The 114,233-nt window shown below is 71.9% G+C and carries 101 protein-coding genes, 1 tRNA gene and 1 riboswitch (1 of these 103 running past the window's edge); of the genes, 64 read left to right on the top strand and 38 right to left on the bottom strand.

Annotated features, from left to right (window positions below):
- Positions 1-184, top strand: partial view of an ABC transporter permease gene (locus tag IE275_RS22260; RefSeq protein WP_189713110.1) — the final stretch only. 2,396 nt of this gene lie to the left of the window's left edge; 184 of the gene's 2,580 nt are visible here — the last part of the coding sequence; the start codon falls outside the window, past its left edge; its stop codon occupies positions 182-184.
- A 262-nt stretch (positions 185-446) separates the two neighbouring features.
- Entirely contained in the window at positions 447-3,992 is a 3,546-nt protein-coding gene (gene mfd / locus IE275_RS22255) for a transcription-repair coupling factor (protein WP_189713109.1), read from the top strand.
- Between the two features lie 206 nt (positions 3,993-4,198).
- On the opposite strand, the gene IE275_RS22250 is transcribed toward mfd, so the two are convergent.
- The gene (locus IE275_RS22250) at positions 4,199-4,756 is read right to left on the bottom strand and encodes a TetR/AcrR family transcriptional regulator (RefSeq protein WP_189713108.1); all 558 of its coding nucleotides are present in this window, start codon (positions 4,754-4,756) and stop codon (positions 4,199-4,201) included.
- A gap of 106 nt (positions 4,757-4,862) precedes the next feature.
- Here IE275_RS22250 and IE275_RS22245 point away from each other — a divergent pair, with 106 nt between their 5' ends.
- On the top strand, positions 4,863-5,777 hold the full coding sequence (locus tag IE275_RS22245) for an SCO6745 family protein (RefSeq protein ID WP_229870443.1): 915 nt from the start codon (positions 4,863-4,865) through the stop codon (positions 5,775-5,777).
- Positions 5,778-5,926: 149 nt separating this feature from the next.
- On the opposite strand, the gene IE275_RS22240 is transcribed toward IE275_RS22245, so the two are convergent.
- A complete protein-coding gene (locus tag IE275_RS22240; protein WP_189713107.1) occupies positions 5,927-6,115 on the bottom strand; it encodes an antitoxin in 189 nt (62 codons plus the stop codon).
- 201 nt (positions 6,116-6,316) lie between these two features.
- Between IE275_RS22240 and IE275_RS22235 the strand changes: the two genes are divergently transcribed.
- The 3 genes from IE275_RS22235 to IE275_RS22225 all read left to right on the top strand — a co-directional run bounded on the left by IE275_RS22235 (position 6,317) and on the right by IE275_RS22225 (position 8,373).
- Positions 6,317-7,051, top strand: coding sequence for an HNH endonuclease family protein (locus IE275_RS22235; RefSeq protein ID WP_189713106.1), 735 nt, complete (start codon positions 6,317-6,319; stop codon positions 7,049-7,051).
- 115 nt (positions 7,052-7,166) lie between these two features.
- Positions 7,167-7,910, top strand: coding sequence for a GNAT family N-acetyltransferase (locus IE275_RS22230; protein ID WP_189713105.1), 744 nt, complete (start codon positions 7,167-7,169; stop codon positions 7,908-7,910).
- 31 nt (positions 7,911-7,941) lie between these two features.
- On the top strand, positions 7,942-8,373 hold the full coding sequence (locus IE275_RS22225) for a DUF6086 family protein (protein WP_189713104.1): 432 nt from the start codon (positions 7,942-7,944) through the stop codon (positions 8,371-8,373).
- A gap of 60 nt (positions 8,374-8,433) precedes the next feature.
- On the opposite strand, the gene IE275_RS22220 is transcribed toward IE275_RS22225, so the two are convergent.
- Complete coding sequence (locus IE275_RS22220; protein ID WP_229870442.1) at positions 8,434-8,817, bottom strand: hypothetical protein; 384 nt, start codon at positions 8,815-8,817, stop codon at positions 8,434-8,436.
- Positions 8,818-9,035: 218 nt separating this feature from the next.
- Here IE275_RS22220 and IE275_RS22215 point away from each other — a divergent pair, with 218 nt between their 5' ends.
- The 13 genes from IE275_RS22215 (at position 9,036) to IE275_RS22155 (ending at position 24,239) form a co-directional block, all read left to right on the top strand.
- Complete coding sequence (locus tag IE275_RS22215; RefSeq protein WP_189713102.1) at positions 9,036-9,866, top strand: glycoside hydrolase domain-containing protein; 831 nt, start codon at positions 9,036-9,038, stop codon at positions 9,864-9,866.
- A gap of 205 nt (positions 9,867-10,071) precedes the next feature.
- Positions 10,072-10,722 (top strand): SurA N-terminal domain-containing protein, encoded by a 651-nt coding sequence (locus tag IE275_RS22210; RefSeq protein WP_189713101.1) that lies wholly within the window; start codon positions 10,072-10,074, stop codon positions 10,720-10,722.
- Positions 10,723-10,801: 79 nt separating this feature from the next.
- On the top strand, positions 10,802-11,776 hold the full coding sequence (locus IE275_RS22205; protein WP_373299271.1) for a nucleoside triphosphate pyrophosphohydrolase: 975 nt from the start codon (positions 10,802-10,804) through the stop codon (positions 11,774-11,776).
- Positions 11,777-12,066: 290 nt separating this feature from the next.
- Entirely contained in the window at positions 12,067-13,569 is a 1,503-nt protein-coding gene (locus IE275_RS22200; protein ID WP_189713099.1) for a hypothetical protein, read from the top strand.
- Positions 13,566-14,864, top strand: coding sequence for a cytochrome P450 family protein (locus tag IE275_RS22195; protein ID WP_189713098.1), 1,299 nt, complete (start codon positions 13,566-13,568; stop codon positions 14,862-14,864). The genes IE275_RS22200 and IE275_RS22195 overlap by 4 nt, the downstream gene beginning before the upstream one ends.
- Before the next feature lie 225 nt (positions 14,865-15,089).
- Positions 15,090-16,088, top strand: coding sequence for a LysM peptidoglycan-binding domain-containing protein (locus IE275_RS22190; protein ID WP_189713097.1), 999 nt, complete (start codon positions 15,090-15,092; stop codon positions 16,086-16,088).
- Positions 16,089-16,293: 205 nt separating this feature from the next.
- A riboswitch (cyclic di-AMP (ydaO/yuaA leader) is annotated at positions 16,294-16,462 on the top strand.
- A 3-nt stretch (positions 16,463-16,465) separates the two neighbouring features.
- Positions 16,466-17,164, top strand: coding sequence for a LysM peptidoglycan-binding domain-containing protein (locus IE275_RS22185; RefSeq protein ID WP_189713096.1), 699 nt, complete (start codon positions 16,466-16,468; stop codon positions 17,162-17,164).
- Between the two features lie 299 nt (positions 17,165-17,463).
- Entirely contained in the window at positions 17,464-18,759 is a 1,296-nt protein-coding gene (gene eno, locus IE275_RS22180) for a phosphopyruvate hydratase (protein WP_189713095.1), read from the top strand.
- 120 nt (positions 18,760-18,879) lie between these two features.
- The gene (locus IE275_RS22175; protein ID WP_189713094.1) at positions 18,880-19,356 is read left to right on the top strand and encodes an FtsB family cell division protein; all 477 of its coding nucleotides are present in this window, start codon (positions 18,880-18,882) and stop codon (positions 19,354-19,356) included.
- A 26-nt stretch (positions 19,357-19,382) separates the two neighbouring features.
- A complete protein-coding gene (locus IE275_RS22170; RefSeq protein ID WP_189713093.1) occupies positions 19,383-19,961 on the top strand; it encodes a DUF501 domain-containing protein in 579 nt (192 codons plus the stop codon).
- Positions 19,958-20,899: a Ppx/GppA phosphatase family protein gene (locus tag IE275_RS22165; protein ID WP_189713092.1), complete on the top strand. Its 942-nt coding sequence runs from the start codon at positions 19,958-19,960 to the stop codon at positions 20,897-20,899. Before IE275_RS22170 ends, IE275_RS22165 begins: the two co-directional genes overlap by 4 nt.
- A 456-nt stretch (positions 20,900-21,355) precedes the next feature.
- Positions 21,356-22,735 carry an NAD(P)/FAD-dependent oxidoreductase gene (locus IE275_RS22160; protein ID WP_189713091.1) on the top strand — a complete coding sequence of 460 codons (1,380 nt, stop codon included), beginning with the start codon at positions 21,356-21,358 and terminating at the stop codon, positions 22,733-22,735.
- A gap of 214 nt (positions 22,736-22,949) precedes the next feature.
- Positions 22,950-24,239: an SAM-dependent methyltransferase gene (locus IE275_RS22155; RefSeq protein WP_189713090.1), complete on the top strand. Its 1,290-nt coding sequence runs from the start codon at positions 22,950-22,952 to the stop codon at positions 24,237-24,239.
- A 77-nt stretch (positions 24,240-24,316) separates the two neighbouring features.
- Here the strand turns inward: IE275_RS22155 and IE275_RS22150 are convergent, their stop codons facing one another.
- Entirely contained in the window at positions 24,317-26,842 is a 2,526-nt protein-coding gene (locus IE275_RS22150) for an ABC transporter permease (protein WP_189713089.1), read from the bottom strand.
- A gap of 37 nt (positions 26,843-26,879) precedes the next feature.
- Entirely contained in the window at positions 26,880-27,650 is a 771-nt protein-coding gene (locus IE275_RS22145; RefSeq protein WP_189713088.1) for an ABC transporter ATP-binding protein, read from the bottom strand.
- Between the two features lie 405 nt (positions 27,651-28,055).
- Between IE275_RS22145 and IE275_RS22140 the strand changes: the two genes are divergently transcribed.
- The 3 genes from IE275_RS22140 to IE275_RS22130 all read left to right on the top strand — a co-directional run bounded on the left by IE275_RS22140 (position 28,056) and on the right by IE275_RS22130 (position 30,605).
- Positions 28,056-28,139: transfer RNA gene (locus IE275_RS22140), tRNA-Leu, on the top strand.
- A gap of 231 nt (positions 28,140-28,370) precedes the next feature.
- A complete protein-coding gene (locus IE275_RS22135) occupies positions 28,371-29,546 on the top strand; it encodes a 4-hydroxybenzoate 3-monooxygenase (RefSeq protein WP_189713087.1) in 1,176 nt (391 codons plus the stop codon).
- 201 nt (positions 29,547-29,747) lie between these two features.
- A complete protein-coding gene (locus IE275_RS22130; RefSeq protein WP_189713086.1) occupies positions 29,748-30,605 on the top strand; it encodes a Bax inhibitor-1/YccA family protein in 858 nt (285 codons plus the stop codon).
- A gap of 98 nt (positions 30,606-30,703) precedes the next feature.
- Here the strand turns inward: IE275_RS22130 and IE275_RS22125 are convergent, their stop codons facing one another.
- Positions 30,704-30,931 (bottom strand): DUF4287 domain-containing protein, encoded by a 228-nt coding sequence (locus tag IE275_RS22125; protein ID WP_189713085.1) that lies wholly within the window; start codon positions 30,929-30,931, stop codon positions 30,704-30,706.
- A gap of 104 nt (positions 30,932-31,035) precedes the next feature.
- Between IE275_RS22125 and IE275_RS22120 the strand changes: the two genes are divergently transcribed.
- The gene (locus IE275_RS22120; RefSeq protein WP_189713084.1) at positions 31,036-31,347 is read left to right on the top strand and encodes a hypothetical protein; all 312 of its coding nucleotides are present in this window, start codon (positions 31,036-31,038) and stop codon (positions 31,345-31,347) included.
- Positions 31,348-31,371: 24 nt separating this feature from the next.
- Here IE275_RS22120 and IE275_RS22115 read toward each other — a convergent pair whose 3' ends face one another.
- From IE275_RS22115 to IE275_RS22105, 3 genes are all read right to left on the bottom strand, one after another.
- Positions 31,372-32,163: a hypothetical protein gene (locus IE275_RS22115; RefSeq protein WP_189713083.1), complete on the bottom strand. Its 792-nt coding sequence runs from the start codon at positions 32,161-32,163 to the stop codon at positions 31,372-31,374.
- Between the two features lie 276 nt (positions 32,164-32,439).
- The gene (locus tag IE275_RS22110; protein WP_189713082.1) at positions 32,440-33,660 is read right to left on the bottom strand and encodes an acetyl-CoA C-acetyltransferase; all 1,221 of its coding nucleotides are present in this window, start codon (positions 33,658-33,660) and stop codon (positions 32,440-32,442) included.
- Positions 33,661-33,837: 177 nt separating this feature from the next.
- Positions 33,838-34,887: an SGNH/GDSL hydrolase family protein gene (locus IE275_RS22105; protein WP_189713081.1), complete on the bottom strand. Its 1,050-nt coding sequence runs from the start codon at positions 34,885-34,887 to the stop codon at positions 33,838-33,840.
- 149 nt (positions 34,888-35,036) lie between these two features.
- Here IE275_RS22105 and IE275_RS22100 point away from each other — a divergent pair, with 149 nt between their 5' ends.
- The gene (locus tag IE275_RS22100) at positions 35,037-36,425 is read left to right on the top strand and encodes a cystathionine beta-synthase (protein ID WP_189713080.1); all 1,389 of its coding nucleotides are present in this window, start codon (positions 35,037-35,039) and stop codon (positions 36,423-36,425) included.
- Positions 36,426-36,823: 398 nt separating this feature from the next.
- Here IE275_RS22100 and IE275_RS22095 read toward each other — a convergent pair whose 3' ends face one another.
- The 5 genes from IE275_RS22095 to IE275_RS22075 all read right to left on the bottom strand — a co-directional run bounded on the left by IE275_RS22095 (position 36,824) and on the right by IE275_RS22075 (position 40,641).
- Positions 36,824-37,249, bottom strand: coding sequence for a hypothetical protein (locus IE275_RS22095; protein WP_189713244.1), 426 nt, complete (start codon positions 37,247-37,249; stop codon positions 36,824-36,826).
- A gap of 108 nt (positions 37,250-37,357) precedes the next feature.
- Entirely contained in the window at positions 37,358-38,293 is a 936-nt protein-coding gene (locus IE275_RS22090) for an ABC transporter substrate-binding protein (RefSeq protein ID WP_189713079.1), read from the bottom strand.
- An 11-nt stretch (positions 38,294-38,304) separates the two neighbouring features.
- The gene (locus IE275_RS22085; protein WP_189713078.1) at positions 38,305-38,967 is read right to left on the bottom strand and encodes an ABC transporter permease; all 663 of its coding nucleotides are present in this window, start codon (positions 38,965-38,967) and stop codon (positions 38,305-38,307) included.
- 1 nt (position 38,968) lies between these two features.
- Positions 38,969-39,610 carry an ABC transporter permease gene (locus tag IE275_RS22080; protein ID WP_189713077.1) on the bottom strand — a complete coding sequence of 214 codons (642 nt, stop codon included), beginning with the start codon at positions 39,608-39,610 and terminating at the stop codon, positions 38,969-38,971.
- Entirely contained in the window at positions 39,607-40,641 is a 1,035-nt protein-coding gene (locus tag IE275_RS22075; protein ID WP_189713076.1) for an ABC transporter ATP-binding protein, read from the bottom strand. Before IE275_RS22075 ends, IE275_RS22080 begins: the two co-directional genes overlap by 4 nt.
- 141 nt (positions 40,642-40,782) lie before the next feature.
- On the opposite strand from IE275_RS22075, the gene IE275_RS22070 reads away from it, so the two are divergent.
- From IE275_RS22070 to IE275_RS22060, 3 genes are all read left to right on the top strand, one after another.
- Positions 40,783-42,291 carry an aromatic amino acid ammonia-lyase gene (locus IE275_RS22070; RefSeq protein ID WP_189713075.1) on the top strand — a complete coding sequence of 503 codons (1,509 nt, stop codon included), beginning with the start codon at positions 40,783-40,785 and terminating at the stop codon, positions 42,289-42,291.
- Entirely contained in the window at positions 42,288-43,148 is an 861-nt protein-coding gene (locus IE275_RS22065) for a MurR/RpiR family transcriptional regulator (protein WP_189713074.1), read from the top strand. Before IE275_RS22070 ends, IE275_RS22065 begins: the two co-directional genes overlap by 4 nt.
- 90 nt (positions 43,149-43,238) lie before the next feature.
- The gene (locus IE275_RS22060) at positions 43,239-43,823 is read left to right on the top strand and encodes a hypothetical protein (protein WP_189713073.1); all 585 of its coding nucleotides are present in this window, start codon (positions 43,239-43,241) and stop codon (positions 43,821-43,823) included.
- A gap of 7 nt (positions 43,824-43,830) precedes the next feature.
- On the opposite strand, the gene IE275_RS22055 is transcribed toward IE275_RS22060, so the two are convergent.
- The 4 genes from IE275_RS22055 to IE275_RS22040 are packed head-to-tail and all read right to left on the bottom strand — an operon-like array spanning position 43,831 to position 46,015.
- Positions 43,831-44,205, bottom strand: coding sequence for a roadblock/LC7 domain-containing protein (locus IE275_RS22055; RefSeq protein WP_189713072.1), 375 nt, complete (start codon positions 44,203-44,205; stop codon positions 43,831-43,833).
- A 22-nt stretch (positions 44,206-44,227) separates the two neighbouring features.
- Positions 44,228-44,731: a roadblock/LC7 domain-containing protein gene (locus IE275_RS22050; protein WP_189713071.1), complete on the bottom strand. Its 504-nt coding sequence runs from the start codon at positions 44,729-44,731 to the stop codon at positions 44,228-44,230.
- Between the two features lie 34 nt (positions 44,732-44,765).
- Complete coding sequence (locus tag IE275_RS22045) at positions 44,766-45,623, bottom strand: transcriptional regulator (RefSeq protein WP_189713070.1); 858 nt, start codon at positions 45,621-45,623, stop codon at positions 44,766-44,768.
- Positions 45,620-46,015 (bottom strand): hypothetical protein, encoded by a 396-nt coding sequence (locus IE275_RS22040; RefSeq protein ID WP_189713069.1) that lies wholly within the window; start codon positions 46,013-46,015, stop codon positions 45,620-45,622. Before IE275_RS22040 ends, IE275_RS22045 begins: the two co-directional genes overlap by 4 nt.
- Positions 46,016-46,495: 480 nt before the next feature.
- Between IE275_RS22040 and hutU the strand changes: the two genes are divergently transcribed.
- From hutU to hutI, 4 genes are read left to right on the top strand one after another with little or no spacing between them, the layout of a single operon-like run.
- On the top strand, positions 46,496-48,160 hold the full coding sequence (gene hutU / locus IE275_RS22035) for a urocanate hydratase (RefSeq protein WP_189713068.1): 1,665 nt from the start codon (positions 46,496-46,498) through the stop codon (positions 48,158-48,160).
- Entirely contained in the window at positions 48,157-49,596 is a 1,440-nt protein-coding gene (locus tag IE275_RS22030) for an allantoate amidohydrolase (RefSeq protein ID WP_268255283.1), read from the top strand. Before hutU ends, IE275_RS22030 begins: the two co-directional genes overlap by 4 nt.
- Positions 49,593-50,942, top strand: a complete 1,350-nt coding sequence (locus IE275_RS22025; protein WP_189713067.1) for a formimidoylglutamate deiminase — start codon at positions 49,593-49,595, stop codon at positions 50,940-50,942. Before IE275_RS22030 ends, IE275_RS22025 begins: the two co-directional genes overlap by 4 nt.
- 41 nt (positions 50,943-50,983) lie before the next feature.
- Positions 50,984-52,180: an imidazolonepropionase gene (gene hutI / locus IE275_RS22020; RefSeq protein ID WP_189713066.1), complete on the top strand. Its 1,197-nt coding sequence runs from the start codon at positions 50,984-50,986 to the stop codon at positions 52,178-52,180.
- A 55-nt stretch (positions 52,181-52,235) separates the two neighbouring features.
- On the opposite strand, the gene IE275_RS22015 is transcribed toward hutI, so the two are convergent.
- Both IE275_RS22015 and IE275_RS22010 read right to left on the bottom strand, forming a co-directional pair.
- Positions 52,236-53,801, bottom strand: coding sequence for a ricin-type beta-trefoil lectin domain protein (locus tag IE275_RS22015; protein WP_189713065.1), 1,566 nt, complete (start codon positions 53,799-53,801; stop codon positions 52,236-52,238).
- 204 nt (positions 53,802-54,005) lie between these two features.
- Complete coding sequence (locus IE275_RS22010) at positions 54,006-54,881, bottom strand: RNA polymerase sigma factor SigF (protein WP_189713064.1); 876 nt, start codon at positions 54,879-54,881, stop codon at positions 54,006-54,008.
- A gap of 274 nt (positions 54,882-55,155) precedes the next feature.
- Between IE275_RS22010 and IE275_RS22005 the strand changes: the two genes are divergently transcribed.
- The 6 genes from IE275_RS22005 to IE275_RS21980 all read left to right on the top strand — a co-directional run bounded on the left by IE275_RS22005 (position 55,156) and on the right by IE275_RS21980 (position 60,664).
- On the top strand, positions 55,156-55,533 hold the full coding sequence (locus IE275_RS22005; protein WP_189713063.1) for an STAS domain-containing protein: 378 nt from the start codon (positions 55,156-55,158) through the stop codon (positions 55,531-55,533).
- A gap of 227 nt (positions 55,534-55,760) precedes the next feature.
- Positions 55,761-56,255, top strand: coding sequence for an ATP-binding protein (locus IE275_RS22000; protein WP_189713062.1), 495 nt, complete (start codon positions 55,761-55,763; stop codon positions 56,253-56,255).
- Between the two features lie 426 nt (positions 56,256-56,681).
- Entirely contained in the window at positions 56,682-57,383 is a 702-nt protein-coding gene (locus IE275_RS21995; protein WP_189713061.1) for an LPXTG cell wall anchor domain-containing protein, read from the top strand.
- Positions 57,384-57,417: 34 nt separating this feature from the next.
- Entirely contained in the window at positions 57,418-58,221 is an 804-nt protein-coding gene (locus IE275_RS21990) for a COG1470 family protein (protein ID WP_189713060.1), read from the top strand.
- Positions 58,222-58,238: 17 nt separating this feature from the next.
- A complete protein-coding gene (locus IE275_RS21985; protein ID WP_189713241.1) occupies positions 58,239-59,318 on the top strand; it encodes a hypothetical protein in 1,080 nt (359 codons plus the stop codon).
- 71 nt (positions 59,319-59,389) lie between these two features.
- On the top strand, positions 59,390-60,664 hold the full coding sequence (locus IE275_RS21980) for a hypothetical protein (protein WP_189713242.1): 1,275 nt from the start codon (positions 59,390-59,392) through the stop codon (positions 60,662-60,664).
- Between the two features lie 63 nt (positions 60,665-60,727).
- Here the strand turns inward: IE275_RS21980 and IE275_RS21975 are convergent, their stop codons facing one another.
- Positions 60,728-62,224 carry an oligopeptide:H+ symporter gene (locus IE275_RS21975; RefSeq protein WP_189713059.1) on the bottom strand — a complete coding sequence of 499 codons (1,497 nt, stop codon included), beginning with the start codon at positions 62,222-62,224 and terminating at the stop codon, positions 60,728-60,730.
- 554 nt (positions 62,225-62,778) lie between these two features.
- On the opposite strand from IE275_RS21975, the gene IE275_RS21970 reads away from it, so the two are divergent.
- Both IE275_RS21970 and IE275_RS21965 read left to right on the top strand, forming a co-directional pair.
- A complete protein-coding gene (locus tag IE275_RS21970) occupies positions 62,779-63,456 on the top strand; it encodes a response regulator transcription factor (RefSeq protein WP_189713058.1) in 678 nt (225 codons plus the stop codon).
- Between the two features lie 88 nt (positions 63,457-63,544).
- Positions 63,545-64,819 (top strand): sensor histidine kinase, encoded by a 1,275-nt coding sequence (locus tag IE275_RS21965; protein ID WP_189713057.1) that lies wholly within the window; start codon positions 63,545-63,547, stop codon positions 64,817-64,819.
- Positions 64,820-64,880: 61 nt separating this feature from the next.
- Here the strand turns inward: IE275_RS21965 and IE275_RS21960 are convergent, their stop codons facing one another.
- On the bottom strand, positions 64,881-65,423 hold the full coding sequence (locus tag IE275_RS21960; RefSeq protein ID WP_189713056.1) for a GtrA family protein: 543 nt from the start codon (positions 65,421-65,423) through the stop codon (positions 64,881-64,883).
- 327 nt (positions 65,424-65,750) lie between these two features.
- On the opposite strand from IE275_RS21960, the gene IE275_RS21955 reads away from it, so the two are divergent.
- The 3 genes from IE275_RS21955 to IE275_RS21945 are packed head-to-tail and all read left to right on the top strand — an operon-like array spanning position 65,751 to position 68,595.
- The gene (locus IE275_RS21955) at positions 65,751-66,890 is read left to right on the top strand and encodes a 5-(carboxyamino)imidazole ribonucleotide synthase (RefSeq protein ID WP_189713055.1); all 1,140 of its coding nucleotides are present in this window, start codon (positions 65,751-65,753) and stop codon (positions 66,888-66,890) included.
- Complete coding sequence (purE, locus tag IE275_RS21950) at positions 66,887-67,411, top strand: 5-(carboxyamino)imidazole ribonucleotide mutase (protein ID WP_189713054.1); 525 nt, start codon at positions 66,887-66,889, stop codon at positions 67,409-67,411. Before IE275_RS21955 ends, purE begins: the two co-directional genes overlap by 4 nt.
- 5 nt (positions 67,412-67,416) lie before the next feature.
- Positions 67,417-68,595, top strand: coding sequence for a dipeptidase (locus IE275_RS21945; RefSeq protein ID WP_189713053.1), 1,179 nt, complete (start codon positions 67,417-67,419; stop codon positions 68,593-68,595).
- Here IE275_RS21945 and IE275_RS21940 read toward each other — a convergent pair.
- Positions 68,544-69,680 carry an oxidoreductase gene (locus IE275_RS21940; RefSeq protein ID WP_189713052.1) on the bottom strand — a complete coding sequence of 379 codons (1,137 nt, stop codon included), beginning with the start codon at positions 69,678-69,680 and terminating at the stop codon, positions 68,544-68,546. The genes IE275_RS21945 and IE275_RS21940 overlap by 52 nt on opposite strands.
- A 52-nt stretch (positions 69,681-69,732) precedes the next feature.
- On the opposite strand from IE275_RS21940, the gene IE275_RS21935 reads away from it, so the two are divergent.
- Positions 69,733-70,092, top strand: a complete 360-nt coding sequence (locus tag IE275_RS21935; RefSeq protein WP_189713051.1) for a MerR family transcriptional regulator — start codon at positions 69,733-69,735, stop codon at positions 70,090-70,092.
- Positions 70,093-70,212: 120 nt separating this feature from the next.
- On the opposite strand, the gene IE275_RS21930 is transcribed toward IE275_RS21935, so the two are convergent.
- Positions 70,213-70,572 carry a VOC family protein gene (locus IE275_RS21930; RefSeq protein ID WP_189713050.1) on the bottom strand — a complete coding sequence of 120 codons (360 nt, stop codon included), beginning with the start codon at positions 70,570-70,572 and terminating at the stop codon, positions 70,213-70,215.
- A gap of 122 nt (positions 70,573-70,694) precedes the next feature.
- Here IE275_RS21930 and IE275_RS21925 point away from each other — a divergent pair, with 122 nt between their 5' ends.
- Positions 70,695-71,201 (top strand): CGNR zinc finger domain-containing protein, encoded by a 507-nt coding sequence (locus IE275_RS21925; protein WP_189713049.1) that lies wholly within the window; start codon positions 70,695-70,697, stop codon positions 71,199-71,201.
- A gap of 266 nt (positions 71,202-71,467) precedes the next feature.
- On the opposite strand, the gene IE275_RS21920 is transcribed toward IE275_RS21925, so the two are convergent.
- A complete protein-coding gene (locus tag IE275_RS21920; protein ID WP_189713048.1) occupies positions 71,468-72,811 on the bottom strand; it encodes a UDP-glucose dehydrogenase family protein in 1,344 nt (447 codons plus the stop codon).
- A gap of 202 nt (positions 72,812-73,013) precedes the next feature.
- On the opposite strand from IE275_RS21920, the gene IE275_RS21915 reads away from it, so the two are divergent.
- Together IE275_RS21915 and IE275_RS21910 are read left to right on the top strand one after the other, a co-directional pair.
- Entirely contained in the window at positions 73,014-74,171 is a 1,158-nt protein-coding gene (locus IE275_RS21915; RefSeq protein WP_189713047.1) for an acyl-CoA dehydrogenase, read from the top strand.
- Between the two features lie 109 nt (positions 74,172-74,280).
- On the top strand, positions 74,281-74,730 hold the full coding sequence (locus IE275_RS21910) for an SRPBCC family protein (RefSeq protein ID WP_189713046.1): 450 nt from the start codon (positions 74,281-74,283) through the stop codon (positions 74,728-74,730).
- Between the two features lie 21 nt (positions 74,731-74,751).
- Here IE275_RS21910 and IE275_RS21905 read toward each other — a convergent pair whose 3' ends face one another.
- A complete protein-coding gene (locus IE275_RS21905) occupies positions 74,752-75,309 on the bottom strand; it encodes an acyl-CoA thioesterase (RefSeq protein WP_189713045.1) in 558 nt (185 codons plus the stop codon).
- 120 nt (positions 75,310-75,429) lie between these two features.
- Here IE275_RS21905 and IE275_RS21900 point away from each other — a divergent pair, with 120 nt between their 5' ends.
- Positions 75,430-76,719: an LCP family protein gene (locus IE275_RS21900; RefSeq protein ID WP_189713044.1), complete on the top strand. Its 1,290-nt coding sequence runs from the start codon at positions 75,430-75,432 to the stop codon at positions 76,717-76,719.
- Positions 76,712-77,341 carry an HAD family hydrolase gene (locus IE275_RS21895; RefSeq protein WP_189713043.1) on the top strand — a complete coding sequence of 210 codons (630 nt, stop codon included), beginning with the start codon at positions 76,712-76,714 and terminating at the stop codon, positions 77,339-77,341. The genes IE275_RS21900 and IE275_RS21895 overlap by 8 nt, the downstream gene beginning before the upstream one ends.
- A 55-nt stretch (positions 77,342-77,396) precedes the next feature.
- Here the strand turns inward: IE275_RS21895 and IE275_RS21890 are convergent, their stop codons facing one another.
- Both IE275_RS21890 and IE275_RS21885 read right to left on the bottom strand, forming a co-directional pair.
- Positions 77,397-77,759 carry a four-helix bundle copper-binding protein gene (locus tag IE275_RS21890; protein ID WP_189713042.1) on the bottom strand — a complete coding sequence of 121 codons (363 nt, stop codon included), beginning with the start codon at positions 77,757-77,759 and terminating at the stop codon, positions 77,397-77,399.
- A gap of 109 nt (positions 77,760-77,868) precedes the next feature.
- Positions 77,869-79,323, bottom strand: coding sequence for an LCP family protein (locus IE275_RS21885; protein ID WP_189713041.1), 1,455 nt, complete (start codon positions 79,321-79,323; stop codon positions 77,869-77,871).
- A 132-nt stretch (positions 79,324-79,455) separates the two neighbouring features.
- Here IE275_RS21885 and IE275_RS21880 point away from each other — a divergent pair, with 132 nt between their 5' ends.
- Positions 79,456-80,484 (top strand): glycosyltransferase family 2 protein, encoded by a 1,029-nt coding sequence (locus tag IE275_RS21880; RefSeq protein WP_189713040.1) that lies wholly within the window; start codon positions 79,456-79,458, stop codon positions 80,482-80,484.
- Between the two features lie 35 nt (positions 80,485-80,519).
- Here IE275_RS21880 and IE275_RS21875 read toward each other — a convergent pair whose 3' ends face one another.
- The 4 genes from IE275_RS21875 to IE275_RS21860 form a co-directional block, all read right to left on the bottom strand.
- Positions 80,520-82,163 (bottom strand): LCP family protein, encoded by a 1,644-nt coding sequence (locus IE275_RS21875; RefSeq protein ID WP_229870439.1) that lies wholly within the window; start codon positions 82,161-82,163, stop codon positions 80,520-80,522.
- A gap of 87 nt (positions 82,164-82,250) precedes the next feature.
- Positions 82,251-84,041 carry an LCP family protein gene (locus tag IE275_RS21870; protein ID WP_189713039.1) on the bottom strand — a complete coding sequence of 597 codons (1,791 nt, stop codon included), beginning with the start codon at positions 84,039-84,041 and terminating at the stop codon, positions 82,251-82,253.
- A 265-nt stretch (positions 84,042-84,306) separates the two neighbouring features.
- Positions 84,307-85,524, bottom strand: coding sequence for an LCP family protein (locus IE275_RS21865; protein WP_189713038.1), 1,218 nt, complete (start codon positions 85,522-85,524; stop codon positions 84,307-84,309).
- A gap of 450 nt (positions 85,525-85,974) precedes the next feature.
- Complete coding sequence (locus IE275_RS21860) at positions 85,975-86,733, bottom strand: TIGR03089 family protein (protein ID WP_189713037.1); 759 nt, start codon at positions 86,731-86,733, stop codon at positions 85,975-85,977.
- Positions 86,734-86,894: 161 nt separating this feature from the next.
- On the opposite strand from IE275_RS21860, the gene IE275_RS21855 reads away from it, so the two are divergent.
- Complete coding sequence (locus IE275_RS21855; RefSeq protein ID WP_189713036.1) at positions 86,895-88,526, top strand: peptidoglycan recognition protein family protein; 1,632 nt, start codon at positions 86,895-86,897, stop codon at positions 88,524-88,526.
- A 174-nt stretch (positions 88,527-88,700) separates the two neighbouring features.
- Positions 88,701-89,783, top strand: a complete 1,083-nt coding sequence (manB, locus tag IE275_RS21850; protein ID WP_189713035.1) for a mannose-1-phosphate guanylyltransferase — start codon at positions 88,701-88,703, stop codon at positions 89,781-89,783.
- A 201-nt stretch (positions 89,784-89,984) separates the two neighbouring features.
- Here the strand turns inward: manB and IE275_RS21845 are convergent, their stop codons facing one another.
- The 4 genes from IE275_RS21845 to IE275_RS21830 all read right to left on the bottom strand — a co-directional run bounded on the left by IE275_RS21845 (position 89,985) and on the right by IE275_RS21830 (position 94,163).
- Positions 89,985-90,998 (bottom strand): DNA-3-methyladenine glycosylase family protein, encoded by a 1,014-nt coding sequence (locus tag IE275_RS21845; RefSeq protein ID WP_189713034.1) that lies wholly within the window; start codon positions 90,996-90,998, stop codon positions 89,985-89,987.
- A 198-nt stretch (positions 90,999-91,196) separates the two neighbouring features.
- A complete protein-coding gene (locus tag IE275_RS21840; RefSeq protein WP_189713033.1) occupies positions 91,197-92,501 on the bottom strand; it encodes a coenzyme F420-0:L-glutamate ligase in 1,305 nt (434 codons plus the stop codon).
- Positions 92,498-93,457 (bottom strand): 2-phospho-L-lactate transferase, encoded by a 960-nt coding sequence (gene cofD / locus IE275_RS21835; protein WP_189713032.1) that lies wholly within the window; start codon positions 93,455-93,457, stop codon positions 92,498-92,500. Before cofD ends, IE275_RS21840 begins: the two co-directional genes overlap by 4 nt.
- Positions 93,458-93,608: 151 nt before the next feature.
- Complete coding sequence (locus tag IE275_RS21830) at positions 93,609-94,163, bottom strand: cysteine dioxygenase (RefSeq protein WP_189713031.1); 555 nt, start codon at positions 94,161-94,163, stop codon at positions 93,609-93,611.
- 720 nt (positions 94,164-94,883) lie between these two features.
- On the opposite strand from IE275_RS21830, the gene IE275_RS21825 reads away from it, so the two are divergent.
- The 3 genes from IE275_RS21825 to IE275_RS21815 all read left to right on the top strand — a co-directional run bounded on the left by IE275_RS21825 (position 94,884) and on the right by IE275_RS21815 (position 100,644).
- A complete protein-coding gene (locus tag IE275_RS21825; protein ID WP_030792866.1) occupies positions 94,884-95,147 on the top strand; it encodes a WhiB family transcriptional regulator in 264 nt (87 codons plus the stop codon).
- A 173-nt stretch (positions 95,148-95,320) separates the two neighbouring features.
- Positions 95,321-99,064 (top strand): glycosyltransferase family 2 protein, encoded by a 3,744-nt coding sequence (locus IE275_RS21820; RefSeq protein ID WP_189713030.1) that lies wholly within the window; start codon positions 95,321-95,323, stop codon positions 99,062-99,064.
- Positions 99,061-100,644 (top strand): DUF5719 family protein, encoded by a 1,584-nt coding sequence (locus IE275_RS21815; RefSeq protein WP_189713029.1) that lies wholly within the window; start codon positions 99,061-99,063, stop codon positions 100,642-100,644. Before IE275_RS21820 ends, IE275_RS21815 begins: the two co-directional genes overlap by 4 nt.
- A gap of 40 nt (positions 100,645-100,684) precedes the next feature.
- On the opposite strand, the gene IE275_RS21810 is transcribed toward IE275_RS21815, so the two are convergent.
- The gene (locus IE275_RS21810) at positions 100,685-101,134 is read right to left on the bottom strand and encodes a metallopeptidase family protein (protein WP_189713239.1); all 450 of its coding nucleotides are present in this window, start codon (positions 101,132-101,134) and stop codon (positions 100,685-100,687) included.
- A gap of 304 nt (positions 101,135-101,438) precedes the next feature.
- Between IE275_RS21810 and IE275_RS21805 the strand changes: the two genes are divergently transcribed.
- The 9 genes from IE275_RS21805 (at position 101,439) to IE275_RS21765 (ending at position 111,857) form a co-directional block, all read left to right on the top strand.
- Positions 101,439-101,861, top strand: a complete 423-nt coding sequence (locus IE275_RS21805) for a DUF3499 domain-containing protein (protein WP_187826098.1) — start codon at positions 101,439-101,441, stop codon at positions 101,859-101,861.
- Between the two features lie 156 nt (positions 101,862-102,017).
- A complete protein-coding gene (locus IE275_RS21800) occupies positions 102,018-103,634 on the top strand; it encodes an L-lactate permease (RefSeq protein ID WP_189713238.1) in 1,617 nt (538 codons plus the stop codon).
- Between the two features lie 127 nt (positions 103,635-103,761).
- On the top strand, positions 103,762-105,135 hold the full coding sequence (locus tag IE275_RS21795; protein WP_189713028.1) for a phosphomannomutase/phosphoglucomutase: 1,374 nt from the start codon (positions 103,762-103,764) through the stop codon (positions 105,133-105,135).
- A 245-nt stretch (positions 105,136-105,380) separates the two neighbouring features.
- A complete protein-coding gene (locus tag IE275_RS21790) occupies positions 105,381-105,554 on the top strand; it encodes a Trm112 family protein (RefSeq protein WP_189713027.1) in 174 nt (57 codons plus the stop codon).
- 219 nt (positions 105,555-105,773) lie between these two features.
- Positions 105,774-106,907: an SIS domain-containing protein gene (locus IE275_RS21785; RefSeq protein WP_189713026.1), complete on the top strand. Its 1,134-nt coding sequence runs from the start codon at positions 105,774-105,776 to the stop codon at positions 106,905-106,907.
- A 148-nt stretch (positions 106,908-107,055) separates the two neighbouring features.
- Positions 107,056-108,207 carry a mannose-6-phosphate isomerase, class I gene (gene manA / locus IE275_RS21780; RefSeq protein ID WP_189713025.1) on the top strand — a complete coding sequence of 384 codons (1,152 nt, stop codon included), beginning with the start codon at positions 107,056-107,058 and terminating at the stop codon, positions 108,205-108,207.
- A gap of 125 nt (positions 108,208-108,332) precedes the next feature.
- A complete protein-coding gene (locus IE275_RS21775; protein WP_189713024.1) occupies positions 108,333-109,313 on the top strand; it encodes a cation diffusion facilitator family transporter in 981 nt (326 codons plus the stop codon).
- Between the two features lie 327 nt (positions 109,314-109,640).
- Complete coding sequence (gene ahcY / locus IE275_RS21770) at positions 109,641-111,098, top strand: adenosylhomocysteinase (protein ID WP_189713023.1); 1,458 nt, start codon at positions 109,641-109,643, stop codon at positions 111,096-111,098.
- Positions 111,099-111,242: 144 nt separating this feature from the next.
- Positions 111,243-111,857, top strand: a complete 615-nt coding sequence (locus IE275_RS21765) for a hypothetical protein (protein WP_189713022.1) — start codon at positions 111,243-111,245, stop codon at positions 111,855-111,857.
- A gap of 30 nt (positions 111,858-111,887) precedes the next feature.
- On the opposite strand, the gene IE275_RS21760 is transcribed toward IE275_RS21765, so the two are convergent.
- The gene (locus tag IE275_RS21760) at positions 111,888-112,832 is read right to left on the bottom strand and encodes an RDD family protein (protein WP_189713021.1); all 945 of its coding nucleotides are present in this window, start codon (positions 112,830-112,832) and stop codon (positions 111,888-111,890) included.
- Positions 112,833-112,962: 130 nt separating this feature from the next.
- Here IE275_RS21760 and IE275_RS21755 point away from each other — a divergent pair, with 130 nt between their 5' ends.
- Positions 112,963-113,970, top strand: a complete 1,008-nt coding sequence (locus IE275_RS21755) for a stage II sporulation protein M (RefSeq protein ID WP_189713020.1) — start codon at positions 112,963-112,965, stop codon at positions 113,968-113,970.
- Positions 113,971-114,233: the final 263 nt, after the last annotated feature.

Below are 114,233 nucleotides of genomic sequence, written 5' to 3'. Positions count from 1 at the left end.
CATCGGCTGGGGCGCCACCGCCCAGCAGCTCCTCGCCCTCGAAGGCCTCAACGTCCTCGAGATCCCCTGGCCGACGATCACCGGCGTCTTCGTCGCCTCGGCCTTCGTGGGACTGTTCGCCGCCCTGATCCCGGCGTTCCGCGCCGGCCGCATGAACGTCCTCAACGCCATCGCCACCGACTAGCGAGGGGGGCGGGGACACACGGGGGACCGGCCCGGCACCGAGAAGTCACGGGGGACTTCTCGGCGCCGGGCCGGCCTGCGTGTCCCGGCGACGGTCACCCCACCCGCCCCGGTGTCGTCCACAGCCCCGGCGAACCGCACCGCCCCGTCGTACTCTGGACACCCCCGGCCCGTGACACGCGTCGGGCCCTTCGCGTTGCCCACCCCGGCCCCCGGTACGCCCGCCCCGGACGTACCCCGGGCCCTCGGACGGAAAGCCCTCCATGAGCCTGCACGGTCTGCTCGACGCCGTCGTCAAGGACACCGCCCTCGCGGAAGCGGTCCCCGCGGCCGCAGACGGCAACCGCATGCACATCGACCTGGTCGGCCCCCCGGCGGCCCGCCCCTTCGCGATCGCCGCCCTCGCCCGCGAGACCGGCCGCACGGTCCTCGCGGTGACGGCGACCGGCCGCGAGGCGGAGGACCTGGCCGCCGCCCTGCGCTCGCTCCTCCCGCCGGACGGCATCGCCGAGTACCCGTCCTGGGAGACGCTCCCGCACGAGCGCCTCAGCCCCCGCAGCGACACCGTCGGCCGCCGCCTCGCCGTACTCCGCCGCCTCACCCACCCCCGCCTCGACGACCCCGAGACGGGCCCGGTCTCCGTGGTGGTCGCCCCCGTACGGTCGGTGCTCCAGCCGCAGGTCAAGGGCCTGGGCGACCTGGAACCGGTCGCCCTGCGCACCGGCGATCGGGCCGACCTGAACGCGACGGTCGAGGCCCTCGCGGCGGCGGCGTACGCGCGCGTGGAACTGGTGGAGAAGCGCGGCGAGTTCGCCGTACGCGGCGGCATCCTCGACGTGTTCCCGCCCACCGAGGAACACCCCCTGCGCGTCGAGTTCTGGGGTGACGACATCGAGGAGATCCGCTACTTCAAGGTCGCCGACCAGCGCTCCCTCGAGGTCGCCGAACACGGCCTGTGGGCGCCCCCCTGCCGCGAACTCCTCCTCACCGACGACGTCCGCACGCGCGCGCGTGCCCTCGCCGAGGAACACCCCGAGCTGGGCGAGCTGCTCGGCAAGATCGCCGAGGGGATCGCCGTGGAGGGCATGGAGTCCCTCGCGCCGGTCCTCGTCGACGACATGGAGCTCCTGATCGACGTCCTGCCCAAGGGCGCGATGGCCGTCGTCTGCGACCCGGAACGGGTACGCACGCGCGCCTCCGACCTCGTGGCGACCTCCCAGGAGTTCCTCCAGGCGTCCTGGGCGGCCACCGCCGGCGGCGGCGAGGCACCCATCGACGTCGGCGCGGCCTCCCTGTGGTCCATCGCGGACGTCCGCGACCGCGCGCGCGAGCTGGACATGATGTGGTGGTCGGTGTCGCCGTTCGCGGCCGATCTGGAGCTGGAGGCGGACACCCTCCAGCTCGGCATGCACGCCCCCGAGACCTACCGCGGCGACACCGCGAAGGCCCTCGCCGACACCAAGGGCTGGCTCGCCGACGGCTGGCGCGTCGTCTTCGTCACCGAGGCGCACGGCCCCGCCGCCCGCACCGTCGAGGTGCTCGGCGGCGAGGGCGTGGCGGCCCGCCTGGACACCGACCTCACCGACCTCGGCCCGTCCCTCGTCCACGTCTCCTGCGGCTCGATCGACTACGGCTTCGTCGACCCGGCACTGCGCCTCGCCGTCCTCACCGAGACCGACCTCTCGGGCCAGAAGGCGGCCGGCAAGGACGGCGCGCGCATGCCCGCCCGCCGCCGGAAGACCATCGACCCGCTCACCCTGGAGACGGGCGACTACATCGTCCACGAGCAGCACGGCGTGGGCCGCTACATCGAGATGGTGCAGCGCACCGTGCAGGGCGCCACGCGCGAGTACCTGGTCGTGGAGTACGCCCCCGCCAAGCGCGGCCAGCCCGGCGACCGCCTCTACATCCCCACCGACCAGCTGGAGCAGATCACCAAGTACGTCGGCGGCGAGGCGCCCACGCTGCACCGGCTGGGCGGCGCGGACTGGACGAAGACGAAGGCCCGCGCGAAGAAGGCCGTCAAGGAGATCGCCGCCGACCTCATCAAGCTCTACAGCGCCCGGATGGCGGCCCCCGGGCACGCCTTCGGCACGGACACGCCGTGGCAGCGCGAGCTGGAGGACGCGTTCCCCTACGCGGAGACCCCGGACCAGCTGACCACCATCGCCGAGGTCAAGGACGACATGGAGAAGACGGTCCCGATGGACCGTCTGATCTGCGGCGACGTCGGCTACGGCAAGACGGAGATCGCGGTCCGCGCCGCCTTCAAGGCCGTCCAGGACGGCAAGCAGGTCGCCGTCCTGGTCCCCACGACCCTGCTCGTGCAGCAGCACTTCGGCACCTTCAGCGAGCGGTACGCGCAGTTCCCGGTGAACGTGAAGGCCCTGTCCCGCTTCCAGACGGACACGGAGGCGAAGGCCACCCTGGAGGGCCTGCGCGAGGGCTCGGTGGACATCGTCATCGGCACCCACCGGCTGTTCTCCGCCGAGACGAAGTTCAAGGACCTCGGCCTGGTCATCGTCGACGAGGAGCAGCGCTTCGGCGTCGAGCACAAGGAGCAGCTGAAGAAGCTCCGCGCGAACGTCGACGTCCTCACGATGTCCGCGACCCCGATCCCCCGCACGCTGGAGATGGCGGTGACGGGCATCCGCGAGATGTCCACGATCACCACTCCGCCGGAGGAGCGTCACCCGGTGCTCACCTTCGTCGGGCCGTACGAGGAGAAGCAGATCGGCGCCGCCGTCCGGCGTGAACTGCTGCGCGAGGGCCAGGTCTTCTACATCCACAACCGGGTCGAGTCCATCGACCGCGCGGCCGCCCGGCTGCGCGAGTTCGTCCCCGAGGCACGGATCGCCACCGCCCACGGCCAGATGTCGGAGTCGGCCCTCGAACAGGTCGTCGTCGACTTCTGGGAGAAGAAGTTCGACGTGCTCGTCTCGACGACGATCGTCGAGTCCGGCATCGACATCTCCAACGCCAACACGCTCATCGTCGAACGCGGTGACACCTTCGGCCTCTCCCAGCTGCACCAGCTGCGCGGCCGCGTGGGCCGTGGCCGGGAGCGCGGTTACGCCTACTTCCTGTACCCGCCGGAGAAGCCGCTGACGGAGACCGCCCACGAGCGCCTCGCGACGATCGCCCAGCACACCGAGATGGGCGCGGGCATGTACGTGGCGATGAAGGACCTGGAGATCCGCGGCGCGGGCAACCTCCTCGGCGGCGAGCAGTCCGGCCACATCGCGGGCGTCGGCTTCGACCTGTACATCCGGATGGTCGGCGAGGCCGTCGCGGACTATCGGCGCCAGCTGGAGGCAGGGGAGCCCTCGGCGGGAGGATGGGAGGAGCCGCCGCTCGAGGTCAAGATCGAGCTGCCCGTCGACGCGCACGTTCCGCACGACTACGCCCCCGGCGAGCGGCTGCGCCTCCAGGCCTACCGTTCCATCGCCTCCGCGAACTCCGAGGAGGCCGTCAAGGCCGTCCGCGAGGAACTCGTCGACCGCTACGGCAAGTTGCCCGAGCCGGTGGAGAACCTGCTCCTCGTGGCCGGGCTGCGCATGCTGGCCCGGGCCTGCGGGGTCGGCGAGATCGTCCTTCAGGGCACCAACATCCGTTTCGCGCCGGTGGAGTTGCGGGAGTCGCAGGAGCTGCGGCTCAAGCGGCTCTACCCCGGGTCCGTCATCAAGCCGGCGGCGCACCAGGTCCTCGTCCCCCGCCCGAAGACGGCGAAGGTCGGCGGGAAGCCGCTGGTCGGCCGGGACCTGCTGGGCTGGGTGGGGGAGTTCCTGGCGTCGGTGCTGGGGTCGTAGGGCGACAGGGGGGCGGGCGAAGGGCGGGGCGACGGGAGGTGGGCGGGTCCCCGGGCGGGCATGCCTGCTCGGGCGGGCGGGCAGGCGGGCGCGGCCGGGCGGTCGGGCGCGGCCGGGCGGGCGGTCGGGCGGTCGGGCGGTCGGGCTCGGGCGGGGGCGATGGGTGGCGGGCGGGGGCGTAGGGCGTCCGACCGGGGCGGGCGGGGTCAGGCCGGTCGGAACAGCAGGCCGGTCAGTGCCTCGAACACGTCCTCGGGGGGCCGGTCGCCCACCACCTCGTCGAGGTTGTGGCTGAGCAGCAGGGTGGCGAAGCCATGGGCGACGGACCAGGCGGCGATGCCGGTGAGGCGGGCGTCGGGGCCGTCGGCGTCGGGGCGGGCCTGTGAGACGGCGGTGCGCAGGGCGTCGCCGGCCAGCGCACGGGCCGTGGTCAGTTCGAGATCGTCGGTGCGCAGCAGCCCGGGCGTGAACATGACCTGGAAGTGGGCGGGGTGCTCGCGGGCGAAGCGTACGTACCGCACGCCCGCGTCCTTGAGGTCGACCGCCTCCGTCGTCGCCGCCGCGAGCAGGCCGAAGCCCTCCGCCGCGATGGCCGTGAGCAGACCGGTGCGGTCCCGGAAGTGATGCGCCGGTGCCGCGTGCGAGACGCCGGCGCGACGGGCGAGGTCGCGCAGGCTCAGCGCGGCGGGGCCGTCGGTGGCGATGACGTCGAGCGCGGCGGTGAGGACGGCGCGGCGCAGATCGCCGTGGTGGTACGGGCTCATGACAGCAGCCTACGTCGAATCTAGGCATTGACAAGTTTGTCGGGGTCGGGCAATCTTGTCAGTGTCAAGTTGTGCGGTGTGTCGAACACGACGAGGGGGAGACGTCATGTCGGAGAACGCCGAGAAGTCGGAGGCCGCGGTGGGCGAGGGGGAGCGGCAGGTCGGGCCCGCGCAGGCCCGGCGCCTCTGGCACCTGCTGGAGCCGCTGCACGCGGTGCTGTACTACGCGCCGGAGGTCTTCGAGGAGGCCGGCGCGCTCGGCCTCTCCACCGAGGACCGCTGGCCGAGCTATTTCCCGTTCCGTGCGGCGCCGTTGGGCCCGGTCGACGCCAGGGTGGTGACCTCCGCGTTCTACAGCTTCGCGCCCTCCATGGTCACCCGCTACGTGGAGGCCGGCCGCAAGACCGTCACCCCCGAGGCCGCACTGGAGGCGAGACTGCGGGGCATGGACCGGGCCTACCGCACCCTGTTCGGCGACCGGATCGACAGCCCCGGGCTGGTGGCGGCGGCGGCCCTCGCCCGCCGGGCCGCCGAGGCGGCGCAGACCGCCGGCCGCCCGCTCGCCGCGGCCAACGCCGCGCTGGAGTGGCCGAGCGCACCCCACCTCCAGCTCTGGCACGCGGCGACGATCCTGCGTGAGCACCGGGGCGACGGCCATCTCGCCGCCCTGCTCACCGCCGGCCTCGACCCGACCGAGGCGCTGGTGTCCTTCGCCGCGATAGGCGCCGCGTCCGTCGAGCGCTTCGAGAGCCGCGGCTGGACCCCCGGGGAATGGGCGGCGGCACGCGACCGCCTGGCCGCCCGAGGACTGGTCGAGGCGGACGGTACGGCGACCGGGGCGGGCCGCGAGCTGCGCCGCCGCGTCGAACAGGACACCGACCGGCTCGCCCTCGGCCCCTGGCAGGCCCTGGGTGCGGAGGCCGCCGAGCGTCTCGCCGGGCTCCTCGGCGACTACTGGGTCGCGGTGATCGGCTCCGGCCTGCTGCCGTCGGAGTCGACGCTGGGCATAGGCAAGGTCTGACGCCCCCTGCCCCGCGGCGGGCATGAGGGAAGCCGCCCGCGGGAGGTGGGCTGCGCGGACGGCTTCTCTTTCAAGGTGGCGCGTGGTGGTCCGAGTGACCCGGCTGTCCGGGCCCCTGCGTTCCTCCGTGAGTCTTCCGACGGTTACGGCTACGGCTGCCCGGGCCGGTCCGGCCGTTCGCGGTCCATACCGAGCGCGCCCTCGGCCTTCTGCTGCGCGTCGTCGATCTGGGACTCGTACTTGCCGCCCGTCTTCTCGTTGGCCTTCTGTTCCGCGGTGTCGGACATGTTCTTGGCCTTGTCCTGCCCGTGGTGGCGGAACCTGTCGAGGATGCCCATCCAGAGCTCCTTCCGGAGATGACTCACCATCGACGATATTCCCGAGATGTGAGAGATGCCCACTTGGGGCGGCAATGGTCTGGACCTCCCGGCCGCCGCCGTTCGCCCCTCACCACGCCCTCGCTACGGTGTGGACCAGCGTCCGCCAGGGAAACCGCCCTGTGCGGGGCGACGGCAGGGCAGGCAAGGGGAGGGGCGCACATGAGGCGTCTGAGGGGTGGGACGGCGACAGCCGTCGCGCTGATGTGCGCCATGGCCTCGGTGGCCGTGGCCGGCTGTACCGACGGGGCCATCGGATCCGGTACCGGGGGAGCGGGGCCGACGGCGAGCGGGGGAGCGGCTCTCACGGCCGCCGAGTCGCTCACGGTGAAGGGGCGCGCCCCCAAGACCGGCTACGACCGGGAGAAGTTCGGCAGCCCCTGGGCGGACACGGACTCCAACGGCTGCGACACCCGCGACGACATCCTCAAACGCGACCTGAAGGAGGTGAGGTTCACCGGCGGTGACTGCAAGGTGTCCTACGGCGTGCTGGACTCGGACCCTTACTCCGGCAAGGACGTGACCTACCGGCGCGGCGCGAGCAAGGTCGACATCGACCACGTCGTCGCCCTGTCCGACGCATGGCAGAAGGGCGCGAAGTACTGGGACGCCGGCAAGCGGATAGCGCTCGCCAACGACCCCCTCAACCTTCTGGCGGTCGACGCGAGCACCAACCGTTCCAAGGGCGACGGCGACACGGCGACCTGGCTGCCGCCGAACACGTCCTACCGCTGCCCGTACGTCGCGGCACAGGTCGCCGTGAAGAAGAAGTACGGCCTGTGGGTCACCGCGGCGGAGAAGTCCGCGATGGCGAAGGTCCTCTCGACCTGCCCCGACCAGAAACTGCCCACCGGAGGCAACCCGACCGAGGCACCGGACCGCTTCCACGCGGGCTGAGCGGGCCGAGCGGGCTGAGCGGGCTGAGCGGGCTGAGCGGACGGGCGGTGCCGTCCCTGCCCGAGCCCCCGGAAACCGGTTCTCGTCCGCGCCGTCCCTCGCCTACCGTGACCGCATGGAACTGACGGTGTCGAGCCTCGCCGACCGCCCCGACATGCTCGGGCCGATACAGAAGATGCCCGACACCTGGGCGGAGTTCACGACCCAGGACCCGGTGGGGAACGCGCACTACGGGCGGATTCCCGTCGAGTTCCCGGAGTACGTGCTGTTCGCCGAGGACGAGCGGGGCGAGGTCGTCGCGCATGCGTACAGCGTGCCGTTCGTCCTGCGCGCCGAGGGGCGGGGCGAGCTGCCCGCCCGGGGCTGGGACCAGGTACTGGTCTGGGCGTTCGCCGACCGCCGGCGCGGCGCGCGGCCGGACACGGTGAGCGCGATCTCGATCGTGGTCGCCCCGCACGCCCAGGGCCTGGGCCTGTCCGGGCGGATGCTCACGGCGATGCGGGAGAACGCCAGGGCGAAGGGCTTCGCCGAGGTCGTCGCCCCGGTCCGCCCGAACGCCAAGCACCGCGAGCCGCACACACCGATCGAGGAGTACGCGCACCGGGTACGACAGGACGGGCTGCCGTACGACCCGTGGCTGCGGGTGCACGCCCGTGCGGGGGCGAGCATCGAGCGGATCGCGCCGGCGTCGATGACGGTGGCCGCTTCGCTGGCGGAGTGGCGCCGCTGGACCGGGCTGCCGTTCGACACCCGGGGCGACATCGAGGTGCCCGGTGCCCTGGTGCCGGTGCGCTGCGAGCCGGAGCGGGACTACGCGGTGTACGTCGAACCCAACGTATGGATGAGGCATCCCCTGTGAGACACCCCGCGCGACGTCCGGCGAGGCGCCCGTGAGCTACATCTTCACGGTCAGGGAGACCGACGACGACGTCTGGGAACCGGCGCTCGCCGTGGGCCAGTTGTTCATGGGCGGGGTCGAGGCGCTCAGCAAGCGGATCCTCCGGATGCCGAGCGGGCTCGACGACCTCTCGGGCGACTGGGTCATGGTCGACCCCGCCGCCTACGGTGAGTTCGTCGACGCGGCACTGAAGCGCCGCGGCCGTACGGGCCACTCCGAGTTCATCACGCTGCTGGACGGCCTGCTGCCCGTGATGATCATGCTGGCGGACAAGGCCGGAGCGACGGTCACCCCGGCGACCCAGGCCGAACGCGCCTACCTGGAGTGGGCCAGGGACGAGGACCGTGTGCTGCGCGGACACGTGTGGGGGAAGGGTGACGGCGGCTCCGTCTTCGTGGGGAATCCCGGCGTGATCCATCCCTGACGGCGCGCGGGCACCCCGCGCCGCACCTCGTGCGGCCGGGACCCGACCCGGGCGCCCGTCCTAGCGCCCGTACGGATAGCCCTGCTGGTACGGGGACTGCCCGTACGCCACCGGCTGCATCGGGCGGACCTTCTTGTCGAAGGCCGCGAGCAGCAGCAGCCACGTCGCCACCAGCAGCGTCACCACGACCGCCACTCCCATGAACGCGTCGCCGTCCTCCTCGGTGCTGGTCAGCGCCCAGGGCAGGGTGATGCACTCGTACAGGGCGAACGCCGCGAACGCGACCCAGTCCGAGGCGAGACCGCGGCGGATCGCCACGTACAGGAAGGGCACCCAGATCAGCAGGCCCAGTGAGCCCCACACCAGGGCGGTCCAGGCCACCCGCTGGATCCAGCCGCCCGGCAACCGTCTCTCGGTGCCGGTCGTCATGGCTGTCGTCGTCATCCTCATCGCCCCCCAAGTCGGCTGGGAGTCAGGGTAGGCCACGGACGGGCCGCGGCATGCCGTCCCCTCTCCCGTACGCCTTTACCGGGGCATGAGTGAATCTTGTGGCTATGGGGGACCTGTGTTTCCCGATTGCGGGGGTGGCACGCGCTACCGTGCGATCCGCTTCGTACGCACAGCGGTCGCGTACGTGTGAACGAACGAACAATGGGGTGGGAATGGCCGAGCACCGGCAGTCCAGAAAGCGCAGATACATCACGTGGGGCGTGGCCGGCGCCGCCGTGCTCGCGGGTGCCGGCATAGCGGCGCAGACGTCGATGGCCGCGACCACCTGGCCCGCGCAGAAGACGTACACCGGCCGGGCCTTCGACACCTGCACCGCGCCCTCGGCGGCCGCGATGAAGGCATGGAAGGCCGACGGCTTCTACGGCGCGGCCGCCGTCTACATCGGCGGCAAGAACCGCGGCTGCGCGCAGCCCAACCTCACCGCGTCCTGGGTGAAGACGGTCAACACCGCCGGCTGGAAGCTCATCCCGCTCTATGTCGGCGCCCAGCCGCCCTGCCAGACCAGCGCCAACCCCGAGAAGCTCACCGCCGCCACCGCCGCCTCCCTCGGCGCCACGGACGCGGCGGACGCGGTCGCCAAGGCCTCGGCGCTCGGCATGAAGACCGGCAGCCCGATCTACCTCGACATGGAGCCGTACGACATCACCAACACGTCGTGCAACGACGCCGTGCTGACGTACGTGCGCTCCTTCACCAAGACGCTGCGTGCCAAGACGTACCGCGCCGGTTTCTACGGCTTCAGCAGCTCCAGTGCCAAGGCGATCGCCACCGCGACGAACAAGACGGACCTTCCGGGCAACCTGTGGTACGCGCTCTGGGACAAGAAGAACACCACGACCACCGACTGGCCGTGGGCCTCGACCCAGTACACCGACCACAGCCGCGGCCATCAGTACATGGTCAACAGCAAGGAGACCCGCGGTGGTTACACCCTCACCGTGGACCGCGACGCGTGGGACGCCCCGGTGGCCCTGGTCGGCTGACCGGGGCGCACGCCGGTCCGGCGGCGGCGCGTCCGGCGCGCGCGGCTGACCCCTCGTACCGACGAGCGGGCGGCCGGCGGGCGCGGCGGTGCCCGAAGTCCTGGTGAATCGTTGGTCGAATGGGTTGGCCCCAGGCGCCCCACTGCCTACCATCGATCACCGCAAGACTTTGTGCACCGTCGCACAATCTCCTCGGGAGGTTTCCTTGCACCGCCGTCGTCGTCGTCGCACCGCACTCCTGCTGTCCGCCGCGATCGCGGCAGCCCCCCTCCTCACCGCCTGCGGGAACGACGCGCATCCCGGCGCGGCGGCCGTCGTCGGCGACCAGCGGATCACCGTCTCCCAGCTGGAGAACCGGGTGAAGGAGGTCCGCGCGGCCCAGCGGGCGGCGGTCACCGACGACGCCCAGTACGCGCAGGCCATCGCCCAGACCGGCACCCTCACCCGGGACACCCTGCACGGCATGGTCCTCGACCAGGTGCTGCACCGTGCCGCCGAGGACGCGGGGATCACCGTCAGCCGCAAGGAGGTCCAGCAGATGCGGGCCGGCCTGGAGCAGCAGGCGGGCGGCGCGCGGGGCCTGGAGACGGCGTGGCTCCAGCAGTACGGCATCCCGCCGCAGCGCCTCGACGAGAACCTCCGTCTCCAGCTGGAGGCACAGAAGCTCGCCTCGAAGCTCGGCACGGACACCAGCCAGCAGATCTTCTGGGACGCCCTGTCAAAGGCGTCCGAGGAACTCGACGTCGACCTGAACCCGCGCTACGGCAGCTGGGACGCGAAGAAGGTCAGCAGGGTGGACGCCGAGACGCCGTGGGTCCGCGAGATCACCTCCGCCGGCACCCAGCAGACGACCTGACGATATGACCGGCTGCCCGGTCTGTGGATAACGAGCGAGGCGGCCGGCGGGCGTGGGCTACGTTCGAGGTGTGAACGATGTGACCGCACCCACGGGCTCCGCGACGGGCCGCGTGGTCCTGCTCACCACCAGCCACCGCGTCGCCCCCGGCCTGCTCTCCTGGCCCGCCTGGCAGGCCCTGCGCACGGCGGACCGTGTGCTCTGCGCCGACGCCGCGCACCCGCAACTGCCGTATCTGAGGGAGGCGGGCATAGCGGTCGAGGAGACCTCCCCGACCGCCGAGGAGCTGGTCGCGGCCTGCGCGGACGGCCGCACGGTCGTGATCGTCGCGACCGGCGAGGGCGAACCGTCCCTCACCGACGGCCTGGCCCGGCTGGCCGGCTCCGGCCGGGTGTCGATGCCCGACCTCGAACTCCTCCCCGCCTCCTACGACCTCCCCGGCGCCCGCCTTCTCGACCTCGTCCAGGTCATGGACCGGATCCGCGCCGAGTGCCCGTGGTCCTCCCAGCAGACCCACAAGGGCCTGGCGAAGTACGCGGTCGAGGAGTCGTACGAACTGGTCGAGGCGATCGAGGACGGCGACCACGACGGACTCCGCGAGGAACTGGGCGACGTCCTCCTCCAGGTCGTCTTCCACGCCCGCATCGCCGAGGAGGACGAGGAGTCGCCGTTCTCCGTCGACGACGTCGCGGCCACGATCGTCGCCAAGCTCATCCACCGCCACCCCCATGTCTTCGGCGACGCCACCGCCACCACCCCGGAGGAGGTCAAGGAGCACTGGCTCCGCACCAAGGCGATCGAGAAGCGCCGCGAGTCGGTGACCGACGGCATCCCCCTCCACCAGCCGGCCCTCGCCCTGGCCTCGAAACTGGCGTCGAGAGTCCGCTCGTCCCACCTCGACGTCCCCCTCCCGGCCACCGAGGGCATCGGCTACGACCTCCTCGCCCTCGCCGCCCGAGCGGAAGCGGAGGGCACCGACCCGGAGGCGGCACTGCGCGCGGCGGCCCGCGCCTACCGCGACGCGATCCGGACGACCGAAGGGCTGGAGGGTTAGTACGGTGGGCCTCTGAGCTGGTGGCGAGGCGCGGAGGCTTGTATGGAACGGGAGTTGGCGGCTGACGTGGCCGGTGTGCGGGTGCCGCGGAGCTGCCGGTGCGGGGGGTACCGGCGGGCCGGGAGAATGCACGGCGGCGTGTGATGAGGTATTCGAATCGCTGCCTGGCGTGCGACACCCACAACGACCCTCGGGACACCGAGTGCGGGGTGTGCGGCACCCCGCTGAGCCGGGCGGACACCGAGGCCGCCGCGCCCCGCACCCTCCCGTCACCGTCACCATCTCCGTCAATGTCTTCTGCCGCCGTGCCGGCCCCCACCGGTGACCACGTCGACTTCAGCCACGGCACCTTCCACGCGCCCGTGATCGGCGTCCAGAACAACTACCCCGCGCCTGCCTCCGCCCCGGCCGACTCCTGGCCCCGGCTGACCGAGGTACGGCGTCTCACCCTCGGTATCCGTCCCGTCCTGCGCCCGGGCGGCGAACCCGACCTGGCGCCGTACATCCGCCGGGACGTCGACGACGAACTCGACCGGCTGCTCGCGCACCGGCTGCGCACCGGCGGGCTGGTCGTGGTCACCGGGGAACCGTTGTCCGGCACGTCACGGACGGCCTGGGCGGCCCTGCGCAGGGTGGGCGGTTCCAGGGCCCGGGTGCTCAACGCCCAGCCGGGTACCGACCTGAGTGAGCTGCCGGCCCTGCTGCGCGGCCGGGACCGCTCGGGCACGCATGTGGTGTGGCTCGACGATCTGGAGGGACATCTGGGGGAGCGGGGCATGACGGCGGGGCTGCTGGCCCAGTGCGTTCACGAGGGCGTGCTGGTGCTGGCCACGATGGGCGACGAGGCCTACGACGCCCACCGCTTCGGCGACCGCCCGACGGCCCGCGTCCTCGGCATGGCCCGGACGGTGGAGCTGACCTGCCGGTGGAGCGAGGCGGAACTCGACCGGCTCGCCGCGGCGGACGACCCGCGTCTGACCGACGCCGCGCGCCGGCGCGGCCCGCTCGGGGTGACCCAGTTCCTCGCGGTGGGACCGGAGCTGTGGGAGGAGTGGCGGCGGTCCCGGCGGCCGTCGGCGCGGCCGGGGGCGTACGAGCTGGTGCGGGGGGCCGTCGACATGGGCCGCTGTGGGATGACGGCGGCACTGGACGTGTCCGCATGGTTGGACCTGTTCGACGTGCACCTTCCCGATGTGGAGGAGGACGTGGAGTGGGCCGCTCTACCGCGCCTGGGCGTCTGCGGCCTTCTGGTCAGGGGCGAGCGGCCCGGGACATGGCGGGCGAGCGAGCCCCTGGTCGCGGCGGCGCTGAGGTCACCCGACCTGCCGCCGCTCGGGCCCGGGGCATGGTGGTTCGCGGCCGAGATGGCTTCGATCCACCGGCCCTCGGATCTGGCGGCCGTGGTCGAGGCGGGCCGCGCGGACCTGCTCGCCCGGGGTGAGGAGGACGACTGGGACACCGTGGAGTGCCTCGCCGATCTCGCCGTGTTCGTCGATGACGACGCCGACGCCCGGCACTGGTTCGGGCGGCTGGCGGACGGCCGACCCGACCGCGCCTGGCTGTTCGCCGACCATCTCGTGCGGCAGGGCGAGACCACGGCGGCCATCGGGTACTACGAGCGAGCGGCGCAGGTCGGCCATCTCGGATCGCAGGAAGTTCTCGGCAGGCTTCTCCTCGAACACGCCGAACACTGGCTCGCCATCGCGGCCGCAGGCGGCTCCGAGGCCGCCGCCACCCGGCTCGCCGCCCTGCGCGAGGCCCTCGCCCGGAACCCCGCTACCGTCAAGGAGTGACCAGCAAGCCCACCGCCGCGACCCCCGCCCCCGAACTCTTCACCTGGGAATTCGCCACCGATCCCTACCCGGCCTACGCCTGGCTGCGTGAGCACGCGCCGGTGCACAGGACGCGGTTGCCCAGTGGGGTGGAGGCCTGGCTGGTCACCCGGTACGCGGATGCCAAGCAGGCCCTCGCCGACCAGCGGCTCTCCAAGAATCCGGCGCATCACGACGAGCCCGCGCACGCGAAGGGCAGGACCGGGATCCCCGGGGAGCGCAAGGCGGAGCTGATGACGCATCTGCTGAACATCGATCCGCCGGACCACACCCGGCTGCGACGGCTGGTCAGCAAGGCGTTCACACCGCGCCGGGTCGCCGAATTCGCGCCGCGCGTGCAGGAGCTGACCGACCAGCTCATCGACCGGTTCGCCGCGGAGGGCGGCGCCGACCTCATCCACGACTTCGCGTTCCCGCTCCCCATCTACGCCATCTGCGACCTGCTCGGCGTCCCCCGCGAGGACCAGGACGACTTCCGGGACTGGGCGGGCATGATGATCCGGCACGGCGGCGGCCCCCGGGGCGGTGTCGCGCGGTCCGTGAAGAAGATGCGCGGCTATCTCGCCGAGCTGATCCACCGCAAGCGGGAGGCCCTCCCTGCCGAGGCGGGCCCCGGCGAGGACCTCATCTCCGGACTGATCCGCGCCTCCGACCACGGCGAGCACCTCACCGAGAACGAGGCCGCCGCCATGGCCTTCATCCTGCTCTTCGCCGGCTTCGAGACCACCGTCAACCTCATCGGCAACGGCACCTACGCCCTTCTCACCCACCCCGAGCAGCGCCGCCGCCTCCAGGACTCCCTGGCCACTGCGGACCGCACCCTCCTGGAGACCGGCGTCGAGGAACTCCTGCGCTACGACGGCCCCGTCGAGCTGGCCACGTGGCGCTTCGCCACCGAGCCGCTCGTTCTCGGCGGACAGGACATCGCCCCCGGCGACCCGGTCCTCGTCGTGCTCGCCGCCGCCGACCGTGACCCGGCCCGGTTCGCCGACCCCGACACCCTCGACCTCTCCCGCCGCGACAACCAGCACCTGGGCTACGGCCACGGAATCCACTACTGTCTCGGCGCCCCGCTGGCCCGGCTGGAGGGCCAGACCGCCCTGGCCACCCTGCTCACCCGTCTCCCGGACCTGCGACTCGCGGCGGATCCGGCCGACTTGAGATGGCGCGGCGGGCTCATCATGCGAGGACTGCGCACCCTGCCCGTCGAGTTCACGCCGTCGACTCCATCCGGTCCAAGGGGTCCCGGTGCGTGACGGAGTGATCTCCGCTCGGTGACCGACCGCACGTCAGGCGGAGTGTGACGGTCCGGCGCAGCGAAGGTGACCGACTCTCAATTCTGTGATCTTCACGTGATCTGTGCGGCATTAACTTGTGACAAGTGATCGTCTGCCGATACGTTCACTCGTCAACGCGGCCCGTCGGATGCGCAAGCACCCGACGTCGCGCCGGTTCACTGCTGTCCAGAGAAAGGCCCCCGCATGCTCTCCGGGAACGGTCGTCACCGTCGCCCCCGTCAGGCTCCGGCCCTCCTCGTCGCCGCTGGAGTGACCGGTACGGCCATCGCCATCCCGCTGCTCGCCGCCACGGGCGCGAGCGCTGCCGACGGCACGGTGTGGGACAAGGTGGCGCAGTGCGAGAGCGGCGGCTCGTGGAGCGCCGACAAGGGCGACGGCGAGTACGGCGGTCTGAGCCTCACCCAGGACGACTGGGAGACGTACGGCGGACTCGACTACGCCGACAGCCCCGATCTGGCCAGCCGCAACCAGCAGATCGCCGTGGCGCAGAAGCTTCTCGCGGCCGAGGGTGTCGGCGCGTGGGGCACCTGCGGGCTGACGTCCGGGCTCACCGAGGAGTCGGGCGGGCTGAACGTGGACACCGGCGTGGCTGATGACTCGTCTGATTCCTCCGGTTTGTCCGACCTGTCCAAGGGGGCCTCGGGCTCCTCGAACTCCGACAAGTCAGGCAAGTCCGACAGCTCCGGCAAGTCCGACGGAACCGGCGACTCCGACGCCGACGCGTCCGCCGACTCCTCCGAGGCTTCGCCGAGTTCGTCCCCTTCGTCCTCTTCGTCCTCCGCCGCGGAGGATGACGCGGCCGCTTCCGACGACTCCACGGAGTCCGGAGACGCGCAGACGGGCGACGGCTCGCCCACGGCGACCGCCGAAGCGGATGATTCGGACAAGTCGGTGCAGGACGTCGGTTCTTGGAACCTTGTCGACACCGGCTCCCTCGGCTCCGGCCGTCACCGCGGCACCGTCGCCGACGAGACCCTGTCGGAGGGCCTCAGCACCGCCTCGGCCGGCCGGCACGCCGCCTCCGGCTACACGGTCCGCGAGGGCGACTCCCTCGCCTCCATCGCCGACTCCCTTGGTATCGACGGCGGATGGCGCGCCCTCTACGCCGAGAACCGGGACCTCATCGGCGCCGACCCGAACGGCATCACCCCCGGTCAGACGCTGGACACAGCGGTCCAATAGGGCGGGAACGCCCAGAAAAACACCGGGAGTTCACGTCACGCTTCGCGCCGAATGTCCGGTTTGGTGAAAGTGTGGGATGAGTCTCAGAAGCCCTGATCGTCTTTGAAATTCCGCGGATCGCGTGTCTACGGTCGTGACCGCTCGGCAACCCGAGCCCCGGCCGTCGCAACGCCGAATCCTGCCAGCGGCCATCCGGGAACAGTCGTCGCGTCAAGCGCCGTAGGCAGGAGCGGGGGACCCAAGGTAAGTGCCGGACCCGGCGGTTGACGCCGGATCCGGCTTGGGGTGGAGCCGCGCATCGCGAGATGCGCGGCCGGGCAACTCAACCGGCCCGAACCCGACAGCTCACCTCGCAGGCGTCGGTGAGGGGATCCACCATGCTGTTTTCCGGTAAGGGCAAGCACCGCCGCCCCGCCAAGGCCACCCGCGTCGCCGCGCTCGCCGGTGTCACCGGTGTCGCCATCGCCGCCCCGCTGATGGCGGCCGGCAACGCCTCCGCCGCCACCGCCTCCGAGTGGGACGCGGTCGCCCAGTGCGAGTCCGGCGGCAACTGGTCCATCAACACCGGTAACGGCTACTACGGCGGTGTCCAGTTCTCCGCCTCCACCTGGGCCGCGTACGGCGGCACCGCCTACGCCGCCCGCGCCGACCTGGCCTCCAAGACGCAGCAGATCACCATCGCCGAGAAGGTCCTCGCGGGCCAGGGCAAGGGTGCCTGGCCGGTCTGCGGCACCGGCCTGTCCAGCACGCCGTACGGTGGCGGCAGCGCCTCCACCGGCGGCTCGTCCCCCGACAGCACCGCCTCCCGCTCCACCGAGCAGCAGGCCGCTTCCCGCTCCGCCGAGCGCCCGGCCGCCGCCAAGAGCGAGCAGAGCAGCAAGACCGTCACCACCCCGACCGGCAAGAAGGTCAAGAAGGGCGACGGCGAGTACAAGGTCGTCAAGGGCGACACCCTCAGCACCATCGCCGAGAAGCGCAAGGTCAAGGGCGGCTGGCAGAAGCTGTTCCAGCTGAACAAGGGCGTCGTCCAGGATGCCGACCTCATCTACCCGGGCCAGCAGCTTCACCTGAAGTGACACCAGGCCCCCAGCGGGACCACAGCTCCCCCACAAGTGGGTCCCGCACACTGAAGACCTCGTGAGGGTCACCCCCCGTCCCCACGGGTCCCCCGCCCCGGTGCGTGTTCCCCCGTACGCACCGGGGCGGGGTTTTCTCTGCCCGGATGTCATCCCCCCTTTGTTCCGGACGGAAACAATAGGTACCGTCTGTCTGTCCACGGGACGGTCGGTCGGCTGCCGGCGCCCCGAAGACGGTTAGGCTCTAGTCGCAAGGCCCACGCGGCCCCGCACACCCAGCGTCACATCCCAAGAAGGAGATGCTCGTGCCGTCCATCGACGTCGTCGTAGCCCGGGAAATCCTGGACTCCCGAGGCAACCCCACGGTCGAGGTCGAGGTCGGCCTCGACGACGGCAGCACGGGTCGTGCCGCCGTTCCGTCCGGCGCTTCCACCGGCGCCTTCGAGGCCATCGAGCTCCGCGACGGTGACCCCAACCGCTACCTGGGCAAGGGTGTCGAGAAGGCCGTCCTCGCCGTCATCGAGCAGATCGGCCCGGAGCTCGTCGGCTACGACGCCACCGAGCAGCGCCTGATCGACCAGGCCATGTTCGACCTGGACGCCACGGACAACAAGGGCTCGCTCGGCGCCAACGCCATCCTCGGCGTCTCCCTCGCCGTCGCCCACGCCGCCTCCGAGGCCAGCGACCTCCCGCTCTTCCGCTACCTGGGCGGCCCGAACGCGCACCTGCTGCCCGTTCCGATGATGAACATCCTGAACGGCGGCTCGCACGCCGACTCCAACGTGGACATCCAGGAGTTCATGATCGCCCCGATCGGCGCGGAGACCTTCTCCGAGGCCCTGCGCTGGGGCGCCGAGGTCTACCACACCCTCAAGAAGGTGCTGAAGACCAAGGGCCTGTCCACCGGCCTCGGCGACGAGGGCGGCTTCGCCCCGAACCTGGAGTCCAACCGCGCCGCGCTCGACCTCATCATCGAGGCCATCCAGCAGGCCGGTTACATCCCCGGTGAGCAGATCGCGCTCGCGCTCGACGTCGCCGCGTCCGAGTTCTACAAGGACGGCAAGTACGAGTTCGAGGGCAAGTCCCGCTCGGCCGCCGAGATGACGGAGTACTACGAGGAGCTGGTGGCGGCCTACCCGCTCGTCTCCATCGAGGACCCGCTGTTCGAGGACGACTGGGCCGGCTGGAAGGTCATCACCGACAAGCTGGGCGACAAGGTCCAGATCGTCGGCGACGACCTCTTCGTCACCAACCCCGAGCGCCTCGCCCGCGGCATCGAGGAGGGCTCCGCCAACGCCCTGCTCGTCAAGGTCAACCAGATCGGTTCGCTGACCGAGACCCTGGACGCCGTCGAGATGGCCCAGCGCAACGGCTTCAAGTGCATGATGTCCCACCGCTCCGGCGAGACCGAGGACGTCACCATCGCCGACCTCGCGGTCGCCGTGAACTGCGGTCAGATCAAGACCGGCGCCCCGGCCCGCTCGGACCGCGTCGCCAAGTACAACCAGCTGCTGCGCATCGAGGAGATCCTCGACGACGCCGCCGTGTACGCGGGCCGCAGCGCCTTCCCGCGGTTCCGCTCCGCGAACCAGTAGGCGAGGCAAGGGCTGAGCCTTCTCCACCGTCAAGGCTTAGCCAGTCGTACGTACGTCCCCGTACTCGGTCCCGTACCGTGTGCGGGGACGTACGCACGTGAAAGGGGAGGCGGAGAGCCGATGGCCGTCAAGGACCGGGACCGTTTCTCCACCACGACCAGGATCCGGCTGCTGGGCGAGCAGACCGCGGCCCGGGTCTACCGCTCCCAGACCAAGCGCCAGGCCCACCGCTCCCGTCTCACCGGCCGCGCGGCCCTGCTCGCGCTGGTGCTCTGCACCCTGATCGTGGCCCTCGCCTACCCGATGCGGCAGTACGTCTCCCAGCGTGCCGAGATCGCCGATCTGGAGCGGGAGAAACAGCAGGCCAGCGAACGGGTAGAGCAGCTGCGGGACACCAAGGCACGCTGGCAGGACGACGCCTACGCCGAGCAGCAGATCCGGCAGCGGCTGCACTATGTGATGCCGGGCGAGACCGGTTACATCGTGATCGACCCGGACGCGGCCAAGCAGTCCCGCGCCGACCTCGGTGCGGCCGACCGCCCCTGGTACTCGAACGTCTGGGACGGCGTCGACAAGTCCGACGCCTCCGACCAGTGAACCGAGAGAGAGATTTTCGTACAGGCATGGAAACTGCCCCGCCGACCACTCCGCGCACCGAGCCCACCGACGCCGACGTCGAGGCCTTCAAGCAGCAGCTCGGCCGGCCGCCGCGCGGGCTGCGCGCGATCGCGCACCGGTGCCCGTGCGGACAGCCGGACGTCGTCGAGACGGCCCCCCGCCTCCCCGACGGCACCCCCTTCCCGACGCTGTACTACCTGACGTGCCCCAAGGCCAACTCGGCGATCGGCACGCTGGAGGCGAACGGCGTGATGAAGGAGATGACCGACCGGCTGGGCACCGATCCGGAGCTGGCCGCCGCCTACCGCGCGGCGCACGAGGACTACATCCGGCGCCGTGACGAGATCGAGGAGCTGAAGGGCTTCCCGAGCGCGGGCGGCATGCCGGACCGGGTGAAGTGCCTGCATGTGCTCGTCGCCCACTCGCTGGCCGCCGGGCCGGGGGTGAACCCGCTCGGCGACGAGGCCCTCGCGATGCTGCCGGAGTGGTGGCGCAAGGGCACCTGCGTGACGCTCCCGACGGACTCTTCGAAGGACTCGCCGGCGGACTCCCCGGCGGGCGCCCCGAAGGAGGACACCCCGTGACCCGGGTCGCCGCCGTCGACTGCGGTACGAACTCCATCCGCCTCCTCGTCGCCGACTGCGACCCGGAGACCGGCGAACTGGTCGAGCTGGACCGCCGGATGACGATCGTCCGCCTCGGCCAGGGCGTCGACCGTACCGGCCGCCTCGCCCCCGAGGCGCTGGAGCGGACCTTCGCCGCCTGCCGGGAGTACGCGGCCGTCGTCAAGGAGCACGGCGCGGAGCGGCTGCGCTTCGTCGCCACCTCCGCCTCCCGGGACGCCGAGAACCGGGACGAGTTCGTGCGCGGGGTGCTGGACATCCTGGGCGTCGAGCCCGAGGTCATCAGCGGCGACCAGGAGGCCGAGTTCTCCTTCACCGGCGCCACGAAGGAGCTGGGGGGCCGCGCGGACCTCGTGAAGCCCTACCTGGTGGTGGACATCGGCGGCGGCTCGACGGAGTTCGTCGTGGGCGACGAGCACGTGCGGGCGGCCCGCTCGGTCGACGTCGGCTGCGTACGGATGACCGAGCGGCACCTGGTGGTGGACGGGACGGTCACCGACCCGCCCACCGCGGAGCAGATCGCGGCGATGCGGGCCGACATCGAGGCGGCCCTGGACCTCGCCGAGGAGACGGTCCCGCTGCGCGAGGCGCACACCCTGGTCGGCCTGGCGGGCTCGGTCACGACCGTCTCGGCGATCGCGCAGGACCTGCCCGCGTACGACTCCGCGGCCATCCACCACTCGCGGGTCTCCCACGACCGGGTCCGCGAGATCACCGACTGGCTGGTGGGCTCCACGCACGCCGAGCGGGCAGCGGTCGGCTCGATGCACCCGGGCCGGGTCGACGTGATCGCGGCGGGCGCGCTCGTCCTGCTCGCGATCATGGAGCGGACCGGCGCGCGGGAGGTTGTCGTGAGCGAGCACGACATCCTCGACGGCATCGCGTGGTCGGTGGCGTAGCGGGCCCTGACGGCCGGGTCCGTGGGCGCTGCTTGCACTCTGCTGAGCAGGCAGGAAGCGCGTTTGAGCGTGCTGGAGGGGCCCTCTCGGGCCCCTTCGCGACTCCCCGTCGGAAAACTTCGTGAAGTTCTTCACAAGGATTTCGGTCCTCCCGGAGGACGAAGAGGGGCCGGTTGGCCCTTCCGGGGCCTCAACCCCCGTGTGAACGTGTTCAAAAGAGGCGTGCGGGGACGTTTCGCGGGGGTCTCCCGAAAGGCTGTCGCGACCCCCTCACAGAGGCTCTCGAAGCCTGGAGAGGCAGCTCACGCGGCATTGACAACGCCGCGCCCTACACGCTGGTTCCCGTTCCGCGCCATGATGTGGATCACGCGGGCGGCGGAGGATAGCACACACCCTCCCGAAGCTTGTGAAGGGGCGCACGAGCGACCCCCCTGGAGCGGGTGGATACTCGATGCCATGAGCACCACGGAGCGTCCCAGGATCCTCGTAGTAGGCGGTGGGTACGTAGGCCTGTACGCAGCTCGGCGCATTCTCAAGAAGATGCGCTACGGAGAGGCGACCGTCACGGTCGTCGACCCCCGGTCGTACATGACCTACCAGCCCTTCCTCCCCGAAACCGCCGCCGGCAACATCTCCCCGCGCCACGTCGTCGTCCCGCTGCGACGCGTGCTGCCGAAGGCGGAGGTCCTCACCGGTCGGGTCACCACCATCGACCAGGACCGCAAGGTCGCCACGATCGCCCCGCTCGTGGGCGAGGCGTACGAGCTGCCCTTCGACTACCTGGTCATCGCGCTCGGCGCGGTCTCCCGCACCTTCCCGATCCCCGGCCTCGCCGAGCAGGGCATCGGCATGAAGGGCGTCGAGGAGGCCATCGGCCTGCGCAACCACGTTCTCGAGCAGCTCGACAAGGCCGACTCCACGACCGACGAGGAGATCCGCCGCAAGGCGCTCACCTTCGTCTTCATCGGCGGCGGCTTCGCCGGTGCGGAGACCATCGGTGAGGTCGAGGACCTGGCCCGCGACGCGGCCAAGTACTACAAGACCGTGTCCCGCGAGGACATGCGCTTCATCCTGGTCGACGCCGCGGACAAGATCCTGCCCGAGGTCGGCCCGAAGCTCGGCCAGTACGGCAAGGCGCACCTGGAGAGCCGGGGCGTGGAGATCTACCTCTCCACCTCGATGGACTCCTGCGTCGACGGCCACGTCGTGCTGAAGAACGGCCTCGAGGTCGACTCGAACACGATCGTGTGGACGGCCGGCGTCAAGCCGAACCCGGTCCTCGCCCGCTACGGCCTCCCGCTGGGCCCGCGTGGTCACGTCGACACCGCCCCCAGCCTCCAGGTCCAGGGCACCGACTACATCTGGGCCGCCGGCGACAACGCCCAGGTCCCGGACGTCGCCGCCCGCAAGGCCGGTGTCGAGAACGCCTGGTGCCCGCCGAACGCGCAGCACGCGCTCCGTCAGGCCAAGGTCCTCGGCGACAACGTGATCTCCGGTATGCGGGGCTTCCCGCAGAAGGACTACGAGCACGCCAACAAGGGTGCGGTGGCGGGCCTCGGCCTCCACAAGGGCGTCGCCATGATCGTCATGGGCAAGATGAAGATCAAGGTCAAGGGCCGGCTCGCCTGGTACATGCACCGCGGCTACCACGGCATGGCGATGCCGACGTGGAACCGCAAGATCCGCGTCTTCGCCGACTGGACGCTCGGCATGTTCCTCAAGCGCGAGGTGGTCGCCCTCGGCGCCCTGGAGTCCCCGCGCGAGGAGTTCTACGAGGCCGCCAAGCCGGCCCCGGTCGCCGCCAAGCCCGAGTCCGAGAAGGCCAAGGCCTCCTGACCCTCGGTCACCCCGGCTCCACGGTCGCCCCGCGTCCGTAGGCCGTCGAACGCCCCGAAGGGGCCGCCCGCCATCCGTGGTGCGGGCGGCCCCTTCGGCGTTCCAACGGGAGGGTTTGCCCAGATGTGACGCGCGTGGGGGACTGCGAGCAGGCCCCTCAGGTGTTTACGTGGAGTCAGGACCAACCGGGATCTCTGTCACGGAGGTGTGCTCCATGGCCGACGCCGCGTCGCGGCTCCATGCGCTCGTCGAACAGTTGCTGGGAGTCCCGCTCCCGGTGCGCGTCCGCGCCTGGGACGGTTCGCAGGCAGGCCCTCCCGACGCGCCCGTCCTCGTCGTCCACCACCGCAGAGCACTGCGCCGGCTGCTGTTCAAGCCGGGCGAGCTGGGGCTCGCGCGGGCGTGGGTCGCCGGGGAGCTGGACATCGAGGGGGATCTGTACCTCGCGCTCGATCTGATCTCCGGGCTCGTCTGGGAGCGGGGCGACGACACCCGCACACTCGCCCGGGCCCTGGGCGACCCGGGGTTCCGTACGGCCGTCCGCGAGCTGCTGAAGCTCGCCGGGCCCCCGCTGCCGCCCGCCCCGCCCCGGGAGGAGGTCCACCGCCGCGGTCACCTCCACACCCGCCGCACCGACCGGCGCGCCATCAGCCACCACTACGACGTCGGCAACGACTTCTACGAGATCGTCCTCGGCCCGTCGATGGTGTACTCGTGCGCCTACTGGTCCGACCCCGGCGCCGGCCTCGAACAGGCCCAGGACGACAAACTCGAACTCGTCTGCCGCAAGCTCGCCTTGACCCCAGGTCAACGGCTGCTCGACGTCGGCTGCGGCTGGGGGTCGATGGCGATCCACGCGGCCCGCGAGCACGGGGTGCGGGTCGTCGGGATCACCCTCTCCCAGGAACAGGCGGCCTACGCCCGCAAGCGCGTCGCCGACGCCGGGCTCACCGACCGGGTGGAGATCCGGGTGCAGGACTACCGGGACGTCACCGACGGGCCGTACGACGCGATCTCCTCGATCGGGATGGCCGAGCACGTCGGCTCCGAGAGATACCTCGCCTACGCGCGCGACCTGTACGCGCTGCTCACGCCCGGCGGGCGGCTGCTCAACCACCAGATCGGCCGTCGCCCCGAACGGGACGAAACCGGCTACCACGTCGACGAGTTCATCGACGCGTATGTCTTCCCGGACGGCGAGCTGGCGCCCGTCGGCGACACCGTCACCCAGCTCGAACGGGCCGGGTTCGAGGTCCGTGACGTCGAGTCGATCCGTGAGCACTACGCCCTCACCCTGCGCCGCTGGGTCGCCCGGCTGGAGGACGAGTGGGCACGGGCCGTCCGCCTCACCAGCCCCGGCCGGGCCCGTGTCTGGCGCCTCTACATGGCCGCCAGCGCCGTCGCCTTCGAACGCAACCGCATCGGCGTCAACCAGGTCCTGGCGGTCCGGACCCCGCAGTCCGGTGCCTCCGGGATGCCCCTGCGGTCCCGGGTCTGGCAGTAGCGGGCGGCACAAAGCCCGGGGCCCCACCGCGTCTCGCGGTGGGGCCCCGGGCCCAGTGCCGGCGCCGGCCGCCGCGGCTACTCCGACTTGATCGCCGCCAGCATGTTCAGCCGGGCCGCCCGCCGGGCCGGCCACAGCGCGGCCAGGACGCCCACCCCTGCGGCCAGCAGCAGGAACACGGCCATCCGGTCCCACGGCAGGACCAGCTCGTACGTCGACATCTTCGTACCGAGCAGCTCCCCGGCCGCCCAGCCGAAGAACACGCCGAGGCCGATGCCGAGCACCCCGCCGAAGAGCGAGATGACCAGGGACTCCAGACGGACCATCCGCTTCACCGCGCGCCGCTCCAGGCCGATCGCCCGCAGCATGCCGATCTCCTGCGAGCGCTCGAAGACCGACATCGCGAGGGTGTTGATGACGCCGAGCACCGCGACGATCACGGCCATCGCGAGCAGCCCGTAGAGCATGTTCAGCATCAGGGTGAACATCTGTGCGATGTCGTCGGAGAGGTCCTGCTTGCTCTGCACCTTGATGGCCGGGTTGGAGCCGAGGGCCTTCTCCAGCCGGTCCTTGGCCGCGTCCGACGCGCCGCCGGACGTCTTGACCATGACCTGCATGTCGGAGGGGTCCTCCTGGTGCCCGGTGAGCAGTGAGGCGTCCAGCATGATGCCCCGGATCAGCTCGTTGCCCTCGTAGACCCCGGCGACCGTCAGCTTCTGCTTCTCGCCGTCCTCGTAGGCGGCGGTGAAGGTGGAACCGGCCTTCCAGCCGTGGTCCTCGGCGGTGTCCTGGTCGACGACGACCCGGGTGCCGGCGACCTCGAACGTGCCGTCGTCGACCTTCAGGTCGGTCAGTTCGCCGATCGCGGAGGTGACCCCGGTGAGGTACTCGGTCACCCCGCCGATGCGGGCGGGCGCGTTGCGCAGCGGGCTGGTGGCGGTCACCCCGTCGGTGGCCTTCAGCTTCTCCTCGACGTCGGTGGAGAGCGTGTTGCCGTTCGCCATGGAGACGACGTAGTCGGCGCTGATCGCGGCGGAGGCCATCTTGTCGATGGACTTCTGGAGGCTGCCCGCCATCACCGTCATGCCGGTGATCAGGGTGAGGCCGATCATCAGCGCGGAGGCCGTGGCGGCCGTACGGCGCGGGTTGCGCACCGAGTTCTGCCGGGCCAGCTTCCCGGAGACCCCGAAGATCCGCAGCACGGGCGTGGCGGCCGCGATCAGCGGGCGGGAGAGCAGCGGGGTCAGGATGAACACGCCGATGATCAGCAGGACCGCGCCGAGGCCCATGGGGGCCTGGCCGTCCGAGCCGTCCATCGTCGTGGCGGCCAGGACCACGGCGACACCCGCCGCCGAGAACAGCGCGCCCAGCGTGTTGCGCAGCACCAGGGACTTGGTGGTCGCCTTGGCGTGCACGCTGCTCATCGCGGCGACCGGCGGGATCTTCGCGGCCCGGCGGCCGGGCAGCCAGGCGGCCAGCATGGTGATGACGACGCCCACGGCGAACGAGGTCGCGACCGTGCCGGGCGAGACGACCAGCGGGCCGTCGGGGACGGTCGCCCCGAGCGTGCCCAGCAGCGAGCGCAGTCCGGCGCCGATGCCGATGCCGGCCACCAGACCGGTCGCACCGGCCACCGTGCCGACCACGAACGCCTCGATCAGGACCGAGCGGGTCACCTGGCGGCGCGAGGCGCCGACGGCCCGCAGCAGCGCCAGCTCCTTGGTGCGCTGGGCGACCAGCATGGTGAAGGTGTTGGCGATGATGAACGTGCCGACGAAGAGCGCGATGCCGGCGAAGACCAGCAGGCCCTGCTTCAGCCCGCTCATCGAGGCGGAGATCATCTCGGCCTGGTCGTCGGCGAGCCGCTGCGCGGTGGTGGTCTCCACCTCGCCCTCGGGCAGGGCGGCGTCCAGCGCGGACTTCAGCGCGGCCTGCGAGGTGCCGGCGGCGGCCTTCACGTCGATCTCGTCGTACGTGCCGGTCTTGCCGAACAGCTTCTGGGCGGTCGGCGTGTCGAACAGGGCGAGGCTGCCGCCGGCGGCGACGTTGCCGTCGTCGGTGGTGAAGACGGCGGTGATCTTCGGGGTGAGGACGGGTCCGTCGATCGAGATCCGTACGGTGTCGCCGACCTCGTAACCGGCCCGGCGGGCGGTCTCGGAGTCGATGGCGACCTCGTTCGCGCCGTGCGGGGCCGCGCCCTCCTTCAGCGGGTACCGGGGGTCCTTGTCGCCCCAGAAGTTGCCGCCCTGGGACTGGAAGCCGCCGCCGACGAGCTTGCCGTCCCGGTCGGCGATGGCGGTGAAGCCGCTGACCACGCCGACTGCGGAGGCGGCGCCCGGCACCTTCGCGCTCTGCTCGCGCAGGGCCTCGGTCAGCTCGGGCGTCTTGACGATGCGGTCGCCGACGTCCTCCTGGGCCTTGGCGGTCACGGCGACGTCGACCTGGTCGAAGCCCTTGGCGGAGCTGTTCTGGAGGGCGTTGGAGAGGGTGTTGGTGAAGACCAGGGTCCCGGAGACGAAGGCCACGCCGAGCATCACGGCGAGGACGGTCATCAGGAGCCGGGCCTTGTGCGCGAGGACATTGCGCAAGGCGGTGCGGAACATGGTGTTTTTTCTCAGTCCTGTCGGTGCCGGGCGGGGATCAGCTGGTGCGGCCCTTGGCGTCGAACTGCTTCATCCGGTCGAGGACCGAGTCCGCCGTCGGCCCGTACACCTCGTCGACGATCCGGCCGTCCGCGAGGAAGACGACCCGGTCCGCGTAGGCGGCGGCCACCGGGTCGTGGGTCACCATGACCACCGTCTGCCCCAGCTCGCGCACCGAGTTGCGCAGGAAGCCCAGCACCTCGGCGCCGGAGCGCGAGTCGAGGTTTCCGGTCGGCTCGTCGCCGAAGATGATGTCCGGCTTGGAGGCCAGGGCGCGGGCGACGGCGACGCGCTGCTGCTGACCGCCGGAGAGCTGGGCGGGCCGGTGGCTGAGCCGTCCGGAGAGTCCGACCATCTGGATGACGTTGTCCAGCCACACCTTGTCCGCCTTGCGGCCCGCGATGTCCATCGGGAGGGTGATGTTCTCCAGGGCGGTCAGCGTCGGCAGCAGGTTGAACGCCTGGAAGATGAATCCGATCTTGTCCCGGCGCAACTTGGTGAGCTGCTTGTCCTTGAGCGAGCCGAGTTCCGTGTCGCCGATGCGCACGGAGCCCGAGGAGAAGGTGTCCAGGCCGGCGACGCAGTGCATCAGCGTGGACTTGCCGGAGCCGGAGGGGCCCATGATCGCGGTGAACTCGGCCTGCCGGAAGTCGACGGAGACCCGGTCCAGGGCGACCACCTGGGTCTCGCCCTGTCCGTAGATCTTCGACAGCTCCGTGGCGCGTGCGGCCACGTCGGTGGTCCGGTCGGAGAGGGGCATGGTGGTCACGGGTACGGGCTCCTGTCGGGACGACGGTCATGTCTTGGGGACTCGAACCATCGTTCCTGCCGCGCGCCGCGTTGTAGTCAGCCGCTGTTCCGGTTCCGAAGACAGACTCGGGTCGGACCAGGGCCCACCGTGTCATACCTGGGGATGACGGCCCTCCCTGAGGGGTGTCCGAATTGACCGTTCGTCAAGAACCGGTGGAGCACCCTCGTTCGGGCGGTGAAATTCCGTCATTCCGCGTACACGGGCTGTTGCCGCGCGCGAGGCTACTGGCAAGTGCGGATGGCCAGTTCCAGGTGCTGATGCACCCTCAGACGTCAATAAAATAAGACAACATCGGGCCACTCTTCCGCTGTTCGGGGGACGGGTCCCGATAGGGTCGGAATCTCGATGCGGAGCCCATGGCCTGCCCGGATGGTGGAATGCAGACACGGCGAGCTTAAACCTCGCTGCCCCTTCGCGGGCGTGCCGGTTCAAGTCCGGCTCCGGGCACCTCCGACGCCTTGGCGATCACTGCATCCTCCCTCGAAGCGGTGACCGCACCCCCTTGACCGTTGACACCTGATGAACGCGGGCGCAGACTCACGCCAGGGCAATGGTGAAGAAAACTTCACTATGCGAACACGATGGAAGCCTGTCGTCCTGAAGGTCGGCCGTCGTGGATGCCCGCCACCGCGCACGCCTCATGATGTGAACCACGTCACTGTCCGAAGGGAACGTCCGATGCGCACCACCGTCGGCATCATCGGCGCCGGCCCCGCCGGCCTCCTCCTCGCCCGGCTGCTCCACAACGCCGGCATCGACTCGGTCGTCCTGGAGAGCCGTGACCGGGCCTACGTCGAGCACCGGCAGCGCGCCGGAATACTGGAGCAGGGCACCGTGGACGTGCTGCGCGAGGCCGGGGCCGGGGAGCGCATGGACCACGAGGGCCTGTGCCACGACGGGATCGAACTCCGGTTCGACCGCACCCGGCATCGCGTCGACTTCCCCGGGCTCACCGGCGGCCGGTCGGTGATGGTCTACGCCCAGACGGAGGTGTGCAAGGACCTCATCGCCCTCCAGCTGGAGGAGGGCGGCCCGCTGCTCTTCGAGGCCGAGGCGCTCGCCGTCGAGGGTGCCGACACCGACCACCCGCGCGTCCGCTTCCGCCACGCGGGCGTCGAGGACGTCCTGGAGTGCTCCTACGTCGTCGGCTGCGACGGCTTCTGGGGCATCGCCCGCCAGGCGATCCCCGCGGAGCTGACCCGCGTATTCGAACGTACGTACCCATTCGGCTGGCTCGGCATCCTCGCCGACGTCCCGCCCTCGCACGACGAGCTGGTCTACGCCCGCCACGACCGCGGCTTCGCCCTGCTGTCCATGCGCTCCCCGTCCGTCTCCCGCCTCTACCTCCAGGTCCCCGAGGGCACCGATGCCGAGTCCTGGGGCGACGAGGAGATCTGGGACGAGCTGGAGCGGCGGTTCGAGACCGACGACGACTGGACCCTGGAACGCGGCCCGATCACCCAGAAGTCCGTCACGCCGATGCGCTCCTACGTCCACGAGCCCATGCGGCACGGCCGGCTCTTCCTCGCCGGCGACGCGGCCCACATCGTGCCGCCGACCGGAGCCAAGGGACTCAACCTGGCCGTCGGGGACGTCGTGACGTTCGCGCGGGCGCTGATCCACGAGCGGGAGACCGGCTCGGCCGACCTCCTCGACGCCTACTCCGCCACCTGCCTGCGCCGCATCTGGCAGGCCGAGCGGTTCTCGTACGACATGACGGCCCTGCTGCACCGCGCCCCCGACGCCACGCCCTTCGAGGACCGGCTCCAGGTGGCCCGGCTGGAGCGGATCGCCTCCTCCCGGGCCGCAGAGGCCGATCTGGCGGAGGCGTACACCGGGTTCCCGTTCGGGTGATCGACCGGCCGGTTTCCGGCCGGTCCCGGCCAGGTCGCAGGTTGGTCATGAATGAGGTCCTCCGGTGCCGGGAATCACGCTGCCGCGTAGCGTGTTGCGCAGCACAAGAGGGAAAGATCCTCCTCAAGCACTAGGGTCAATCCTTTGCCTACCTATTACTCTTGACCCCAAGGCCGCGCAGTGTGGCCACGGAGGAGCGAAATGGAGAGCAGAAACCCGGTCTTCTCGCGACGGGGGTTCAGCCGCGACAACGGCTACGCGGGCTTCAACGCGACGCCGCAGGCCGGGGGACCCGCTGTCGGCACGCAGGCCAACCCGTACGCGCAGAACCCTTACGCCCAGCAGGTGGGCGCGCCGCCGCAGGCCCCGGTCACCCCGGGCGCCATGACCATGGACGACGTCGTCGCGCGCACCGCGACCACGCTCGGCACCGTGGTGGTCACGGCGGTCCTGTCCTGGCTGCTGCTGCCGGTCGACGAGGCCAACCTCGGCAAGTCGTACGGCATCGCCGTCGGCGCCGGCCTGGTCGCGATGGTGCTGGCCCTGGTGCAGTCCTTCAAGCGCAAGCCCGTCCCGGCGCTGATCCTGTCGTACGCCGCCCTGGAGGGCGTCTTCCTCGGCGTGATCTCGTCCGCGGTGTCCACGTACATCGCCGACGGCGTGGTCGCCCAGGCGGTGCTCGGCACCATGGCGGTCTTCGCCGGTGTGCTCGTGGCGTACAAGGCGGGCTGGATCCGCGTCAACCGCCGCTTCTACGGCTTCGTGATGGCCGCCGCGCTCGGCTTCGTCCTGCTGATGGCCGTGAACCTCCTGTTCACCGTCTTCGGCGGCGGTGACGGCCTCGGCTTCCGCAGCGGCGGCCTCGGCATCGTCTTCGGCATCATCGGCATCATCCTCGGTGCCTGCTTCCTCGCCCTGGACTTCAAGCAGGTCGAGGACGGCATCACCTACGGTGCCCCGCGCGAGGAGGCCTGGCTCGCCGCCTTCGGCCTCACGCTGACGCTGGTGTGGATCTACATGGAGTTCCTGCGGCTCCTGTCGATCCTGAACAGCGACTGAGTTCCGGCCGCCGGCAGCGGTTTTCGGCGCGAAAGGGCCCCGGGGTCTCCCCGGGGCCCTTCGTCGTGTGGGCGTGAGCAAGGCGGCCGACGTGCGCGCTAGCGCAGTTTGCGCGCGGCCCTCCTCAGGTCGTACTCGTGGATGAGCGCCTTCGCGTGGCCGTACGCGAGATTGTGCTCGTGGCGGAGCCAGCTGACCTTCTCCTCGAAGCGGAGAGCGGGGCCGTCGCCGATGGTGCGCAGCCAGTCGGACACCTCACGACCGGTGCAATGGGGGATGCGGGCGAGCAGGTTGCGGTGGGTCTCCTCGGAGAGGACATGGGACATCGGCGCCTCCGGTAGCAAAGGGGATATGAGCCGGTCCTTCAGGTCACCGTGCCTGAGTGTTCGCCCGTTGGCAACAGTCCCGGTGCGACGCGTACGCTCACCGCGTGGTTGATACGACGTCGCTGACCCGTGCGGTGGATCACTTCGCCGATCGTTTGAGGGCGGCCCCTCAGAGTCGCCTCCAGCGGGGCGCCGCAGCGGAGGCCCTGGAGCTGGCCAGGCAGTTGGCCCGGTGGGCGCAGTCCATCGAGGAGCCGGCCGCGGAGCCGCGCGAGATGCCCGACGTGGGGATGTTCGCCGCCGCCGACCAAATCACCGTCGCCGTGCACGACTTGGCCCTCGTCCTGGTGGACGAGGGCCAGGTGCGGGAGGCGGTGGAGATGGTGGAGGCGGCACGGAAGAAGGCGGGGGTCTGAGGGCCGCGCGCGGCCCCCGTCCGCTCACAGGCTCGCTATGACCCGGTCCGCCAGGATGTAGACGTTCTCCTCGCCGCAGGCGAAGGTCAGGGTGTACGCGCCCGAGATGCCGGAGCCGCCCAGGAGGAACGGGGTCTCGCCGGCCGTCAGCGCGGCGGAGAGGCGTTCGGCGGTCTCGCGGTGGCCCGGGGTCATGCACAGCGTGGTGCCGTCGGCGAAGACATAGACGTCGAGGGTGCCGAGCGGGCCGGGGCGGACGTCGGTCAGCCGGACCTGGGAGGCGGCCAGCTCCTCCAGCGTGGACACCGTGCGCTCGTGGTCGTTCACCACCGGTGACTGGACCGGGACGAAGTCCGGGTGGGAGGGGTGGCGGCGGCGGGCCGCGGCCAGTTCGGGGGAGTCCCCGGCGAACTCGTCGGCGTCCGAGGACGGCTCGGCCACCGGCTCCAGCGGCTCCATGCCCACGAAGTCCGCCTGGCGGGGCAGGAACAGCTCACTGTCCGGCAGACCCAGCAGCGTGGGGGCGTCGGAGGCGTCACGCGCCTCCTGGGCCGCCCAGAAGGCGCGGGCCTCGGCCAATTCCCGCTCCCGCTCCTCCGCGAGCGCCTCGGCGACGGCCGCGCGTATCTCAGCGGTGTCGGCCGCGGAACGGGCGGCCGGAACGAAGCCCCGTGTCTCGGCGGCGTGGTTCTCGGCGAGCTGGGTGTGCAGGGCGGCGACCTGCCGGCGCAGTTGCAAGAGGGTGCGCAGGACGGCGACGCCCACGGCGCCCGTGGCGGCCGTGGTGACCAGCAAGGCGATCGGCATGGCGCTCACTGACGTACTCCCGGTTCAAAGTCGACCCCCGACTTCCTACATCAGCTTGAAGGGTGGACTATCCCGCTGTCAGTGCGTAACGTCACGAAACGGACAGGTCTTTGGGCCTGGGGTTAGGTGGCCAACGGCGCTGAGCTGCGTAAATCCCTACTCCGAGGGAGATAGGTCACATCCTGGGGGAGATTGGATCACGGAACGGCCCGGAGTTCAGGTGCTTCCCGAACTCCGGGCCGTTCCGTGACGGCGGGTGCCGAAACGGTTACGCAGAGGGCCGGTTCAGCTGAGGCGCTCGATGACCATCGCCATGCCCTGGCCGCCGCCGACGCACATCGTCTCCAGACCGAACTGCTTGTCGTGGAACTGGAGGGAGTTGATGAGCGTGCCGGTGATCCGGGCGCCCGTCATGCCGAAGGGGTGGCCGACGGCGATGGCGCCGCCGTTGACGTTGACCTTGTCGAGGTCGATGCCGAGCTCGCGGTAGGAGGGGATCACCTGCGCGGCGAACGCCTCGTTGATCTCGACCAGGTCGATGTCGCCGACGGTGAGGCCGGCGCGCCGCAGGGCCTGGTTGCTCGCGTCCACCGGGCCGAGGCCCATGATCTCGGGCGACAGGCCCGAGACGCCGGTCGACACGATGCGGGCGAGCGGGGTGAGGCCGAGCTCGCGGGCCTTGGTGTCGGACATGATGACGACCGCGGCGGCGCCGTCGTTCAGCGGGCAGCAGTTGCCGGCGGTCACGACGCCGTCGGGGCGGAAGACCGGCTTCAGGCCCTGGACGCCCTCCAGCGTGACGCCGGCGCGCGGGCCGTCGTCCTTGGAGACGACCGTGCCGTCGGGGAGGGTCACCGGGGTGATCTCGCGCTCCCAGAAGCCGTTCTTGATGGCTTCCTCGGCGAGGTTCTGGGAGCGGACGCCGAACTCGTCCATGTCCTGGCGGGTGATGCCCTTGAGCCGGGCGAGGTTCTCCGCGGTCTGCCCCATCGAGATGTAGGCGTCGGGGATCAGGCCGTCCTCGCGCGGGTCGTGCCAGGTGGAGCCGACGGACGCGGCCGTGGCGGCGGTGCGGGCCTCGGCCTCCGCGAAGAGCGGGTTGTGGGTGCCCGGGAGCTCGTCGGAGCTGCCCTTGGCGTACCGGGAGACCATCTCGACACCGGCCGAGATGAAGACGTCGCCCTCGCCGGCCTTGATGGCGTGCAGGGCCATGCGGCTCGTCTGGAGGGACGAGGAACAGTAGCGGGTGACCGTGCAGCCGGGCAGGTGGTCCATGCCCATCTGTACGGCGACGATTCGGCCGAGGTTGTAGCCCTGCTCGCCGCCGGGGAGGCCGCAGCCGAGCATCAGGTCGTCGATGTCCCTCGGGTCCAGCTCGGGGACCTTCGCCAGGGCGGCCTGGATGATCGTGGCGGTGAGGTCGTCCGGGCGGAGGTCCTTCAGCGAGCCCTTGACGGCACGGCCGATCGGGGAGCGGGCGGTCGAGACGATGACGGCTTCGGGCATCACGGCTCCAGTGGCTTGCGGGTGTTCTTCCGGGCAGGGCTGTCCAGGAAGTTACCCGTACGTATGGCCAGGGTCACGGTGGTTGCCGTGTGACCCTGGCCGCACTTTCTAAGCGCTTGCTTTCCTGGATGGCCGGCTGACCGGCTGACCGGATGACCTTGTTCGGCGCCCCCGTCCCTACACGCCGGTCGGGCTGGTGGGTGACGGTGACGTCGGTTCGGCCTCGGGGACCCGCCGCCTCCGCCGCCGCTTGAGCAGGGCCCACGGCCCCCGCGGACCGGTCGGCATCGCCGCCGTGACCTCGGTGCCGGCCTCCGAGGCCGCCTCCGCCGCCGCCCGCGCGACCGGGAGGAAGCCCTCGCGGCGGGTGGCGTCCGGGCGCTCCTCCTCCGCCGGCCACAGGCCGAGCGCCGCGCAGAGGGTCGGCAGGACCGCCATGGCCGCCGTCGCATAGCCCTCGGCCGAGGGGTGGTAGTGGTCGGGGCCGAACAGTTCCCGCGGATTGGCCTCGAACTCGGGGCCGAGCAGGTCGCCGAGGGAGACCGTGCGGCCGCCCTGTTCGACCACGCCGATCGTCTGGGCCGCCGCCAGCTGGCGGGAGGCCCGGCGGGCCAGCCAGCGCAGGGGCTGCGGCACCGGCTCGATCGTGCCCAGGTCGGGACAGGTGCCGACCACGACCTCGGCGCCGGCCGTGCGCAGCCGTCGTACCGCCGCCGACAGATGGCGTACCGAACGGGTGGGCGGCATGCGGTGGGTGACGTCGTTCGCGCCGATCATGAACACGCAGATGTCGGGCACCAGGTCGGGGTTCGCGAGGACCAGTGCGACCTGCCGGTCGAGATCGTCCGACTGGGCGCCCGGCAGGGCCACGTTCCGCAGCTCCACCGGGCGTTCCGCCACCGCGGCCAGGCCCGACGCCAGCAGGGCGCCCGGGGTCTGGCCGGAGCGGCGCACCCCCTGGCCGGCGGCCGTGGAGTCGCCCAGCAGGGCCAGCCGCAGGGGTTGCGCGCCCGGGGTGCCGGGCGCGTCGTACGCACGGCCGTAGCGGCCCTCCGCGTGCGGGACGCGCGCCTGCTCGCCGTTGCCGTTCACATGGCGCCGGGCCAGCTGCGCCTCCGCCAGCAGCAGACCCACGACCGCCGCGCCGGCCAGACCGATGCCGCCGCCGCCGTAGGCCGCGCCGGCCGCGATGCGCCGGGCCACTCTCGCCCTCGACATGCTCGTCATGCCTCGACGCCACCTCCTCGTGTCCGTACAACCACTCCTTGCCCCGTACGGACCGTCGGCCAATCTCAACCGCGAGTGAACGTCCGCGCGGCGCCGTACCCTGGCGTCACCACTACGACCACAGTTTTTGCAAGCAACCGGAGACAACGGTGCAATTCCACGACTCGATGATCAGCCTCGTCGGCAACACCCCGCTGGTGAAGCTCAACACCGTGACCGAGGGCATCCAGGCGACCGTCCTGGCCAAGGTGGAGTACTTCAACCCGGGCGGATCCGTGAAGGACCGCATCGCCCTGCGCATGATCGAGGCCGCCGAACAGAGCGGGGAGCTCAAGCCGGGCGGCACGATCGTCGAGCCGACCAGTGGCAACACCGGTGTGGGCCTCGCCATCGTGGCGCAGCAGAAGGGGTACAAGTGCATCTTCGTGTGCCCCGACAAGGTCAGCACGGACAAGATCAACGTCCTGCGCGCGTACGGCGCCGAGGTCGTGGTCTGCCCGACCGCCGTGGACCCGGAGCACCCGGACTCCTATTACAACGTCTCCGACCGGCTGGTCCGTGAGACGCCGGGCGCCTGGAAGCCCGACCAGTACTCCAACCCGAACAACCCGCTCTCCCACTACCACTCGACCGGCCCCGAGCTCTGGGAGCAGACGGAGGGGAAGATCACCCACTTCGTGGCGGGCGTCGGCACCGGCGGCACCATCTCCGGCACCGGGCGCTACCTCAAGGACGCCAGCGACGGCGGCGTGCAGGTCATCGGCGCCGACCCCGAGGGGTCCGTCTACTCCGGCGGCTCCGGGCGGCCGTACCTGGTCGAGGGCGTCGGTGAGGACTTCTGGCCCACCGCCTACGACCGGACCGTCGCCGACGAGATCGTGCCGGTGTCCGACAAGGACTCCTTCCAGATGACCCGGCGGCTGGCGAAGGAGGAGGGGCTGCTGGTCGGCGGTTCCTGCGGGATGGCCGTGGTGGCCGCGCTGCGGGTCGCCGAGCGGCTCGGCCCGGACGACGTCGTCGTCGTCCTGCTGCCGGACAGCGGGCGCGGGTACCTCTCCAAGATCTTCAACGACGAGTGGATGGCCGACTACGGCTTCCTGGAGGACCAGGGTCCGAGCGCCCGCGTCGCCGACGTCCTCGACGACAAGGAGCACGGCGCCATGCCGTCCCTCGTCCACATGCACCCGGACGAGACGGTCGGCCAGGCCATCGAGGTGCTGCGCGAGTACGGCGTCTCGCAGATGCCGATCGTGAAGCCGGGCGCCGGCCACCCCGACGTGATGGCCGCCGAGGTCGTCGGCTCGGTCGTGGAGCGGGAGCTGCTGGACGCGCTGTTCACCCAGCGGGCCTCCCTCACCGACCCGCTGGAGAAGCACATGTCGGCCCCGCTGCCGCAGGTCGGCTCCGGTGAGCCGGTCGGCGACCTGATGCAGGTGCTCGGCGACGCGGACGCGGCGATCGTGCTGGTCGAGGGCAAGCCCACCGGGGTCGTCAGCCGCCAGGACCTGCTGGCCTTCCTGGCCAAGGGCGGGAAGTAACCTCCGGGCAGCGGGGGCCGTAACCTCCGGGAAACCTCCGGTGAACGGCCCCTTCGGGCGCTGAACTTCCGTTTACCCACCGAAGTGGTGGACTTCGCGGAAGTGGTACGAGCGTGTCACGTCCGCGCAGCACTCGCTTAACACGCGTCCGGCAGATTAGTGGGTGTCGGCAGGGCGGGAGCGGCTCCCCGCCCCGGCCGGCAACCGAACGGCGTCACGGACCTCCGGAGCGGCTCCCGGACCTCCACAGACGCCACGGACGCGATGGTCGGCCTGACCCGGCCCGCGTCCCTCGCGGGGACCGCCGTCGTCCCGCCCCCCGGCAACGGGGGTGCGGCGGTCCCCGCGCATAGCTTTTCTCCCACCCTTGCAGGGTCTGGTGATCGGCCCCCCGGGGCTCACCCCTCCCAGTCGCCGTCCTTCGCCGGGCGCCGCCGGATGCCGAAGAGGCCCGGGTTGGTGCGGACGGCCTGCACGGCGTTGACGCCGACGATGCCGATCCACGACACGATCAGTCCGGGCAGGTGGCCCGTGCCCGCGCCGATCGCCGACAGCGGGATCGCCAGCACCAGCGAGACGATGCCGAAGCCGAAGCGCTCGCCCCAGGAGTCCGTGGCCCTCGGCGAGCGGGAGTCCCGGGCCGCCACCATCTGCTGCTCGGCGAACTGCCGGCGCACCCGTCGTTCCACCGCTCCGTCGATGCGCTGGTCGACCTTCTCCAGGAAGGAGTCCACCAGCGCGGACTCGTACTCCTCACCCAGTTCCCTGCGGGCCTGCAGGGTGGCGTCGAGTTCCTTCTTCAGGTCGGCGTCCCGCGCGTCCATGGTGGTCTCCCATCCCGTCATGGGATCCACGGTAGGGAGCCGGTGCGCCCGCCGCACTGGGGATAGCCCCCCTGTCGCAGGGGAGGGGGGCCACCCGTGCCCGGCGGGTCATTTCGTCAGGCCGTGCTGCTTCGCGTAGGCGTCGGCCACGTCCTCGGGGTCCTTCTTGTCCTTGTCCACCTGGCGGTTCAGTTCGGTGAGCTGCTCGGTGGTCAGGACGTTGCCGAGGCGGGCGAGCGCCTTGCGGACGGTGGAGTCGGCCTTGCGGTCGGCGATGAGCGGGACGATGTGCTGGCCGGGGATGAGGTTCTCCGGGTCGGTGAGGACCACCCAGTCGTTGGCCAGGATGTCGGTGTCCGTGGTGAACATGTTGGCCACGTCCACGTCACCCTTCTTCAGGGCGCCCTTGACCAGCGGCCCGGAGGAGTCGAGGGACTTGAACTCCTTGAACTCCACGCCGTACACGTCCTTGATGCCGACCGCGCCGACCCGCCGGGTCTTCACCTCGGGCGCGGCGCCGATGACGAGACGGCCGTTCTGCTTCTTCAGGTCGGCGAGGGAGGTCAGCCCGTACTTGCGGGCGGTCTCCCGGGTGACCACGAAGGCGTCGGCGTCCTCGGCCCCGCCGTACGGCAGGACCTGGAGGCCGGCGGGCAGGGCGATGGCGAGGTCGTTCTGCATCTCGCCCTCCTCCGTCGCCGTGGCCTTGGGGTCCAGGTAGGTGAGGAGCGCGCCCTGGTACTCGGGCAGCAGGTCGATGTCGCCGCCGCGGAGGGCGGGGATGACGATCTCGCGGGTGCCGAGGTTCGGGCGGACCTTCGTCTTCACACCGGCCGCCTCCAGGACGGCCGCGTAGAGGTAGCCGAGCACCTGGTTCTCGGTGAAGTTGGCGGTGCCGATGGTGATGCCGCTCTTGCTGGAGCCGGAGCCGCCGCCGGCGGCGGAGCCCTCGCCGTCGAGCGAGGTGATGCCGCCGGCGCAGGCCGAGAGCGCGGGGACGGAGGCGGCAGCGAACAGGCCGCCAAGGACGGTACGACGGTTCATCTCGGGGTTCCCTACGCGGTGCGGTGGCGGAAGAGGAAGCGCTGGAGGGCGGCGAGCGCGAGGTCGAGGGTGACGGCGACCAGGGCGACCAGGGCCGCGCCGCCGAGCACCTGCACGAGGTCGCGCTGGGCCAGACCGTCGAACACGTAGCGGCCGAGTCCGCCGAAGGAGACGTACGCGGCGATCGTGGCCGTGGCGACCACCTGGATGAGCGCGAGCCGCAGGCCGGTCATGATCAGCGGGAGGGCGAGCGGCAGCTCCACCTGGAGGAGGACCTGCCCGCCGCGCATGCCCTGGCCGCGTGCCGCGTCCCTGACGTCCGGATCGACGGCGGTCATGCCCGCGTAGGTGTTGGTGACGATCGCCGGGACGGCGAGGGCGACCAGGGCGACGTACACCGGCCACATGGACAGGCCGCTGGCCAGGAAGACCAGCACGACCAGTCCGACGGTGGGCAGCGCGCGGCCGAAGGACGCCAGGTTGATGGCGACGAACGCGCCCTTGCCGGTGTGGCCGATCAGCAGGCCGAGGGGGAGGCCGATGGCAGCCGCGACGAGGGTGGCGAGGAGCGAGTACTCCAGGTGTTCGGCCAGGCGGTGGGCGATGCCGTCGGTGCCGGACCACTGGGAGCCGCTGGTCAGCCAGGTGCCGAGGTTCTTGAAGAGTTCGTACATCTCAGGCTCGCCTCCTGAGCCACGGGGTCAGCGCGTACTGGACGGCGACCAGCAGGGCGTCGGCGACCACGGCGAGCAGGATCGTGAGGACCACGCCCGCGATGACCGGGGTCGGGAAGTTGCGCTGGAAGCCGTCGGTGAAGAGCTGGCCGAGGCCGCCGTCGCCGATGTAGGTGGCGACGGAGACCAGGGAGATCGACATGACGGTGGCGATCCGGACGCCCGCCATGATCACGGGGAGGGCGAGCGGGAACTCGACGGTGAGCAGGGTGCGCAGCGGGCGGGAGCCCATCGCCTTCGCCGCCTCCTTGGTCTTCACGGGGACCGAGTCGAGGCCCTCGACCGTGTTCCGCAGCAGCACCACCAGGGTGTAGACGGTCAGGCCGATGACGGTCGTGGTGCGGGTCAGTCCGCTGACCGGGAGCAGGAGCACGAAGATCGCGATCGACGGGATCGTGAAGAGGACGTTGGACAGGCCGAGCAGGAAGCCGCGCAGGGGGCGGATCCGGTGCGCGACCACCGCGAGGGGCAGCGAGATCAGCAGCCCGAGGAAGACGGCGCCGAGGGCGGCCTGGAGGTGGGAGACGGTCAGCGTGGTGAGGTCGTCGGTGTGGTCGCCGATCCACGACCAGTCGATGGTCATGCGGCCACGCCCACTTCGGCGTGCGCCCGGCTCGCGTGCTCGTGGATGTCGTCCCGGGAGGAGACGCCGGTGAGCCGGCCGTCCGCGTCGACGCGGACGACCAGACCGGTGGGGGAGGCGACGGACTCGTTGAGCGCGGACAGCAGGGAGTCGGTGTCCTTCAGGGCGCGTACGGGGAGTCGGACGTCCTCGGTGGCCCAGTGCAGGGGCCTGCGGGCCTCGTCGAGGACGAGGGTCCAGGTGCCGCCCTGCGGGGCCGGGCCCTGCGGGACGGCCGCGAGGGTCTTCAGCGAGAGCAGCTTCAGACCGCGCTCGGCGCCGAGGAAGTCGGCCACGAAGTCGTCGGCGGGGCGGGCGAGGATTTCGGCGGGCGGGGCGCACTGCACGAGGTGGCCGCCGGTGCGGAAGATCGCGATCCGGTCGCCCAGCCTGACCGCCTCGTCGATGTCGTGGGTGACGAAGACGATGGTCTTGTTCAGCTCCTTCTGGAGCCGCAGCAGCTCGTCCTGGAGCTGGGTGCGGACCACGGGGTCGACCGCGCCGAACGGCTCGTCCATGAGCAGGACCGGCGGGTCGGCGGCGAGTGCGCGGGCGACGCCGACGCGCTGCTGCTGGCCGCCGGAGAGCTGGTGCGGGTAGCGCCGGCCGGCGTCCGCCGCGAGGCCGACCGTCTCCAGCAGTTCGGCCGCGCGGGCCCGGGCCTTCCTGCGGCCCCAGCCGAGCAGCAGCGGCACGGTCGCGATGTTGTCGAGCACCGTACGGTGCGGGAAGAGGCCCGCCTGCTGGATGACGTACCCGATGGAGCGGCGCAGGTCGGCGGCGTCCTGCCGCTGGACGTCCTTGCCGCCGACCAGGATGGTCCCCGAGGACGGTTCGACCATCCGGTTGACCATGCGCAGGGTGGTCGTCTTGCCGCAGCCGGAGGAGCCGACGAGGACGGTGACACCGCCCTCCGGTATCTCCAGGGAGAGGTCGTGGACCGCCGTGGTGCCGTTCGGGAAACGCTTGTGGACCGCATCGAACTGGATCATGAGATGTCCCTTGCCCGGCTGTATAACCTCATGCAGAGTTCTTCCTAGGTGAATGGGTTGTCAACGCCTCGGTGTTAATCCGAGGTAACGGATGACCGTTGGGCAAGATCGCGTGTCCGAGTTGATGGGAGTTTGAGGCTTATGTCGTCTCAGGTCGTGGACACCCCCGGTTCCCTCCACACCGGGCTGGTCGTCCTCGACGGCGTCGGCCTCGGGATCGCGGACGTCGTACGCCTCGCCGACGGGACCGCACGGCCGGTCCCCGGCACCGACGCCCTGCTGCGCGCGGAGGAGTCCTGGACCGCCGCCCGGCAGATCGCGGCCACCGGACGCGTCTACGGCCGGTCCACCGGCGTCGGCGCCAACCGGACCGAGGACGTGCCCACCGAGGCCGCCTCCGACCACGGGCTCCGGCTGCTGCGCAGCCACGCCGGCGCCATCGGCGCCGAACTGCCCGCCCGCCAGGTCCGCGCGATGCTCGCGGTCCGCGCCAACCAGCTCCTCGCCGGCGGCGCAGGACTGCGGCCGAGCGTCGTCACGGCGCTGTGCGAGGCACTGGAGAGCGGAGCGCATCCGGTCGTCAACGAGTTCGGCTCGGTCGGCACCGGAGACCTGGCCGCACTGGCCCAGGTGGGCCTCGCCCTGGTCGGGGAGCACCCCTGGCAGGGCCCCGGCGCCCCCGCGCCCCAGCCCCTCGACAACAACGACGCCCTCGCCCTGATCAGCAGCAACGCCCTCACCCTCGGCCAGTCCGCGCTCGCCCTGCACGAGCTGCGCGGCCTCATCGAGGCCACCCAGGTCGTCGCCGCGCTCTCCCTGCTCGCCGTGGACGGCTCGCACGAGGCGTACGCCGCCCCCGTGCACGCCGCCCGCCCGCACCGCGGCTCCACCGAGGTCGCCCGCCGGATGCGGGAACTGACCGGCGCCGAGGACCGGCCCACCCCGCCGCTGGGCCGCATCCAGGACCCGTACGGCTTCCGCTGCCTGCCCCAGATCCACGGCCCCGCGCACGACGCCGCCGACGCCCTGGAGAACGTGCTCGCCGTCGAGATCAACGCGGCCGCCGAGAACCCCCTCATCACCCCCGAGGACATGGCCGCCTACCACCACGGCGGCTTCTACCAGGCCCAGCTCGCCCTCGCCCTGGACCACTTCCGGCTCGCCGTCATGCAGGTCGCCCGGCTCTCCACCGCCCGGCTGTCCACCCTGAACGAGCCCGCCTACACCCGGCTGCGCCCCTTCCTCGCCGACACCGAACCCGCCTCCTCCGGCGTGATGATCCTGGAGTACGCCGCCGCGGCCGCCCTCGGAGACCTGCGGGCCTTCTCGGCACCCGCGTCGCTCGGGCACGCTGTACTCTCCCGGGGCGTCGAGGAACAGGCCAGCTTCGCCTCGCTCGCCGCCCGGCAGACACTGCGGGTGTGCGACGCGTACCGTCTCGTCGTCGGCTGCGAACTCGTCGCCGCCGTACGGGCGCTGCGCCAGCGCGAGCTGCGGCCCGAGCCGGGAATCCCGGCCGGGCGGGCGCTGGAGCTGGCCGAGGCGGTGCTCGACGCCGACCAGGCCGACCGGCCGCTCACGGGCGACGTGAGCGCGGCGGCCGGACTGCTGGACCGGTTCACGGACATCTGGAGGGGGAGCGGGGCATGAGCGCGGAGAGCGACATCGGCGTGGCGGAAACTCCTGCGGGACGGTTGCAGGCGCTCTTCGAGGGACACCGCCTCACCCCGACCCAACGGCGCATCGCGCACAGCATGGTGCGGCGCGCCGCCGACGTGCCGTTCCTGTCCAGCGTGGAGCTGGCCGAACTGGCAGGCGTCAGCCAGCCCTCCGTGACCCGCTTCGCGGTCGCCCTCGGCTTCGACGGCTACCCCGCCCTGCGCAAGCATCTGCGCGAGGTCGCGCCCGCCGAACAGAGCCCCGGCTCCGGGTCGTTCAACGAGTACCAGCAGGCCGTCGAGGCGGAGATCGAGAACCTCCGGCACCTCGCCGACCTGCTCGCCGACCCGCGCCCGGTGCGCAGGGCCGGCCGGCTGCTCGCCGCCTCCCGCCCGCTGCCCGTGCTCGGCCTGCGGGCCGCCGCCTCCCAGGCGTACGGGTTCGCCTACTTCGCCGCCAAGGTCCATCCGGACGTACGGCTGCTCCACGAGGGCGGCACGATGATCCACGACCGGATCGACGCCGCCGTCCGCGCGGGCGCCACCGCGCTGCTCGCCTTCGCGCTGCCCCGCCACCCCCGCGAGGTCGTCGACACACTGGGGTACGCGAAGGAGGCCGGCCTGAGCGTCGTCACCGTCGCGGACTCCGCCTTCGCACCGGTCGCCAAGGTCTCCGACCTGCTGCTGCCGGCCGCCGTCGGCACCGGCCTCGCCTTCGACACCGCGTGCGCGCCGATGCTGCTCGGCCGGGTGCTGCTGGAGGCGATGTGCGACGACCTGCCGGACGCGCAGGCCCGCCTGGAGCAGTTCGACGCGCGGGCGGCGGCACGGGGTCTGTTCGTGGAGTAGCCCTGGAGCGGCCCCGTTCTCAGATTCGTCTCACGTTCGCTCGCTAGCGTGCCCGGCCGACGGGACCGAAGTCTGCGAGGAGGCGCGAGCGTGGCACGCGGAGGACAGGGGCTGGCGCGGGTGGCCGTCGTCGTACGGGCCGGGGCCGCCCCGCTGTGGTGGGCCGGGGTGTTCGCGGCCGGGGTCGGGGTGCTGCCGCCCGGGATCACCGGCCGCCGGATCGGGGTCATGGCCGGGGCGGCGCTGTTCCTGGTGACCGCCGCCGCGGTCGCGGTGCGCGGCCGCCGGCGCTTCACGGAGCTGGCGCGCGGCGCCGCCCGGGCCGGCAAGCACGATGTGCTCCAGGACCGGGCGGTCACCGTCCGCGCCTGGCGTCGGGGCCACCGCTGGCTGCTGCTGCTCGCCCTCGCGGCCGCGCTGGGCAGCTCCTTCGCCGTGCCCGCGGCCGGCGGCATGCTGCTCGCCGGCTGGGGCACCGGCCTGCGGCTGAAGGCCGCGTGGCTCGGCCGGCGCGAACGGGCCGGGGACGCGCTGCTGTGGGTGCGCGTCGACTGGCTGGGCCGGTCCGGCGGACGCCCGGCCGGGAAGGCCGTCAAGGCGTACCGCGCCACCGGCATCGCGGCGGGCGACGCGGCCCCGGGCGGGGCGCGTCACCGCACCGGCGCGTACCTGTGAGCGGCTTCTAGACCTCCAGTTCCTCCTCGATCTTGCGCAACTGGTGGCGGGCCATCGCCAGGTTGGACCGCTTGGCGTCCAGCACCAGGTACAGGAAGAGCCCGTTGCCGCCGCGGCCGCTGATCAGGCGGATCAGGTGGTACTGGTCGGAGAGCGTGATCAGGATGTCCTCGATCTGCGCCTTCAGCCCGAGGTGTTCCATGGTGCGCATCTTGGCGCGCACCACGTCGGTGTTGCCGGCGGCGGCGACGTTCAGGTCGAAGCTCTTGGAGCCGCCCAGGGTGCCCAGCGCCATGCCGCTGGTGTAGTCGACGAGTGCGGCCGCCGAGGCGCCCTCGATGGAGGCGAGCGCCTCTTTCAGTGCGGTTTCGGTGTTGGTCATGACTGTGCTCCTCGGTTCCTTCTCAACTTTCCGTGGTGGTGCGCGCGTTGGCGGTGCCGGGACCGCGCGCCGATCTGGTCCGTACGATCAGGGGCTTGGCGGGGGGCTGTGGGCGTGGCGGGGTGAGCGCGGGCCTGGCGGCCCGCACGCTCGCCTCGTGCGCGTCGACGAGTTCCCCGATGCGGACACCGGCCCGGCGCCCCTCCAGGTGCAGCCGGCCGACGTTGACCCGGTCCTGCGCGAGCAGCGTCAGCACGGCGCCGTGGCCGGCCGCGTACGTGGCGATGTAGCCGTAGACGCCCCGCACCAGCAGCTCGCGGAAGTCGCCCTGGCCGGTGGTGTCCGCCATCCGCACCGCGACACCGAGGGCGGCGGCGGTCAGCGCGGCCACCCCCTCCGGCTCCACGCCGGGTGTGTCGTGGGCGAGGACGAGACCGTCCACACCGGCCGCGAGCGCCCCGGTCAGGTGGGGCACCCGGGCCCGCAGCCGGCGCAGCTCGTCGAGGATCTCGGGCTCGGCCGCCATCAGCTCGTTCCTCCCGTCGCGCGGGCGCTGCCGCTCAAAGGGCCTCCAGCGCATCCCTGAGCCTCTTCAGCAACGTGATGTCGGGGTCGTTGACGCGGGGCATCGGGATGCCCCGCGGGGGGTCGGGGGCCGCCGGCGCCACCGGCGGGGGCGGCGGCAGCAGCGCGGACAGCAGGCCCGCGGCGGCCAGCCGGCGGACGTCCACAAGAGTGTGGAACGCCTGTCTGCCCAGCTCCCGCGCGATGTCCGAGGCCGTGCGCACACCGTTCACCAGGGCCAGTACCGCGTTCTGCCGGGCGGTGGCGGCCGGTGCGGCGACCGCCTCGCTCCGCAGCAGCGGCGCGCCGTCGGCCAGCGGGTCGGGCCACAGCCGCTCCAGCAGCTCACGGCGGCGCAGCGTCTCGCGCTCCAGCGCGTCCACCGGGACCGGCCGCAGGGCACCGAGCCAGTGTCCGGCGCCGTAGACGAAGCGGCCCGGGGCGCTGCTGGGGGCGAGCGCGAAGTACGCGGCGTCGTACAGCGCCCCCAGATGGCACAGCTCCAGCGCGCCGCGCGGGATCCGTCCCGCGTCGAGCAGCAGCCGGGCGGCGCCGTACTCCTGATCGGCCCGCTCCACCGCCTCCCGCCAGACGGTGGGGTCGAGCGTGCCGTGGGTCAGGAGGAGGACGTCGAGCCCCGGCGCGTACGGGCTCTCGGCGTGCACCACCCGGCCCTCGGCGAGGTAGAGCGAGCCGCGTTCGCGTTCCAGGACGCCGGTGGCCCGCTCGGCGGCGAGCCGGGTCAGCATCGGCGACAGTCCGGTGCCCGCCCGGTGCCGGGCCGTCGACTTCTCGCGCACCGGCAGCCGGGGCGGCGGGGTCGTCCCTCGCGGTGTCGTCCCCACGAGCGTCATCCCAGCACCAGCCGTCCGGCCATCTCGCCCAGCCGGATCCGGGCCAGCGCGAGATTGCCGTCCGACCGGCCCAGCCACACATGCAGGAACACACTGCTGTCGAAGGACGTCGGGACGAACCGCAGCAGGTGGTAGCTGTCCCGGTTGCTGATGATGAGGTCCTCCACCGGCGGGTCCGCCCGATCGTCTTCTCCGTGGTCGGGCGTGAACGCCCGCTGCTCGGCCGTGAGCCGCGCGACCTCGGCGGCCTCGGCGGCCGCGACCTCGTGGTCACCGCCCGGGAACTCCCCGACCGAGCCCAGGGCCAGCCCGCTGGTCCAGTCGACCAGCGCGGCTCCCCGGGCTCCGGGCAGCCGCATGGCCTCCAGTAGGCACTCGTCGATTCCGGGCACCGTGGCTCCCCTCCCGCCTGCGGTTCGGCTGAGTGATGAGGAGGCTACGCAACGTGTGCGCGACGGGTGAGTCTTCTGGCAATTTCCGGCGGAACATGCGCCCGGCGGACTAGGGTGGGTCAACTGACGTCCTTTTCGGGCGCGTTCGCCACTCCTGCCCCTGTTCAACACCCTGCCCACCGGCGCACGTCAAGGGCGCGCGAGGCCTTGGGGGGTGGGGCGCGCTGAGTCGCGCGCCCCTGTGACGCTCCGGTCGCGCCCCGTGCCACGCCTCCTGTCGCACCGCTGCCGGGCCCCTGCTGGGGCCCCGCCGGGGCCGCCGCCGCGTGCCCGCCGCACTCCTCGGCGCCCCTCGGCCGGCGCCCCGGCTTTCTCCGGGTCGCCACCCCGGGTGTATTGACTAGTCCTATTCATCGAGTCAGGATGTGAATAACGACAGCAACAAACCGCCGGGATCACCCATCCGCAAGGAGGCCGACCATGTCAGGACCCCGCCCCGTACGAGCGCCGCGCGGTACGGAACTGAGCGCCCTGGGATGGCAGCAGGAAGCCGCCCTGCGGATGCTCCAGAACAACCTCGACCCCGAGGTCGCCGAGCACCCCGACAAGCTCGTCGTCTACGGCGGCACCGGCAAGGCCGCCCGTGACTGGCGCTCCTTCGACGCGATGGTCCGCACCCTGCGGACGCTGAAGCAGGACGAGACCATGCTGGTCCAGTCCGGCCGCCCGGTCGGCGTCATGCAGACCCACGAGTGGGCCCCGCGCGTCCTCATCGCCAACTCCAACCTCGTCGGCGACTGGGCCAACTGGGAGGAGTTCCGCCGGCTGGAGCAGCTGGGCCTGACCATGTACGGCCAGATGACCGCCGGCTCCTGGATCTACATCGGCACCCAGGGCATCCTCCAGGGCACCTACGAGACCTTCGCCGCCGTCGCCGCGAAGAAGTTCAACGGCACCCTCGCGGGCACCATCACCCTCACCGCGGGCCTCGGCGGCATGGGCGGCGCCCAGCCGCTCGCCGTCACGATGAACGACGGCGTCGCGATCTGCATCGACGTCGACCCGCGCGCCATCGAGCGCCGTATCGAGCACCGCTACCTGGACGTGAAGGCCGACTCCCTGGAGCACGCCCTCCAGCTCGCCGTCGAGGCGCGCGACCAGCGCAAACCGCTCTCCATCGGCCTCCTGGGCAACGCCGCCGAGCTGCTGCCCCGCATGCTCGCCGAGAGCGCCCCCATCGACATCGTGACCGACCAGACCTCGGCCCACGACCCGCTGGCCTACCTCCCCGTCGGCATCGACTTCGACGACATGGCCGACGCGGCCGCCAAGGACCCGGCCGGCTTCACCACCCGGGCCCGCGAGTCGATGGCCCGGCACGTCGAGGCGATGGTCGGCTTCATGGACGCCGGCGCCGAGGTCTTCGACTACGGCAACTCCATCCGCGGCGAGGCCCAGCTCGCCGGGTACGACCGGGCGTTCGCCTTCCCCGGCTTCGTCCCCGCCTACATCCGGCCCCTCTTCTGCGAGGGCAAGGGCCCCTTCCGCTGGGCGGCCCTGTCCGGCGAGGCCTCCGACATCCACAAGACGGACAAGGCGATCCTCGACCTCTTCCCCGAGAACGAGTCGCTGCACCGCTGGATCAAGATGGCCGGTGAGCGCGTCCACTTCCAGGGCCTGCCCGCGCGCATCTGCTGGCTCGGCTACGGCGAGCGGGACAAGGCCGGCGAGCGGTTCAACGACATGGTGGCGAGCGGGGAGCTGGCCGCGCCGCTGGCCATCGGCCGCGACCACCTCGACTGCGGTTCCGTCGCCTCCCCGTACCGCGAGACCGAGGCCATGCTCGACGGCTCCGACGCCATCGCCGACTGGCCGCTGCTGAACGCCATGGTGAACGTGGCCTCCGGCGCCTCCTGGGTCTCCCTGCACCACGGCGGCGGCGTCGGCATGGGCCGCTCCATCCACGCGGGCCAGGTGTCCGTGGCGGACGGCACGAAGCTCGCCGGCGAGAAGATCCGGCGCGTGCTCACCAACGACCCCGGCATGGGCGTCATCCGGCACGTGGACGCCGGGTACGACATCGCGGAGTCGGTCGCCGACGAGCGGGGTGTGCGGGTGCCGATGCGCGAGGGTGACGACGCGTGATCCAGAGCGAAGGCGGGCGAGGCGGGCCCGGTCCGGCGGGGGCCGAGCGCCCGTCGCCGCACCCGCGGCCGGCCGCGACCGCCCACCCCTCGCCCCGGCTCCGCCCGGCCGGGGGGCCCGCCGCCCCGGGGAACGACCGCCCGCAGCCCGTACCGGCGTCGGCCGCCGACCCGGTACGGCCCGCCGCGGGCCACGCCCCGCCGTCCGCGGGGCGCCCCGCCTCCTTCCAGGAGATGTGGCGCGACCTGCGCCCCCTCGGCCGCAACGCCGACTCCGGCGGCTACCGGCGTTACGCCTGGACCGGTGCCGACACCGACTGCCGGGCCTGGTTCGAGGAGCAGGCCGCGGCCCGCGGGCTCGCCTACGAGGTCGACCGCAACGGCAACCAGTGGGCGTGGCTCGGCGACCCCACGGCCGGGGACGCCGTCGTCACCGGGTCGCATCTGGACTCCGTGCCCGACGGCGGCGCGTTCGACGGGCCCCTCGGGGTCGTGTCGTCGTTCGCGGCGCTCGACGTCCTGCGGGCCCGCGGGGCGACCTTCGCCAAGCCGCTCGCGCTCGTCAACTTCGGCGACGAGGAGGGCGCCCGCTTCGGGCTGGCCTGCGTCGGCTCCCGGCTCACCGCGGGACAGCTCACCGCCGAGCAGGCGCACCGGCTGACCGACGGCGACGGGATCACCCTCCCCAGGGCCATGGAGGCCGCCGGACACGACCCCGACGCGATCGGGGCGGACCCGGAGCGGCTGTCCCGGATCGGCGCCTTCGTCGAGCTGCACGTCGAACAGGGCCGCGCCCTGGACCTGTCCGGCGACCGCGTCGGCATCGCCAGCGCCATCTGGCCGCACGGCCGCTGGCGCTTCGACTTCCGCGGCGAGGCCAACCACGCGGGCACCACCCGGCTCGTCGACCGCCGCGACCCCATGCTGTCGTACGCCGAGACGGTGCTCGCCGCCCGCCGCGAGGCCGAACTCGCCGGTGCCGTCGCCACCTTCGGCAAGATCTCCGTCGAGCCGAACGGCGTCAACGCCATCCCCTCCCTGGTGCGCGGCTGGCTGGACTCCCGAGCCGAGGACCAGGCCGCCCTCGACACCGTCGTCGGCGGCATCGAGCGGGCGGCCCGCGCCTACGCCACCGCCCACGGCATCGACCTCGACGTGGTCCGTGAGTCCTTCACACCGGTCGTCGAGTTCGACCACGCCCTGCGGGACGAACTCGCCCGGATCCTGGGCAAGGACACCGACCTCACGGTCCCCGTCCTCGGCACCGGCGCCGGACACGACGCCGGAATCCTCTCCGGGCACATCCCGACCGCCATGCTGTTCGTGCGCAACCCCACTGGCGTCTCGCACTCCCCGGCCGAGTTCGCCGCCGAGGACGACTGCGTGGCCGGAGTGCACGCCCTCGCCGACGTACTGGAAGGACTGGCCTGCACGTGACGCCCACGCAGCGGACGCGGACCTACTGGCTGGAGCACGCCTGGCTCGACACCCACGTCGAGCCGGGTGTCGCCCTGGAGGTGACGGACGGGACCCTCACGGCCGTCCGCACGGACGTCGGCACCCCGCCCCCGGGCGCCGAGATCCTGCGCGGGCTGACCCTGCCCGGGCTGGCCAACGCCCACTCCCACGCCTTCCACCGCGCCCTGCGCGGCACCGTCCAGGTCGGCTCCGGCACCTTCTGGACCTGGCGCGAGATCATGTACTCCTTCGCCGACCGGCTGACCCCCGACACCTACCACGCCCTGGCACGCGCGGTGTACGCCGAGATGGCGCTGGCCGGCATCACGGCCGTCGGCGAGTTCCACTATGTGCACCACGCCCCCGGCGGCACCCCCTACGCCGACCCCAACGCGATGGGCGAGGCCCTGATCGAGGCCGCCGCCGAAGCCGGTGTGCGCATCACCCTCCTCGACACCGCCTACCTCTCCTCCGGCTTCGGACAGCCCCCGAACGTCCACCAGCTCCGCTTCTCCGACGGCAGCGCGGACGCCTGGGCCGAACGCTGTTCACTTCTCAAGGAACGGGATCACGCGAGGATCGGGGCGGCGATCCACTCCGTACGGGCCGTGCCCGCCGACCAGCTGGCGACCGTCGCGCGGTGGGCGGCCGAGCGCGGGGCACCGCTGCACGTGCACCTGTCCGAGCAGACCGCCGAGAACGACGCCTGCCGCGAGACCCACGGGTGCACGCCGACCCGGCTCCTGGCCGACCACGGCGTCCTGGGGCCGCGCACCACCGGCGTCCACAACACCCACCTCACCGACGAGGACATCGCGCTGCTCGGCGGCTCCGGCACCGGCACCTGCATGTGCCCGACGACGGAACGCGACCTCGCGGACGGCATCGGCCCGGCCGTCGCCCTCCAGGCGGCGGGCTCCCCGCTCTCCCTCGGCTCCGACAGCCACGCCGTCATCGACCTGCTCGAAGAGGCCCGCGCGATGGAGCTGAACGAGCGCCTGCGCACCCGCACCCGGGGCCACTGGACGGCCGCCGCCCTGCTGCGCGCCGCCTCCGCCGACGGTCACGCGGCCCTGGGCCGCCCCGAGGCGGGCACCCTGGAGACCGGTGCCCCCGCCGACTTCACGACGATCGCCCTCGACACCGTCAGGACCGCGGGCCCGCTGCCCAGGCTCGGCGCCGAGACCGCCGTATTCGCGGCGACCGGGGCGGACGTACGGCACACGGTCGTCGCGGGCCGGCACGTCGTACGCGACGGGGTCCACACGCTCGTACCCGATGTGCCGCAGGCCCTGGCGCGGGCCGTGGCCGATCTGCGCTCCTGACCACCTCGCCCGCCCCCGCCCACGCCCCCCACGAGGACACGATGAGCAGCACGACCGTCATCACCAACATCGCCACGCTGGTCACCAACGACCCCTCCTCCGGTGACGGCTCCCCCCTCGGGCTGGTCCGGGACGCGGCCGTCGTCATCGTCGGCGACCGCATCGCGTGGACCGGTGAATCCAGCAAAGCACCCGCCACTGACAACCGGGTCGACGCCCGCGGCCGCACGGTCCTCCCGGGCTTCGTCGACTCCCACTCGCACCTCGTCTTCGCGGGCGACCGCACGGAGGAGTTCAACGCCCGTATGTCCGGCCGCGGCTACACCGCGGGCGGCATCCGCACCACGGTCGCCGCCACCCGCGCCGCGACCGACGAGGAACTCGAGGCGAACCTCACCCGTCACCTCGCCGAGGCCCTCCGTCAGGGCACCACCACCTTCGAGACGAAGTCCGGGTACGGCCTCACGGTCGCCGACGAGGCCCGCGCCCTGCGCCTGGCCGCCGCCCACACCGACGAGGTCACCTACCTCGGCGCCCACATCGTGTCCCCCGACTTCGCCGACGACCCGGCCGGCTATGTCGCCCTGGTCACCGGCGAGATGCTCGACGCCTGCGCGCCCCACGCCCGCTGGATCGACGTCTTCTGCGAGAAGGGCGCCTTCGACGGCGACCAGGCCCGGGCGATCCTCACGGCCGGCCGGGCGAAGGGCCTGCACCCCCGCATCCACGCCAACCAGCTCTCCTACGGCCCCGGCGTCCAGCTGGCGGTCGAACTCGACGCGGCCAGCGCCGACCACTGCACCCACCTCACGGACGCCGACGTCGACGCCCTGGCGAACGGCGACACGGTCGCCACGCTCCTGCCCGGCGCCGAGTTCTCCACCCGCGCCGCGTGGCCGGACGCCCGCCGGCTCCTGGACGCGGGCGTCACCGTCGCCCTGTCCACGGACTGCAACCCCGGCTCCTCCTTCACCTCCTCGGTCCCCTTCTGCATCGCCCTCGCGGTGCGGGACATGGGGATGACCCCCGACGAGGCGGTGTGGTCGTCGACGGCCGGCGGCGCGGCGGCCCTGCGCCGCACCGACATCGGCCGCCTGACCCCGGGCGCCCGGGCAGACCTGACCCTCCTGGACGCCCCGAGCCATGTCCACCTGGCCTACCGCCCGGGCGTGCCCCTGGTCTCCGAGGTGTGGCGACGCGGCGTACGGGTGGTCCGGCAGGGGCCCGTCGCCGGTTGACCTGCGGTCCGGCAGGGGCCCGCCGCCGGGTGCGGCGGCAGTGGATCGACGCGCGTCACACCGCTCCCGCCCGCCACAGCTGAGCCGTGCCGCCGTCCAGTGGTTCCAGGGTCACCCCGCCGTCGGCCTGCGCCGTCACCCCCGTCGCGATGGCGATCGCCGGGCGGATGGTGCCGTCGGGGTCGACGGTGAACGTCAGGTTCTCCCCGTGGCGTCCCTCCACCGACGAGCACTGCCAGACACCCACACCGTTGTCGACGGAGCCCCGGCTGTCGAGGCAGAAGTCGGGGTCGGCGTACGACTGGAGCACGCCGCGTTCCGCGTCCACCCGCCACCGCTGGCTCGACGACGCCGAACACGGCACCGTCATCACGTCCGTGCCGTTGTCGAAGTCCCCCGCCACCTCCAGACAGCCGCCCGTGGCCACGTTCACGACCTGGGCGTACGTCGCGCCGGGCGCCCGGGTCGGGGACGGGGTCGGCGTCGGCTTCGGCGTCGGCGTAGGTTTCGGGGGCGCGCTCGTGCGGGACGGGGAGGAACTCGGTCCGCGGGACGGGGAGGCGGAGGGGCTCGCCGAGACCGTCGCCGTCGTGGTGATCGTCACCGGGGGAGCCGTCGACGGGGCCGCCACGACCGCCCCCGCCGGGTCCCCCGGGTCGCCCGAGGCCGACACCACCACGACCAGCAGCACCACGCCCGCGACCCCCGCCGCCCCCAGCACCAGCCGGCGCTGCCGCGGTCTTCGCACGGTCGCCGCCGTACCCGCACCCGTACCCGTGCGCGACCCCGCCGGCTCGGGCTCCTCCCGCACGTACGCCGTCCCGCCCCACGGCAGCAGCCCCTCCGCCAGCGCCGTACGCGGGGTGTCCCGCAGCGCGCACTGCTCCTCGTAGGCCGTCGCGCAGTGCGGGCAGTGCGCCCGGTGGGCCTCCAGGTCGGCGCTGCGCCGTGCTCCCTGCGCGCGCACCGACTCCTCGATCAGCCGGCGGAAGTCCCCGCACCGCGGGTCGTCGGAGGCGGCGAGGCGCAGCCGCAGACAGGCCTGGGCCAGGGAGTGCAGGGCGGTGGGGATGCCGTAGGTGACGTCCTCGGGGGTCAGGCCGAGGAGTACGGCGGTTCGTTCGGGGTGCTCCCGCTCGACGACGCCGTACCAGATCAGGCCCTGTGCGCGAGAGGGGAGGGAGCGGAAGGCGCGCAGGAGGGGAGGGACCGGACCGCCGGGCGTCGGCGCGGTGTTGAGCACGAGGAGCAGGCCCGAGTCGAGGCCGCCGGCCCGGTCGTCCGTGGCCCAGTCGGCCGCCGCCCGGCCGACCTGGAGAAGGAGTTGGTGCCGCCAGGCGCCGCCGGGCTCGCTGCCGCGTGCCGTGCTTCTGGCCGCGAGGGTGAACGCCTCCGCCGCGAGCCGGCGGGCCGCCGGCTCGCCGGTCGCGCAGAGGCGGGCGTAGGCCAGGACGGAGGGTTCGTGCCGCTGACGCAGCACGCGCAACGCCGGGTACGCGGTCGCGGGGGCGCCCCGCAGCGACTCGGTCAGCCGGCCGTCGGAGCCGCCGGAATCGCCGGTGTCGCCGACGGGCCCGCCGTGCCCGCTCCGCCCGTCGTAGCCGTCATCGGCACCGACCACGTGTCCGCCCTCCTCGCCGTCGCTGACCTACTGGTCAGTCTGGGGTGGAGGTGACCATAGTGGCTGAGGGGTGGCGTGGGGAGGTTTCCGGGGGTAACCAGGAGCCGGGCAGTCGGCAAGCGGCAGTCGACAAGCGGCAGTCGGCAAGCGGCAAGCGGCGACCGGGTGAACGGGCGCCGGTCGGCCGGAAAACCTCCCCGCGCCTCATTCCTCGACGGTCAGGCCCTTCCGCAGCTGTCCCAGGGTTCGTGAGAGCAGGCGGGAGACGTGCATCTGGGAGATGCCGAGTTCCTCGCCGATCTCCGACTGGGTCAGGCCCACGACGAAGCGGAGGGAGAGGATCTGGCGGTCGCGGGGCGGGAGTTCCGCGATCATCGGCTTCAACGACTCGATGTACTCGATGCCTTCGAGCCCGTGGTCCTCGTAGCCGATGCGGTCGGCGAGGGCGCCCTCCGCGTCGTCCTCCTCCGGCTGGGCGTCCAGGGAGGAGGCGGTGTAGGCGTTCGACGCCGCCATGCCCTCCACGACCTCGTCGTTGCTGAGGCCGAGCCGTTCCGCCAGTTCCGCGACCGTGGGGGCGCGGTCCAGCTTCTGGGACAGCTCGTCGCCCGCCTTGGCCAGGTCGATCCGCAGTTCCTGGAGCCGGCGCGGGACGCGCACCGACCACGACGTGTCGCGGAAGAAACGTTTGATCTCGCCGATGATCGTCGGCATCGCGAAGGTGGGGAACTCGACGCCGCGGGACAGCTCGAACCGGTCGATCGCCTTGATCAGGCCGATCGTGCCGACCTGGACGATGTCCTCCATCGGCTCGCTGCGCGAGCGGAAGCGGGCGGCGGCGAACTTGACGAGCGCGAGGTTCAGCTCGACGAGCGTGTTGCGGACGTAGGAGTACGCGTGCGTGCCTTCTTCGAGGGACTCCAGCCGCTCGAAGAGGGTCTTGGAGAGGGCCCGCGCGTCCACGGCGCCGATCTCGTCGTACGGAGGGATCTCGGGGAGCTCCGCGATGGGATCCAGCTGTTCCGGTGGGGGTGTCGACAGCGCCGTCCGGGTATGCGATGCGTCGAGCCGGGGTGACATGATGTCCTCCATCGTTGTCGGCATACGGCTGCCGAAGCCAGTGAGTGCACTACTGGTGTGCGGCGCCTCCAAAGCCGGCCGTGTCGGATCAGGTGTTCCTCTAGCCCTACCTGCTTTACCGAATCGATCGCAAGTGCATTTTGTTCGGTTATGTCCGTTTGTGGGTACTTGTTCGGGTGTTGAGGCACGTGACGAAGGCGTAGTGTTCGAGGGCATCGGCACGTCGTACGGTGAGCAGTTCCACAAGCAGTGAGCGAACCCGGGAGAGACACGCATGGACCGCGGGACGGTCGGCAGCGCACAGTCGGGCCGGCTTCTGGTCGAGGTGCGGCAAGAGGGATCCAGCGCCGTGGTGACCCCGGCGGGTGAGCTGGACCACCACACCGCCGATCTTTTGCGAGAGCCGTTGGAGGACTGCCTCTCCAAGGGGCTCAGCCGCCTGGTGGTGGACTGCTCGCGCCTGGAGTTCTGCGACTCCACGGGGCTCAATGTCCTGCTGGGCGCCCGGCTGAAGGCCGAGGCGGCCGGGGGCGGGGTCCATCTGGCGGGGATGCAGCCCGTCGTGGCGCGGGTCTTCGAGATCACCGGTGCGGACGCGGTCTTCACCGTGCACGACTCGCTGGACGCGGCGCTCGCCGACGAGGACGGCTGAGTTCCGCCGCCCGTCGCCCGGCTGTTCTTCGCCGCAGCGAAGACAGGGGTGTTCCGTCCGATACCCCGGGCAGGAGTCATCCTGAACATGTCGGCGGCAAGAGCGGCGGCGAGAGCGACAGCGAGGTTGGCGGAAACGCCGTTGATCCACGTATTGACTTCCGAGCGATGACATCTGAGTGATGACTTCTGAATCGTGCACTGGCGAATCGGTGAGGTGAAGCGCTGATGAGCACCACCCGGCCCTACTCGCCGGGCGACCGCGGTCCCGAGCAGGAGCCGGAGCCCGGCGGCGCTTCCGGGGCCTCGGACGGCCCCCAGGTCCGTCGGCTGAGCTTCGACGGGGCGAGCGGCGTCGTTCCGCTCGCCCGCGACTTCGCCCGTCAGGCGTTGTACGCGTGGGGCTGGCTGCCCGCGGCCACCGCGGACCGGCGGGCGGCCGCCGAGGACGTGCTGCTCGTCGTCTCCGAGCTGGTCACCAACGCCTGCCTGCACGCGGAGGGGCCGGAGCAGATGGTCATCGGCTGCGACCGGAAGGTGATCCGCGTCGAGGTCTCCGACCGCGGCACGGGCCAGCCGGCGCCCCGCACCCCGCATCGCTCCGGCCGCCCGGGCGGCCACGGCATGTTCATCGTGCAGCGCCTCTGCCTGGACTGGGGCGTCGTACGGGCGCCGGGCGTCGCGGGCAAGACGGTCTGGGCGGAACTGGGCGCTCCGGCCTGAGGGCCGGGCCGGTGCCACCATCGGTGCCGGGCTGAGTGCCGGTGCCGGTGCCCGCGCCGGGCCAGGTGCCGATGCCGGTGCCCGCGCCGGGCTGGGTCCGATGTCGGGCCGATCGTCGGCCTGAGCCCCGGGCCGAGCGCTCGTCCGTGTGCCGGCCTGAGCCCCGGGCCGAGCGCTCGTCCGTGTGCCGGCCTGAGCCCCGGGCCGAGCGCTCGTCCGTGTGCCGGCCCGAACGGTGCCCCCCGGGGTGCCACAGGTGCCCCGCCGCGCCCCGGGCGTCCTCCGAGTCCCCCGATTTCGCACGCCGGATCGTCACAACTCCGGCGTGCCCCTTCTCTTCCCTCCTCATCGTGCCGGGCGTACCTTGACGGCTCGATCTGATGCCTCGTCAGTTATGGCGGGGTGGTGGGAGTGAGGGGACGGACCGTGTCGAACCGGAAGCGAACCGCCGCGCTCGCGGCCGCCGCGGCCCTGGCCGGCTCGGCGGTCTGGATGGCCGCCCCGGTGGCCGTGGCCGAGGTCGTCGACGTCAACTACGCCTGCAAGACCCCCATCGGTGACAAGAGCGCCGTGTCGCCGATCGACATCAAGGGCGTCAAGAGCGGCAGCGGCTACAAGATCACCATGTCGTGGCAGAAAGGTGTCTCCTCCAGCCCGGTCGAACTCGGCAAGGGCTCGATGAACCCCAGCGCCACGATCAAGCTCGGCGGCGCGGACAGCGGCACGCTCGCCGTGACCGGCCCGGCGAACCAGGCCGCGATCCCCGAGAACACCCCGATCAAGATCAACGACCTGAGCGGCACCTACACCCCGAAGAAGACCGGCAAGGTCACCTTCACCGCCGGGATCCTCACCATCAAGGCGCTCGGTACGACGACCACCTGCACGCCCGGCAACAACCCCGGACCCTCCCTCACCCTCGATGTGACGGCGGCCGGCGGCACGGGCGGTTCGTCGACGGGCGGCTCGTCCACCGGCGGCTCCTCGACCGGCGGCGACACCGGCGGGGAACTCCCGCAGACCGGCCCCGAGGACTCCGCGATCGCCCTCGGCACCCTCGGCGGCACCGTCCTGCTGCTGGGCGCGGCCGGCACCCTCTGGCTGACCCGGCGTCACCAGCCCCGCTGACCTCCACCGACCGAGAGCCTCGCCGGAGCCGCCGATGCCGTCCGCCGCCCGCGCAGTCCTGCTGCTGTCCCTGCCGCTGCTGCTCGGCGCCACGCCCGGCCCCGGCGGCTGGACGGCCGTGCCCTCCGGCGGGGGTCGGCCGGCGTTCTACGCGGAGGGGGTGCCCGGGGCCGTGCTCCAGGACAGTGTGTCCGTGGTCAACCGGGGCGCGCGGGCGCTCACCGTGCGGCTGGCCGGCAGCGGGCTCCCCGTGACCTTCGCCGAGGCCACCCTGCGGGTGCCCGCCCGTACCCGGGCCGAGGTGCCGTTCGCCGTGACCGTGCCGTCGGACGCGGCGCCGGGCGAGCGGACCGGGGCGATCGTCGTACGGGAGTCCACGGGGCGGCGGGTCGCCCTGCGGCTGCTGGTGCGGGTCGGCGGGCCGGAACTGCCCGCGCTGACCGTCGAGCATGTGGCCGTGCGCGCGGACCGGATCACGTACGAGCTGGTCAACCGGGGGACGACCGAGCTGGTGCCGACGCTCGCGGTACGGGCGCGCGGGGTGCTCGGCACCGTACTGGAGCGTGCGCCGCGCGCTCTGCCCGTCCGGCTGCCCCCGGGCCGCCGGCTGCGGCTCGACGAGCCGTGGCCCGACCGGCCGGCGCTGGACTCCGTGACCGTGCGCCTGACGGTCACCGCGCCGGGCGCCGCGCGGGCCACCGGCCGGACCTCGGCCCGGTTCGTGCCGTGGGGAGCCCTCGCGGCGGGGACGGCGGTGGGCGCGCTGGCGGCCGCGGCGGCCGCCGCGGTCGTACGGCGGCGCGGGCGCGAGGCCGAAGCGAGGGGAGCGGGGACGTGAGACGGACGCTGCGGACGATGGTGCTGGCGGTGGCACTGGTCCTTCTCGTGCCGCCGGCGGGCGGCGTGGCCTCGGCGGCCGGAAAACCCGTCGTCACCCTCTCCGACTCCCAGGCGGGCACCGGCGGCGCGGTCACCGTCAGCGGCAGCGGCTGGCCGGCGCGCACCCTGCTGATGGTGCTGGTCTGCGGGCGGGCGACACCCGCCCGGGGTGTGGTCGGCGGCACCAACTCCTGCGCCAACGCGGACGGCCGGGCCGTCACCACGGACGCCGACGGCCGCTTCAGCCGCCGGCTGCCCGTGGCCGAGCCGCCGGTGCCGTGCCCGTGCGTGGTGCACGTGGCCACCGCGACCGGCGCGAAGGAACAGGCCGACGCGGTGTTCCAGGTGGCCGGCCACCCCGTCGAACCGCTGCCCGAGGAGACCTCCGGCGGACGGCTGTCCGTCCTCACCGACACCCGGCTGGAGGGATCGAGCGGACTGCTCACCTGGTTCGGGGCACCGGCCGACCGCACGCTCGTCTTCACCGTCGGCAATGTCGGCACCGCGGCCGTGAAGAACCCCGTCTTCCAGGTCGGCACCGCCCACGGCGTGTTCGCCCCGCAGTGGGACGAGCGCCAGTGGCGCGGCACGATCGCCCCCGGCAAGAAGGCCCGGGTCGCCCTTCCCGTCGAACTCGCCGCCGGTGCCCACGGCGACTACACCGTCTCCCTGAAGTACGGCGGGAAGGTCATCGCCGAGCAGCCGTGGGGCGTGGGCCGCCCCTGGGGCGTGACCCTGTTCTGGATCCTGCTCTGCGTGGTCGTGCCGGCCGCGGTGTTCCGTATCGGCATGGCGGTGGTCGACCGCGTACGGCCACCGCGGGCCGGCCGGCCCGGCCGCGGTCCGCGCCCGCACGCCCTGCGCCGCCGCACCCCCGGGCTCCACGCCTTCCGGCGCCGGACCACGGCCGCCCAGGATCCGCCCCCCGTGTCCGCCCCGACCCTGCCCTGGTTCACCCCGGACGCCGGTCCGGGCCCGGCGGCGGGCCGGCTCTCCGCACCGCACGACGACCGTCCGACGAGTCCGACGACTCCGAGCAGGAAGGGAACCCAGTGAGCGAGAGCGAGAGAGCCGCACCGCCCGGTGCGGGACGGCGGAAGAGGGCCGCGGCGGCCGGTGCCGTCGTCCTGTTCGCCGGAGCCGCCGCCCTGCTGGGCGTGACCGCCGGGCAGGCCCAGGCCGCCGAGGTGGCCTACGCCACCAAGTGCGTCCCGCCGTCGGGCATCGGTCTGCCCGACGTCAACGGGACCACCAAGGTCGAGATCACCGCCCCGGCGACGGCGAAGGTCGGCGACACCGTCGAGATCGTCTGGAAGTTCACCCAGGCCGCGTCGAAGAACCCCGACATCATCGACCTGCCCGCGAACTCGGTGCAGCCGTCCGGCACCCTCGAGGCGGCCGGCGCGCAGACCGCGGACATCGCGATGCAGGGGCCGCGCGAGAACCCGGCGATCCCCAAGGGCGGCGCGATGACGCTGTCCGACATGAAGGGCACGCTGAAGCTGACGGCGGCGGGGCAGGTGACGCTCACGCCGGGCGCGTACGTCGTCAACGCGCTGTCGACGGACACCAAGTGCGCGCCCACGGAGGCCGTGCAGCCGGCGGCGACCCTCACGGTGACGGCGGGGGAGGGGAGTTCGGGGTCGTCCAGCCCCAGCGGCTCGCCCGATCCCTCGGACTCGTCCTCGGCGAGCCAGTCCTCGTCGCCGTCCCCCTCGGACTCGGACTCGGCCTCGGCCTCGCCCAGCACCTCGGGTTCGCCCGGCCAGACCGACTTCACCGGCCAGGTCGTGGACGTCCCCTACACCTGCCAGTCGCCCATCGGCGAGAAGAAGGCGACCTCGCCGGTGCAGATCAACGCGAAGAAGAACGGCGGGAGCTACGACCTCACCGTGCAGTTCAAGAAGTCGGTGATGGACAGCCCGATCGACATCCCGGCCGACTCGGTGAAGCCGTCGATGCAGGTCGTGCTGGGCGGCTCGGACCAGGGATCGGTGCAGGTGACGGGCCCGACGAACGCCTCGGCCGTCAAGCAGGGGGATCCGATCGAGATCCCCGACCTGACCGGCACCTACAAGCCGGGCGCGACCGGTGAGTCCACGCTCTCCCCGGGCGTGCTGATCATCGAGGCCCTCGGTACGACCACGACCTGCACCCCGGACAGCACCTCCGTCTCCCTCACCCTGGACACCGAGGAACAGGCGAGCGGCGCGTCCGGCGGCAACGGCTCCTCCTCGTCCGGCGGGAGCACGTCCGGGTCCACGTCGACCAGCGGCGGCCTCGCCGAGACCGGCGCGGGCGACCACGGCACCCTGAAGGCCCTCGGCCTGGTCGCGGGCACGGCCGTGCTGCTCGGCGCGGCGGTGTTCACCTTCATGCCGGGGCGGACGCGGCAGCGCTGAAACGCCCGGAGGGCCACCCCGGCCGAAACCGGGATGGCCCTCCACAGAGCTACGGGACGGACGTCAGTTGACGTTGCCCATCAGTTCCTTGACGCGCTTGCGGTACATCCACACCGCGGCGCCGGCGGCGACGGCCAGGACGGCCTGGAAGGCCACGATGCCCGTCTTGTTGAGGTCGACGCCGGCGATGGCGAGCAGACCGGTGGTGGCGTCACCTGCGGTGACGGCCAGGAACCAGACGCCCATCATCTGGGAGGCGTACTTCGCGGGCGCCATCTTCGTGGTGACCGACAGACCGACCGGGGACAGCGTCAGCTCGCCGACCGTCTGGACGAAGTAGATGCCGACCAGCCACATCGCGGCCGCCTTGTGACCGCCCTCGGCGATCGCCAGCGGGGCGAGGAACAGGAAGAAGGACGCACCGATCATGACCAGGCCCATCGCGAACTTGGTCGCGGTGCTCGGCTCCTTGCCGCGGCGGGCCAGCGCCAGCCAGGCCCAGGCGAAGACCGGCGCCAGCGCCATGATCATGACCGGGTTGACCGACTGGTACCAGGAGACCGGGAACTCCCAGCCGAAGACCGTGTTGTCGGCGGAGGAGTCGGCGAACAGGGAGACGGTCGAGCCGCCCTGGTCGTAGATCATCCAGAACACGGCCGCGGCGACGAAGAACCAGATGTACGCGGACATCTTCGACTGCTCGGCGCGGTCCAGGTCCTTGTCCCGCTTGATGCGGGCGATGACCATGACCGGGATGACGAGACCGGCGATGGTGATCGGGACCAGCAGCCAGTTCAGGGTGTAGTGGCCGGTGACGACGACGACCGTGTAGAAGACGGCGGCGACGGCGGCCCACAGACCGGCCTTGCGCAGCGTGGCGGACTTCTCGGCGGCGCTCATCGGGGTCGGCACGACGTCCGAGCGGGCGTCGAGGTGGCGGCTGCCGAGCAGGAACTGGGCCAGACCCAGCGCCATGCCGAGCGCGGCGAGCGCGAAGCCCAGGTGCCAGTTGACGTTCTCGCCGATGGTGCCGATGACCAGCGGGGCGGCGAAGGCGCCGAGGTTGATGCCGATGTAGAAGACGGTGAAGCCACCGTCACGGCGCGGGTCGTCCGGGCCCTCGTAGAGGTGGCCGACCATCGTGGAGATGTTGGCCTTCAGCAGACCGGAACCGACGGCGACGAGGCCGAGGCCCGCGAAGAAGGTGCCGGAGTTCGGCAGGGCCAGGGTCAGGTGGCCGAGCATGATGATCGCGCCGGCCACGGCGACCGTCTTGCGGGGACCGAGGACGCGGTCCGCGAACCAGCCGCCGGGGAGGGCGAGCAGGTACACGAGGGACAGGTACACCGAGTAGATCGCGGTCGCGGTGGCCGCGCTCAGGTGCAGGCCGCCCGGTGCCACCAGGTACAGCGGGAGCAGGGCCTTCATGCCGTAGTAGGAGAATCGCTCCCACATCTCGGTCATGAAGAGAGTGGCCAGTCCGCGGGGGTGGCCGAAGAAGGTCTTCTCGGAACCGGGGGTGCCCGGGCGGACCGAGTCCTTCGTCAGGCTGGACGCCATGGTCGTTCCTTGCTGCTCGGGACGCGCGTGCATGAGCGGATGCGCGCCCGGTGGGGGGCGGCCGGCACCGGCGGGCGGGGGCCGTCCACCCCACGTCCATGGGGGGTCCGCTCCGGGTCGCGGAGCGGCGGACGGCGACCACCGGGATCCACGCCTCTGCGCGCGTCGCGCGGTCGAGGCCCGGCCGTAGGTCATTCCTTTCAGCGCCGGCGGGGGCGAGGCCCCGCACCGACTCGCACACAAAAGAGACCTTCAGCGTCACATGCGCCAAAGGTCCCTGTGGTGTACAGGCGTTGTTTCACCATACGTCAGCAGAGTGCCGGATATGGAAGGACTTGAGACACGGATCACAGGTGATCAAGGAACCGTGACGGGGTTTTGAAGGTCCGTACCATCCTGTCATCCCTCGACCGCAGGTCCGCCCCTCGGCCGACGAGGGCCGGTGCCCCGGCCGACGAGGGCCGGTGCCCCGGCTTGTCCCGGATGTCCCTGGGTAAGAAACGGCGCCGTCGATCACGCTTCGGGCCTTGCCCCGTGCGGACTACCATCAGCTCATGACCCGTGTACTGCTCGCCGAGGACGATGCGTCCATCTCGGAGCCGCTGGCCCGCGCACTGCGCCGGGAAGGGTACGAGGTCGAGGTGCGTGAGGACGGACCGACCGCGCTCGACGCCGGGATGCAGGGCGGCATCGACCTGGTCGTGCTGGACCTGGGCCTGCCCGGCATGGACGGCCTGGAGGTGGCCCGCCGGCTGCGCTCCGAGGGCCACACCGTGCCCATCCTGATCCTGACCGCGCGCGCCGACGAGGTGGACACCGTCGTCGGTCTCGACGCGGGCGCCGACGACTACGTCACCAAGCCCTTCCGGCTCGCCGAACTGCTCGCCCGGGTCCGGGCCCTGCTGCGGCGCGGCTCCGCCGAGCCCGCCCAGCCGCCGGCCACGCACGGGGTGCGGATCGACGTCGAGTCGCACCGGGCGTGGATGGGCGACGAGGAGCTCCAGCTCACCGCCAAGGAGTTCGACCTGCTGCGGGTGCTGGTGCGCGACGCGGGCCGGGTCGTCACCCGCGACCAGCTGATGCGCGAGGTGTGGGACACGACGTGGTGGTCCTCGACCAAGACGCTCGACATGCACATCTCGTGGCTGCGGAAGAAGCTCGGGGACGACGCGGCGAACCCGCGGTACATCGCCACCGTGCGGGGTGTGGGCTTCCGGTTCGAGAAGAGCTGAACGGGGCCGACGGTTCGCCTCCGGTCCGGGGAATCCGGGGGTGGGCCGCCCCGAACCGGTCCTTTGGCGTCACCGTCCGGAGAGCACCTTGCGTCGTCGTCTCATTCAGTCCACCCTCGCCGTCGTTCTCGTCGTCATCGCCGTCTTCGGGGTGTCGCTCGTCATCGTCGAGACCCGCACGATCAGCAACAGCGCCCAGGAACGGGTGGACTCCGAGGCGCTGAGGCTGGCCAGCATCGTGGACAGCCGGCTGGTGGGAGCGGAGAACGTCACCGCCGACATACTCCGCGACCAGGTCACCCAGGACCGCTACGCCATGATCCGGATCCCCGGGCGGCCGGCCATCGAGGTCGGCGACAAGCCCGAGGGCGACGTCATCCGGTCCACGGCCGAGGGCGAGGAGGGCGAGACCGTCCTGGTCCAGGAGCCGCGCTCCACGGTCACCCGGGAGGTCGGCCGCACCCTGCTGATCATCGCCCTGGTGGCGCTGCTCGCGGTGATCGCGGCGGTGCTGCTGGCCATCCGGCAGGCCAACCGCCTCGCCTCCCCGCTGACCGACCTCGCGGAGACCGCCGAGCGCCTCGGCTCCGGTGACCCGCGCCCCCGCCACAAGCGCTACGGAGTCCCCGAGCTGGACCGGGTCGCCGACGTCCTGGACTCCTCGGCCGAGCGCATCGCCCGGATGCTCACCGCCGAGCGCCGGCTGGCCGCCGACGCCTCCCACCAGCTGCGCACCCCCCTCACGGCGCTCTCGATGCGGCTGGAGGAGATCACCCTCACCGACGATCCGGACACGGTGAAGGACGAGGCCACGATCGCGCTCACCCAGGTCGAGCGGCTGACGGACGTCGTCGAACGCCTGCTGACCAACGCCCGCGACCCGCGCAACGGCTCCGCGGTCACCTTCGACCTCGACGAGGTCATCCAGCAGCAGCTCGCCGAGTGGCGGCCCGCCTACCGCGGTGTGGGCCGGGCCATCGTCAGCTCCGGCAAGCGGCATCTGCGGGCGGTCGGCACGCCGGGCGCGGTGGCCCAGGTGCTGGCCGCGCTGATCGAGAACTCGCTGATGCACGGGGGCGGCACGGTCGCGCTGCGCACCCGGGTGACCGGCAACCAGGCCGTCATCGAGGTCACCGACGAGGGCCCCGGCATCCCCACCGACCTGGGCGCGCGGATCTTCGAGCGGGCGATCAGCGGCCGCAACTCGACGGGCATCGGCCTGGCCGTCGCCCGCGACCTCGCGGAGGCCGACGGCGGCCGCCTGGAGATGCTCCAGGTGCAGCCGCCGGTCTTCGGTCTGTTCCTGTCCCGTACGGCGCCGGCGAAGAAGGCGCCGGAGGAGGACGAACCGACGGTCAGGTAGCCGGGGGCCGACGGCCGGGCGCGGAGACCTCCGCGGCGGCGCTCGGGCCCGCCGGTGGCGCTCAGGCCCGCTGGCGGGCCGTGGGCTTCGGCTTGCGGGCCTGCGGCTGCCCGGTGCCCCGGGGACCCTCCGCCAGGAAGGACTCCGCGTTGGCCACGGCCTCCTTCGCGGGCAGCGTCCGGAACACCCAGGTGCGATAGGACCAGAACCGGAACAGGGTGGCCACGCCGATGCCGAGGAACTTGAAGATGTTGCTCTGGAGCGGGCTGTCCCAGCCGAAGCCGTACGTCGCCGTGAACAGCAGCCCGTTCTCGATGACCAGCCCGACCACGCTGAACAGCAGGAACAGCGTCAGTTCCTTGGTCCGCCCGCTCTTGTCGCGGTCGCGGTAGGTGAAGTACCGGAACCCGATGTAGTTGAAGACGATCGCCACGATCGTCGCGATGACGCTGGCGCGCACCACCTGGAGGTCGGTGAACTGGCGTACGAGATTGAACACGCCCAGGTTGACCAGCAGCCCCGCACCGCCCACGGCGCCGAACTTGGCGAGCTCGCGGGCGAGCCGCCGCAGCCCCGAAGAATGCCCCGAGGAACCATGGTCCATGGCCGTGCAGGCCCCCGTCCGGGAGTCGGTTTCGTCAACCCAGCCATGCTAACCACCACTCTTGTCGGTTTCCTGTGGTCGAGCTCACGGGCGAGGGAACGGAACGCGAAGAAGCACCGAAAGAAACACCGGAACCAGCGCGGAAACAGGCGGGAAAAGAAGTACGGAAACACGCGGGGAAACCGCTGGTGTGAGGCGGGAAAGGGATCGGTAAGAGGCGCAGGACCCGGCCCCGGCGGGGCGAGGATCGGCCCTTGGCGGGGCGAAGGTCCGGCCCCGGCGAGGCGCGGGATCCGGCCGCCGTGGCGCGGCCGATACCCTGGGGGCGTGACGTTCCCGGTAGTCGGCATGGTCGGCGGGGGTCAGCTCGCTCGTATGACACACGAGGCGGGCATCCCGCTCGGCATCAGGTTCAAGCTCCTCAGTGACACCCCGCAGGATTCAGCGGCGCAGGTGGTGAGCGAGGTCGTCGTCGGCGACTATCGCGACCTCGACACGCTCCGTGACTTCGCGCGGGGCTGCGATGTGATCACCTTCGATCACGAACACGTACCCACCGAGCACCTCCGGGCGCTGGAGGCGGACGGCATCCCCGTGCGCCCCGGCCCGGACGCGCTCGTGCACGCCCAGGACAAGGGTGTGATGCGCGCGAAGCTGGACGCGATCGGGGTGCCGTGCCCACGGCACCGGATCGTGGCCGACCCGGCCGACGTGGCCGCCTTCGCCGCCGAAGGGGAAGGCTTCCCGGTCGTCCTCAAGACCGTCCGCGGCGGCTACGACGGCAAGGGGGTCTGGGTCGTCGACTCGGCCGAGGAGGCCGCGGCGCCGTTCCGCGCCGGCGTCCCGGTGCTCGCCGAGGAGAAGGTCGACTACGTCCGTGAGCTGGCCGCCAACGTCGTGCGCTCCCCGCACGGCCAGGCCGTCGCCTACCCGGTCGTCGAGTCGCAGCAGGTCGGCGGCGTCTGCGACACCGTGATCGCCCCCGCCCCCGACCTCGACCCGGCGCTCGCGCTGCAGGCCGAGGAGATGGCCCTGACGATCGCCAAGGAACTCGGTGTCGTCGGCCATCTCGCCGTTGAGCTGTTCCAGACCCGCGACGGCCGGATCCTCGTCAACGAGCTGGCGATGCGCCCGCACAACTCGGGCCACTGGACCCAGGACGGCGCGATCACCAGCCAGTTCGCCAACCATGTCCGCGCGGTCCTGGACCTGCCGCTGGGCGACCCGCGCCCCCGTGCGCCATGGACGGTCATGGTGAACGTCCTCGGCGGCGACTACCCGGACATGTACTCCGCGTATCTGCACTGCATGGCCCGGGACCCCCAGCTCAAGATCCACATGTACGGCAAGGACGTGAAGCCCGGCCGCAAGGTCGGTCATGTCAACACCTACGGCGACGACCTCGGCGACGTGCTGGAGCGCGCCCGTCACGCAGCCGGCTACCTGAGAGGCACGATCACCGAATGAGCCCAGTTGTAGGCATCGTCATGGGTTCGGACAGCGACTGGTCGGTGATGGAGGCCGCCGTCCAGGCCCTCGACGAGTTCGAGATCGACTACGAGGTCGACGTCGTCTCCGCGCACCGCATGCCCCGCGAGATGATCGCGTACGGCGAGCAGGCGGCGGAGCGCGGCCTGAAGGTGATCATCGCCGGCGCCGGTGGCGCGGCCCACCTGCCCGGCATGCTCGCCTCGGTGACGCCGCTGCCGGTGATCGGCGTGCCCGTGCCGCTGAAGTACCTCGACGGCATGGACAGCCTGCTGTCGATCGTGCAGATGCCGGCCGGTGTCCCCGTCGCCACCGTCTCGGTGGGCGGCGCCCGCAACGCGGGCCTGCTCGCGGCCCGGATCCTCGCCGCCCACGACGAGGACCTCCTCGCCCGGATGCGCGAGTTCCAGCAGGAGCTGAACGACCAGGCCACCGAGAAGGGCAAGCGGCTGCGCGCCAAGGTCGAGGGTTCCGCCGGCGGCTTCGGTTTCGGGAAGTGACGCGGATGACCTCCCTGGAGCGGGCCCGGGAACTGCTCGCCGAGTTCCCGGTCGCCGACGGGCACAACGACCTGCCCTGGGCCCTGCGCGAGCAGGTGCGCTACGACCTCGACGCCCGGGACATCGCCGCCTCCCAGACCGCCCACCTGCACACCGACATCCCCCGGATGCGGGCGGGCGGGGTCGGCGCGCAGTACTGGTCGGTGTACGTGCGCGCGGACCTGCCCGACGCGGTCCCGGCGACGCTGGAGCAGATCGACTGCGTCCGCCGGCTCATCGACCGCCACCCGGCCGACCTGCGCGCGGCGCTGACCGCCGCCGACATGGAGGCGGCGCGCGCGGAGGGCCGTATCGCCTCGCTGATGGGTGCGGAGGGCGGCCACTCCATCGCCAACTCCCTGGGCACCCTGCGCGGCCTGTACGGGCTCGGGGTGCGGTACATGACCCTCACCCACAACGACAACGTGGACTGGGCGGACTCCGCGACGGACGAGCCCGGCGTGGGCGGTCTGTCGGCGTTCGGCCGTGAGGTCGTGCGGGAGATGAACCGCCTCGGCATGCTGGTCGACCTCTCGCACGTGGCGGCGACGACCATGCGGGACGCGCTGGACGCCTCCTCGGCCCCGGTGATCTTCTCCCACTCCTCCGCGCGGGCCGTCTGCGACCATCCGCGCAACGTCCCGGACGACGTCCTGGAACGCCTCCCCGCCAACGGCGGCATGGCGATGGTGACCTTCGTGCCGAAGTTCGTCCTCCAGGCCGCGGTCGAGTGGACGGCCGCGGCCGGTGCGAACCTGCGCGCCCACGGGTTCTTCGACCTGGACACGACCGCCGAGGCGATGAAGGTCCACCGGGCCTTCGAGGAGGCCAACCCGCGCCCGGTCGCCACGGTCGCCACGGTCGCCGACCACCTCGACCACATGCGCGAGGCCGCAGGCATCGACCACCTCGGCATCGGCGGCGACTACGACGGCACGGCCTTCACGCCCGACGGTCTGAACGACGTCTCCGGCTATCCCAACCTGATCGCCGAACTCCTCGACCGCGGCTGGTCCTCCACCGACCTCGCCAAGCTGACCTGGCAGAACGCGGTCCGGGTGCTGGGTGCGGCGGAGGACGTGGCCCGCGGCCTTCAGACCACCCGCGCCCCGTCCCACGCGACGATCGAGTCGCTGGACGGCTGAGGGGGCTGTTCGTCGAGGGCGGGGTAGTCGGTGTAGCCGGCCGCCCCGCCCACGTACATGAAGTACCGGTCCCGTACGGGGTTCAGCGGCGCGCCGAGCCGCAGTCGCCGCACCAGGTCGGGGTTGGCCAGGAAGGGCCGGCCGAGGGCGACCAGGTCGGCGCCGGCGGCGAGCAGCCGCCCGGTTGCGGTGGAGACGGCCTCCGTGGTGAGGTCCGTCAGCACCGGATTGGCGATCAGCGCCCCCGGCCACGCGGCCCGGATCCGGTGGAACAGCGCGGTGTCAGGGTCGGCGTGCACCAGGTGCAGATACGCGAGTCCGAGGTCCTTCAGCCGCTCCACGAGGGCCGGGTAGAGGACGTCCGTGTCGTCCTCCCGGATGCCGTTGACGGTGTTCCCGGGGGAGACCCGCAGGCCCACCCGGTCCGGGCCGATCTCCGCGGCCACCGCCTCCACGACCTCCGCCACGAACCGGATCCGCCCGGCGAGCGAGCCGCCGTGGGCGTCGGTGCGGCGGTTGGTGGTGCCGGCCAGGAACTGGTGCAGCAGATGGCCGTTGGCGGAGTGCACCTCCACCCCCTCGAACCCGGCGTCGAGCGCGCGGCGGGCGGCCGCCGCGAAGTCGGCGACGGTGGCCCGGATGTCGTCCGGGGTCATCTCGCGGGGCGTGACGGAGGGCCGGTGCCCGTCCGGCGTGACGATCGTCTCCGGCAGCGGGACGGGCGAGGGGGCGACCGGCGTGAGCCCGCTGGTCGCCGGATGCCCGACCCGCCCGCCGTGCTGGAGCTGGAGGAACATCCCTCCGCCCCCGGCGGCCCGTACGGCGTCCGTCACCCGCCGCCAGCCCGCCACGTGCCGCGGGGTGTGGATCGCGGTGATGTTCGGGTACGTCTGCCCGACCGCGTTGGGCGTCGAGGCTTCCGCGACGATCAGTGCGGCGGAGGCGCGCTGGGCGTAGTAGGCGGCCATCAGGGGAGTGGGGGTGCCGTCGGCCTCGGCCCGGTTGCGGGTCAGCGGGGCCATGACGAGACGGTGGGGGAGGGTGAGGCGTCCCAGCCGGAACGGGGTGTCCTTGGTCGCGGTCATGGCCGTACCGTAGAAGCTGACATCAGTGTCAGATTCAAGCCCGGGAGGGCGGATGCGGATCGGGGAACTGGCCCGGCGGACGAACGTCAGCGAGCGCTCCCTGCGCTACTACGAGACCCAGGGCCTGCTGACGGCCGACCGGACGCCCGGCGGGCACCGGGACTATCCGGAGGCGGCCGTCGACCGGGTCGTCCTCATCCAGGAGCTGTTCGCGGCGGGCCTGCGCAGCACGAAGATCGCCCAGCTGCTGCCCTGCATGCGGGACGCCGACGGCGGCCCCTCCGCCGTCGCCACCCCCCGACTGGTCGCCGACCTCGGTGCCGAACGCGAGCGCATCGACCGCACGATCGCCGACCTGCTGCGCTCCCGCGACACCCTGGACGAGGTGATCCGCACGGCGCGGGGCGGCTGACCGGCCCGCGCCCGGACGGCGGGGCTCAGGGCCTCTCTTCCGGATCTTGCCGGCGTGTCCCGCGGACCGGAGCCGGCCTGATCCGAACCCTCCTGGGTCGGCGGACGCGCGGTGAGCGGATCAGCAGGCGCACAGACAGAAGGGGTGCCCCGCCGGGTCCGCGTACACACGCCAGCCGCGCGAGCGGTCCTCCGTGTCCAGCGGCCGGGCGCCCAGCGCCAGCACGCCCTTCTCGGCCGTGTCCAGGTCCTCGACGGTCAGGTCCAGATGGAACTGCTGGGAGTGCTCGGGCGCGGGCCACGCGGGCGGTACGTACCCGGGGGCGGCCTGGAAGGCCAGCGACCGTCCTCCGGGCACCTCCAGGTCCACCCAGTGCTCGTCCCCCTTGACGGTGCCGCCCAGCACCTCGGAGTAGAACGCGGCGAGCGCGCGCGGGTCGGGACAGTCCAGGACGACGACGCCCAGCTCGGCGAGAGCCATGACTTTCCTCCTCGAAGGCGGTGTTACCTGCATGTGCGAGTAACCGGTAACCGTTACCCCATGCTCCCGCAGTGAAGGTAACCTCGCAAGGGGATTGCCGAACCGGGAGGTAGCGTGCGGCCATGAGTGAGAGATCGCCCGCGCCGGGAGGCCTGGCCCTGGTCGAGTCCCTGGTCAACACGCTGGACATCGAGTCGGGCGCCGACACGCTCGACACGGCGGACGGCCGGGCGCGCCTCGGGCTCACCGACGACGAGCTCCCCGCGGCCCGTGAGCTGCGCGAGTCCCTGCGCGCGGCCCTGCTGGCCCACGCCGGCCACGCCCCGCACCGCGCGGTGACCCCGCTCGGCGAACTGCTCACGGCGGCCCCGCTGCTGGTGGCCGTCGACCCGGGGGACGGCTCCGCCCGGCTCGCCCCCGCCGACCCGGGCCCCCTGCTCTCCCGGGTGTCGGCGGCCGTCGCCGAGGCGCTGGTCGCCGGCACCTGGAACCGGCTGAAGGCCTGCGAGGCCGTCACCTGCCACTGGGCGTACTACGACCGCAGTCCGGCCGGCCGGGGCCGCTGGTGCTCCATGCAGGTGTGCGGGGCCCGCGCCAAGATGCGCCGCTACCGGGCGAAGGACGAGTGATCCACAGGGAGTTCCTACGCCACGTACCGGCCCGGTGCGGCAGAATGCAGGCAGACGCCGGTTCGGCCGACTGAGCCTCGGCCGAACCGGCGTCACCCTTCTCCCGCGCGGCCGGACGTCCCGCGCGGCCGGACGTCCCGCGCGGCCGGACCTCCCTTGCGCCGCGCGGTCGGATTCCCTGTCCCGCGCGGTCGGATTCCCTGTCCCGCGCGGTCGGATTCCCTGTCCCGCGCGGTCGGATTTCCTGTCCCGCGCGGCCGGAGCCCCTACGCGGTCGGACGGCCCATCGCCCGGTACGTCCAGCCCGCCGCGCGCCACAGCGCCGGGTCGAGCGCGTTGCGCCCGTCGAGGATCAGCCGGGTCGTCGCGACGTCGCCGAGCTCCGCCGGGTCCAGCTCACGGAACTCCCGCCACTCGGTCAGGTGCAGGACGACGTCGGCGCCCCGCACGGCCTCGAGCGCCGAGTCGGCGTAGCCGAGGGTCGGGAAGACCCGGCGGGCGTTCTCCATGCCCTTCGGGTCGTAGACGGTCACCTGGCCGCCCTGAAGGTGTATCTGGCCGGCGACGTTCAGCGCGGGGGAGTCCCGGACGTCGTCGGAGTCCGGCTTGAAGGTCGCGCCGAGCACGGCGACCCGCTTGCCGAGGAACGACCCGCCGCCCAGCGCCTGCCGGGCCAGCTCCACCATCTGCCCGCGCTGGCGCATGTTGATGGAGTCGATCTCGCGCAGGAAGGTGAGCGCCTGGTCGGCGCCCAGCTCACCGGCCCGCGCCATGAAGGCCCGGATGTCCTTGGGCAGACAGCCGCCGCCGAAGCCGATCCCGGCCCGCAGGAACTTCTTGCCGATCCGGTCGTCGTACCCGATGGCCTCGGCCAGCTTCGCCACGTCGCCGTCCGCGGCCTCGCACACCTCGGCCATCGCGTTGATGAAGGAGATCTTGGTGGCGAGGAAGGAGTTCGCGGCGGTCTTCACCAGCTCCGCCGTCGGGAAGTCGGTGACCACGAACGGCGACCCCTCCCCGACCGGGGTGGCGTACACCTCGCGCAGCAGCTTCTCCGCCCGCTCGCTGCGGACCCCGACGACGATCCGGTCGGGGTGCAGGGTGTCGTCGACGGCGAAGCCCTCGCGCAGGAACTCCGGGTTCCAGGCCAGCTCGGCCGCCGCGCCGGCCGGTGCCAGTTCGGCGATCGTCGCCGCCAGCCGGTCGGCGGAGCCCACCGGTACGGTCGACTTGCCGACGACCAGCGCGGGCCGGGTCAGATGCGGGGCGAGCGAGCCGATCGCGGACTCGACGTACGACATGTCGCAGGCGTACTCGCCGTGCTTCTGCGGGGTGTTCACGCAGACGAAGTGGACGTCGCCGAACGCGCCGACCTCGGCCCAGTCCTGGGTGAAGCGCAGCCGCCCGGTGGAGCCCTCGATCCCGGCGACGTGCCGGCGCAGCAGGTCCTCAAGACCCGGCTCGTACATCGGGGTCTCGCCGCGCTCCAGCTTCTCGATCTTCTCCTTGACGACATCCAGGGCGAGTACCTCGAAACCCAGTTCGGCCATGGCCGCGGCGTGTGTGGCGCCGAGATAGCCGGTGCCGATCACGGTGATCTTGAGGCTCATGCGTGCTCCTGGGAGAATGCCGGGGGATGCGCTGCCTGAGCATAGTCGGGGCGCGTCCTGGCACGTCACCGGGCGGTTTCCCCGATGCATTTCCCCTTGTTGCCCAGCTCACGTATCACTTGCGTGGGCAGGCCCTTAAAATTTGAGTTACTTAACGGTAGTTAGCGCGCACACCCTGAGCGTTCTTGGAGCGTGAGAGACCTTGGCCGGATCGGCTGATTTCGACCTGTACCGCCCGTCCGAGGAGCACGACATGCTCCGTGACGCCATCCGTTCGCTGGCCGAGGCGAAGATCGCGCCGTACGCCGCCGCGGTGGACGAGGAGGCCCGCTTCCCGCAGGAGGCGCTGGACGCCCTCGTGGCGAGCGACCTGCACGCCGTGCACGTCCCCGAGGAGTACGGCGGCGCCGGCGCGGACGCCCTCGCCACGGTGATCGTGATCGAGGAGGTGGCCCGCGCCTGCGTGTCGTCCTCGCTGATCCCCGCGGTGAACAAGCTCGGCTCGCTCCCGGTGATCCTCTCCGGCTCCGAGGAACTGAAGAAGAAGTACCTCGCGCCGCTGGCCAAGGGCGACGGGATGTTCTCGTACTGCCTCTCCGAGCCGGACGCCGGCTCCGACGCGGCCGGTATGAAGACCAAGGCGGTCCGTGACGGCGACTTCTGGATCCTCAACGGTGTGAAGCGCTGGATCACCAACGCGGGTGTCTCCGACTACTACACGGTGATGGCCGTCACCGACCCGAGCAAGCGCTCCAAGGGCATCTCCGCCTTCGTCGTCGAGAAGTCCGACCCGGGCGTCTCCTTCGGCGCCCCGGAGAAGAAGCTCGGCATCAAGGGCTCCCCGACCCGCGAGGTCTACTTCGACAACGTCCGCATCCCCGCCGACCGCATGATCGGCGAGGAGGGCACCGGCTTCGCCACGGCCATGGCGACCCTGGACCACACCCGCATCACCATCGCCGCCCAGGCGCTCGGTGTCGCCCAGGGTGCGTTCGACTACGCCAAGGGCTATGTCCAGGAGCGCAAGCAGTTCGGCAAGCCGATCGCCGACTTCCAGGGCATCCAGTTCATGCTGGCGGACATGGCCATGAAGATCGAGGCCGCCCGCCAGCTGACCTACGCCGCCGCCGCCAAGTCCGAGCGCGGCGACAGCGACCTCACCTTCCAGGGCGCCGCCGCCAAGTGCTTCGCCTCGGACGTCGCCATGGAGGTCACCACGGACGCCGTCCAGCTCCTCGGCGGCTACGGCTACACCCGTGACTACCCGGTCGAGCGCATGATGCGCGACGCCAAGATCACGCAGATCTACGAGGGCACCAACCAGGTCCAGCGGATCGTCATGGCCCGCAACCTGCCGTAACACCGGCCCCGGCACGCCCCTCTCGCCCTCCGTCCGTCTCCCGGCCGGAGGGCGAGGTGCGTGTGGTGGACGGCGCGAGCACGGTCCACGATGGGGGAGGAGGTGCGCGATGGCCCGTGACGAAGGACTCGTGCTGCGTCTGCGGCGGCACCTGCCCGCCGCACCCCCGGCCGTGTTCCGGGCCCTGACCGCGCCGCGGGAGCTGGCCCGCTGGTGGGGCCCCGACGGCTTCACGATCCCCGACGTGACGAGCGACCTCCGGCCGGGCGGGGCCTACCGCATCACGATGCGGCCCCCGGACGGCGACGTGTTCCACCTGGCCGGCGAGTTCCTCGACATCGACCCGCCGGGGCTCCTGCGGTACACCTTCCGCTGGGAGGAACCCGACCCCGAGGACCGTGAGACGATCGTCACCCTCGCACTGCGCGCCTCGGAGGGCGCCTCGACCGAGCTGACCCTCACCCAGGACGGCTTCGCCACCGAGCGGCGCCGCGCCCTGCACGAGGAGGGCTGGACCCAGTCGTTCGCCAAGCTGGAGACGCTGCTCCCGCCCGGCTGAGCGCGGCGGCGACGCCGGTCCTCAGTGCTCGTAGCCCTCCGCGATCCGGCGCTCGCGCAGTTCCCTGATCGCCCGGCGGCGGGCCAGGCGGTGGGTGCGGCGGATCTGGGCCTCCTGGTAGCGGCGCTCGTCGCGCTCGGTCTCCGGGACCACCTGCGGGACCACCCGCGGCTTGCCGTCCGCGTCCACGGCCGCGAAGACCAGGTAGGCCGAACCGACCTGGGTGGCCGGCGCCGACTCGTTCCAGCGCTCCGCCAGCACCCGTACGCCGACCTCCATCGAGGTCCGGCCGGTCCAGTTGACCTGTGCCTTCACATGGACGAGGTCACCGACGCGGACCGGCTCCAGGAACACCATCTCGTCCATGGACGCGGTGACGGCGGGACCGCCGGAGTGGCGGCCGGCCACGGCGCCCGCGGCGTCGTCGACGAGCTTCATGATCACACCGCCGTGCACCGTGCCCAGGAGGTTGGTGTCGTTGTGGGTCATGATGTGGCTGAGGGTGGTGCGGGACGCGGATGTGGGCTTGCCCGGGATGTCCGTCGTGCCCGACTCCGCTGCGGTGACCTGGTCTGTCATGTCCTCCACCTTATGCCGAGCCGGACAAGCCGGGACTTTGTGTCAGCTTGGCAACAGCGGGGCGCTGATTTTCCGACGACCCTTGTAAGGGACACAGCCGCGCCCTGCACACTGTTCGACATGAACGATTGGCCCGAGGGATGGTCCGACGACAACCGCGGATCCCGGTACGGAAACGGCAGCGCCGCCGCACAGCCCGAGAGCGCGCGCGTCATGCGTCAGGTCCGGCGTGGCCCCGGTGCCCCGCCGCAGGGCGCCGGCGTCCCGCAGCAGCCGTCGTACGTCAACGGTCAGGGGCACGGCGACTACACCAACGCCCAGCAGGCCGGGTACGACAGCGGCTACAGCTCGGGCCAGGTCTACGGCGGCTCCGGCGGCCCGGGCGGCCCCGGCGGCCCGGGTGACGGGTACACCGGGGGCACGCGCCCCGCGCCCGACTGGCGCCGCCGGATCAAGTGGACCGCGATCACCGTCGTGACCGTGCTGGTCGTGACGGGCGTGAGCACCTACTTCTGGGCCGACGGCAAGCTCAAGCGCGAGGTCGACCTCTCCAAGGTCATCGACCGGCCCGAGGCGGGCGAGGGCACCAACTATCTGATCGTCGGCTCCGACAGCCGTGAGGGCATGTCCGCCGAGGACAAGAAGAAGCTGCACACCGGCTCCGCCGAGGGCAAGCGCACCGACTCGATGATGATCCTGCACACCGGGTCCAACGGCGACACCCTCATCTCGCTGCCGCGCGACTCGGACGTGGAGATCCCGTCCTTCGTCGGCTCCGAGTCCGGCAAGACCTACAAGGGCACCGGCCGGCACACCAAGCTCAACGCCGCCTACGCCGAGGACGGCCCCGAACTGCTCGTGCGGACCGTCGAGTTCAACACCGGCCTGCACATCGACCACTACGTCGAGATCGGCTTCGCCGGCTTCGCCAACATCGTGGACTCGGTCGGCGGCGTCGAGATAGACATCCCGCAGGACATCAAGGACACCAAGTCCGGCGCCGACTTCAAGAAGGGCAAGCAGACCCTGGACGGCGAGGAGGCCCTCGCCTTCGTCCGCACCCGCTACGCGCTGGCCGGCTCCGACCTGGACCGCACCAAGAACCAGCAGAAGTTCCTCGCCGCCCTCGCCAACCAGGTGGCCACCCCGGGCACGGTCCTCAACCCGTTCAAGCTCTACCCGACCATGAGCGCGGGCCTGGACACCCTGATCGTCGACAAGGACATGGGCCTGTACGACCTCGGCTCCATGTTCTTCGCGATGAAGGGCGTCAACAGCGGCGACGGCAAGTCGATGAACATGCCGATCTCCGGCTCCACCGGCGGCAACCTCGTCTGGGACAAGACCAAGGTGAAGCAGCTGGTCGAGCAGCTGAAGAACGACGAGAAGGTCACGGTGTCGAGTGGCTGACACCCCTGGCGGCAGACCGCCGTTCGACGCCGTCCTGTGTGACATCGACAACGTGATACGGCACTTCGACTCCACCCACCTGGAGACGCTGGAGCGCGCCGCGGGCCTGTCCGAGGGCACCACCAAGAAGGTGGCGTTCGCCCCGGAGGTCGACGGCCCGCTCCTGCTGGGCCGGATCACCGAGCAGGAGTGGGTGGAGTCCATCGCCCGCGGCCTCGCCCCCCTCGTGGACGACGAGACGGGCTGGGCCCTCGGCACCGCCCTGCTGGAGTCGCCCTTCCACGCCGACGAGGCCGTGGTGACCCTGCTGCGCCGGGCCCGGGTCCGGGTGCCGCTGGTCCTCGTCTCCAACGCCACCCTCGGCCTGGAGCGCGACCTCGACACCCTCGGCCTGGGCGAACTCGCCGACCACGTGATCAGCAGCGCCCGCGTCGGACTCGCCAAGCCCGACCCGCGCATCCTCGAACTCGCGGCGGCCCGGGCGGGCGTACGGCCCGAGCGGTGCCTCTTCGTGGACGACACCCCGGAGAACGTGGAGAGCGCGGCCGCGCTGGGCATGCGGGCCGTCCACTACCGCGAACCGGCGGACCTGGAGCGGGAGCTGGCGCCGCTCCTCGCCTGAGACCGCACACCGCGGGGGCACCCGTACGGGTGCCCCCGACGGCGTGCTGACGGCGTCACATGGTGGCGCCCGCCATCGTGCGACAGGTCTCGGCGCAGCGACGACACGCCTCGGCGCAGCGCATCATCTGGGGATCGTCCGGCATGGACATACACGCCTCGGCACACATGTCACAGGCCTTGGCGCACATCGCGCACATCTCGGTCGCCATGGGCGAGCGCCGCATCATCATGTCGGCGCACATCCGCGTCGTCTCGGAGCAGTCCATGAGCGCGCGCATGATCTGCATCTGGGCCTGGCCGCCCATCTGCATGCAGGAGCTCATGGTCTCCTCGCACACGCTGTGGCAGGACATGCACGCCTGGACGCAGTCCTGCATCTCCTTGCTCATGGCCGTCATGGATCCGGACTGGGTCATGGCTCCTCCTGGGGGGTGAGAGGGGGTCCGGGCGGGCCCCGGGCCCTGCCTGCCCTTCCGTCCTACGCCTCCCGGACCGGGCGCGCCATCCGGCGGACGCCCGCGGGTGTCACGGGCACCCCACCTCGCTGCCCCGCACCACCTCGGACTCCTTGCCCACCGGCTCCTGGACCCGGACCCTGCGGACCTCACGGAAGTCCGCCCCGGCGATCACCTTCAGGGTCGGGCCGAGGCCGGGGACGGCGCGCAGTTCACTGCCGGGCAGCGCGGCGGCCAGGGAGCGCGCGGAACGGTCCCAGCGCGGGTCGTAGGCGACGACCGTACGTTCCACGGCCTGGCCGGCCGCGTCGACCGGGCGGCGGGTGGTGCGGAAGCCGGCCGCCGCCAGGGCCGTGTCGACGCGCAGGCCGAGCCCCTTGGTCGCCGTGCCGTTCTCCACCTGCACGCTGATCCGATCCGGGGCCACCGCCACCCGCGGCCCCGCCGGCTCGTCGCGCCGGCCCGGCGCCGTCGCCAGGGGCTTGTCGTCGCGCAGGGCCCGGAAGAGACGCTCGGACCCCACCGGGTCCCACTTCAGGGTCGAGCCGATGCCCTCGACCAGGAAGCCCATCCGGCCGATCGGGACCGTCGTGAACTCCGAGGAGGACGGCGAGAAGGTGCGCATCGCCCGTCCCAGGTCGAGCAGTTCGTCCGTGCCGAACCCGCGGTCCGCCCGGACCGACCCCAGCACCGCCCGTGTCACGTCCCGGAACCTCAGCGGGTTCAGCAGGATCCCGGAGGACGTGGCCCGCTCCACCAGCGAGGCCAGGAACCGCTGCTGGCGCTTCATCCGCCCGAGGTCGGAGGAGGCGTCGGCGTGCCGGGCACGGACGTACTGGAGCGCCGCGCCACCGCGCAGCGTGTGCGTGCCGGGAGCCAGGTCCAGACCCGTGTACGTGTCCCGCAGGGGCTGCGCGGTGCAGACCTTCACACCGCCGACGACGTCCACCGTCTTCATGAAGCTGGTGAAGTCGACCTCCAGATAGTGGTCGATCTTCACATGCGTCATGCTCTCCACCGTGCGCACGGTGAGCTGCGGTCCGCCCTCCGCGTACGCCGCGTTGAGCTTGATGGGGTGCCCGTGGTGCTCCTCGCCGGTGACCTGGTCGGTGTGCGGGGGCGTCTCGGCGTAGGAGTCGCGCGGCAGACTGACCACGCTCGCCCGCTCCCGGTCCTCCGAGATGTGCACGATCATGATCGTGTCGGTGCAGTGGCAGGGAGCTCCGCCGAGCCGGAACGCGCGGCGCTCCCTCTCACTGATCCGGTCCCGGCCGTCGGTGCCGACCAGCAGCAGGTTCATGCCGTGGCCCGCCCGAGGACGGTTCTTCATGTCCTTGAAGGGGTCCACTCTGACGATGTCCGCGTCGAGGCTGGTGACCACCGAGTGGCCGATCCCGGCCGAGGCGAGGACGACGACGGAGAGCGTGGTCGCCGCCCGCATGGCCCAACGGGGGCGCCTCCTGCGTACGGGGTGTTCCGGGGGGCGCCGCGGGCGGCGCCGGGTCCGGGGCGGTGTGGTGGGCATGGGGGACACCTCCGGGCGACGGCCTGGGCGGGGAGAGCCGTGAGTACCGTAGGCCCGTACGATCTGTCGCCCGGGGCAGCGCACCCGGCGGGGCGCACCGGTGTCCCCCGTTCGCGGTAACGTGATCCCCCTATGAACGCCAAGTCCGACGTGCAGCTCCCCGCCGTGTCCGTCATCATGCCCGTCCTCAACGAGGAGCGGCATCTGCGCGGAGCCGTCCAAGCGATCCTCGCGCAGGAGTACGCCGGCGAGATGGAGGTCGTGATCGCCCTGGGTCCGTCCACGGACCGCACGGACGAGATCGCGGCCCGGCTCGTGGCAGACGACCCGCGCGTGCACACGGTCCCCAACCCGACCGGCCGCACCCCCGCCGCCCTCAACGCCGCGATCAAGGCCTCCCGCCATCCGGTCGTCGTCCGCGTCGACGGCCACGGGATCCTCTCCCCGAACTACATCGCCACCGCGGTACGGCTCCTGGAGGAGACCGGCGCGCAGAACGTCGGCGGCATCATGCACGCCGAGGGCGAGAACGACTGGGAGCACGCGGTGGCCGCCGCGATGACCTCCAGGATCGGGGTCGGCAACGCCGCCTTCCACACCGGCGGCCAGGCGGGCCCCGCCGAGACCGTGTACCTCGGTGTCTTCCGGCGGGAGGCCCTGGAGCGGCAGGACGGCTACAACGTGGAGTTCATCCGCGCCCAGGACTGGGAGCTGAACTTCCGCATCCGCGAGGCCGGCGGGCTGATCTGGTTCTCGCCCGAGCTGAAGGTGTCGTACCGGCCGCGGCCCAGCGTCAAGGCGCTCGCCAAGCAGTACAAGGACTACGGGCGTTGGCGGCACGTCGTCGCCCGCTACCACGAGGGCTCCATCAACCTGCGCTACCTCGCCCCGCCCACCGCGGTGTGCGCGATAGCCGCAGGGATCGTGGTCGGCGCCGCCCTCACCCCGCTCGGGTTCCTGATCCCCGGCGGCTACCTCGCGGCGATCGCCGCCGGGTCGGTGCCGGCCGGCAAGGGGCTGCCGCTGAAGGCACGGCTCCAGATCCCCGTCGCCCTCGCCACCATGCACATGTCGTGGGGGTTCGGCTTCCTCACCAGCCCCAAGTCGCTGGCGCGGAAGGTCATCGCCTCGCGCCGCCCGGCGGTGCTCAGCGCCCCGTGAGGCACTGAGCACCCGCATGGCTCACCGGGCCCGGTCTACCAGGTGTAGGCCGGGTCCACGTGCATGCACTGGCTTTCGTCGGCGCCGTTCATCGCCTGCGCCGAGGACGGCGTGGTGTCGTCGTCCTCCTTCTTGTCCGGCGCCTCGTACTTGGTGCCGGACCGCCAGTCCCCGCCCACGAAGAGCGTGACGCCGGAGACGTCGGTGGACTTCTTCACCTGGCCCGCCGGGATGCCGAGGACCTTCGCGACCCGCAGGGCGTCGGCCTGGAGGTCGGCGCTCGGGTAGCGGATCACCGTCGTCTCCTCGGAGGTGGCCGCGGAGGTGTCCGCGACGGCCCCCGTGAGGCCCTTGTCCTTCAGCAGCCCGGTGACCGCGGACGCGCGCCCGCTGACCGGGGCCAGCGTGCCGGTACGGGTGCTGTTGTGCACCTGCACCGCGATGTCCTCGTCCGCCACGGCCGTGTCGGTGACCGTCGGCGAGGGGCTGGCGGTGGCCTTCTTCTCGTCCTTGCCGTCCAGCGCGATGTCCTCGCGCACCAGCCGGAACAGCTTGTCGGCGTCCTCGGTGGGCACCACCCGGCCGGTGTCGTAGGTGTCGTACCGGTTGGGCATCGTCGTCATCGTGATGCGCTCGGTGGGCACCTTCTGCAACTCGTTCGCCAGGTCGTACATCTTGGTGATGGTGTCCAGGCCGTCGTCGACGGTGATCGCCTTCGTGGCCGCCTCGGCGAGCTTGCGCAGCTTGTTCGGGTTGGTCAGCTTGGCGTTGGCGCGCAGCTCGCGGACCATCGAGTTCATGTACATGTGCTGCGCCTTGGCGCGGGCGAGGTCGGTGTCGTCCTCGAAGCCGTAGCGGGTGCGCAGCCACTGGAGGGCCTGCTTGCCCTTGATGGAGGTGGTGCCCTCCTCCAGCTTCAGACCGGAGCCCTTGCCGGTGCTGGTGTGCGAGTAGACGTTGGCGTCCACGCACACCGGGACGCCGCCGATGGCGTCCGCCATCGACACCACACCGGAGAAGTCGATCATCATGAAGTGGTCGATGTGGATGTCGGTGAGCTTCTCCCAGGTGGCCACCGTGCAGCCGGCGCCGCCGCGGCCCAGGGACTCGTTCGTCATCGCCCTGCTGCTCGCCCCGTACGACTGCCCGGTGTCGGGATCCGTGCACTTGGGGATGTCGATCAGGGTGTCGCGCGGCATGCTCACCACGGACATGTTGGTGCGGTCCGCCGAGACGTGCAGCAGCATCTGGACGTCCGCGAGCGGGGTGCCGTCGAAGGTGTCCCTGGCACCGCCGAGCTTCTGGTTCTCCGCGGAGTCCCGGGCGTCCGAACCGATCAGCAGGATGTTCAGCGCGGTCTGGCCGGCAGCGTTGGCCTGGGTCTTCGCCGCACGGTCCTTGGCGTCGCCGAGGTTGAGATCGTCGCTCTTGATGTTGGCGTTGAGGTGCTGGTAGTAGAGGTATCCGGCGCCGGCCGTCCCGAGTATGACCACCGCCAGCACGCTCGCCGACCAGCGCAACGCGCGTCGACGACGGCGCCTGCGATCCGCGGAGCGGTCACCGCCGCCCTTGCCGCCGTGCCGGCCGCTGTCCTCGGGCGCGTCGCCGTCCTGCGGTGTCAGGGACATCGTGTCCTCGACCGCCGGCACCTCCGCACGCACCCCGCTTCTCCCCACCATTCCCCTGCCCCTCCCCGCCGACCTGACACGGGCCCGTCCCGCGTCCAGTCAGACGCACGACGGGCCCGAAGGGTTACCCCTCATGACCTACTTGGCACACTGGACCTTGTCCGCCGTGGACTTCTGGACCGTGTCCGGCACCTTCGTCGTCGCCGTCAGCGAGACGCCCGCGCCCTTGAAGTCCTTGCCCAGCGTGAGCGTCATCGTCGGCAGACCCTGGGAGTTCTCGACACTCTTGCCAGGCTTCAGCGCGGTGCCGGGCAGCCCCATGATGTCGGCCAGCTTGCGTGCCTGGTCCGCCTGGTCGGGGTCGTACTCCAGTGTCGTCCTGCTCAGTTCCGCCGGGGCGTTGCCCGCGTTCTCGGACTTCGTCACACCCTCATCATTCTGGAGCCAGCTGAGAGTCTCCTGTGCGCTGCCGGCCGGGGCGCCGCCGTTCATGACCTGGACCCGGATCTCCGAGGCGGCCGACTTGGTGCCCTTGAGCCGCTTCGCGGCCTCTGCCGCCGCCGCGTCCTTGGACGCCTCGGCCTTCTCCTTCACCTCGGTGAAGGAGACGTCGTCCTGCATCATCTGGAAGACGGTCGGCGCCGTCGATTCGTCGAGGACGACGGTGGCCTTGACCTTCTCCGCCGGGTTGTCGACCACCGGCACGGTGGTGAAGGTCAGGTTCTTGATGTTGAGCTTGCCCAGCTCCAGACCGAGGTCCTTGAGCTTGCCGATGCTGTCCAGCTGGGAGTCGACGGTCAGCGCCTTGGTGCCGGCCTCCGCAAGCTTGAGCATCTTGGTGGGGCTGGTGAGGGTGTCGTTCGACTTGAGCTTGCGCATCAGCGCGCTGAGGAACTGCTGCTGGATCTCGATCCGGCTCAGGTCGCCGCCGAAGCCCACCGAGTGCCGGGTGCGCACGAAGGCCAGCGCCTGCTCGCCCTCGATGGTGTGGGTGCCCTTGGACAGCTTCAGATGGGAGTCCGGGTCGTCGATGTCCTTGGCCAGACAGACCTCGACCCCGCCGACCGCCGAGGTCAGGGTCTTCACCGCGTTGAAGTCGGCCACCATGAAGTTGTCGGCCTGGATCCCGGTCAGCTCGGTGACCGTGCGCACGGTGCAGCTCGGCGTGCGCTCCTCCTGGCCCAGGCTGGTGTTGAAGCGGACGCCCTCGGTGCCCGCGATCACCTTCGTGCTGCCGTCCTCCTGCGTGGTCGGGCAGTCCGGGACGTCCACGATCAGGTCGCGCGGGATGCTCAGCGCGGTCGCGTTCGTCCGGTCCTTGGAGACGTGCAGCAGGATCGTGGTGTCCGCGTGGCCGACGCTGTTGGCGTCGCCGTAGCCCTTGTTCCCGGAGCCGGTGCGCTTGTCGGTGCCGATCAGCAGGATGTTGATCGCCTTGTCCGTGCTGAAGCCGCCGGTGCTCGCACCGTCGTCGGAGACGGACGTGATGTTGTCGTTGAGGTGCTGGAGATAGAGGTAGGCCGCACCGGCCGTACCCACCAGCACGAAGGCCATGGTCCCGCCGGTCCACAGCAGGATCTTCTTCGCCCTCGACTTCTTCTTCGCCGGCCGGCGGCCACGCCGGTTCGGCGGTTCCTCCGGCGCGCCCCGCCGACGGCGCGGCCCCGGGACCCGGCCCGGTGCCCCCTCGGGCGAGTCCGACTCCGGCTCCGGCTCCCGCTGAGGCGCCGCCGGACGGCCGCGCGCCGCGCCCTGCCCTCCGGCGCCGGCCGGGGCCTGCGCGCGGGAGGCGGCTCTACGAGGTCCGGGCACCGACGATTGCGGTGCGGAAGGACTCAGTCGCAGTTCGTATTCGCCGGTGTCCGGATTGAGTACCCACTGGTCTGCGGGGTCGATGTTGTCCGCCCGCCCACGGCCTTGCGCGTCCACGGTTGTCCGAATCCTCCGTCGGGGCCACGCGGCGCCTCTCCCCCTCAAGAGACGCTCGGGTCGTCACGCTCACTCAGTTTCACTCGGTCGCTCGGTACACGGCACCAGGACAGACCTCGCGGCCGGGTGCACCGGGTCGCTCACACTATCCGCCCGGTTCGACGTGGAGCGACGCCCGTGACAAATTCCACTTCCCTACAACCGGGCAATCCGGCGCATTTCTTTGAACTGGAGTTCGTCCTCGGCGAACGGTTTGGTAACCGCTTTACCCGCAGCTGTCCTCGGCGGCGGTGTTCCCGCGGAACGTGGGAGCGGGCGGAGTGGGTGAAACCTCGCGTGACGCCGCCCGCACCCCGTACGGACCGTGGTCGCCCGGCTCCGGGGAGCTGGTTTTCATGGGAAGTTCCTGAGAAACCACCACCGGTGTGTCGGTGCGCAGCCGTTCGAAGAGTTTTTCCGCCTCGGGCTCCACGAGTTGGTCGCGATTCGCGTTGTAGACGTACGACTCCCGAGGAACGGTCATGAATTGCACATTTTCGGTGCTGATGTCGCGCAGCCCGCGCACGAGTTCGTAGAGCCCGCGCAGACTCGCCAGATCCGGGTCGGTGGTGAGGGAGGACGTGGCCGCGTCCAGCACCGGATACAGCTTCGCCGGATTCAGCAGGACGTCCGTGCTCTGCACCTTGTTGACGAGCGCCCCGAGGAAACGCTGCTGCCGGTCCATCCGGTCGGTGTCGCTGCCGTTGCCCAGCGACTTGCGCGCCCGGACGTACGCCAGCGCCTGCTCCCCGTCGAGCGTCACCCGCCCCGCGGGCAGCCGCAGCTTGGCGGCCTTGTCCACGACCGGCGCCGTCAGGCACACCTGGACGCCGTCGACGGCGTCCACCATCTCCTTGAAGCCGCTGAAGTCGACGACCATGTGATGGTCGATGCGCACCCCGGTCAGCTTCTCCACGGTCCGGATCGTGCAGGCCGACCCGCCGGTCTCGAAGGCGTAGTTGAACATCGCGAACATCGGCTCGGTCCGGGTCCCGTCCGGTTTGAGGCAGGCCGGTACGTCCACCATCAGGTCGCGGGGCAGGGAGACGGCGGTGGCGCTGTGCCGCCCGGCGGCCAGGTGCAGCAGGATCACGGTGTCCGAGCGTTCGGTCCCCGAGTCCCGTCCGTAGGCGGCGTTGCCGTCGCCCGCGCGCGAGTCGGACCCGATCAGCAGGATGTTCTGGGCGTCCTTCACCAGTGAGGCCGGCCGCTCCTTCGCGTACCGCTCCAGCTCCGCCGCGGCCGCCTCGTCGGCGGTGATGTTCCCGTCGAGCTTGGCGTAGAGCGCCCATCCGGCGAGGCCGACCCCCGCGACGAGGAGGGTCGCCGCGGCCGCCCCGTACCGCAACCAGCGCCGCCGACGCCGGCGTATCAGCCCCCGCCCGTCGGCGGAGGCCCCCGTCCCCGGCCCGAGGGGCCGCCTCGATCCCTTGGAATCGCCCACGGCTGGATCCACCCCTCCCACGTCCGGCGGTACGAGCGGGTCGTGCTGTCCCTCCTACGACCATGGGGGGTCGGGGGCGTGGGGTGCGGGTGGGGGTGGGCCGAACGGGTGAGGACCGCGGGGGCCGGGGTCGGACCGGGGTTCGTCGCCCGGATCGGGTCGGCCGGCGTGGCGGTGCCTTCGGGGCCGGCTGTGCGGGCCGGGGCCCGCGATGGGCGGCAGGGGGTGCGGGCCGGGCCCGGTGGTGCGCGGCAGGGAAGTGTGGGCCGGGCCCTGCGGCGGGCGGCAGGATCCGGACGGCGGGTCCTGGGTCGCCCCGGTCCTGGGTCGGGCAGGGGTTGGGCCGGACAAGGGCCTGGCTCGGACAGGCCCTGGGGCGGGCAGGGCTTGGGTCGCCCGGGACCTGGGCCGGACAGGGCCCGGGTGGACAGGGCCCGGGCCGGACAGGGCCTAGCGGGCCGTCGCCGTGACCCGTTCGCTCTCGATGCGCTGGGCGAGGCCCTCCTCGGACAGCTGGTCCAGGTTCCGGCACAGGACGACCGAGCCGCCGCTCGCGAGCGGACCGTACAGCCCGGCGCTCAGCCCCTCCCAGGTGTCGTACGGCAGTCCCGACAGCAGCCGGGAGCCGGGGCCGGTCAGGCCCAGTCCCGCCGCCTCGGCGCGGGCCCGCTCCACGACCTCCGCCCCGGTGAACTCGGCCCCGGCCACGACCAGCGCGGGCGCCTCGGGGTCCACGGGCGCGTACGGCGCGAAGCGGTCCCCGTGGGTGGGGACTTCCACGGCGTAGTCGGCGTACCCCTGCGGCGGCGACGGCACGAACCGCCGGCCGAGCGGTGCGAGCGACAGCGCGTACCGGTCCCCGCGGCAGGCCAGCCCCGCGTCGAACTCCCCGGGTCCGGCCACGACGAAGTCGGCCCGCGCGGGATCTCCGCCGACGTCCGCGACCACACCGGTCGAGGCGCACGCCAGCAGCCAGACCGCCGTCTGCCAGTGCGCGGGCAGCAGCAGCGCGACCCGGTCGCCGGGCTCCGCGGAGAGTCCGTCCTGAAGGAGGTTCGAGGTCTTGGCCACCCAGTTGGCGAAGGTGGCCACGGACAGTTCGACCCGCTCGCCCGTGGCGTCGTCGTAGAAAGTCACCAGGGGGCGCGCCGGATCCGCGGCGAGCGCGGAACGCAGCAGGTCGGCAGGGGTGCGATCGGTGGCGTTCACCCGCGCAAGCGTACGCGCCGCCCCGCCGCACCTCCCACCACCGGGCCACCGGTTCGGCCGAACGCCCCGGGCCGTCGCGCCACCGGTTCGGCGGAACGCTCCCGACAGCCCGTCAACTCCCCAATGGACAGATATGTATGGCTATGTCCAGGATCGTTGGCATGCGTGGATTGCTCACTTCTTCGATCGGCGTCACGTGTGCGGCGGCTCTCGCCCTCCCCCTGACGCCGCCCGCCACCGCGGCGACGGCGCGACCGGCGCCGAGCGCGGAGGTGGCGCCCGTCGTCGCCCCCGACCTCTCAGGCAGCACCCAGTCGCTGCCCCTCACCCCACTCACCCGCGACCGTGCCCTCGGCGCCGCCGAACAGGGCGTGCCGCGCCGGGACGTGTCCCCCTTCTCGCTCCTCGGCGTCGTCTGGGACAACCCGGACGCCGAACTCCTCGGCACGGTCCAGGTCCGCACCCGCGCGGCCGGCACCGGCACCTGGTCCGGCTGGCAGGACGTCGAGACCCACTACGCCGACCATGGCGCCGACCCGGACACCGCCGAGCGCGTCTCCGGCCACGTCCGGGGGGCCACCGCCCCGCTCTGGGTGGGTGATTCCGACGGCGTCGAGGTCCGCGTCCGCCCCGACGCGGCCCGCCGCACCGAGGAGACCGGCCGGGGCATCCGCACCCGCACGACCACCGTCCCGCTCCCCGGCGGGATGCGCCTGGAACTGATCGACCCCGGGAAGGACCCGGAGTCCGCCACCGTGGCGCACGGGGACCGACCGGCCGTCGCGCGCGAGGAGACCGAGGCTTCCCGGACACCGGCCGGCGAGCCGTACGGCGGGGCGGATGACCAGTCGTACGGCAGGTCGGATGACCAGTCGTACGGCGAGTCCTACGGCGATTCGGACGGCGAGTCGTACGGAGGGTCCAACGGCGAGTCGTACGGCGGGTCGGATGACGAGTCCTACGGCGAGCCCTACGGAAGGTCCTACGGCGGGTCCTACGGCGGGTCCTACGGCGAACGGGCCGTCAGGGCCGCGATCGCCCCCTCGGCGACGCGCGCCTCCGCCGCCAACGCCCCCCTCGCCCCGCTCGGCGCGCTGGAGATCCCCGCGCTGGACCGCGCGCAGACGCGGAGCGAACTGCTCGCCCTGCGCGGAAGCGAACTGACGCAGGCGCAGCGTGCGAAGCCGTACATCGGCCCGCGCCCGCGCATCGTCACGCGCCGCGGCTGGAGCGCCGACGAGAGCCTGCGGGAGGCGGGCTTCCGCTACACGACCAAGGTGAAGGCGGCGTTCGTACACCATTCGGCCACCGGCAACTCGTACAAGTGCTCGCAGGCCCCCTCCGTCATTCGCGGTATCTACCGCTACCACGTCAGAAGCCTGGGCTGGCGGGACATCGGCTACAACTTCGTCGTCGACAAGTGCGGAACCATCTACGAAGGCCGCGCCGGTGGGGTGGCCAAGGCGGTCCTGGGCGCGCACACCCTCGGGTTCAACACCAACAGCATGGGCATCGCCGTTCTCGGCACGTTCACATCGACCAAACCGAGCTCCGCCACAGTGAAGGCGGTCGCCGGCCTGACGGCATGGAAGCTGGGTCTCTTCGGGGGTAATCCGAAAGGAAAGACATATCTGAAGTCCGCAGGTGGCAATCTCTACCCAAAGGGAAAGAACGTACGACTGAACGTGATCTCCGGCCACCGGGACGGTTTTGCCACGGAATGCCCAGGCAAGCAGCTCTACGGCAAGCTCGGCTCGGCCCGTAAGACGGCGGCCAAGTACCAAGGCCGCTGAGGCCGCCGGCCGGGGAGCACGCTCAGCGGGGGGCACATTCATCAGCCGTCGGGGGGACAGTCTCCTGGGACTGGGACGGAACACCGCACGGCCTCGAAGGCGCCACACACGGTCTGCATACACTGGCCGGCCGATAGACAGTTCGGCCGGTCCCGGCAGGAAGCAGAGACGAAGGTGACAGAAGCGATCCTCCTGGTCGGCGGCAAGGGCACCCGACTGCGCCCGCTCACGGTGCACACGCCCAAGCCCATGGTCAGGGCGGCCGGCGTGCCGTTCCTGACGCACCAGCTGGCGCGGGCCAAGGCGGCGGGGGTTGACCACATCGTCCTCGCGACGAGCTATCTGGCCGAGGTCTTCGAACCGCACTTCGGTGACGGCTCGTCGCTGGGCCTCCACATCGAGTACGTCACGGAGGACGAGCCCCTCGGCACCGGCGGCGCCATCCGCAACGTGGCGTCCCGGCTGCACTCGGGTCCCGACGACCCGGTGCTGGTCTTCAACGGCGACATCCTCACGGGCCTGGACATCAGACGCCTGGTGGCGACGCACGAGACGACGCGCGCGGACGTCTCCCTCCACCTGACGAAGGTGACGGACCCCCGGGCCTACGGCCTGGTACCCACCGACGACACGGGCAAGGTCCTCGCCTTCCTGGAGAAACCCCAGACACCCGAGGAGATCGTCACCGACCAGATCAACGCGGGCGCGTACGTGTTCCGCCGTTCGGTCATCGACACGATCCCCCTGGGCCGCCCGGTCTCGGTCGAGCGGGAGACGTTCCCCGACCTCCTGTCCGCCGGGGCCCACCTCCAGGGCATGGTGGACTCGACGTACTGGCTGGACCTGGGCACACCGGCCGCCTTCGTCCGCGGCTCGGCGGACCTCGTCCTCGGCCGGGCCCCGTCGCCCGCCGTTCCCGGCCGCTGCGGCGACCGTCTGATCCTGCCGACGGCGATCGTCGCGGCGGACGCGAAGCTGACCGGCGGCACGGTGGTCGGCGAGGGCGCGTTCGTGGCGGAGGGCGCGCGGGTCTTCGGCTCGACGATCCTGCCCGGCGCCGTCATCGAGCCCGGCGCGGTCATCACCGACTCCCTCATCGGCACCCGTGCCCGGGTCGGCGAACGCTCGGTCCTCACCGGCACGGTGATCGGCGACGGCGCGATCATCGGCCCCGACAACGAACTCCGCGAGGGTGCCCGCATCTGGTGCGACGCCCAGATCCCGGCGGGAGCGGTCCGCTTCTCCTCGGACCAGTAGCCCGCTTCCCCTCCGACCGGTGGCCCGTACGACCGGTGGCCCGGAGGGCCCTGCGTCCGAACGCCGGCGGGTCGCCCCACGACCTGACCGGCGTTCGGCACGAGGCCCGACCGGCGTTCGGCGCGAGGCCCGGCGGGCGTTCGGCGCGAGGCCCGGCGGGCGCGAGGAGAGGGCGCGCGGAGAGGCTTCTCCGCGCACGCCTCACAGCTTCCCGATGTCCCCCCGAGGCATCCGCGGCGCCCGCCGTGCCGGGACCCGCCCGCTCAGCAGGATCAACCGGGCCGCCCGATGCCGCTGCCCGGCATACGGCTCCAGCAGCTCCAGCATCGCCGCGTCGTCCGCCTCACGGTTCCCGGCCAGCGCCCACCCCACGATGCCCGGCAGATGCAGATCGCCCACCGTCACCGCGTCCGCCGCCCCATGACTGCGCTGCACCGTCTCGGCCGACGTCCACGGCCCGATCCCCGGCACCACCTCCAGCCGGGCCTGCGCCGCACCCGCCTCCAGCCCCATGGCCTCCTCCAGCCGGCCCGCGACCCGGACCGCCCGCAGAATCGTCGACGCCCGCTTGTTGTCGACCCCCGCCCGGTGCCACTCCCAGGACGGAATCAGCGCCCACGTCCGAGGCGCCGGCATCACCCACAGCCGCCCGCCCGCCGCGGGCCCCGGCGCCGGCTCCCCGAACTTCCGCACCAGCGACCGCCACGCCCGGTACGCCTCGTCCGTCGTGACCTTCTGCTCCAGAACCGACGGGATCAACGACTCCAGCACCAGCCCGGTGCGCGTCAGCCGCAACCCCGGTCGCCGATGCCGTGCCGTCGCCACCACCCGGTGCCGTGGCGCGAACGCCTCCGGATCGTCCGAGGCGCCGAGCAGATCCGGCATCCCCTCCAGCAGCCACTCCGCCCCGGGCCCCCACGCCTCGCCCCGTACGGCACCGCCGCCCGGGTCCACCGAGACCCGCAGGGTCCCGGGTCCGGTGTGCGTCAGACTGGCCCGCCACACGGACCCGTCCGGCATCGCCCGGAACGTGGGATCGGCGGGCCCCCGCCGCAGCGGCCCCAGCACCAGCCCCAGGTCGACCGGCCCCGCCGGCACCCAGGTCCGCACCCGCCCGCTCACCGCGCGAGTGGGCCGGGGCAGCCCCGCGGGCACGGCGACCTCGCCTCCGCGCACGGTCGTACGCGTGGGCCGGGGAGAGAATCGTCCTGCCACGGCTGAGGTCCTCAAAGGGTCGGGGTGTCCCTCACGTCCGGAAGGGGCCCTACGAGGGTAGGCCGAAAACCCGCCACCACGCCCGACACCTCCTGCGGCCCACGGGGCTCAGGCCGCCACGCGCAGCTCACCGCACCGCGCAGCTCACCGCACGGCGACGCGCACCTCACCGCCACACTCACCTCACCTCACCTCGCCTCACCGCACCTCGACAAAGGCCTCCACTTCCCGCTCGGGCCGGGTCCTCGGCTCCTCCGCCGCGTGTCCGACAGCCACCGCTCCCATCGGATCCCACCCCTTCGGCAGCCCCAGCACGTCCCGCACCACGTCCCGGCAGAACATCGTCGACGACACCCACGCGGAGCCCAGCCGCTCCCCGGCCAGCGCGACCAGGAAGTTCTGCACGCCCGCCCCGGCCGCGACCACGAACATCTCCCGCTCGGCCCCGTCCCGCCGCGCGTCCCCGTAGTGGTGCGAGCCGTCCATGACGAGACACGGCACCACCAGATACGGCGCGTTCCGCAGCACGTCCCCGCGCCGCACCCGCTTGGCGATCGACTCCTCGGACTTTCCGTCCCGCCGCAGATCCGCGATCCACGCGTCCCGCATCGCGTCCAGGAGCCCGGCCCGGGACTCCGCCGACTCCAGCAGCACGAACCGCCACGGCGTCGTGTGGTGCGGTGCCGGTGCCGTCACGGCCGCGGCCACCGCCCGCCGTACCGCACCGGGATCGACCGGCTCGTCGGTGAAGGCCCGCACGGTCCGCCGCTGGGTGACCGCCAGCCGCACCGCCTCCGACGTCCCGAGCCGGAACATGTCGTCGCGCGCGCCGCGCACCATGGCCCGAGCGCCGTCCCCGTCGCCCTCCGCCACCACATGCGCCAGTCCGCGCACCACGGCGACGGGCAGCCCGGCCGCCTTCCCCTTCACCAGGTCACCGGCGGCCGCCAGTTCGTCCGCCGTCGCCACGACCGTCGCGCTCAGCGGGTTGCCGTGCGCGTCCGTGCCGCCGCGCAGATCGTCCAGGACCCGCACGCCCGCGGCGCCGATCGCGACGTCCGTGAGCCCGGCGCGCCAGGGCCGGCCGGAGGTGTCGGTGACGACGACCCCGACGTCCACCCCGAGCGCGTCCCGCAGCCCGTCCCGGATGGTCCGCGCGGACGCGTCCGGGTCCTCGGGCAGCAACAGCACGGTCCCGGACGGGGTGTTGGAGGCGTCCACGCCCGCCGCCGCCATCACCAGCCCCTGCCGGTTCTCGACGATCCGCAGCGCCCCGCGCCGCGCCACGACCCGTACGGTCTCGGCGTCGATCGCGGCCTCCCGGTCGCCGGCCGTGACGATCCGCCCCTCCGCCTTGGACACGATCTTCGACGTGACCAGCAGCACGTCTCCGTCGGCGAGTGACGGCTCGGCGGCGGCGATCAGCTTGGCGAGGTCGTCCCCGCCCTGCACCTCCGGCAGCCCGGCCACGGCCCAGACCCGGTAACCGGTCTCCACGCTCATGCCCCGCGCACCTCCTCCGCCAGCGCCAGCGCCTCGCGGGCCATCCGCGCGGTCGCGTCCGGATCGCTCATCATCAGCGGTACGGCCCGGCAGCGGATCCCCGCCGCCTCGACCCGCTCCACCGACCCCGCGTCCACGGTGTCCACGAGCCAGCCGTCGAGCAGCCCCGAGCCGTAGTGCTCGGCCACCGCAGCGGCCGTCGACTCCACGCCCACCGCCGCCAGCACCTTGTCGGCCATCCCGCGCACCGGCGCGTCGCCGACGATGGGGGAGAGGCCCACCACCGGCACCCCGGCCTCGGCGATCGCCTCGCGGATGCCGGGCACGGCGAGGATCGTGCCGACGGAGACGACCGGGTTCGACGGCGGGAACAGCACGACATCCGCCTCCGCGATCGCCTCCAGCACCCCCGGCGCGGGCTTGGCCTGCTCGGCTCCGACCGGCACGATCGCCTCCGCCGGCACCGACGCCCGCAGCCGCACCCAGTACTCCTGGAAGTGGATCACCCTGCGTTCGCCGTCCAGCTCGACGGCGACATGCGTCTCGACCCGGTCGTCGCTCATCGGGATCAGCCGCACCCCGGGCTTCCACCGGTCGCACAGCGCCTCGGTCACCGCGCTCAGCGGATACCCGGCGCCGATCATCTGGGTCCGCACGATGTGCGTGGCGAAGTCCCGGTCGCCCAGCCCGAACCACTCGGGTCCGACGCCGTACGCCGCGAGCTCCTCCTTCAGATGGAAGGTCTCGTCGGCCCGGCCCCAGCCCTGCTCCTCGTTGATGCCGCCGCCGAGCGTGTACATCACCGTGTCGAGGTCGGGGCAGACCTTCAGCCCGAAGAGATGGATGTCGTCACCGGTGTTGCCGATGACCGTGATGTCCGCGTCCGGCACGGCCCGCTTCAGACCGCGCAGGAACCGGGCACCGCCGATACCGCCTGCAAGAACCACAATGCGCATGGGAGCCAGTCTCGCAGGCCGCGACGACACCTCACCGGGCGGTTGTGGGCAAGCGGCCGTCTGTGTACATCCCCGCCACCCGTACGAGTCACCCGCCCGAACACGTCACCGCCGCCCGGGGCCCGAAGCGGCCGCAGGCGCCCCCTCCTCGCTACGCGCCGACGGTGTCCAGCTCGTCGTGCGTGTCACGGGCCGCGCAGGCCATGGGGGTCCCCGGGGTCCCCGCGGCCGCGCCGACCGGGGACCGGTCGTGCATCGGCATCTCGGTCAGCCCCGGGAAGTACACGTGCAGGCTCACCGCCGGCTCCAGCGCGTCGTTGACGACCTCGTGGACGTACCCCGGCGCGAACACCCGCTGCGCGCCCGCCCCCAGGACCCGCTCGCCCCGCTCGGTGCGCTCGGTCAGCTCGCCGTCCAGGACGGTCAGCACACCGGAGGACAGGCCGTGGTCGTGCAGCCCGCTGCCCTGCCCGGGCACCCAGGACAGCAGCCACACCTCGTAGCCCGGACCGGTGCTCAGCCGGTGGTACCAGCGGCTGGCGGCGTCGTAACGGACGAGGTGTTCCCACCGGCCGCGGTCGGCGGCCAGGGAACGGGCCAGGCCGACGAACTCGGCCACGGTGACCGGGTGCTCGCGCGGCGCCTGGAGGAGGTGCGGTACTTCGAGGATGTCGCCGGCGATCTGGAGGTCGCTGTCGCTGTTCATGGGGTGCGTGGTTCCTCGGCGGAAGAAGTGGGGGGCTGGGGTTTCACGGACCGTCCGCCCGGATCGCGGGTGGAACAGAGGCGCCCTGGTGCGGGCCAAGGGGGAAACGGCAGCCGGGTCGCGGTGGACTCGGAGGCAGCCGGAGCGCGTTGGGCTCAACAGCTGGAACAGCAACAACAGCTACAGCGAGCACGGGCAGCACCGTGGGACCCGGCGGAGCGGGTCGAGGTGAGTGCCGAGTTCGCGAGCATGCCCACAAGGACACCGGTTCACACCTTCACTGTCAACTCGACGCCCGGTATGTGGGACATGGTTCACCTCATCCGGTTCATCTCCGAGACGAAAGGTTTGTTCATTCGCGGACCGGGACACATGCGGCACATGCCGGGCGCGCAAGCTTCCTGATGATCCCGTGATCCGACTGTGATCAGGTTCGCTTCCGCGCGCGTGCCGCAACGAGATCGACCCTTTGGACGTCTTCCCCCGTACGAACCGCTGTGTGGGGCCGGGGTCCACCGGGGTCGCGTCTGCGTGTCAAGGTTTATGGCGATTTGAACACTTAACGCATGGCCTTGGTTCCGCAGAGTGAATAAGGGGCCCAATAGCAGATCTCGGCTTGACTCGCCCGGAGCAGCACACTTGTAATTTCACTCGTGTCGTTCAGCCGCAATCGGTAACGGCCACGTCACGGGGACGCGAAAGACAGAGCGAGGGGCGCACATGACCGAGCTGGTGCAGCAACTGCTGGTCGACGACGCGGGCGAGGAACTCGGCTGGCAGGAGCGCGCGCTGTGCGCCCAGACCGATCCCGAGTCCTTCTTCCCCGAGAAGGGCGGCTCCACGCGCGAGGCCAAGAAGGTCTGTCTCGCCTGCGAGGTCCGCTCCGAGTGCCTCGAATACGCGCTCGCCAACGACGAGCGCTTCGGCATCTGGGGCGGTCTGTCCGAGCGGGAGCGCCGCCGGCTGAAGAAGGCGGCCGTCTGAGGCCTTTGCACGGACACAGGACGCGGCGAACGGCCCGTCGCAGGTGGGTTGTCCACAGGCGGCGGGCCTTGGTCATGCCCAGCCGATAGTGTGGGCGCTCGTCCGAGACACCCCGACGCCCCCACAGGGCGCAGGCGTCCACCACAGTCCACCGAACCGGGGCCCGTACCTCGATGTCCGTGCACAGCCACACGGCAGCCCACCGCGACGCTGCCACACCTGAGTTCCCGCGTCATGTCGTGACCGCGGTCCTCGTCGCCCACGACGGTGCCCGCTGGCTGCCCGACGCGCTCGCCGGGCTGCTCGGCCAGGAGCGCCCCGTCCAGTCCGTGATGGCCGCCGACACCGGCAGCTCGGACCACTCCGCGCAACTGGTCACCGACGCCCTCGGCGACGACCGCGTACTGCACCTCGCCCGGCGCACCGGCTTCGGCCAGGCCGTCGAGGAGGCCAACCGCACGGCGCCGGTCCTCACCCCCGAGGAACTGCCCTACCTGAAGCGGCCCAGCGGCTGGGACCCCGTCACGCGCTCCTGGCGCGACGACACCTACGACCTGCCCGAGCTGCCGCACGGCGAGCCGATCCAGTGGCTGTGGCTGCTGCACGACGACTGCGCCCCCGAACCGGACGCGCTGGCCGAACTGCTGCGCGTCGTGGACAACGAACTCGAACTGGGCCGTGACGACGTCGCCGTCGTCGGACCCAAGCTGCGCGGCTGGTACGACCGCCGGCAGCTCCTCGAGGTCGGCGTCACCATCGCCCACTCCGGCCGCCGCTGGACCGGCCTGGACCGCCGCGAACAGGACCAGGGCCAGCACGACCACGTCCGGCCCGTGCTGTCCGTGTCCACCGCCGGCATGCTCGTCCGCCGCGACGTCTTCGAGGAACTCGGCGGCTTCGACCGCCGGCTGCCCCTGATGCGCGACGACGTCGACCTGTGCTGGCGCGCCACGGCCGCGGGACACCGCGTCCTCATCGCCCCCGACGCCGTCGTACGGCACGCCGAGGCCGCCTCCCGCGAGCGCCGCGCCGTCGACTGCGCGGGCCGCACCACGGCCTCCCCGCACAAGGTCGACAAGGCCGGCGCGGTCTACACCCTCCTGGTCAACAGCCGTACGGCCCTGCTGCCGTGGATCCTGCTGCGCCTGGTCCTCGGCACCCTGATGCGCACCCTCGCCTACCTCGTCGGCAAGGTGCCCGGCCAGGCCGTCGACGAGATCCGCGGTCTGCTGGGCACCCTGCTGCGGCCGGAGCGGATCATCGCCGGGCGCCGCAACCGCGGCAGGCCGGTCGTCGAGAAGGACGAACTGCGGCCCCTGTTCCCGCCGCCCGGCGCGACCGTGCGGGCCACCGTCGAACAGGTCGCCGGCAACCTCTTCGGCGCCAACGACGCCGAGACGCCCGGCGGCGCGGGCCGCCACGGCGGCGGCATCGAGTCCGGGCCCGGCGGCGACGACGCCGATTTCCTGCAGATCGAGCAGTTCGCCCGCCTCAAGCGCATCGCCCGCAAGCCCGGCCCCGTGCTCTTCCTGGTGCTGCTGTTCGTCTCCCTCGTCGCCTGCCGCAACCTCCTCGGCGGCGGCGCGCTCGCGGGCGGCGCCCTGCTGCCCGCCCCGGCCGACGCCTCCGAACTGTGGTCGCGCTACCTCGACGCCTGGCACCCGGTCGGCGCGGGCGGCACCCCGTCCGCCCCGCCCTACCTCGCGATCATCGCCGCCCTGGCCACCCTGCTGCTCGGCTCGACCGGTCTCGCCCTCACCGTGCTGCTGGTCTGCTCGGTGCCGCTGGCCGGCGTCGCCGCCTACTTCGCCTCCCGCCCCCTGGTGGAGTCCCGACTCCTGCGCGCCTGGGGCGCCGTCGCCTACGCGTTCCTGCCCGCCGCCACCGGCGCCCTCGCCGGCGGCCGCGTCGGCACCGCCGTACTCGCCGTTCTGCTGCCGCTCATCGCCCGCGCGGGCATCGCCGCGAGCGGCCTGGCGAACCGCTCCGGCGCCCGCGGCAGCTGGCGCGCCACCTGGGCGTACGCGCTGCTGCTGACGATCACCACCGCCTTCACCCCGATCGTCTGGCCCATCGCGCTCGTCCTCGGCCTCGCCGTCGTGGCCGTGCGCCGCACCGAGATCGCCGCCTACGGCCTGCGCTTCCTGGCCCAGCTGGGCACCCCCCTGCTGATCCTCGCGCCCTGGTCGCTGACCCTGCTGCCGACCGGCTTCTTCACCCAGGCCGGCCTGGACCACGGCGCCTCCACCGCCTCCGCGCTCGACCTGCTCGCCGCCAGCCCCGGCGGACCCGGCACGGTCGACGGACTGATGCTCATCGGCATCGTCCTGGCCGCGCTGGCCGCCCTGCTGCGCGGCCAGCGTCAGTCCGGAATCTGGACGGCCTGGGCGGTCGCCCTGGTGGGCCTCGTCTTCGCGGTCCTGTCCAACGCCTCCACCTGGGCCGGCCCCGCCACCCTCGTCTACGGCATCGCACTCCTGGCCGGCGCCGTCATCGGCGCCGACGGCGCACGCGCGCGGGTCGCCGAACAGAGCTTCGGCTGGCGCCAGCCGGTCGCCGCCCTCATCGCCTTCGCCTCCGCCGCCGGCCCGCTGCTCCTGGCCGCCGGCTGGATGATCGGCGGCGCCGACGGTCCCCTGGAGCGGCGCGACCCCGTCCAGGTGCCCGCGTTCGTCGCCGAGGAGGCCGGCACCCGCGACCAGGCCCGCACCCTCGTCCTCGACAGCGACTCCGCCGCCCACGTCGGCTACATGCTGGTCCGCGGCTCCGGCGCCCGCCTCGGCGACGCCGAACTCGCCGCCGCCGACGGCGAGAACGCCGCCCTCGACAAGGTCGTCGCCAACCTGGTCGCCGGCTCCGGCGCCGACCAGAGCGACGAACTCGGCAAGTTCGCCGTGCGCTACGTCCTCGTCCACAAGGGCGCGCCCCGTGAGGTCACGCGCGTCCTGGACGCCACGCCCGGCCTGAGCAGGCTCAGCCAGAAGGACGGCAGCGCCCTGTGGCGGCTCGACCAGGAGGTCTCCCGCGCGGCGATCATCGCCGCCGACCGCGAGGGCACCCCGATCCCGGTCGCCGCGGGCCCCGTCGAGATCCACACCACGATCCCGGACGGCACCGACGGCCGGATCCTGCGCCTGGCCGACGCCGCCGCCGACGGCTGGACCGCCACCCTGGACGGCAAGGCGCTCACCCGCACCAGCGTCGACGGCTGGGCCCAGGGCTTCGAACTCCCCGCCTCCGGCGGGAAGCTGGACGTCACCTACGACGACCCGTTCACCCACACCGCCTGGCTGTGGGCCCAGGGCTTCCTCGCCCTCGTCCTCGTCGTCCTCGCCCTCCCCGGCCGCCGCCGCGACGTCGACGACGACCTGCCCGAGGAGGAGACGGTCCCCGCCCAGGCCGTGGACGGCGAGGGCCGCCGCGCCCGCCGCCTGCGCGCCCAGGCCGAGGAGGCCGAGGAGACCGAGGCGGCCGGGGAACCCGGGGTGTCCGTCCACGACGACGGCTTCCCGCCCCCCGCCACCGCACCGGACGGGAGCGAGACCCCGATCTCCCTCCCGCAGCAGCAGTCCTACGACATGGGGGTCCCCCCGGGCGAGCAGGTTCCGGACTGGGGGAGGGACCAGGCGGACTACGCGGGCGCCGAGTACGGCGGCTACCGGAACGAGCAGTACCAGGGCGCCGAACAGCAGTACCCGGCGGGCGGCTACGACCAGCAGTCCTACGACCCCTACCAGGCCGGCCAGTACGACCCGTACGCCTACGACGGCCAGGCCCAGCAGGCGCCCTACGACCCGGGCTACGGCTACGACCAGGGCTACGGCAACCAGGGCTACGACCCCGCCTACGACCCGGCCCAGCAGGCCGAGCACCCCCACGGCACCGGCAGCGAGCGCCCCGACGGGAGCCAGCAGTGAACCGCACCACCCTGTCCCTGATCGCCGGCACGGCCGCGCTCGCCGCCGTCACCGGGTTCGCCACGCTCAACGAGCCCGCGCCCCCCGCCGCGGACACCGCCAAGGCGGCCGCCGAACTGCCCGTGGAGCGCACGAGCCTGGTGTGCCCGGCGCCCAGCACCTCCGACCTCGCGGAGACGGCGTACACGTCGTTCACGCCCGTCACCAAGGGCACGAGCAGCGACGGCACGGCCGAACTGGTGGCCGCCACCCAGGAGTCGGCGGACACGACGGACGACGCCGAGAGCGACGAGAGCGACGCCAAGGACGACGACACGGAGAAGAGCGACAAGAGCGACAAGAGCGACAAGAACGGCAAGGACGACAAGGACGGCAAGAAGAAGACCGAGAAGCCCGTCCTGACGCCCAAGGCGCCCGGCACTCCGGCCACCGGGGACACCTCGGGCGGCGAGGCGCCCGCGCTGGTGGGCACCGCCGAGGGGAAGTTCGCGCCCGGGTGGACGGTCCAGGAGACCACCGAGGTCGCCGCCGGCAGCGGCCGTGGCCTCCAGGGCTTCACCTGCACCCCGGCCGACACGGAGTTCTGGTTCCCGGGCGCCAGCACGGCCGCCGACCGCACCGACTACGTCCACCTCACCAACCCGGACGACTCCGCCGCCGTCGCCGACATCGAGCTGTACGGCAAGGACGGCGCCCTCCAGACCACGGTGGGGGAGGGCATCACCGTCCCGCCGCACTCCGGCGAGCCGGTCCTGCTCTCCACGCTCACCGACGAGAAGCAGGACGACGTCACCGTCCATGTGAACATCCGCAGCGGCCGCGTCGGCGCCGCCGTACAGGCCCTGGACGACAAGCTGGGCGGTGACTGGCTGGCCGCCTCCACCGACCCGGCCGGCAGCCTGGTGATCCCCGGCATCCCCAAGGACGCCACGGCCGTCCGCCTGGTCGCCTTCGTGCCCGGTGAGGCCGACGCGGACGTGAAGGTCCAACTCGCCTCCCCCACCGGCCTGATCACCCCCGCCGGCCACGAGACGCTGCACATCAAGGGCGGCATGTCGACCGCCGTGGACCTCGGCGACGTCACGCGCGGGGAGGCGGGCTCCCTGGTCCTGACGCCGGGGGACCGGTCCGCGCCGGTCGTCGCGGCCGTCCGCGTGCTGCGCGGCAAGGGCACCGACCAGGAGTCGGCGTTCATCCCGGCCGCGGCCCCGGTCGGCACGCGCGCGTCCGCCGTCGGCAACTCCGCCAAGGGCACCACCCTCTCCCTGACGGCCCCCCAGGGGACCGCCAAGGTGAAGGTCACCGCCTCCGCGGGCAGCGAGGGCGGCAAGGCCGTCTCCAAGACGTACACGATCAAGAAGGGCACCACCCAGGACGTCGAACTGCCCGTCCCCGACGGTCTGAAGGGCACCTACGCCCTCACCGTGGAACCCCTCACCGACACCCCGGTCTACGCCTCCCGCACCCTGGCGGTCACCGAGGACGGTGTCCCGGGCTTCACGATCCAGACCCTGCCGGACGACCGGGGCACGGTGGCCGTGCCGCAGGCCGACGAGGACGTGGCGGTCCTCCAGAAGTAGCTCGAAAGGGTCACGAGGTCACTCGTAAGGGGGGTGGTGGTCAGTCCTCGCCGTAGCGGGGATCCACCGTCTCCGGGGTCAGCCCCAGCAGCTCCGCCACCTGCTCCACGACGATCTCGTGGACCAGCGCGGCCCGTTCGTCCCGCCCCTTGGTGCGGATCTCGACCGGCCGCCGGTAGACGACGACCCGCGCCTGCCGCCCCTCCCGCGCGGGGATCGTCCCGCCGAGCGGCACCGCCTCGTCGTTCCACGGCTCCCCGGCCGCGGCCGGCCGCGGCACCTCCAGCACCATGAAGTCGATCTCGGCGAGCTGCGGCCACCGCCGCTCCAGGCGCTCCACGGAGTCCTGCACCAGATCGGCGAACACCTCGGCGCGGCTGGCGGCCAACGGCACCTGGGGCGGCGCGATCGGCCCCCGCATGCCCCGGCCGTGGCGATCGCGACGACGGGGCCCGGGGCCTGCGGCACGGGGCGGTACGGGGTTGTCCATCACTACTGAAGCGTAGACCCCGCCACGGCCCGCCGCCCGGCTTCATGCCCCGTCCCGGCCGCCCCGCCCCACCGCGTCCCCTCACACGCCGCATGTCGCGGGATGACCATTCCAGCCAAGGTTGGGCTCGATTCCGTATCCCTCCGAGACCGGTGAACTCATGGCAATTGATGAGGTTTGTACGGGACGGTGACCACGGGTCGATGTCCTCCTCGCGTTAATGACTGGTGTTCGCGCAGGTCAGCGGGGTATGACTGGAGAGGCGCGTGGGGCGTTTCACAACACGACACGGTGGAGTGACCTGGTGGAGAGTCGTCGCGGCCCGCTCAAGAGTGCGGTACCGTCCAACGTCGTGAGCCCTGTACGTCGCTGTTCGCGAACTGCCTGCGGCCGACCCGCCGTCGCGACGCTGACGTACGTCTACGCCGACTCGACCGCGGTCCTCGGCCCGCTCGCCACCTACGCCGAACCCCACTGCTACGACCTGTGCGCCGAGCACTCCGAGCGCCTCACCGCCCCGCGCGGCTGGGAGGTCGTCCGGCTCCTCGACGGCTCGGCTCCGGCCCGGCCCAGCGGCGACGACCTGGAAGCGCTTGCCAACGCCGTCCGTGAGGCGGCCCGCCCCCAGGAGCGCGCGGCCGGAGCCGGCGGCGGCGGACGCGGGGCGGACCCGATGGAGGTGGCCCGCCGAGGGCACCTGCGGGTCCTGCGCTCGCCGGACAACTGACGCCCCTTCGCCACACGGTCCGCAGCACACCCGTCGGCGCGACGCCCTCGCGGACACGACCATCTGGCCCGGTCGAGCGAGAAATCCCTTTTGATCCGATTGCTTTCGGTATGATCGCTTTCCGTATGCCGGAAAACGATGGACCCGGGGGCGCCCGTGTACGTCCAGGAGCTACGACCCGTCGCCGGCTCGCTCGGCCTGTCCGCCCTCGTCGCGGCCCTGCCCCTCGTGATCGTCCTGGTCCTCCTCGGCGTCGCCCGCGTCAAAGCCCATGTCGCGGGCCTGACGGGCCTTCTGGCGGCCGCCCTCGTCGCCTGGCTCGCCTACGGCATGCCGGTGGGCCAGACGCTCTCCGGCGCCGCCCAGGGAGCCGCGTTCGGCCTCTTCCCCATCCTGTGGATCGTCGTCAACGCCCTGTGGGTGTACCGGATGACCGTCCACACCCGGCACTTCGACGTCCTGCGCCGCTCCTTCGGCCGCCTCTCCGACGACCCGCGCATCCAGGCCCTCGTGGTCGCCTTCTGCTTCGGCGCGCTCCTCGAGGCGCTCGCCGGATTCGGCGCCCCCGTCGCGATCTGCGCGGTCATGCTCGTCGCCCTCGGCTTCGACCCCGTCCGCGCGGCCTTCGTCGCCCTCGTCGCCAACACCGCGCCCGTCGCCTTCGGCGCCATGGGCACCCCCGTCGTCACCCTGGCCCAGGTCACCGGTCTGCCCCTGGACTCGGTCGCCTCCGTGGTGGGCCGTCAGACCCCGCTGCTCGCCCTCGTCGTCCCCCTCGTCCTGGTCGTTCTGGTGGACGGCCGGCGCGGTCTGCGCGAGACCTGGGTGCCCGCCCTGGCCTGCGGAACCGCCTTCGCTGCCGCCCAGTTCGTCGCCGCCAACCACTTCTCGGCGCAACTCGCCGACATCGCAGCCTCCCTGGCGGGCGCCGCCGCCCTGGTCGCCGTACCGCACACGCGCGTGCCCGCCACGCAAGCGGTACGCGTGCACGTGCTGACCGGCGCGCGCAGCGAGGAACTGGACGAGCCCGACCCGCGCCCGGAGATCGTCCGCGCCTACGCCCCCTACGCCCTGATCGTCGTGATCTTCTCCGTCGCCCAGATCCCGGCGGTCAAGGACCGGCTGGCCCGCGCGACCCGGACCGTGGACTGGCCCTTCCTCGACGTCGTCGGCCCGGACGGAGCACCGGCCGGCGGGAACGTCTTCACCTGGCCGGTCCTCTCCACCGGCGGCACCCTCGTCCTGCTGGCCGGTGCCGCCACCGCGGCCGTGCTCGGCGTCCACGCGCGCGTGGCCCTGCGGGAATGGGTGTCGACCGTCCGCGAGCTGCGGTTCGCGATGCTCACCGTGACGTCCCTCCTGGCCCTCGCCTACGTCATGAACCTCTCCGGACAGGCCGCCACCATCGGCCACTTCGTGGCGGCGGCCGGTCCGGGACTGGCCTTCCTGTCACCCGTCCTGGGATGGTTCGGCGTCGCGGTCACCGGCTCCGACACCTCGGCCAACGCCCTCTTCGGCGCCCTCCAGGTCACCGCCGCCCGCGAATCGGGCCTGTCCCCCGAACTGCTCGCCGCCGCCAACACCTCGGGCGGCGTCCTCGGCAAGATGATCTCGCCGCAGAACCTCACCATCGCCTGCGCCGCCGTCGGCCTCGCCGGCCGTGAGGGCGACCTGCTGCGCAAGGTGCTGCCCTGGAGCCTGGGCCTGCTGCTGGCCATGTGTCTGATCGTGGTCGGCCAGAGTTCACCCCTCCTGGACTGGACCCTGCCGTAGAGCGACGCCCCGCCCCTTGACTGCGCGCAGGTTACTTCTGTGGGTCCACTCGGCGGACCCACAGCGGCGGCTGAACCGTTCCGGGTAGTTTGTGGCGACTCAACAGGACTTTCAGGAAGGTCGGCCCGTGGCTGTAGATCTGTCGCAGATCGTGAAGGCGTACGACGTGCGCGGAGTGGTCCCGGACCAGTGGGACGAGCCGCTGGCCGAGCTGTTCGGGGCGGCCTTCGCCCAGGTCACCGCCGCCGACGCGATCGTCGTCGGCCACGACATGCGCCCCTCCTCGCCCGGCCTGTCCGGCGCCTTCGCGCGCGGGGCGGCCGCCCTGGGCGTGGACGTCACGGAGATCGGCCTGTGCTCCACGGACCAGCTGTACTACGCCTCCGGCGCCCTGAACCTGCCCGGCGCCATGTTCACGGCCTCGCACAACCCGGCCCAGTACAACGGCATCAAGCTGTGCCGCGCGGGCGCGGCCCCCGTCGGCCAGGACACCGGCCTCACCGAGATCCGCGAACTGGTGGAACGCTGGACGCGGGCGGGCGCGCCGGGCGCCCCCGAAGCCGCCGCCGTACCGGGAACCACCACCCGGACCGACACGTTGAAGGACTACGCGGCACACCTGCGCTCGCTCGTCGACCTGACCTCCATCCGCCCCCTGAAGGTCGTGGTCGACGCGGGCAACGGCATGGGCGGCCACACGGTCCCCACGGTCTTCGAGGGCCTCCCCCTGACCCTCGTCCCGATGTACTTCGAGCTCGACGGCACGTTCCCCAACCACGAGGCCAACCCGCTGGACCCGGCCAACCTCGTGGACCTCCAAAAGCGCGTCCGCGAGGAGTCCGCCGACCTCGGCCTCGCCTTCGACGGCGACGCCGACCGCTGCTTCGTCGTCGACGAGAACGGCGACCCGGTCCCCCCGTCCGCCATCACGGCGCTGGTCGCCGCCCGCGAACTGGCCCGGCACGGCGGCTCCGGCACGATCATCCACAACCTGATCACCTCCTGGACCGTCCCCGAGGTCGTCCGGGAGAACGGCGGCACCCCCGTCCGCACCCGCGTCGGCCACTCCTTCATCAAGGCCGAGATGGCCCGCTCCGGCGCGATCTTCGGCGGCGAGCACTCCGCCCACTACTACTTCAAGGACTTCTGGAACGCCGACACGGGCATGCTGGCCGCCCTCCACGTCCTCGCCGCCCTCGGCGGCCAGGAAGGCCCCCTCTCCGCCCTGGTCTCCGCGTACGACCGCTACACCGGCTCCGGCGAGATCAACTCCACCGTCGCCGACCAGGCCGACCGCATCGCCGCGATCAAGGCCGCGTACGGCGACCGCCCCGACGTCACCCTCGACGAACTCGACGGCCTCACCGTCACCTCCACCGACTGGTGGTTCAACGTCCGCCCCTCCAACACCGAACCCCTGCTGCGCCTGAACGCCGAGGCCCGCGACGAACCCACGATGACCAAGATCAGGGACGAGGCACTGGCCATCATCAGGGCATGACGGCCACCGTCGGCCGGCGGCCGGGGGAGACCGCCGGCGGCGGGGGCGGGGCTGCGGGCTGAGCCTGGCGCAGGGGTCACGGGACCACGGCCCGACGTACGGGCTCCCCCTCCCGCCCCTCCACGCCCAACCCCCACGCCCCACCCCCACCAGCGGTACGCTGACCAGGCAGATCCACACACCCCCGCACAGCCGGATCTCCCGCACCGCACACCCCGCGACCGCCCACCCCGAAGGGACATCCCATGCCGCTCGAAGCCGGTCTCCTGGAGATCCTCGCCTGCCCGGCCTGCCACGCCCCGCTCAAGGAGCAGGACGCCGAGCTGATCTGCACGGGCGGCCAGGACTGCGGCCTCGCGTACCCCGTCCGCGACGGCATCCCCGTCCTCCTCGTCGACGAGGCCCGCCGCCCCGCGTAACACCCGCGCCGACGGCTCCACCCGCCGCGGCGGCCAGCGCCGTCGCGGACGAGCGAGAAACCGGAAGCCACCGGCCACCCGCGGGCCGGCCACGAGGCACCGGGCGGTCAGGGCACCGGGCGCCGCCGTCTTCGGCCCCCCGGGGCCACCGGCACCCGCCCCGGCCCCCACCCCGTCCCCGCCAACCGCACTCCACCCCGGCGATCGGAGACTGCCGCCATGCTCGACGACTCGTTGCTCGACACGCCGGACGCCCTTGCCGAGGCCGACCACCGAGCCCTCCTGCGCGGCGCGGCCGAAGCCGGCGCCCGCGTCCGCACCGCCGCCCGCCTCGCCGCCGAGGCCGGTGTCCACGACCTCAAGCCGGACGGCCGCCCGCGCGCGATCCTCATCGCGGGCCCCGGCGCCGCCGCCACCTGCGTCGCCGACCTCCTCGGCACCCTCGCCGGCGCCGCCTGCCCGGTCATCCGCCTCGCCCCCACCGGCGTGGCCCCCGCCGCGGGCGCCCTGCGCTGGGAACTCCCCGGCTGGGCGGGCTCCGTGGACCTCCTGCTCATCGCCACCCCGGACGGCACCGAACCCGGCCTCTCCCTCCTCGCCGAACAGGCCTACCGCCGAGGCTGCACCGTCGCCGCCGTGGCCCCGGCCCGCACCCCCCTCACCGAGGCCGCCGAAGCCGCGCACGGCCTCTTCGTACCGCTCGCGACAGCGCCGTACGAACACGACGAGCAGCCCCCCGTCGCGGCCTCCGCCCCCGGCGTCCTGTGGGCCCTGCTCACCCCCCTGCTCGCGCTCCTCGACCGCATCGCGCTCCTGTCCGCCCCGGCGGACGCGCTGGAGAAGGTCGCCGACCGCCTCGACCAGGTCGCCGAACGCTGCGGCCCCGCCATCGCGACCTACAGCAACCCGGCGAAGACCCTCGCCGCCGAACTCGCCGACTCCCTTCCGGTGATCTGGACCGAGGGCACCTCCGCGGGCCCGGCCGGCCGCCGCTTCGCCGCCGCCCTCGCCGAACTCGCCGGCCGCCCCGCCATCGTCGCCGAACTCCCCGAGGCGCTGGCCGAACACAACGCCCTGCTCGCCGGCCCCCTCGCCGCCAGCGCCGACCCGGACGACTTCTTCCGCGACCGCGTCGAGGAAGCGCCCGCCCTGCACGCGCGCGTGGTGCTGCTCCGCGACCGCCCGATCGGCGGCCTCACCGCCGCCCCCGCCGCCCGCGAGCTGGTCCTCAGCCACGACACCCCGATCAGCGAACTCGAACCCGAGGACGGCGACGACCTCGTCACCCTCGCCGAACTGATCGCCACCACCGATTTCGCCGCCGTGTACCTGGCACTGGCTTCACAGACCTGATCCAGGTCCAGGGACCGAAAGCCGACGCCGAAGACAGACAGACCAGACAGACCAGACAGACCAGACAAGAACCACCCCAGGCCAGGCCGGGCAGGACCGAGCAAGACCAGACAAGGCACGACGGACAAGACAGGCAGGCACAGCACCGATGGACCGCCTCGACAACACCATCCGCCCCTACGCCTGGGGTTCCCCCACCGCGATCGCGCACCTCCTCGGCACCGAGCCGACCGGCGAACCGCAGGCGGAGATGTGGATGGGCGCCCACCCCGGCGCACCCTCACGCACCACCCGGGGCACCCTCGTCGAGGTCATCGAGACCGACCCGCGCACCGAACTCGGCGCGGAAGCGGTCGCCAAGTTCGGCCCCCGCCTCCCCTTCCTCCTCAAGATCCTCGCCGCCGGCGCCCCCCTCTCCCTCCAGGTCCACCCCGACCTCACCCAGGCCAAGGAGGGTTACGAGGACGAGGAGCGCCGCGGCATCCCGGTCGACGCCCCGCACCGCAACTACAAGGACGCCAACCACAAGCCCGAACTCATCTGCGCCCTCACCGAGTTCGACGGCCTCTGCGGCTTCCGCGACCCCCTCCAGGCCGCCGGCCTCCTCGACGGCCTCGGCGTCGACTCCCTCAAGCCGTACGTCGACCTCCTGCACGCCCACCCCGAGGAGGCGGCCCTGCGCGAGGTCCTCACCGCCGTCCTCAGCGCCGACCCCCAGGAGATGGCCCACACCGTCACGGCCGCCGCGGCCGCCTGCGACCGCCTCGGCGGCGACTACGCCCCGTACGCCGGCATCGCCCACCACTACCCCGGCGACCCCGGCGTCATCGCCGCCATGCTGCTCAACCACGTCCGGCTCCAGCCCGGCGAGGCCCTGTTCCTCGGCGCCGGTATCCCGCACGCCTACCTCGACGGCCTCGGCGTCGAGATCATGGCCAACTCCGACAACGTCCTGCGCTGCGGCCTCACCCCCAAGCACGTCGACGTTCCCGAACTCCTGCGCGTCGTCCGCTTCGAACCGGGCGACCCCGGCATCCTGCGCCCGGAAGCCTCCCCGGACGGCGAAGAGGTCTACGAGACCCCGATCGACGAGTTCCGCCTCTCCCGCTACGTCCTCCCCGAGGGCGGCGGCACCCACGACCTGACCCGCCCCACCCCGCAGATCCTGCTCTGCACGGCGGGCACGGTACGGGCCGGGGAACACGAACTGGCGCCCGGACAATCGGTCTTCGTCCCGGCCGGCGAGCACACGCAGGTGTCCGGAGCCGGCACGCTCTTCCGGGCCACTGTGATCATCTGACCGGGCCTGGGGACACCTGACACACCATCGCCGCAGCGGGCTGCAAGAATGACCCACCGGCAAAGGCAGGGCAAAGACCCGCACGGCGAACCGGCGGTTCGAAGGCGAAGGGACAACGCGGACACATGAGCGCGTCAGGCGGCACCAGGGCGATCGTGGCGGCACTCGGTGCCAACCTCGCGATCGCGGTATCGAAGTTCGTGGCGTTCGCCTTCAGCGGCTCGTCGTCGATGCTCGCCGAAGGCGTGCACTCCCTCGCCGACTCCGGCAACCAGGCACTCCTCCTGGTCGGCGGCAAGAAGGCCCAACGCGAGGCCACCCCCCAGCACCCCTTCGGCTACGGCCGCGAGCGCTACATCTACGCCTTCCTCGTCTCCATCGTCCTCTTCTCCGTCGGCGGCATGTTCGCCATCTACGAGGGCTACGAGAAGATCAAGCACCCGCACGAGATCGAGCACTGGTACTGGCCGGTCGGCGTCCTCGTCTTCGCGATCATCGCCGAGAGCTTCTCCTTCCGCACGGCCATCAAGGAGTCCAACCCGCTGCGCGGCACCCTCTCCTGGACGGAGTTCGTCCGCCGCGCCAAGGCACCCGAACTGCCCGTCGTCCTCCTGGAGGACCTCGGCGCCCTCGTCGGCCTGATCCTCGCCCTCGGCGGCGTCGGCCTGGCCCTCCTCACCGGCGACGGCGTCTGGGACGGCATCGGCACCGTCTGCATCGGTGTCCTCCTCGTCCTCATCGCCCTCGTCCTCGCCGCGGAGACCAAGTCCCTCCTGCTCGGCGAGGCCGCCGGCCCGGACGACGTCCAGAAGATCGAGGCCGCCCTCGTCGACGGCGACACCGTCCCCCGCATCATCCACATGCGCACCCTCCACCTCGGCCCCGAGGAACTCCTCGTCGCCGCCAAGATCGCCGTCCGGCACGACGACTCCGCCACCGACGTCGCCACCGCCATCAACGCCGCCGAGGCCCGCATCCGCCAGGCCGTCCCCATCGCCCGCGTCATCTACCTCGAGCCCGACATCTACAGCGAGACCGAGGCGGCCAAGGGCGCCGACCCCGACGCCACCCCCGGCGGACCGGCCCAGCCCTCCGCCGACCACTGACCCGCACCTCACTCCCCGACGGGGCCCGCCGAACCACCGGCGGGCCCCGTCGGCCGTTCCCCCTCACCGTCCGTGATCGGCGCGATCTGATCGGCGGCGGACTGGGGCCGCCCGCCGCCTCCGGTGTAGCTTGGAGCGGAGCCAGACGTCGCTGCTGATGGCGGTCGGGCGGTCCCACACGGGCCGTCCGAGGGAGAGAGGGCCTCCGACGGACTGCGCTGCGCGTACGCGGGCATGCCTGTGTCCCTCCGAGGGCACCCCTGTGTCCGCCGCCGCGCAGACCAGCCGTACCCACACCTCGCCCCAACCTCCGAGGAGCAGCTCACCATGACGACTGTCGACAACCGACAGGACTTCAAGGTCGCCGACCTCTCCCTGGCCGCCTTCGGCCGCAAGGAGATCACCCTGGCCGAGCACGAGATGCCCGGCCTGATGTCGATCCGCAAGGAATTCGCCGCCACCCAGCCGCTGGCCGGCGCCCGGATCATGGGCTCCCTGCACATGACCGTGCAGACCGCCGTCCTGATCGAGACCCTGGTCGCCCTCGGCGCCGAGGTCCGCTGGGTCTCCTGCAACATCTTCTCCACCCAGGACCACGCGGCCGCCGCCATCGCCGTCGGCCCGAACGGCACCCCCGAGGACCCCCAGGGCGTCCCCGTCTTCGCCTGGAAGGGCGAGACGCTGGAGGAGTACTGGTGGTGCACGGAGCAGGCGCTGACCTGGCCGAACAGCCCCACCGGCGGCCCGAACATGATCCTCGACGACGGCGGTGACGCCACCCTCCTCGTCCACAAGGGCGTCCAGTACGAGAAGGACGGCAAGGTCCCCTCGGTCGACACCGCCGAGAACGAAGAGCACCGGGTCATCCTCGAGCTCCTCCACCGCACCATCACCGACGGCTCCCAGAAGTGGACCCAGCTGGCGTCCGAGATCCGCGGCGTCACCGAGGAGACCACGACGGGCGTCCACCGCCTGTACGAGATGCAGCGCGACGGCGAACTCCTCTTCCCGGCGATCAACGTCAACGACGCGGTCACCAAGTCGAAGTTCGACAACAAGTACGGCTGCCGCCACTCCCTCATCGACGGCATCAACCGCGCCACCGACGTCCTCATCGGCGGCAAGACCGCCGTCGTCTTCGGCTACGGCGACGTCGGCAAGGGCTGCGCCGAATCCCTGCGCGGCCAGGGCGCCCGCGTCATCGTCACCGAGATCGACCCCATCTGCGCCCTCCAGGCCGCGATGGACGGCTACCAGGTCACGACCCTCGACGAGGTCATCGACAAGGCCGACATCTTCATCACCACGACCGGCAACAAGGACATCATCATGGCCGCCGACATGGCCAAGATGAAGCACCAGGCCATCGTCGGCAACATCGGCCACTTCGACAACGAGATCGACATGGCCGGCCTCGCCAAGATCCCCGGCATCGTCAAGGACGAGGTCAAGCCGCAGGTCCACACCTGGACCTTCCCCGACGGCAAGGTCCTCATCGTCCTCTCCGAAGGCCGCCTGCTGAACCTGGGCAACGCCACCGGCCACCCGTCGTTCGTGATGTCCAACTCCTTCGCGGACCAGACCCTGGCCCAGATCGAGCTGTTCACCAAGCCCGACGAGTACCCGACCGGCGTCTACACCCTGCCCAAGCACCTGGACGAGAAGGTCGCCCGCCTCCACCTGGACGCCCTCGGCGTCAAGCTGACGACCCTCCGCCCCGAGCAGGCCGCCTACATCGGCGTCGAGGTCGACGGTCCCTACAAGTCGGACCACTACCGCTACTGAGCCACAGCCGTAGCAGCGGTACCTCGCAGTACCTCAGAGGCAGGCCCCCGCACCCCCGTGTCGGGGGCCTGCCCCTTCGGCCCGTTCGGCTCCCCGGCCGACCGCCGCGGCGCCCGACCCGCCCGTCACACCCCAGGACCCCCCATGCCCCGCGGCCGCTATTCGCTCCACGATCCGCACGATCACACCCCCCTCGCCCACGAGCACTTCCAGTGCGCCCCCGGCCCCTCCGGCTGGCGCTATGTCTCCCAGCTGACCACCCCCACCGGCGATCACAGCGGCTCCGTCGACCTCACCCTCGACGAGCTCGGCCGCCCCATCCGCCTCGAACTCCACGCGAGCAGCTGGCAGGTCCGCGGCGCCGCCCTGGACGGCGTCACCTGGGTCCGCACCGACCCCACCGGCACCGAGGCCACCGAAGGCAACGTCCCCGCCCACGCCTTCACCGGCACCTCGCCCGCGTTCCTCATCGCCACCACCCGCCTTTTGCGCCTCACCCCCTCCTCCGCGGCGACCCGCGTACGCCTCGTGGCCTTCACCGACCCGGTCCTCGCCCCGCGCACCGTGGACCAGTCCTGGTCCCTGCTGAAAAGCGAAGCACACGCCACTGACAACGGCCCCCTGACCGTGGACGAATACCAGGTCACAGCCCTCGACACAGGGGAACAGCACAGCGTCCACATCGCCGGCGACGTCGTCCTCGCGGCCCCCGGCATCGAACTCGACGACCTCGAAACACCCCCGTCGACCTTCACCTGACCACGCCCCCGACCGAGCCGCCCGTGCGCCCTAGGCCGGAGGCACGAACCCCGTGGCCGCCGTTCCCTCAGCCTGATCCTGCGCCGCAGCGGGACGGTGAGGAGCCGACGCCGGCGCACGGTACGGAGCAGCCGGGCCAGCCGGGCCATACGGCGCGGGCGCCGAAGGCCCGTACACGCCGTACGGCACGCCCGGCGCACCAGCGGCCGTCCCACCCGTGACCGGACCACCCGCAAAGGCCCGCCGCGCCTCCCGGACCTGCCGTTCCTGCAACACCGCCGCGAGGTACGCCGCCGGCGGCACCCCCGGAGGCACGGGCGCACCCGTACGCTCCGCCAGATCACCGGCCAGCCGCTCCGCCATCGCCCGGCCGACCTGAGGATCCAACTGGCTCATCCGCCCCAGGTACTGCCGGACCGCCAACCACAGCCCGTCCGGCACCGCCGACAGATCCAGTCCCTGGAACCGCCCCGCCAACCAGGGCGGAGGCGGCGGAACGAACCCGGACCGCGCCGCGGGCACCCGCTCGCGCACCACCAGCGTCCCCGCGAAGACATCACCGAGCCGCCGACCCCGCGCCGACACGAGCGAGGCGATGCACGCCACCACCCCGAGCGTCAGCAGAATCTCCACCACGCCCAGCGCCCCCCGCACCAGCGCGTGCCGGAACCGGATCGGCCCCCCGTCGTCCCGCACCACCCGCAACCCGCACGCCATCTTCCCGAGCGACCGCCCGTGGCTCAGCGTCTCCACCGCGATCGGCCCGCCCACCAGCACCAGCAGGAACGTGGCGATCGACACCGCCATCTGTGCCGCCTCGTCCAAGGACGCCGTCGCCGCCAGCAGGGCGAGGCTCACGACCAGGTAGGCCACCAAGGCGACCGTCAGGTCCAGCAACGTGGCCAGCCCCCGGCTGGGCAGCCTGGCGGGCCGCAGCTCCAACGCCACGGCCTCACCCGTCACCAGCTCACTCACACCCGTCGCCCCTTCCCTGACCTGCCTCGAGAACCGCCAGTCTGCCAAGCTGAGGGCACTTCGCGCCCCCAGTAGGACAAGCTGACACCAGCACCGGCCGCCGACGAACAGCCGAGGAGCAGGCAAACCGATGGACCTCGACGTCTTCGTCTCCGCCCACCGAGCCGAATGGGACCGCCTCGACGCCCTCCTACGGCGCCAGCGCAGCCTCACCGGCGCGGAGACGGACGAACTCGTCACCCTCTACCAGCGCACGGCGACCCATCTCTCCCTCATCCAGACCAGCGCCCCCGACCCACAACTCACGGGTCGACTGAGCCAACTCGTGGCACGCGCGCGCAGTGCCGTGACAGGAACCCGCCGCGCCTCGTGGCGTGACGTGACGCGCTTCCTCACCCAGGGCTTTCCGGCCGCGGTCTACCGGTCGCGCCACTGGTGGGTCCCCACCGCGCTCCTCTCCACCGTCGTCGCCGCCCTCCTGGGCTGGTGGATCGGCACCCACCCGGAAGTACAGGCCTCCATAGCGGCCCCCGACGAACTCCGCGAGCTCACCCGGCCCGGCGGCCAGTACGAGACGTACTACTCGAGCCACCCGGCCGCCTCGTTCGCCGCCCAGGTCTGGACGAACAACGCGCAGGCCGCCGCGATGTGCCTGGTCTTCGGCGTCTTCCTCGGCCTTCCGGTCCTCTGGATCCTCTTCCAGAACATGCTCAACCTCGGCGTCGGAATCGGCCTCATGTCCTCGGCCGGGAGACTCGACACGTTCCTCGGCCTGGTTCTTCCGCACGGCCTGCTCGAACTCACCGCGGTATTCGTCGCCGCCGGCACCGGACTCCGCCTCGGCTGGACCCTCATCGACCCCGGCCCCCGCTCCCGACGCACCGCACTCGCCGAAGAAGGACGCGCCGCGGTGGCCATGGCGATCGGCCTGGCCCTGGTCCTCTTCGTCTCCGGCGCCATCGAAGGCTTCGTCACCCCTTCCGGCCTGCCCACCTGGGCCCGGATCGCCATCGGCATCGCAGCCGAGCTGGCCTTCCTCGCGTACGTCTATGTCCTCGGCGGCAGAGCCGCTCGTGCCGGGGACACCGGGGACCTCGAAGCCACCGAACGAAGCGCCACGGTGCCGACGGCCGCCTGATGTGCGGATGCCGCTCTTGAGCTGCTAGTCTCCTCTTCGCCCCACAAGAGCCGTTGACACGGAGCGCGTGAGGAGGTAGATTCGAACAGTTGCCTGGAACTGGATGTCATCCGGTCGGCAGCCGTGAGAAACTATCGGCATCTCGGAATGTTGATTCCGCAGAAGCCCCGATGAATCGGAAACGAATCGCCGGTCAGACCGGCACGAAACTTCTGATAAAGTCGGAACCGCCGGAAAGGAAACCGCGAAACAAAAGCGGGAAC

Source organism: Streptomyces phaeofaciens (genome assembly GCF_014648915.1).
Classification (GTDB): Bacteria; Actinomycetota; Actinomycetes; order Streptomycetales; family Streptomycetaceae; genus Streptomyces; species Streptomyces phaeofaciens.
This window is presented reverse-complemented; position numbering and strand designations above follow the sequence as displayed.

Excerpts from the sequence above, each read along its gene's own strand:
- IE275_RS22200 (WP_189713099.1), top strand. The coding sequence starts at position 12,067 with ATGTCTTCTGCCGCCGTGCCGGCCCCCACCGGTGACCACGTCGACTTC.
- IE275_RS21890 (WP_189713042.1), bottom strand. The coding sequence starts at position 77,759 with ATGACCCAGTCCGGATCCATGACGGCCATGAGCAAGGAGATGCAGGAC.
- IE275_RS22125 (WP_189713085.1), bottom strand. The coding sequence starts at position 30,931 with ATGTCCCATGTCCTCTCCGAGGAGACCCACCGCAACCTGCTCGCCCGC.
- IE275_RS22215 (WP_189713102.1), top strand. The coding sequence starts at position 9,036 with ATGGCCGAGCACCGGCAGTCCAGAAAGCGCAGATACATCACGTGGGGC.
- IE275_RS21790 (WP_189713027.1), top strand. The coding sequence starts at position 105,381 with ATGCCGCTCGAAGCCGGTCTCCTGGAGATCCTCGCCTGCCCGGCCTGC.
- IE275_RS21925 (WP_189713049.1), top strand. The coding sequence starts at position 70,695 with ATGAGTGAGAGATCGCCCGCGCCGGGAGGCCTGGCCCTGGTCGAGTCC.
- IE275_RS21855 (WP_189713036.1), top strand. The coding sequence starts at position 86,895 with ATGCGTGGATTGCTCACTTCTTCGATCGGCGTCACGTGTGCGGCGGCT.
- IE275_RS22000 (WP_189713062.1), top strand. The coding sequence starts at position 55,761 with ATGAGCACCACCCGGCCCTACTCGCCGGGCGACCGCGGTCCCGAGCAG.
- IE275_RS22070 (WP_189713075.1), top strand. The coding sequence starts at position 40,783 with ATGTCGTCTCAGGTCGTGGACACCCCCGGTTCCCTCCACACCGGGCTG.
- IE275_RS22235 (WP_189713106.1), top strand. The coding sequence starts at position 6,317 with ATGAGGCGTCTGAGGGGTGGGACGGCGACAGCCGTCGCGCTGATGTGC.
- purE (WP_189713054.1), top strand. The coding sequence starts at position 66,887 with ATGAGCCCAGTTGTAGGCATCGTCATGGGTTCGGACAGCGACTGGTCG.
- IE275_RS22065 (WP_189713074.1), top strand. The coding sequence starts at position 42,288 with ATGAGCGCGGAGAGCGACATCGGCGTGGCGGAAACTCCTGCGGGACGG.
- IE275_RS21905 (WP_189713045.1), bottom strand. The coding sequence starts at position 75,309 with ATGACAGACCAGGTCACCGCAGCGGAGTCGGGCACGACGGACATCCCG.
- IE275_RS21945 (WP_189713053.1), top strand. The coding sequence starts at position 67,417 with ATGACCTCCCTGGAGCGGGCCCGGGAACTGCTCGCCGAGTTCCCGGTC.
- IE275_RS22045 (WP_189713070.1), bottom strand. The coding sequence starts at position 45,623 with ATGACGCTCGTGGGGACGACACCGCGAGGGACGACCCCGCCGCCCCGG.
- mfd (WP_189713109.1), top strand. The coding sequence starts at position 447 with ATGAGCCTGCACGGTCTGCTCGACGCCGTCGTCAAGGACACCGCCCTC.
- IE275_RS22245 (WP_229870443.1), top strand. The coding sequence starts at position 4,863 with ATGTCGGAGAACGCCGAGAAGTCGGAGGCCGCGGTGGGCGAGGGGGAG.
- IE275_RS21765 (WP_189713022.1), top strand. The coding sequence starts at position 111,243 with ATGCCCCGCGGCCGCTATTCGCTCCACGATCCGCACGATCACACCCCC.
- IE275_RS21820 (WP_189713030.1), top strand. The coding sequence starts at position 95,321 with ATGTCCGTGCACAGCCACACGGCAGCCCACCGCGACGCTGCCACACCT.
- IE275_RS22010 (WP_189713064.1), bottom strand. The coding sequence starts at position 54,881 with ATGTCACCCCGGCTCGACGCATCGCATACCCGGACGGCGCTGTCGACA.
- IE275_RS21970 (WP_189713058.1), top strand. The coding sequence starts at position 62,779 with ATGACCCGTGTACTGCTCGCCGAGGACGATGCGTCCATCTCGGAGCCG.
- IE275_RS21940 (WP_189713052.1), bottom strand. The coding sequence starts at position 69,680 with ATGACCGCGACCAAGGACACCCCGTTCCGGCTGGGACGCCTCACCCTC.
- IE275_RS21935 (WP_189713051.1), top strand. The coding sequence starts at position 69,733 with ATGCGGATCGGGGAACTGGCCCGGCGGACGAACGTCAGCGAGCGCTCC.
- IE275_RS22135 (WP_189713087.1), top strand. The coding sequence starts at position 28,371 with ATGCGCACCACCGTCGGCATCATCGGCGCCGGCCCCGCCGGCCTCCTC.
- manA (WP_189713025.1), top strand. The coding sequence starts at position 107,056 with ATGGACCGCCTCGACAACACCATCCGCCCCTACGCCTGGGGTTCCCCC.
- ahcY (WP_189713023.1), top strand. The coding sequence starts at position 109,641 with ATGACGACTGTCGACAACCGACAGGACTTCAAGGTCGCCGACCTCTCC.
- IE275_RS22090 (WP_189713079.1), bottom strand. The coding sequence starts at position 38,293 with ATGAACCGTCGTACCGTCCTTGGCGGCCTGTTCGCTGCCGCCTCCGTC.
- IE275_RS22160 (WP_189713091.1), top strand. The coding sequence starts at position 21,356 with ATGAGCACCACGGAGCGTCCCAGGATCCTCGTAGTAGGCGGTGGGTAC.
- IE275_RS21830 (WP_189713031.1), bottom strand. The coding sequence starts at position 94,163 with ATGAACAGCGACAGCGACCTCCAGATCGCCGGCGACATCCTCGAAGTA.
- IE275_RS22240 (WP_189713107.1), bottom strand. The coding sequence starts at position 6,115 with ATGGGCATCCTCGACAGGTTCCGCCACCACGGGCAGGACAAGGCCAAG.
- IE275_RS22055 (WP_189713072.1), bottom strand. The coding sequence starts at position 44,205 with ATGACCAACACCGAAACCGCACTGAAAGAGGCGCTCGCCTCCATCGAG.
- IE275_RS21885 (WP_189713041.1), bottom strand. The coding sequence starts at position 79,323 with ATGCCCACCACACCGCCCCGGACCCGGCGCCGCCCGCGGCGCCCCCCG.
- IE275_RS22130 (WP_189713086.1), top strand. The coding sequence starts at position 29,748 with ATGGAGAGCAGAAACCCGGTCTTCTCGCGACGGGGGTTCAGCCGCGAC.
- IE275_RS22075 (WP_189713076.1), bottom strand. The coding sequence starts at position 40,641 with ATGATCCAGTTCGATGCGGTCCACAAGCGTTTCCCGAACGGCACCACG.
- IE275_RS21875 (WP_229870439.1), bottom strand. The coding sequence starts at position 82,163 with ATGGTGGGGAGAAGCGGGGTGCGTGCGGAGGTGCCGGCGGTCGAGGAC.
- IE275_RS22230 (WP_189713105.1), top strand. The coding sequence starts at position 7,167 with ATGGAACTGACGGTGTCGAGCCTCGCCGACCGCCCCGACATGCTCGGG.
- IE275_RS22250 (WP_189713108.1), bottom strand. The coding sequence starts at position 4,756 with ATGAGCCCGTACCACCACGGCGATCTGCGCCGCGCCGTCCTCACCGCC.
- hutU (WP_189713068.1), top strand. The coding sequence starts at position 46,496 with ATGTCAGGACCCCGCCCCGTACGAGCGCCGCGCGGTACGGAACTGAGC.
- IE275_RS22050 (WP_189713071.1), bottom strand. The coding sequence starts at position 44,731 with ATGGCGGCCGAGCCCGAGATCCTCGACGAGCTGCGCCGGCTGCGGGCC.
- IE275_RS22105 (WP_189713081.1), bottom strand. The coding sequence starts at position 34,887 with ATGACGAGCATGTCGAGGGCGAGAGTGGCCCGGCGCATCGCGGCCGGC.
- IE275_RS21840 (WP_189713033.1), bottom strand. The coding sequence starts at position 92,501 with ATGAGCGTGGAGACCGGTTACCGGGTCTGGGCCGTGGCCGGGCTGCCG.
- IE275_RS21900 (WP_189713044.1), top strand. The coding sequence starts at position 75,430 with ATGAACGATTGGCCCGAGGGATGGTCCGACGACAACCGCGGATCCCGG.
- IE275_RS21930 (WP_189713050.1), bottom strand. The coding sequence starts at position 70,572 with ATGGCTCTCGCCGAGCTGGGCGTCGTCGTCCTGGACTGTCCCGACCCG.
- IE275_RS22080 (WP_189713077.1), bottom strand. The coding sequence starts at position 39,610 with ATGACCATCGACTGGTCGTGGATCGGCGACCACACCGACGACCTCACC.
- IE275_RS21975 (WP_189713059.1), bottom strand. The coding sequence starts at position 62,224 with ATGGCGTCCAGCCTGACGAAGGACTCGGTCCGCCCGGGCACCCCCGGT.
- cofD (WP_189713032.1), bottom strand. The coding sequence starts at position 93,457 with ATGCGCATTGTGGTTCTTGCAGGCGGTATCGGCGGTGCCCGGTTCCTG.
- IE275_RS22155 (WP_189713090.1), top strand. The coding sequence starts at position 22,950 with ATGGCCGACGCCGCGTCGCGGCTCCATGCGCTCGTCGAACAGTTGCTG.
- IE275_RS21990 (WP_189713060.1), top strand. The coding sequence starts at position 57,418 with ATGCCGTCCGCCGCCCGCGCAGTCCTGCTGCTGTCCCTGCCGCTGCTG.
- IE275_RS21960 (WP_189713056.1), bottom strand. The coding sequence starts at position 65,423 with ATGGACCATGGTTCCTCGGGGCATTCTTCGGGGCTGCGGCGGCTCGCC.
- IE275_RS22005 (WP_189713063.1), top strand. The coding sequence starts at position 55,156 with ATGGACCGCGGGACGGTCGGCAGCGCACAGTCGGGCCGGCTTCTGGTC.
- IE275_RS21755 (WP_189713020.1), top strand. The coding sequence starts at position 112,963 with ATGGACCTCGACGTCTTCGTCTCCGCCCACCGAGCCGAATGGGACCGC.
- IE275_RS22190 (WP_189713097.1), top strand. The coding sequence starts at position 15,090 with ATGCTCTCCGGGAACGGTCGTCACCGTCGCCCCCGTCAGGCTCCGGCC.
- IE275_RS21910 (WP_189713046.1), top strand. The coding sequence starts at position 74,281 with ATGGCCCGTGACGAAGGACTCGTGCTGCGTCTGCGGCGGCACCTGCCC.
- IE275_RS21825 (WP_030792866.1), top strand. The coding sequence starts at position 94,884 with ATGACCGAGCTGGTGCAGCAACTGCTGGTCGACGACGCGGGCGAGGAA.
- IE275_RS22095 (WP_189713244.1), bottom strand. The coding sequence starts at position 37,249 with ATGGACGCGCGGGACGCCGACCTGAAGAAGGAACTCGACGCCACCCTG.
- IE275_RS22185 (WP_189713096.1), top strand. The coding sequence starts at position 16,466 with ATGCTGTTTTCCGGTAAGGGCAAGCACCGCCGCCCCGCCAAGGCCACC.
- IE275_RS22175 (WP_189713094.1), top strand. The coding sequence starts at position 18,880 with ATGGCCGTCAAGGACCGGGACCGTTTCTCCACCACGACCAGGATCCGG.
- eno (WP_189713095.1), top strand. The coding sequence starts at position 17,464 with ATGCTCGTGCCGTCCATCGACGTCGTCGTAGCCCGGGAAATCCTGGAC.
- IE275_RS22170 (WP_189713093.1), top strand. The coding sequence starts at position 19,383 with ATGGAAACTGCCCCGCCGACCACTCCGCGCACCGAGCCCACCGACGCC.
- IE275_RS21785 (WP_189713026.1), top strand. The coding sequence starts at position 105,774 with ATGCTCGACGACTCGTTGCTCGACACGCCGGACGCCCTTGCCGAGGCC.
- IE275_RS21775 (WP_189713024.1), top strand. The coding sequence starts at position 108,333 with ATGAGCGCGTCAGGCGGCACCAGGGCGATCGTGGCGGCACTCGGTGCC.
- IE275_RS21810 (WP_189713239.1), bottom strand. The coding sequence starts at position 101,134 with ATGGACAACCCCGTACCGCCCCGTGCCGCAGGCCCCGGGCCCCGTCGT.
- IE275_RS21985 (WP_189713241.1), top strand. The coding sequence starts at position 58,239 with ATGGTGCTGGCGGTGGCACTGGTCCTTCTCGTGCCGCCGGCGGGCGGC.
- hutI (WP_189713066.1), top strand. The coding sequence starts at position 50,984 with ATGAGCAGCACGACCGTCATCACCAACATCGCCACGCTGGTCACCAAC.
- IE275_RS22110 (WP_189713082.1), bottom strand. The coding sequence starts at position 33,660 with ATGCCCGAAGCCGTCATCGTCTCGACCGCCCGCTCCCCGATCGGCCGT.
- IE275_RS21880 (WP_189713040.1), top strand. The coding sequence starts at position 79,456 with ATGAACGCCAAGTCCGACGTGCAGCTCCCCGCCGTGTCCGTCATCATG.
- IE275_RS21920 (WP_189713048.1), bottom strand. The coding sequence starts at position 72,811 with ATGAGCCTCAAGATCACCGTGATCGGCACCGGCTATCTCGGCGCCACA.
- IE275_RS22220 (WP_229870442.1), bottom strand. The coding sequence starts at position 8,817 with ATGACGACGACAGCCATGACGACCGGCACCGAGAGACGGTTGCCGGGC.
- IE275_RS22085 (WP_189713078.1), bottom strand. The coding sequence starts at position 38,967 with ATGTACGAACTCTTCAAGAACCTCGGCACCTGGCTGACCAGCGGCTCC.
- IE275_RS22150 (WP_189713089.1), bottom strand. The coding sequence starts at position 26,842 with ATGTTCCGCACCGCCTTGCGCAATGTCCTCGCGCACAAGGCCCGGCTC.